Raw genomic sequence first — 115,343 nt, forward strand, 5'->3', positions numbered from 1 at the left:
GAGTGAAAGAGATCCTGAAACCGTGTGCCTACAAATAGTCAGAGCCCGTTAATGGGTGATGGCGTGCCTTTTGTAGAATGAACCGGCGAGTTACGATCCCGTGCGAGGTTAAGCTGAAGAGGCGGAGCCGCAGCGAAAGCGAGTCTGAATAGGGCGTTTAGTACGTGGTCGTAGACCCGAAACCAGGTGATCTACCCATGTCCAGGGTGAAGTTCAGGTAACACTGAATGGAGGCCCGAACCCACGCACGTTGAAAAGTGCGGGGATGAGGTGTGGGTAGCGGAGAAATTCCAATCGAACCTGGAGATAGCTGGTTCTCCCCGAAATAGCTTTAGGGCTAGCCTTAAGTGTAAGAGTCTTGGAGGTAGAGCACTGATTGAACTAGGGGTCCTCATCGGATTACCGAATTCAGTCAAACTCCGAATGCCAATGACTTATCCTTAGGAGTCAGACTGCGAGTGATAAGATCCGTAGTCAAGAGGGAAACAGCCCAGATCGCCAGCTAAGGTCCCAAAGTGTGTATTAAGTGGAAAAGGATGTGGAGTTGCTTAGACAACTAGGATGTTGGCTCAGAAGCAGCCACCATTTAAAGAGTGCGTAATAGCTCACTAGTCGAGTGACTCTGCGCCGAAAATGTACCGGGGCTAAATACACCACCGAAGCTGCGAATTGATACCAATGGTATCAGTGGTAGGGGAGCGTTCTAAGTGCAGTGAAGTCAGACCGGAAGGACTGGTGGAGCGCTTAGAAGTGAGAATGCCGGTATGAGTAGCGAAAGACGGGTGAGAATCCCGTCCACCGAATGCCTAAGGTTTCCTGAGGAAGGCTCGTCCGCTCAGGGTTAGTCAGGACCTAAGCCGAGGCCGACAGGCGTAGGCGATGGACAACAGGTTGATATTCCTGTACCACCTCTTTATCGTTTGAGCAATGGAGGGACGCAGAAGGATAGAAGAAGCGTGCGATTGGTTGTGCACGTCCAAGCAGTTAGGCTGATAAGTAGGCAAATCCGCTTATCGTGAAGGCTGAGCTGTGATGGGGAAGCTCCTTATGGAGCGAAGTCTTTGATTCCCCGCTGCCAAGAAAAGCTTCTAGCGAGATAAAAGGTGCCTGTACCGCAAACCGACACAGGTAGGCGAGGAGAGAATCCTAAGGTGTGCGAGAGAACTCTGGTTAAGGAACTCGGCAAAATGACCCCGTAACTTCGGGAGAAGGGGTGCTTTCTTAACGGAAAGCCGCAGTGAATAGGCCCAAGCGACTGTTTAGCAAAAACACAGGTCTCTGCGAAGCCGTAAGGCGAAGTATAGGGGCTGACACCTGCCCGGTGCTGGAAGGTTAAGGAGAGGGGTTAGCGTAAGCGAAGCTCTGAACTGAAGCCCCAGTAAACGGCGGCCGTAACTATAACGGTCCTAAGGTAGCGAAATTCCTTGTCGGGTAAGTTCCGACCCGCACGAAAGGTGTAACGATTTGGGCACTGTCTCAACCAGAGACTCGGTGAAATTATAGTACCTGTGAAGATGCAGGTTACCCGCGACAGGACGGAAAGACCCCGTGGAGCTTTACTGTAGCCTGATATTGAATTTTGGTACAGTTTGTACAGGATAGGCGGGAGCCATTGAAACCGGAGCGCTAGCTTCGGTGGAGGCGCTGGTGGGATACCGCCCTGACTGTATTGAAATTCTAACCTACGGGTCTTATCGACCCGGGAGACAGTGTCAGGTGGGCAGTTTGACTGGGGCGGTCGCCTCCTAAAGTGTAACGGAGGCGCCCAAAGGTTCCCTCAGAATGGTTGGAAATCATTCGTAGAGTGCAAAGGCATAAGGGAGCTTGACTGCGAGACCTACAAGTCGAGCAGGGACGAAAGTCGGGCTTAGTGATCCGGTGGTTCCGCATGGAAGGGCCATCGCTCAACGGATAAAAGCTACCCCGGGGATAACAGGCTTATCTCCCCCAAGAGTCCACATCGACGGGGAGGTTTGGCACCTCGATGTCGGCTCATCGCATCCTGGGGCTGTAGTCGGTCCCAAGGGTTGGGCTGTTCGCCCATTAAAGCGGTACGCGAGCTGGGTTCAGAACGTCGTGAGACAGTTCGGTCCCTATCCGTCGTGGGCGCAGGAAATTTGAGAGGAGCTGTCCTTAGTACGAGAGGACCGGGATGGACGCACCGCTGGTGTACCAGTTGTTCTGCCAAGGGCATAGCTGGGTAGCTATGTGCGGAAGGGATAAGTGCTGAAAGCATCTAAGCATGAAGCCCCCCTCAAGATGAGATTTCCCATAGCGTAAGCTAGTAAGATCCCTGAAAGATGATCAGGTTGATAGGTTCGAGGTGGAAGCATGGTGACATGTGGAGCTGACGAATACTAATAGATCGAGGACTTAACCATATAATATGAAGCAAATGTTATCTAGTTTTGAAGGAATATGCCTTCAATAGTTTGGTGATGATGGCAGAGAGGTCACACCCGTTCCCATACCGAACACGGAAGTTAAGCTCTCTAGCGCCGATGGTAGTTGGGACCTTGTCCCTGTGAGAGTAGGACGTCGCCAAGCAACTAAAACACGAGTCAAATGACTCGTGTTTTTTCGTGTTTCTTTTTATAATTCATAGTAATTTGAAAAATCTTTACTTAAAGAATCGTCCTTTTGATTAAAGACTGGGAAATGTGGCTAGGATAGTGAATAAGCAAAAGAGTTGCAAATTTTTTTAATACGTATATAATTAAAGTCAAAGATAGTCAAAGTCAATAAAGGTGGCGGATAAATGAGAAATATATCTGATATCATTGAGAAATATCTAAAGCAAGTTATTGACTTAAGCAATAATAATGTGATTGAAATCAAGAGGAATGAGATCGCTGATCGATTCGATTGTGTGCCGTCTCAAATCAACTATGTAATCAATACCCGTTTTACGTTAGCAAGAGGATTTGTAGTAGAAAGTAAACGAGGTGGAGGAGGTTACATTCGCATTATAAAAGTCAAATTGCATGATGATATAGACATTATTGATCAAATGCTTCATATGATTGATCATAGTGTCGCGCAAGGAAATGCAGAAAGCATGATTATACGTTTAATGGAAGAAGGTATCATAACAAATCGTGAAGCTAAACTTATGTTAAGCGTACTAGATCGTTCTGTATTATTAATGGATGTTCCCTCTCGGGATGAACTTAGGGCTCGAATATTATGCGCAATGTTAAGAACACTGAAATATAAATAAATATAACTTTTGTTAAGAATGATAACTAAGATAATGCAGTTTAATATTGTAGGAATTTTGAAAGATGACATGTGCTTTTACTAAATGGATTAAGGAAAGAGAACAATCTAGTAATGTATGAAAAGTAGCATGCGATAGATCGTTCCTGTTGTAAAGGTGGGGGATAGCGATGACTTGTCAAAACTGTAATATGAGACCAGCAACTTTACATTATACAAAAGTAATCAACGGAAAAAAGGCGGAAGTTCATCTTTGCGAGCAATGTGCAGAACAAAGTGGCTATACGTCTTTCTTTCAATCACCGCAGTCTAATTTTTCATTCCATGACCTATTAGCCGGATTATTGCATGGTGAACCAGCAATGTTTGAAGAAGGGCAAGATGCATTTTCAAATACAAATATATCAAGATGTCCAAATTGTAAGATGACATATGAACAATTTACAAAAGTGGGACGCTTTGGATGTGCTTCTTGTTACGATACATTTAAGGGGCATTTAAAACCATTGTTAAAACGTCTTCACGGTGGGCATACAGATCATTGTGGAAAAATTCCTGAACGTATAGAAGGAAATATCTACTTAAAGAAAGAATTAGATGAACTAAAACTCAATCTGAAACAATATGTACAGAAAGAGGAATTTGAGAAAGCGGCTGAAGTACGAGATAAAATTCGAGGTCTTGTAAATCAGCTTAGTGAGCATAGAGAGGGGGAATAGTTCTATGTCACTGGACAGAATCATGAATGAAGCGATTAGTCCATGGATGAAGGGGGATGGCCCTGATTCTGATATTGTTTTAAGTAGTCGAATTCGTTTGGCTCGTAATTTTAAAAAATATCAATTCTCTACTATGCAAAACGAGGAAGAAGCTCAACGGATTCATGAGTTATTTAAGAAGAAGTTTATAAATAAACCTGTAGAACCTTTTGGGGAGTTTGAACTATTAAAAATGAATGAATTAAATCCTCTTCAAAGGAGAGTTTTAGTTGAGAAGCATTTAATTAGTCCAAATCTTGCAGGAACAGAATACGGAGCATGCCTACTATCAGAAAGTGAACATATAAGTATCATGCTTAATGAAGAGGATCATGTTAGGATTCAGTGCCTATTTTCAGGTTTACAGTTATCAGAGGCGCTTCAAAGTGCCAATCAAATAGATAATTGGATCGAGGAACAGGTTGAATATGCTTTTGATGAATCGCTTGGATATATTACGAGTTGCCCCACTAACGTCGGTACAGGATTAAGGGCTTCGGTAATGATTCATTTGCCGGGACTGGTTTTAACGAAAAGAATTAACCGTATTATACAAGTAATTCAAAAATTAGGGTTAGTAGTAAGAGGAATATACGGTGAAGGTAGCGAAGCGTTAGGTAATATATTTCAAGTGTCAAATCAAATGACACTAGGGAAATCAGAAGAAGATATTATTGCAGATTTAAAGAGTGTCATTCAACAAATCATCCATCAAGAAAAAGTGGCTAGAGAATTAATTGTACAAAATTCAAGTATTGAGCTTGAAGATAAAGTATATCGTTCTTACGGAATACTAGCAAACAGTCGTTTAATTCAATCTGCAGAAGCAGCCACTTGCTTATCAGATGTACGACTTGGTATTGACTTAGGGTATATACAAGGTATATCGAGAAATATTTTAACTGAGTTAATGGTTCTTACTCAACCGGGCATTTTGCAACAATATGCAGGAGGAGCTCTAGGACCAGAAGAAAGAGATTATCGAAGAGCAACCTTAATCCGTGAGCGATTACGAATTGAACAAAATTAAGCGCAAGTAGGAGGCGATTTCTATGATGTTTGGAAGATTTACAGAACGAGCACAGAAAGTATTAGCTTTATCTCAAGAGGAAGCAATTCGCATTGGGCATAATAATATTGGAACAGAACATATTTTACTTGGGCTTGTACGCGAAGGTGAAGGAATTGCAGCAAAAGCGTTAATTGCTCTTGGATTAAGTCCAGAGAAAGTTCAAAAAGAGGTAGAAGCATTAATTGGACGTGGAACGGAAGCTTCTCAAACAGTACATTACACACCTCGTGCTAAAAAAGTTATTGAGTTGTCTATGGACGAAGCTCGTAAATTGGGCCATTCCTACGTTGGAACAGAACATATTTTACTTGGTTTAATCCGTGAAGGTGAAGGTGTAGCAGCACGTGTTTTAAATAATTTAGGTGTAAGCCTAAATAAAGCAAGACAACAAGTGTTACAACTCCTTGGAAGTAATGAAGCTAGTTCAGGTCACCAAGGTGGTTCATCAACAAATGCGAATACACCTACACTTGACAGTCTAGCACGTGATTTAACAGTTGTTGCACGTGAAAATCGTTTAGATCCTGTTATTGGACGTAGTAAAGAAATTCAACGTGTAATTGAAGTGTTAAGCCGTAGAACAAAAAACAATCCAGTATTAATTGGAGAACCTGGTGTAGGTAAGACAGCAATTGCGGAAGGATTAGCACAGCAAATTGTAAATAATGAAGTTCCTGAAACTTTAAGAGATAAGCGTGTTATGACATTAGATATGGGTACAGTTGTTGCTGGAACAAAATATCGTGGTGAATTTGAGGATCGTTTAAAGAAAGTGATGGATGAGATTCGCCAAGCTGGTAACATCATTCTATTTATTGATGAGCTTCATACGTTAATTGGTGCAGGAGGGGCGGAAGGTGCAATTGATGCATCGAATATTTTAAAACCATCTTTAGCACGTGGTGAATTACAATGTATTGGTGCAACAACTTTAGACGAATATCGTAAATATATTGAAAAGGATGCGGCATTAGAAAGACGTTTCCAACCAATTCATGTTGATGAACCAAACTTAGAAGAATCAGTTCAAATTTTAAAAGGTTTACGTGACCGTTATGAGGCGCATCACCGCGTATCTATTACAGATGATGCAATCGATGCGGCTGTAAAACTTTCAGATCGTTACATTACAGACCGTTTTTTACCTGATAAAGCAATCGATTTAATTGATGAGGCTGCATCAAAAGTGCGCTTACGTTCTTATACAACACCGCCAAACTTAAAAGAGCTTGAAGTGAATCTTGAGGAAATTAGAAAAGAAAAAGATGCAGCTGTACAAAGCCAAGAATTTGAAAAAGCTGCTTCCTTACGTGATATGGAACAACGTTTACGTGAAAAGTTAGAAGATACAAAGCGTCAGTGGAAAGAGAAACAAGGACAAGAAAACTCAGAAGTAACAGTAGAAGATATTGCAAATGTCGTTTCCACATGGACACGTATTCCAGTTTCTAAACTTGCACAAACAGAGACAGATAAATTATTAAACTTGGAATCAATTTTACATGATCGTTTAATTGGGCAGGATGAAGCAGTTGTAGCTGTGGCAAAAGCTGTTCGTCGTGCGAGAGCGGGATTAAAAGATCCGAAACGTCCAATTGGCTCATTTATTTTCCTAGGACCGACTGGTGTAGGTAAAACAGAACTAGCGAGGGCGTTAGCGGAATCTATGTTCGGTGATGAGGATGCAATGATCCGCATCGATATGTCTGAGTACATGGAAAAGCATTCTACTTCTCGTTTAGTTGGATCTCCTCCAGGATATGTTGGATATGAAGAAGGTGGACAATTAACAGAGAAAGTTCGTCGTAAGCCATATTCAGTTGTCTTATTAGATGAAGTAGAGAAAGCTCATCCTGATGTGTTTAATATTTTACTACAAGTATTAGAAGATGGCCGTTTAACAGATTCTAAAGGACGTACAGTTGATTTCCGTAATACAATTGTTATTATGACGTCTAATGTTGGTGCAGACGCATTAAAACGTAATAAACATCTTGGATTTAACGTACAAGATGAGAGCCGCGATTATTCAGATATGAAAGGTAAAGTAATGGATGAATTGAAAAAAGCATTTCGTCCAGAATTCTTAAACCGTATTGATGAAATTATCGTGTTCCATATGCTTGAGAAAAAACATATTCAAGAAATTGTAACTCTTATGGTGAATCAGTTAGTGAATCGCTTAAAAGAACAAGAGATTGAATTGCACTTAACAGAAGGAGCAATTTCAGCAATTGCTGATAAAGGATTTGATCGAGAGTACGGTGCTCGTCCGCTTCGTAGAGCAATTCAAAAACATGTAGAAGATAGACTATCAGAAGAACTGTTAAAAGGTGCCATTGAGAAAGGGCAAAAAGTTATCTTTGATATAGAAGGAGAATCATTTGTCATTCATAGTGCGGAAAAGGTAAAATAAGTATAGACAAACAAAGAGGGCTACGCGATAGCCCTCTTTCTTGTACGAGAAGGATAAACGTTTGTAGATGAAAGTGAAGTGAACTATAAAAGATATGGCTAAAAAGAAAACAAAATTCACATGTCAAGAGTGTGGTTATCAGTCGCCAAAATATATGGGGAAATGTCCTGGATGTGGTAAATGGAATACGCTTGTTGAAGAGATGGAACCAGTTGTATCATCAAGGCGCCTTAATTATGCCAATGCAATTCAATCAGAAGTAACAAAACCAAGACGCTTAACAGAGGTAGAAACAAAGTCTGAGGCGCGTATTGAAACGAAATTTCAAGAGTTTAACCGTGTACTTGGTGGCGGGATTGTAGATGGATCTTTAGTACTTATTGGTGGAGACCCTGGGATTGGGAAATCAACATTGTTATTACAAATTTCATCGCAATTAGCAGATTCTTCATATGATGTACTATACATATCAGGTGAGGAGTCAGCAAAGCAGATTAAACTTCGTGCAGATCGTTTGCATGTAAAGGGTAGTAATCTATTTGTTGTAGCAGAAACTGATCTACAGCGAATTGCAGCGCACATTGAAGAGATGAATCCAGCTTTTGTTGTTATTGACTCTATTCAAACGATACATTTACCTGAAGTGACGTCAGCCCCAGGAAGTGTAGCGCAAGTACGTGAATGTACAGCGGAATTAATGAAACTTGCAAAAACGAAAGGGATTCCTATTTTTATCGTCGGACATGTGACAAAAGAAGGGGCAATTGCAGGACCACGTATGCTAGAACATATGGTTGATGCAGTTCTTTACTTTGAAGGAGATCGTCATCATACATATCGTATTTTGCGAGCTGTGAAGAACCGTTTTGGTTCCACAAATGAAATGGGTATCTTTGAAATGAAGGAACTAGGTCTTGCAGAAGTACTAAATCCTTCTGAAATTTTCCTTGAGGAACGTCCAGTTGGAGTTGCAGGATCCACAGTGGTTGCTTCAATGGAAGGAACAAGACCGGTTTTAGTAGAAATACAAGCATTAATCTCCCCTACTAGTTTTGGAAATCCTCGAAGAATGGCGACGGGAATTGATCATAACCGCGTTTCACTTATTATGGCAGTGCTAGAAAAAAGAACAGGTTTATTGTTGCAAAATCAAGACGCGTATTTAAAAGTCGCGGGTGGCTTGAAATTAGATGAACCAGCAATCGATTTAGCTGTTGCCTTAAGTATTGCTTCAAGTTTCAGAGATAAAGCTACTGCACCAACCGATGCGGTAATAGGAGAAGTAGGCCTAACTGGAGAAATAAGAAGAGTATCAAGAATTGAACAACGTGTACAAGAAGCAGCAAAATTAGGATTTCAACGTGCTATTATTCCTAGAAAAAATTTGGGAGGATGGACAATTCCAGATGGGATTGAGGTAGTAGGTGTTTCTAATTTAGGAGAGGCGCTTCGTTTGACATTAGGAGGCTAGGCTATGGAGGAAAACAAGCAACGTGTCAAAAGTATGATTAACATTCTACAGCTCGTTGCCCCAGGAACACCACTACGCGAAGGGATAGATAACGTACTTCGTGCGCAAACTGGAGGGCTAATTGTTCTTGGGTATAATGAGCAGATTAAAAGTATTGTTGATGGAGGATTTCACATTAATTGTGCATTCTCACCGGCTAGTTTATATGAATTAGCAAAAATGGATGGGGCACTTATTTTAAATGAAACTGGGAGCAAAATTTTAATTGCAAATGCACAATTAGTTCCAGATCCATCCATTGATTCTATTGAAACAGGTATGCGTCACCGAACGGCAGAGCGTGTAGCAAAGCAGACGGCTAGCCTTGTTGTGGCTATTTCACAAAGACGTAACGTAATTACACTATATCAAGGGAGCTTACGTTATACACTAAAAGATATAGGTGTAATTTTAACAAAGGCAAACCAAGCTATTCAAACGTTAGAAAAATATAAAGCTGTATGGAATGATGGGATTACGAATTTGGGCATTCTAGAATTTGAAGAGGTCGTTACAATGTCCGAGGTAGTTCACGTTTTACATAGTGTTGAAATGGTACTGCGTATTAAAAATGAAATATTGAGCTACATTCATGAGTTAGGAACGGAAGGAAGGTTAATTCGTTTACAACTTACAGAATTACTAGCCGACTTAGAAGCAGAGGCAGCGTTATTAATTAAGGATTATTATCAAGAAAAAACGCAGGATCACCATCAAATTTTGAAAAAGTTACAAGATCTTGCAAATACACAGCTTCTAGAGGATAGTGATTTAGTTAAATTGCTTGGCTATCCAGGGCAAATGAGCTTAGAAGTAATCGTGACACCGAGGGGATACCGAATCGCAAGCAAAATTTCTCGTGTTCCACCACTTATCATTGAAAATTTAATTAATCGATTTAAAACGTTACAAGGTGTTTGTCGTGCAACTATTAATGAATTGGATGATGTGGAAGGAATTGGGGAAGTTAGGGCGAAGAAAATACGAGAGGGCCTAAAAAGAATTCAAGAGCATCTCTATATGAGTAGACACAATTAAGAATATTACATTGATTCCATAATATAACGACACTAGAACATTTTTGGTATATGATATGGTATATTGGTAAATAAAACTATTTACAAAAAAACACGTCCGCTTTTGCATTCGGCGTTTTGATTAGCAAAACAATGGTTAATAATGAGTAGGAGGTGGTTGGATGTTAAAAAGGATCGTACAGCTCTTCTTTTTAGTGATCGGGGGAGCGTTAGGGATTTTTCTAATCCCAAAAGTTATTAATGTATTGGACGTCGGTGCTGTTCCTTGGCTTGAGGGATCGTACGTTCGTGCAATTATTGGTGCAATTATTTTATTTTTAACAACATTTTGGCTTGTGGATTATATTGTTCAACTTATTAAACATATCGAAGAAGCCCTTGTAAAGGCACCGGTAGCGGATGTTTTATTTGGTACATTAGGGTTGATCTCTGGTCTTATTGTTGCATATTTAATTTTGATACCAATTCGTGAATTCACGATTCCAGTCATTAGTACAGTATTACAAGTGTTCTTTACTCTTTTACTTGGTTATTTAGGATTCCAAGTAGGATTTAAAAAGAGAAATGAATTGCTAGGATTATTTACATTACCCCAGCGCGGAGGTAAGAAGAAAAACAATAGCGAGAACGAAGAGGTAGAGGTAGAAAAATCTACAACTCATTGGAAAATTCTCGATACAAGTGTAATTATTGATGGACGTATTGCGGATATTTGCCAAACGAAGTTTTTAGAAGGAACAATTGTGATTCCACAATTCGTATTAGAAGAGCTTCAGCATATTGCCGATTCTTCTGATGCTTTAAAGCGTAATCGTGGTCGCAGAGGATTAGACATTTTAAATCGTATTCAAAAAGAGCTACCAATTCCGGTGGAAATTTATGAAGGCGATTTCGAGGATATCCAAGAAGTGGATAGCAAGCTTGTAAAGTTAGCGAAAATCACTGGTGGAACTGTTGTAACAAATGATTTCAACTTAAACAAAGTATCTGAATTACAAGGAGTAACAGTGTTAAACATTAACGATTTAGCAAATGCAATTAAACCAGTCGTACTCCCTGGCGAAGAATTAAGTGTTTATGTTGTAAAAGATGGTAAAGAGCAAAATCAAGGTGTTGCATACTTAGATGATGGTACGATGATTGTAGTAGAAGACGGTAGAGAATTTGTCGGTTCGCAACTTAATGTACTAGTTACAAGTGTGTTGCAAACATCGGCTGGTCGTATGATTTTCGCAAAACGTAAATTATTAGAAAAAGCATTATAAGTAGAGGACTATTAATATGTATACGTTAATTATTCCGGCAGCGGGTCAAGGAAAACGGATGGGTGCTGGCAAAAACAAGTTGTTCTTACTTATAAATGGAGTACCTATCATTGTGCATACATTACGTGCTTTTGAAAAAGATAAAGCATGTAAACGTATTATCATGGCAATTAACGAAGAGGAACGCCCTTATTTTGAGGAGTTAATGCAGAAGTATCCGGTTGAAAAGCAGGTGCAATTTATTCAAGGCGGGGCCGAAAGACAAGATAGTGTGTATAATGCGCTTCAGTATGTGAGTAGTGTTGAGTATGTTCTCGTACACGATGGTGCGCGCCCGTTCGTAACGAATAAGATGATGCAAGATGTATTAACTGCAGCAGAGAAATATGGTGCTTCCATTTGTGCGGTGCCAGTGAAGGACACCATTAAGAAAGTAGAACAGGGTGTTGTTGTTGAAACGGTAGAACGTTCTCAGCTTAAAGCGGTTCAAACACCACAAGGATTTTCTGTTCCTCTTTTATTAGAAGCTCATAGAAGTGCAAAGCAAAGTTGTTTTCTTGGTACAGATGATGCAAGTCTCGTAGAACGTGTCGGGAAGCAAGTAGGCGTAGTAGAGGGGAGTTACTATAATATCAAGGTGACGACTCCAGAGGATTTACTAATTGCTGAAAGCTTCCTTCATGTTCAGAAGAAATAGAAGTGATGGTATTATAGTAAAGAAAAGCTCGGCCGTTGCCGGGCTTTTCTTTATAGAGATAGCAATATAATATAGAATTCATAAAGTAGTTTAGATTGAGGAGGATGTAAAGAATGTTTCGAATTGGACAAGGTTTTGATGTGCATGAATTTGCGGAAGGTAGACCGTTAATTATCGGCGGAATTACAATTCCTCATGAAAAAGGATTAATCGGTCACTCGGATGCAGATGTATTGTTACATACGATTGCTGACGCATGTCTAGGAGCAATTGCAGCAGGAGATATTGGAAAACATTTTCCTGATACAGATCCTGCCTTTAAAGATGCGGATTCAGCCGTGTTGTTACAAAAGGTTTGGGAGTTTGTGCGTGAACAAGGTTATGAACTAGGGAACCTAGATTGTACAATTATTGCCCAAAAGCCAAAAATGGCACCGCATATTGAAAGCATGCGTAAACGCATTAGTGAACTATTAGAAACGTCTATTGATAATATTAATGTAAAGGCAACAACAACAGAAAAATTAGGATTTACAGGTAGAGAAGAAGGGATTGCTTCTCAAGCGGTTGTTTTATTACAGAAAAAATAGTGGTTTTTAATTCGTAAGATGGATAATCACGTTTTTTTGGTGTACAATTATAGAATGTGTTGACATTAAGATTGGAAGGTGTACCAATTATGGAAAAGCAAGTGAGAGTGCGCTATGCGCCAAGTCCAACAGGACACTTACATATCGGAAATGCGCGTACGGCATTATTTAATTATTTATTTGCTCGTCATCAAGATGGTAAGTTTATTATTCGTATTGAAGATACTGATGTGAAACGTAATGTTGCTGGTGGAGAAGAAAGCCAATTAAAATACTTGAAATGGCTCGGTATGGACTGGGATGAGGGTGTTGATGTTGGTGGTGAATTTGGACCATATCGTCAAACAGAGCGTTTAGATATTTATAAAAAATTATATGAAGATTTATTAGAGCGTGATTTAGCTTACAAATGTTATATGACAGAAGAAGAGCTAGAGGCAGAGCGTGAAGGTCAAATCGCTCGTGGTGAAACACCGCGTTATGCAGGAAACCACCGTGATTTAACTGAGGAGCAAATTAAAGGATTTGAGGCTGAAGGCCGTATTCCAAGTATTCGCTTCCGTGTGCCGGCTGATAGCGACTACACGTTTAAAGATATCGTAAAAGATGAAGTTGCATTCCATTCAAATGATTTTGGTGATTTCGTTATTGTGAAAAAAGATGGAATTCCAACTTATAACTTTGCGGTAGCGGTAGATGATCACTTAATGGAGATTACACACGTACTTCGTGGTGATGATCATATTTCAAACACGCCAAAACAAATGATGATTTATGAAGCTTTCGGTTGGGATATTCCGAAGTTCGGTCATATGACTTTAATTGTAAACGAAAGCCGTAAAAAGCTAAGCAAGCGTGACGAATCTATTATTCAATTTATTGAGCAATATAAAGAGCTTGGATATCTTCCAGAAGCAATCTTTAACTTTATTGCATTACTAGGTTGGTCACCAGTAGGTGAAGAAGAAATCTTCTCTCAAGATGAGTTTATCAAAATGTTTGATGCAGCTCGTTTATCAAAATCACCTGCATTATTTGATTCTCAAAAACTAAAATGGATGAACAACCAATATATGAAAAAACAAGATTTAGATACGGTTGTTGAACTAAGCTTACCGCATTTAGTGAAAGCGGGTCGCGTAGGTGAAAACTTAAGTGAACAAGAACAAGCATGGGTTCGTGATGTAATTGCTTTATATCATGACCAAATGAGCTTTGGAGCTGAAATTGTAGAGCTTTCTGAAATGTTCTTTAAAGATCATGTTGATCATGAAGAAGAGGGACAAGAAGTATTGAAGGGTGAACAAGTACCTGAAGTACTTCGTACATTTGCCGATCAATTAGAAGCTTTAGAAGCAATGGAGCCAGCAGCAGTTAAGGCGGCTATTAAAGCAGTTCAAAAGGAAACAGGACATAAAGGTAAAAACCTATTTATGCCAATCCGTGTTGCTACTACTGGACAAACACATGGTCCAGAGCTTCCTAACGCTATTGCTCTTCTTGGAAAAGAAAAAGTTTTAAATCGTATTCAAAAAGTAATTGGTTAACATTTTCTAGGTTTAGCAATATAATAAGTATACCTAAAATCTAATAAGGAAAAGCGACGAGAAGGAGAAGTAGAAAATCAGGCTTTTTACAGAGAGAACCACCCTTAGGCTGGAAGTGGTTTATAAGCGGATTTTTGAAATGCCCCTTCGAGTCTTCTGTTGAACAGCGAAGTATTTCGCGGAACGTCTTAGGGCGCAAAGTAAACAGAAGCGGTGTAAACCGTTATCATGGATGAGTTTGAGGCTTCTTTAGCCTAAACAGAGTGGAACCGCGCTTAAAAGGCGTCTCTGTCTATATGACAGAGGCGTCTTTTTTTTATACCATGTAAATGGGCGTGAGTATAAGTTTTATCCCCTTGTATAAAGATTTAGGGGGAGTTAGGGGAGTTAGTTCACTCGAAAAAAGCAGCCCATAAAGGGGAGGGAACATCGATGTTTAAGAGGCTTCGGGAAGATATTGAAGTCGTTTTTGAACAGGATCCAGCGGCACGAAGTTATTTCGAAGTCATTTTAACTTACTCTGGATTACATGCAGTTTGGGCCCATCGAATTGCACATGCTTTTTATAAAAGGAATTTTTTCTTTATGGCACGTTGGATTTCGCAAGTTAGTCGTTTTTTTACTGGCATTGAGATTCATCCAGGAGCAACTATTGGTCGTCGTTTTTTCATTGATCATGGAATGGGGGTTGTAATTGGCGAAACGTGTGAAATTGGCGAAAACGTAACAATTTATCAAGGTGTCACATTAGGTGGTACAGGTAAAGAAAAAGGAAAGAGGCACCCTACAATTCAGGATAATGTATTAATTGCAACAGGTGCTAAAGTACTAGGTTCTATTACTGTTGGAGAGAATTCTAAAATTGGAGCAGGATCTGTCGTGTTGAAGGAAGTTCCTGCACATTCTACAGTTGTAGGTATACCTGGCCGAGTCGTTATTCAAAATGGAGTAAAGATTGGTCAAGAATTAAATCATTCTGATCTTCCGGATCCGATTTTTGATAAATTAAAGGTTATGGAAGCAGAACTTGATAAATTGAGAAAGCAACTCGAAGTAAAGGTAGAAAGGAAGGATAAAAATGACTATTCACATTTATAATACGTTAACGCGTCAAAAAGAAGAGTTTATGCCATTAGAAGAAAATAAGGTGAAGATGTATGTGTGCGGACCTACAGTGTATAACTACATTCACATTGGGAATGCAAGACCACCTATGGTATTTGATACAGTACGCCGTTACTTAGAATATAAAGGATATGATGTGCAGTATGTATCTAACTTTACTGACGTGGATGATAAATTAATTAAGGCGGCAAATGAATTAGGTGAAGATGTGCCAACAATTGCAGATCGTTTTGTTGAAGCTTACTTTGAAGATGTAACGGCACTAGGTTGCAAGCACGCAACGGTTCATCCACGTGTAACGGAAAATATGGATATCATTATTGAATTTATTCAAGAACTTGTGAATAAAGGGTATGCATATGAATCAGAAGGTGATGTGTACTTTAAAACGAAAGAATTCGAAGGTTACGGTAAATTATCACATCAACCAATTGCAGACTTACGTCACGGTGCACGTATTGAAGTAGGAGAAAAGAAACAAGATCCTCTTGACTTTGCTTTATGGAAAGCTGCGAAAGAAGGAGAAATCTTCTGGGAAAGCCCTTGGGGGAAAGGACGCCCAGGGTGGCATATTGAATGCTCAGCAATGGCGCGTAAATATTTAGGGGATACAATTGATATTCATGCTGGTGGTCAAGATTTAGCATTTCCTCATCATGAAAATGAAATTGCGCAGTCTGAGGCGTTGACAGGAAAAACATTTGCACGTTATTGGATGCATAATGGATATATTAATATTAATAACGAGAAGATGTCTAAGTCGCTTGGAAACTTCATTTTAGTTCATGATATCATCAAACAATATGATCCGCAGTTAATCAGGTTCTTTATGCTATCGGTACATTACCGTCACCCAATTAACTTTAGCGAAGATTTATTGCAAAGTACGAATAATGGACTAGAAAGAATTAAAACAGCTTACGGTAACTTAAAGCATCGTATGGAAAGTAGTACGGATTTAACGGATCATAATGAAAAATGGTTAGCTGAAATGGAAAAATTCCAGGTTGCATTCGAAGAAGCGATGGATGATGATTTCAATACGGCTAATGCGATTACTGAATTATATAACGTAGCAAATCACGCAAATCAATATTTGTTAGAAGAACATACTTCTAAAGTTGTAATTGAAGCGTATGTAAAACAACTTGAAACATTATTTAGTATTTTAGGATTGGAATTAGCGCAAGAAGAGTTGCTTGATGAAGAAATTGAAGCACTAATCCAAAAGCGTATTGAAGCTCGTCAAAATCGTGACTTCGCATTATCTGATCAAATTCGCGATGATTTAAAAGGACGTAATATTATTTTAGAAGATACCGCTCAAGGTACAAGATGGAAAAGAGGATAAGAATGATTGATGCAAAGCAATTGAACAGCTTAGCGTTAGCATATATGGGTGATGCGGTATATGAACAATATATCCGCTATCACCTCCTTCAAAAAGGGAAAGTTCGCCCTAATCAATTACATCGCTTAGGGACGGGCTTTGTTTCGGCAAAAGCACAGGCGAAAGTTGTTTATCATTTATTAGAGACGGCATTTTTGACAGAAGAGGAAGAGGCGGTATTAAGAAGAGGGCGTAATGCAAATTCGGGTACTGTTCCGAAAAATACAGATGTACAAACATATCGATACAGTACAGCCTTTGAAGCGCTAATCGGTTATCATCACTTGTTGAATAATCGTGAAAGATTGGACGAGATTGTATATAAGGCGATTGACGTTTTGGAAGAAAAGGAAGGGAGCACATCATCATGAGTAGTGAATATATTATCGGACGTAACCCTGTAATTGAAGCTTTAAGAGCGGGGCGAGATATTAATAAAATTTTGGTAGCGGAAGGTGCTGCCAAAGGACAAGTGCAGATTGTACTAGCATTAGCAAAAGAGAATAAGGTTATTTTGCAACACGCACCAAAGAAGAAGTTAGATCAATTGGTTGAGGGAAATCATCAAGGTGTAATTGCTCAAGTAGCTGCATATCAATATGCTGAGTTAGAGGATTTGTTTAAATTAGCAGAAAAACGTAATGAAGATCCGTTCTTCTTAATTTTAGATGAAATTGAAGACCCGCATAACTTAGGTTCTATTATGCGTACTGCGGATGCAACAGGGGCTCATGGGGTTATTATTCCGAAAAGAAGAGCGGTGGGACTTACAGCGTCAGTTGCGAAAGCGTCGACTGGGGCAATTGAATATATTCCTGTTGCACGTGTAACGAATTTATCGCGTACAATTGATGAATTAAAAGAACGTGGACTTTGGATTGCTGGTACAGATGCCAAAGGGAAAACAGATTACCGTAATTTAGATGGTAATATGCCAATCGGACTAGTAATTGGTAGTGAAGGAAAAGGTATGAGTCGTATTATTGGTGAAAAGTGTGATTTCCTAATAACTTTACCGATGGTCGGTAAAGTTACATCCTTAAATGCTTCAGTAGCTGCAAGTTTGTTAATGTATGAGGTATATCGTAAACGTCACGAAATTGGTAAATAAAAAATGGACGATATTTTAATCGTTGACGGTTACAATATTATCGGAGCTTGGGGAGACTTGAAGAAACTGCGGGATGTAGATTTACAATCATCAAGAGACGCACTTATTGATAAGATGGCGGATTATCAAGGCTATACAGGCACAAAGGTAATGATTGTCTTTGATGCCTATACAGTCTATGGTATTGAAAAAAAGATGAAACAATCGCGGGTGGAAGTAATATTCACGAGAAAGAAACAAACTGCAGATGAAAAGATAGAACAACTTGCGATTGAGCTTAGAAATATAAATACACAAATATACGTTGCAACTTCGGATTATACGGAGCAATGGATTATATTTGCGCAAGGTGCACTTCGAAAATCTGCGCGTGAATTAGAGTTAGAAGTACAAGCGATGGAACAACAAGTAAGAAGGCGTACAAAAGACACGAAAGAAAAGCAACCCGCCATGCGAAAGATATTTAGTGAAGATATTACAGAAAAATTAGAAAAATTAAGAAGAGGAGAGCGTTGAAGCATTGACGCTCTTTATCTTTTTACTGTATAATATTGCTAAATATATAGCGGTCGGAGGGATCAAGGTGGAAGCAGGCTTCGTAAGTGTAGGCGACGTTACATTTCGTGATTTAGAGGATGAGGCAATCGTTGAGTTAGTTCGAAAAGGTAATACTGACGCTCTAGAATATTTAATTCACAAATATAAGAACTTTGTTCGCGCGAAATCAAGATCTTATTTCTTAGTGGGTGCCGATCGAGAAGATATTGTTCAAGAAGGCATGATTGGATTGTTTAAAGCCATTCGTGATTATAAAGGGGACAAGCTGTCTTCGTTCAAAGCATTTGCTGAACTGTGTATCACTCGACAAATTATTACCGCTATTAAAACAGCAACAAGGCAAAAACATATTCCGTTAAATTCGTATGTGTCTTTAGACAAGCCAATTTATGATGAGGAATCTGATCGAACATTATTAGATGTTATTTCGGAATCGAAAGTAACTGATCCAGAAGAGATGATTATCAGTCAGGAAGAATATACAGACATAGAATCGAAAATATCTGAATTATTAAGCGATTTAGAAAGAAAAGTGCTATCTTTATACTTAGATGGTCGTTCCTATCAAGAAATTTCAGAACAGTTAAACAGGCATGTGAAATCTATTGATAATGCTTTACAGCGGGTAAAGAGGAAACTGGAAAGATATATGGAAATGAGAGAGAGTACAACCTTAAATTCATAGTAAGTGTTGCAGGTGTGAAATATGTCACCTGTTTTCTTTTTGTAAAGAGTACAAAAGGCATGTCATTGACATTGTCTTTTGTTGTATGATACATTTTTAGGGACAATGTTACAAGGTTGGTGTAACTAATGAGGAAAAAAGTTGTACTCTCATGTGAAGAGTGTAAAAATCGAAACTACTCTACGATGAAAGATACGAGCTCAGTAGAGCGACTTGAGATAAAGAAATTTTGTAAAACATGCAATAAGCATACAGTTCACAAAGAAACAAAATAAATAATTGAAATAATACACTGGAGGTCCCGTAGATGCGTTTAACGAACTTTTTCGGCGATGTAGGTCGCGAAATGAAAAAAGTAAGTTGGCCTAAAAAAGATGAATTACTCCGCTCAACAACGACTGTTATTGCGACAGTTGTGTTCTTTGCGATTTTCTTCGCAGTGGTTGATATGGGCATTTCTTCTTTAATTCGGTTAATTCTTGGTTAATTCTTGAATAAGAAGCACTTATCCATGATATAATGTTATTTATAAGAACTGTGTAAAAGCCCGGTGAACGGGTTTTTTCATTTGCGCAAAAAAATGTACGTCAGGGAGGGAAGGACGCTCGTCCTAAATGAATGGAAAAAAGTTGGTATGTTGTCCATACTTATTCTGGATATGAAAATAAAGTAAAAGCAAACCTAGAGAAACGTGTAGAATCAATGGGTATGCAAGATAAAATTTTCCGTGTTGTTGTCCCGGAAGAAGTAGAAGTAGAAATGAAAAATGGTAAAGAAAAAATAACGAAAAGAAAAGTGTTCCCAGGTTACGTATTAGTAGAACTAATCATGACTGACGATTCTTGGTATGTTGTTCGTAATACGCCAGGTGTAACAGGTTTTGTCGGTTCTTCTGGTTCAGGATCTAAACCATCGCCTCTATTAGAAGAGGAAGTTGTTACCATCATGAAGCATATGGGAATGGACAATGAAGTGGTTGATTTCGAATTTGAACTTCATGAAACAGTGCGTGTAAATGAGGGGCCATTCGCGGATTATACAGGTGCGATTGAAGAAATTGATGTGGAAAAGAAAAAAGTTAGCGTGCTTGTAGACATGTTCGGTCGCGAGACTCCGGTTGAACTTGATTTCCATCAAATTGAAAAATTATAAAATGAAACTTGAAATGAATTGTAAAAAGTGATAATATCTTTTAAGTCAGTACGTCTTCGGTAACGGAGACGTTTTTTGAAAAAGATTTTATCATTATGATAAAATATGAAGTGGGAGGGCAAATCACTGCCCAATTGACCACATCACGGACTTAAGGAGGTGTGTCTCGTGGCTAAAAAGGTAATTAAAATGGTAAAACTTCAGATTCCTGCAGGTAAAGCTAATCCAGCTCCGCCGGTTGGTCCAGCATTAGGACAAGCAGGTGTTAACATCATGGGCTTCTGTAAAGAGTTTAACGCTCGTACAGCTGATCAAGCTGGTCTTATCATCCCTGTTGAAATTACGGTATTTGAGGACCGTTCATTCACTTTCATTACTAAAACTCCTCCTGCTGCTGTTCTTCTTAAGAAAGTAGCTGGTATTGAGTCTGGTTCTGGTGAACCAAACCGTAATAAAGTGGCAACTGTTAAGCGTGATAAAGTACGCGAAATCGCTGAAACTAAAATGCCTGACCTAAACGCTGCTAGCGTAGAAGCTGCAATGCGTATGGTTGAAGGTACTGCGCGCAGTATGGGCATCGTTATCGAAGACTAATTCGATTTGTTTTTTGTAAAAAAGGTTGCGGGTCTGGAATTCCAATTCGCAACCTTTATTATCGTAAATGATTATCATTTTTAAATAAATGGATGGGCGCACATCCTCGGGGGTTCCCGGAATGAAGGCGTAAACGTGGGAGGTTATTCCGCTAAAACCACATTCAAGGAGGAAACAAACATGGCTAAAAGAGGTAAAAAGTACGTTGAAGCTGCGAAGCTTGTTGATCGTGCATCTGCTTACTCTGCAACAGAAGCAGTAGAATTAGTAAAGAAAACAAACACAGCTAAATTTGATGCAACTGTAGAAGCTGCATTCCGTTTAGGTGTTGACCCTAAGAAAGCTGACCAACAAATTCGTGGTGCAGTTGTTCTTCCACACGGTACTGGTAAAGTACAACGTGTATTAGTATTCGCTAAAGGCGAAAAAGCAAAAGAAGCTGAAGCTGCTGGCGCTGAATTCGTAGGCGATGCTGATTACATCGGTAAAATCCAAAAAGGTTGGTTCGATTTCGATGTAGTAGTAGCAACTCCTGACATGATGGGTGAAGTTGGTAAACTTGGTCGTGTATTAGGACCTAAAGGTTTAATGCCAAACCCTAAAACTGGAACAGTTACTTTCGATGTAACTAAAGCTGTTAACGAAATCAAAGCTGGTAAAGTTGAATACCGCGTTGATAAAGCTGGTAACATCCACGTTCCAATCGGTAAAGTATCTTTCGAAGATGCTAAATTAGTAGAAAACTTCAAAACAATTGCTGACACGCTACAAAAAGCTAAGCCAGCTGCTGCAAAAGGTACTTACATGAAGAACGCAACTGTTGCTTCTACAATGGGACCTGGCGTACGCGTAGACGTTTCTACACTTGCGTAAAAATTGGAAGTTGACTTCATAAAGAAGTTTTAATATAATCATTTATGTTGTGAATTTTAATAGTGTACCGTAGACAGTAGGAGTCGATTCGACTTAATTCCCTACCTAGGTGTTAATATACGAAGCGGAATCTTTTTTCTGTGACTATATGCCTCCATGTCTACAAGTTGGGCATGGAGGTTTTTAGTGCACTTTCGGTACATCTTCTATATAATCTACAGGAGGTGTAATAACATGAGCAAAGTAATCGAAACTAAACAACAAGTTGTAACTGAAATCGCTGAAAAACTTCGCGCGAGTAAATCTACAATTGTTGTTGACTACCGTGGTTTAACAGTTTCTGAAGCAACAGAATTACGTAAAAACTTACGTGAAGCTGGCGTTGAGTTCAAAGTTTACAAAAACTCTTTAACTCGTCGTGCTGCAGAGTCTGCTGAAATGGCTGAGTTAAACGAATTCTTAACAGGACCAAACGCAATCGCGTTCAGTAACGAGGATGTAGTTGCTCCTGCGAAAGTATTAAACGACTTCGCTAAAAATCATGAAGCTTTAGAAATTAAAGCGGGCGTAATCGAAGGTAAACTTGTAACACTTGATGAGGTTAAAGCTATCGCTACTCTTCCATCACGTGAAGGCTTACTTTCTATGCTTCTTAGCGTTCTTCAAGCTCCAATCCGTAACCTTGCACTTGCTACTAAAGCAGTTGCAGATCAAAAGGAAGAGCAAGGCGCTTAATTTTTTAAAAGATAATTACTTGTTATCTATAAAACAATACAAACCTATTTAAGGGAGGATATTTACAATGACTAAAGAACAAATCATTGAAGCAGTTAAATCTATGACTGTATTAGAACTTAACGACTTAGTAAAAGCTATCGAGGAAGAATTCGGCGTAACTGCTGCTGCTCCTGTAGCTGTAGCTGGTGGCGCTGGTGAAGCTGCTGCTGAGCAAACTGAATTTGACGTAGTACTTGCAAGTGCTGGCGCTCAAAAAATCAAAGTTATCAAAGCTGTACGTGAAATCACTGGTCTTGGCTTAAAAGAAGCTAAAGAATTAGTTGACAACACTCCAAAAGCAATCAAAGAAGGCGTTACTAAAGAGGAAGCTGAAGAAATGAAAGCTAAACTTGAAGAAGTTGGCGCTGCTGTAGAAGTTAAGTAATTAACTTTTGGTGCTTTAAAAAAAGCTCGCTCTCATGCGAGCTTTTTTTTTAACTGTAAAGAAAAGAGGTGGCCATATGGCAGACCATTATTTTTCTAACGACCCTTCTAGTAAAAGTGATCGTAAACGATGGGAAGTTACACTTCGTGAATCTCGATTTACTTTTTTATCTGACCATGGGGTGTTCTCGAAAAACGAAGTGGACTTTGGTTCTCGTCTTTTAATTGAAGCGTTTCAAATGCCAGATGTTAAAGGTAATGTGTTAGACGTAGGATGTGGGTACGGTCCAATCGGTTTGTCGTTAGCGAAAGAGTTTCAAAATCGTGAAATTCACATGGTGGATGTGAATGAAAGGGCCTTGGGACTTGCAAAAGAAAATGCCGCTAATAACAGAATTGAAAATATACGTATTTTGCAAAGTAGTGTCTATGAAAATGTAGATGGCAAGTATGCTGCTATTCTATCTAATCCTCCAATTCGTGCTGGTAAAGATACCGTGCATGAGATTTTAGAAAAGGCTGTGGAGTATTTAGTTTCAGGTGGAGAATTGTGGATTGTTATTCAAAAGAAACAAGGTGCGCCATCTGCGCTGAAAAAACTAGAAGAAGTATTTTCTGAAGTTGAAGTTGTAGAAAAGAAAAAAGGATATTATATCATAAAATCAAAAAAGCGTTGACGGTTATTTTTGGCTATGTTAACATTATACAATGCCAATATATGATTTTCTGCGTTGAGAAAGATGTATATTTTTGTTTCTCTTGGAAAAGATAGTAAAATCAGCAGATTATGAAACAGAATGATGGTTTTCTTATAGAAGCCATTTTTCTTTTTTGAGCAGGTAGAAAGACTCAACGTATCTATCTTTAAGAGAAAAACTACGCTAATAGCAGTAGTTGTATTTATTTGTGATTTTGCACAAATTTTTTTGTGTGTTTATAATACTCATGATTTGAGGGGTGAAGCAGTTGACAGGTCAACTAGTTCAATACGGACGCCACCGCCAACGAAGAAGTTATGCCCGTATTAGTGAAGTATTAGAGTTACCAAATCTTATCGAAATTCAAACCTCTTCTTATCAGTGGTTTCTTGATGAGGGTTTGCGAGAAATGTTCCAGGACATTTCTCCGATCGAAGACTTTACGGGAAATCTATCGCTTGAATTTATCGACTACAGCTTAGGTGAACCTAAATACTCTGTAGAAGAATGCAAAGAGCGTGATGTGACGTATGCAGCACCACTTCGTGTAAAAGTGCGTCTAATCAACAAGGAAACTGGTGAAGTAAAAGAACAAGATGTGTTCATGGGAGATTTCCCACTCATGACAGAGACTGGAACATTCGTAATTAACGGTGCAGAACGTGTTATCGTTTCCCAGTTAGTTCGCTCTCCAAGCGTATACTATAGTGGCAAAGTGGATAAAAACGGAAAACGTGGTTTTACTGCTACTGTAATTCCAAACCGCGGAGCTTGGTTAGAGTATGAAACAGATGCTAAGGATGTTGTATATGTGCGTATTGACCGTACGCGTAAACTTCCTGTAACTGTTTTGTTACGCGCATTAGGGTTTGGCTCTGATCAAGAAATCACCGAGCTTTTAGGTGATAACGAATACTTAAGCAATACGTTAGAAAAAGACAACACAGATAGCACAGAGAAAGCATTGCTTGAAATTTATGAGCGTCTACGCCCTGGTGAACCACCAACAGTAGAAAATGCAAAGAGCTTACTTGTGTCTCGTTTCTTTGATCCGAAGCGCTACGATTTAGCAAATGTAGGTCGCTATAAGATCAACAAAAAGCTACACATTAAAAACAGATTGTTTAACCAACGTTTAGCTGAAACACTGGTGGATCCAGAAACTGGTGAAATTTTAGCGACAGAAGGAACAGTCTTAGATCGTCGTACACTGGATCGTATTCTACCTTACTTAGAGAAAAACATTGGATTCAAAACAGCGAAACCGATGGGTGGAGTGGTAGCAGGCGATGTTGAGCTGCAATCTATTAAGATCTATGCTCCAGAATCAGAAGGCGAACGATCTATAAACGTAATTGGGAATGCAAATATTACTCGTGATATAAAACACATCACACCAGGTGATATTCTTGCTTCTATTAGCTACTTCTTTAACTTGCTATATAAAGTAGGGGATACAGATGATATTGACCACTTAGGAAATCGTCGTCTGCGTTCTGTAGGAGAGTTACTACAAAACCAATTCCGTATCGGTCTTTCTCGTATGGAACGTGTTGTTCGTGAGAGAATGTCGATTCAAGATACAAATGCAATTACACCACAAGCGTTAATTAACATTCGCCCGGTTATTGCATCTATTAAAGAGTTCTTCGGAAGTTCTCAGTTATCTCAGTTCATGGATCAAACAAACCCATTAGCAGAGTTAACTCACAAACGAAGACTATCTGCATTAGGACCCGGTGGTTTAACGCGTGAGCGTGCAGGCTTTGAAGTACGTGACGTTCACTACTCTCACTATGGTCGTATGTGTCCAATCGAAACGCCAGAGGGACCAAACATCGGTTTGATTAACTCATTATCTTCGTTTGCGAAAGTAAATGAGTTTGGTTTCATTGAAACGCCATACCGTCGTGTTGACCCAGAAACTGGTCTTGTAACAGGGCAGGTTGATTATTTAACAGCAGATGAAGAAGATAACTATGTTGTAGCCCAAGCGAATATGAAATTATCTGAAGCAGGGGAATTCCTTGATGAAGATATCGTAGCTCGTTTCCGTGGTGAAAACATTGTCACAAATAAAGAACGCATCGACTACATGGATGTATCTCCAAAACAAGTAGTGTCGGCAGCGACAGCTTGTATTCCGTTCTTAGAAAACGATGACTCTAACCGCGCACTTATGGGAGCGAACATGCAACGTCAGGCGGTTCCGTTAATAAATCCGGAATCTCCGATTGTAGGTACAGGTATGGAGTACGTATCAGCAAAAGACTCAGGTGCTGCAGTAATCTGTAAACAGCCTGGTGTTGTTGAGCGCGTAGAAGCACGTGAAGTTTGGGTACGTCGCTATGTAGACGTTGACGGTCAAACAGTAAAAGGCGACTTAGATCGCTACAAAATGCAAAAATTCATTCGTTCTAACCAAGGAACTTGCTACAACCAACGTCCAATCGTAAGTGTTGGAGACCAAGTTGTAAAAGGTGAAATCCTTGCGGATGGTCCTTCTATGGAACTAGGTGAACTAGCGCTTGGACGTAACGTGCTTGTTGGCTTTATGACATGGGACGGTTATAACTATGAGGATGCGATCATCATGAGTGAGCGCCTTGTAAAAGATGATGTGTACACTTCTATCCATATTGAAGAATATGAATCAGAAGCTCGTGATACGAAGCTTGGACCAGAAGAAATTACACGTGATATCCCGAATGTTGGAGAAGATGCACTTCGTAATCTTGACGAGCGCGGTATTATTCGCGTCGGTGCTGAAGTGAAAGATGGAGATCTACTTGTTGGTAAAGTAACGCCAAAAGGTGTAACAGAATTGACGGCAGAAGAACGTCTATTACATGCAATCTTCGGTGAAAAAGCACGTGAAGTACGTGATACATCACTACGTGTACCACACGGTGGTGGCGGTATTATCTTAGACGTAAAAGTGTTTAACCGTGAAGATGGCGATGAATTGCCACCAGGCGTGAATCAACTTGTACGTGCATATATCGTTCAAAAGCGTAAAATTTCTGAAGGTGACAAAATGGCCGGTCGTCATGGTAATAAAGGTGTTATTTCCCGTATTTTACCGGAAGAAGATATGCCTTACTTACCAGATGGTACGCCAATCGATATCATGTTAAACCCATTAGGGGTACCATCTCGTATGAATATCGGTCAGGTATTAGAGCTTCATCTTGGTATGGCAGCAAGATACCTTGGTATTCACATTGCAACACCGGTATTCGATGGTGCTCGTGAGGAAGATGTATGGGGCACAATTGAAGAAGCTGGTATGGCAAATGACGCGAAAACAATCCTGTATGACGGACGTACTGGTGAGCCGTTCGATAACCGTGTATCTGTTGGTGTCATGTATATGATCAAACTTGCGCACATGGTTGACGATAAGCTTCATGCTCGTTCTACTGGACCATACTCACTTGTAACGCAGCAACCTCTTGGAGGTAAAGCTCAGTTCGGTGGACAGCGTTTCGGTGAGATGGAGGTTTGGGCACTTGAAGCTTATGGTGCTGCTTATACTCTTCAAGAAATCTTAACAGTGAAGTCTGATGATGTTATTGGACGTGTTAAGACGTATGAAGCAATTGTTAAAGGTGAAAATGTTCCAGAACCAGGCGTTCCTGAATCATTCAAAGTATTGATTAAAGAACTGCAAAGTTTAGGTATGGACGTTAAAATGATGTCTATCAACGATACAGAAATTGAAATGCGTGATACGGAAGATGACGATGATCATCAATCAGCAGATAAATTGAATGTTGAAGTTGAGACAACTAAGGAATAATTGGGATAACCTGTAGACTAAAAGGGAGGTAGGCCCCTTGATAGATGTAAATAACTTTGAATATATGAAGATTGGACTTGCTTCACCTGACAAGATTCGTTCTTGGTCATACGGTGAAGTTAAGAAACCAGAAACAATTAACTATCGTACGTTAAAGCCTGAAAAAGATGGCTTGTTCTGTGAGCGTATTTTCGGACCACAAAAGGACTGGGAATGTCATTGCGGAAAATATAAACGTGTACGTTATAAAGGTGTAGTTTGTGATCGATGTGGCGTTGAAGTAACGCGTGCAAAAGTTCGTCGTGAACGTATGGGTCATATCGAATTAGCTGCTCCTGTATCTCATATTTGGTATTTCAAAGGTATCCCGAGCCGCATGGGACTTGTCTTAGACATGTCCCCTCGCGCGCTTGAAGAAGTAATTTATTTCGCTTCTTATGTTGTAACAGAAAGTGGAGATACACCACTTGATAAGAAGCAATTACTTTCTGAAAAAGAATACCGTGCATATCGTGATCGATATGGCAGTACATTCCATGCTGCTATGGGTGCAGAAGCGATTAAAAAATTACTGCAAGACATCGATTTAGATAAAGAAGTAGACTTCTTAAAAGAAGAATTAAAAACAGCACAAGGACAACGCCGTACTCGTGCTATTAAACGTCTAGAAGTATTAGAAGCATTCCGTAACTCTGGAAATCACCCATCTTGGATGATCTTAGAGGTTCTTCCGGTTATCCCACCAGAACTACGCCCGATGGTACAGTTAGATGGTGGACGTTTTGCTACTTCTGACTTAAACGACTTATATCGTCGTGTAATTAACCGTAACAACCGTTTAAAACGTCTATTGGACTTAGGTGCACCAAGCATCATCGTTCAAAACGAAAAACGTATGTTACAAGAAGCTGTAGACGCATTAATCGATAATGGTCGCCGTGGCCGTCCAGTTACTGGACCAGGTAACCGTCCATTAAAATCACTATCTCACATGCTTAAAGGTAAACAAGGACGTTTCCGTCAAAACTTATTAGGTAAACGTGTTGACTACTCTGGCCGTTCTGTAATCGTTGTAGGACCGAACTTAAAGATGTACCAATGTGGATTGCCGAAAGAAATGGCACTTGAATTGTTTAAACCTTTCGTTATGAAAGAGTTAGTTGGAAAAGGATTAGCACACAACATTAAGAGTGCTAAACGTAAAATCGAGCGTGTACACCCTGAAGTTTGGGACGTTTTAGAATCTGTGATTAAAGAGCATCCAGTACTTCTAAACCGCGCACCAACACTTCACCGTCTTGGTATCCAGGCGTTTGAACCTACACTAGTAGAAGGTCGTGCAATCCGTCTTCACCCACTTGTATGTACTGCATACAACGCGGACTTTGACGGTGACCAAATGGCGGTTCACGTTCCGTTATCATCAGAGGCACAAGCAGAAGCTCGTATTCTTATGTTAGCGGCACAAAACATCTTGAATCCAAAAGACGGAAAACCAGTTGTTACTCCATCTCAGGATATGGTATTAGGTAACTATTACTTAACACTTGAGCGCGAGGGTGCAATCGGTGAAGGTATGGTCTTCAAAGATGCAAACGAAGCAATACTTGCATACCAAAATGGATATGTACATCTGCACACACGTGTTGCAGTTGCTGCGAGTTCGGTAAATAATGTAACGTTTACTGAAGAGCAAAAGAGTAAGCTTCTATTAACAACAGTTGGTAAATTAATATTTAACGAAATCTTACCAGAATCGTTCCCTTATATTAATGAACCAACAAACTCAAACCTTGAAAAAGAAACACCAGCGGAATATTTCGTTGAAAAAGGTGCGAACATTAAAGAAATTATTGCTAGTCGCGAAGAAGTGGCGCCATTTAGCAAGAAAATCCTTGGTAACATTATTGCGGAAGTATTCAAACGTTTCCAAATTACAGAAACGTCTCGCATGCTTGACCGTATGAAAAACTTAGGATTTAGATACTCTACAAAAGCTGGTATTACAGTTGGGGTATCAGATATTCTTGTATTAGGTGAAAAAGATGAAATTCTCCATGAAGCACAAGCAAAAGTAGATAATGTAATTAAACAATTCCGTCGCGGTTTAATCACGGAAGAAGAACGTTACGATCGCGTTATCTCTATTTGGAGTAATGCAAAAGATGTTATCCAAGGAAAGCTGATGAAATCCTTGAATAAACGCAACCCAATCTTCATGATGAGTGATTCCGGTGCCCGTGGTAACGCATCGAACTTTACTCAGCTTGCTGGTATGCGTGGTCTGATGGCCAATCCATCTGGTCGTATCATTGAGCTTCCGATCAAATCGAGTTTCCGTGAAGGTTTAACAGTACTTGAGTACTTCATCTCTACGCATGGTGCGCGTAAAGGTCTTGCCGATACAGCACTTAAAACTGCCGATTCTGGTTACTTAACACGTCGTCTTGTAGACGTTGCACAAGATGTAATTGTTCGTCAAGATGATTGTGGAACAGATCGCGGTTTACTAATTGGTGCGATTAAAGAGGGTAATGAAGTTATTGAGTCACTATATGATCGTCTTGTTGGACGTTTTGCAAGAAAAACTGTAAAACATCCTGAAACAGGTGAAGTATTAGTTGTTGAAAATCAATTAATTACTGAAGATATTGCTCATATCGTTGAAAAGTCGGGTGTTGAAACTGTAAACATTCGTTCAGCGTTTACGTGTAATACTCGCCATGGTGTATGTAAGAAGTGTTACGGTCGTAACTTAGCAACTGGTACAGACGTAGAAGTAGGAGAAGCGGTAGGTATTATCGCGGCTCAATCTATCGGTGAGCCAGGTACACAGTTAACGATGCGTACATTCCATACAGGTGGGGTTGCCGGAGATGATATCACACAAGGTTTACCTCGTATCCAAGAGATCTTCGAAGCTCGTAATCCGAAGGGTCAGGCAGTTATCAGTGAAATTGACGGTGTTATCGCAGCGATCAACGATGTTAAAGATCGCCAAGAAGTAGTTGTACAGGGTGAAGTTGAAGCTCGTACGTATGCTATTCCTTACGGTGCTCGTCTGAAAGTAACTCTAGGACAGCCAATTAGCCACGGTAAAGAGTTAACAGAAGGTTCTATTGATCCGAAGGAATTACTAAAAGTAACGGACATTACAGCAGTTCAAGAATACTTATTACGTGAAGTTCAAAAAGTATACCGTATGCAAGGGGTAGAAATTGGTGACAAACACGTAGAAGTAATGGTACGTCAAATGCTACGTAAAGTGCGTGTAAGTGATGCGGGTGAAACAGATGTATTACCAGGAACATTACTAGACATCCATCAGTTTACTGATGCGAATGCGAAGGTGTTACTGAAAGGTAAACAACCAGCAACAGCTAGACCGGTGCTACTTGGTATTACTAAAGCTTCACTTGAAACTGATTCGTTCTTATCTGCAGCATCGTTCCAAGAAACAACTCGTGTTCTAACAGATGCAGCAATTAAGGGTAAACGCGATGAGCTTCTAGGATTGAAAGAAAATGTTATTATCGGTAAGCTTGTTCCTGCTGGAACAGGTATGAATCGTTATCGCAAAGTGGATCTTGTAAAAACAACACAAGATAACATGAATGTAGAAAACGATGAAGTTTATGTGGAACAGTAAAATTTTCCGTCGTAAATTTTGTATAAAAACAGCTAATCCTAGTTGACATTGTATGAGACAAAATGTTACTATAATCAAGGTTGCTCCTGAATGATGCTTTGGAGGATATTTATATGTCTTATCAAAAAGTGTCAAATGCTGAAAATGTAGTCGTTGGTCATAAACGAACATTGGAAGCAATCAAAAATGGTATAGTTAAAGAAGTTGTTATTGCGGAAGATGCTGATGTGCGGTTAACCCATGTTATCATTCGTACTGCCTTGCAACATAACATACCCATAACTAAAGTTGAATCAGTTCGTAAGCTTGGAAAAGTTTCGGGGATTCAAGTGGGAGCTTCAGCAATAGGAATAATAAGTTAAAACTGTTTTTGTGAGGAGAGAGCATTTGCTCTTCCTTGCAAAAACTTTGTTTTCAACTAATAATGAACCACCTGGATATGTGGTCATACAAACATGCGAAGGGAGGATAATCAAATGCCTACTATTAACCAATTAGTGAGAAATGGTCGTACTGATAAAGTATGGAAGTCTAAATCACCTGCGTTAAACAAAGGTTTTAATTCTTTAAAGAAAAAATCAACTGATATCTCTGCACCTCAAAAACGTGGTGTGTGTACTCGTGTTGGTACAATGACTCCGAAGAAACCGAACTCAGCGTTACGTAAATACGCTCGTGTACGTTTAACAAATGGTATTGAAGTTACAGCTTACATCCCAGGTATCGGTCATAACCTACAAGAGCATAGCGTAGTATTAATTCGCGGTGGTCGAGTAAAGGATTTACCAGGGGTACGTTACCACATCGTTCGTGGTGCGCTTGATACAGCTGGTGTTGACAAACGTATGCAAGGACGTTCTAAATATGGTACTAAGCGACCAAAACCTGCTAAAAAATAATAAACTTATAATGAAAGGAGGAACTCAATATGCCTCGTAAAGGACCTGTTGCGAAACGTGACGTGTTACCAGATCCAATGTACAATTCTAAGCTTGTAACACGCCTAATCAACAAAATGATGGTTGACGGTAAAAAAGGTAAATCTCAAACAATTCTTTATAACGCTTTCGATATCGTTCGTGAACGTTCAGATAAAGAACCAATGGAAGTATTCGAGCAAGCTCTTAAGAACATCATGCCTGTTCTTGAAGTACGCGCTCGTCGTGTTGGTGGTGCTAACTACCAAGTTCCAGTTGAGGTTCGTCCAGAACGCCGTACAACTTTAGGTCTTCGCTGGTTAGTAAACTATGCTCGTCTTCGTGGTGAAAAAACTATGGAAGAGCGTCTAGCTTACGAAATCTTAGATGCAGCTAACAACGCTGGTGCATCTGTTAAGAAACGTGAAGACACTCATAAAATGGCAGAAGCTAACAAAGCATTTGCTCATTACCGTTGGTAGGATTCAACGTAAAATAAATGTAAGCATAAACCGCTTTATTTGTCGCTTATGGAAGTGTGGAGAGGGAGAATGCCTCTCCCTTTCGTTGGGCGCTCGTTTTACATAATGAGGGTACTGGACACTGGCATATGTAACAATATAAAGTGGCTTTTTTGCTACTTAAAATAAAATAATCCAATCCATATATGGAAGGAGCAAGACACCAAATGACTAGAGAGTTCTCTTTAGAAAACACTCGTAATATTGGTATCATGGCTCACATCGATGCTGGTAAAACAACAGCAACTGAGCGTATTCTGTATTATACAGGACGTATTCATAAAATCGGTGAAACTCATGAAGGTGCATCTCAGATGGACTGGATGGAGCAAGAGCAAGAGCGTGGTATCACAATTACTTCTGCTGCAACTACAGCTCAATGGAAAGGTCACCGTGTAAACATCATTGACACTCCAGGACACGTAGATTTCACAGTAGAAGTAGAACGTTCTTTACGCGTACTTGATGGCGCAGTAGCAGTACTTGATGCACAATCTGGTGTAGAACCACAAACAGAAACTGTTTGGCGTCAGGCTACTACTTATGGTGTACCTCGTATCGTATTCGTTAACAAAATGGATAAGATTGGTGCAGATTTCTTATACTCTGTAGGAACAATCCACGATCGTTTACAAGCAAACGCACATCCAATTCAGTTACCAATCGGTGCTGAAGATGAGTTCAATGGTATCATTGACCTTGTTGAAGAGTGTGCTTACATGTACGCTAACGATTTAGGAACAGACATCGAGCGTGTCGAAATTCCTGAAGAGCACAAAGAATTAGCTGAAGAATACCGTGGGAAACTTATTGAAGCGGTAGCTGAGCTTGATGAAGAAATGATGATGAAGTACCTAGAAGGTGAAGAAATCACTGTAGAAGAGCTTAAAGCTGGTATCCGTAAGGCTACAACTTCTGTAGAATTCTTCCCAGTAATCTGTGGTTCTGCATTCAAAAATAAAGGTGTTCAAATTCTGTTAGACGCAGTTATCGACTATCTACCATCTCCATTAGATGTACCTGCTATTAAAGGTACTCTTCCGGATACAGATGAAGCTATCGAACGTAAGTCTAGCGATGAAGAACCATTCGCAGCTTTAGCATTCAAAATCATGACTGATCCTTATGTTGGTAAGTTAACGTTCTTCCGTGTGTACTCTGGTGTGTTAAACTCTGGATCATACGTGAAAAACTCAACTAAAGGTAAGCGTGAGCGTGTAGGTCGTATCCTACAAATGCACGCTAACAGCCGTGAAGAGATTTCAACAGTTTACGCTGGTGATATCGCTGCTGCTGTAGGTTTAAAAGATACTACTACTGGTGATACTCTTTGTGATGAGAAGAGTCTTGTTATCCTTGAGTCTATGGAATTCCCAGAACCAGTTATCTCTGTAGCTATCGAACCAAAATCTAAAGCTGACCAAGATAAAATGGGTACAGCATTATCTAAGCTTTCTGAAGAAGATCCAACATTCCGTGCTCACACTGACCAAGAAACTGGCCAAACAATCATCGCTGGTATGGGTGAACTTCACCTTGATATCATTGTTGACCGTATGCGCCGTGAATTCAAAGTGGAAGCAAACGTTGGTGCTCCTCAGGTAGCATACCGTGAGACTTTCCGCGCTGCTGCGAAAGTTGAAGGTAAGTTCGCTCGTCAATCTGGTGGTCGTGGACAATTCGGTCACGTTTGGATTGAGTTTGAACCTAATGAAGAAGGTAAAGGTTTTGAATTCCAAAACAAAATCGTCGGCGGTGTAGTTCCACGTGAATACATCCCAGCTGTTGGAGCGGGTCTTGAAGACTCACTTAAAAATGGTGTACTAGCTGGTTATCCACTAGTTGACATCAAAGCTGCGTTAGTTGACGGATCTTACCATGATGTCGATTCATCTGAGATGGCGTTCAAAATCGCTGCATCTATGGCGCTTAAAGCTGCGGTTTCTAAATGTAGCCCAGTAATTCTTGAGCCAATGATGAAAGTTGAAGTTGTAATTCCTGAAGAGTACATGGGTGACATTATGGGCGACGTAACATCTCGTCGTGGACGTGTAGAAGGTATGGAAGCTCGCGGTAACGCACAAGTTGTTCGCGCTATGGTTCCACTTTCTGAAATGTTCGGTTATGCAACGGCATTACGTTCTAACACTCAAGGACGCGGAACATTCTCAATGACATTTGATCATTATGAAGAAGTACCGAAGTCTGTTTCTGAAGAAATTATTAAAAAAAATAAAGGTGAATAATTGATTTTTATCGATTGTTCAAGTATAACTACTTATGTAAGCTTAGAAAGTGAGACTTAAGTTTCACTTTCTAGTCTAAATATAAAATAACCTATATAAACTAAGGAGGAATTTAGAATGGCTAAAGCTAAATTCGAACGTTCTAAACCCCATGTTAACATCGGTACAATCGGCCACGTTGACCATGGTAAAACTACATTAACTGCTGCGATCACTACAGTTCTTGCAAAAGCTGGTGGTGCTGAAGCACGCGGATACGATCAAATCGACGCGGCTCCAGAAGAAAGAGAGCGCGGAATCACAATCTCAACTGCACACGTTGAGTACGAAACTGAAACTCGTCACTATGCACACGTTGACTGCCCAGGTCATGCTGACTATGTTAAAAACATGATCACTGGTGCTGCTCAAATGGACGGTGGTATCTTAGTAGTATCTGCTGCTGATGGCCCAATGCCTCAAACACGTGAGCACATCCTTCTTTCTCGTCAAGTAGGTGTTCCTTACATCGTTGTATTCTTAAACAAATGCGACATGGTAGATGACGAAGAATTATTAGAATTAGTAGAAATGGAAGTTCGCGACCTATTATCTGAATACGGATTCCCAGGCGACGATATTCCTGTAATTAAAGGTTCTGCTCTTAAAGCTCTTCAAGGAGAAGCTGAGTGGGAAGAAAAAATCATCGAATTAATGACTGAAGTTGATGCTTACATCCCAACTCCAGAACGTGAAACTGACAAACCATTCTTAATGCCTATCGAGGATGTATTCTCTATCACAGGTCGTGGTACAGTTGCAACTGGTCGTGTTGAGCGCGGTATCGTTAAAGTTGGTGACGTAGTAGAAATCATCGGTCTTGCTGAAGAAAATGCTTCTACAACTGTAACTGGTGTAGAAATGTTCCGTAAGCTTCTTGACCAAGCTCAAGCTGGAGACAACATCGGTGCTCTACTTCGTGGAGTTGCTCGTGAAGACATCCAACGTGGACAAGTTCTTGCTAAAACTGGCTCTGTAAAAGCACACGCTAAATTCAAAGCTGAAGTTTTCGTATTATCTAAAGAAGAAGGTGGACGTCATACTCCATTCTTCGCTAACTACCGTCCTCAGTTCTACTTCCGTACAACTGACGTAACTGGTATCATCCAATTACCAGAAGGTACTGAAATGGTAATGCCTGGTGACAACATCGAAATGACTATCGAACTTATCGCTCCAATCGCTATCGAAGAGGGAACTAAATTCTCTATTCGTGAAGGTGGACGTACAGTAGGTTACGGTGTAGTTGCTACAATCGTTGCTGAGTAGTCTTTAATTAGATTATTAAAAACTCAAGGGATTCTCCCTTGAGTTTTTTTATTGCTTATTACTATAGAAGAAAGAGATGCATTTTCTATTTTTGAATGAGTTTCTTCTATAGTATATAAAACGAAAGTGACACCCAAAAACTGTAAGTTAAATAAGAGTGGATGAAAACTTGATATTCTTTAAAGTGCCATGTATAATAGCAAAAGTAGAGAAAAGCAGATGCAAACAAAAAGATGCTTGCATCTAGACGAATAACATTGTATAATAGACAATGTTGGTCTTTGACTGCGATGAAGTGGAAGGTTGCTGACACACCCGGCCGCTTTGCCATGGCATGGTGTGGGGAAATTTCCATGGAGAAGGTCTATTTTAGAAATAGGCGAACGAAGGAGGGAAAATAATGGCAAAAGAAAAAATTCGTATCCGTTTAAAAGCTTATGATCACCGTATTCTTGATCAATCAGCTGAGAAAATTGTAGAAACAGCTAAGCGTTCTGGGGCAACAGTTTCTGGTCCGATCCCATTACCAACTGAGAAGACTATTTACACAATTCTTCGTGCTGTTCATAAGTACAAAGATTCTCGTGAACAATTCGAAATGCGCACGCACAAACGTTTAATCGACATCGTGAGTCCTACTCCGCAAACAGTAGATTCATTAATGCGTTTAGACTTACCATCTGGTGTAGATATCGAAATCAAATTATAATTTATATAACTTAAAAATGTAGGAGGTGTAACTCATGACCAAAGGAATCTTAGGAAGAAAGATCGGTATGACTCAAGTATTTGCTGAGAACGGTGAGTTAATCCCAGTAACGGTAATCGCTGCTAATCCAAACGTTGTTCTTCAAAAGAAAACAACTGAAACTGATGGCTACAACGCAATTCAGTTAGGATTTGAAGATAAACGTGAAAAGTTAACTAACAAACCTGAACAAGGCCACACTGCTAAAGCATCTACAACTCCTAAGCGCTTCATTCGCGAAATCCGCGATGCAGACGTGGACGGATTAGAGGTTGGTCAAGAGGTAAAAGTTGAAGTTTTCGCTGCAGGTGAAATCGTTGACGTAACAGGAATTTCTAAAGGTAAAGGTTTCCAAGGTGTTATTAAACGCCACGGACAATCTCGCGGACCTATGTCTCATGGTTCTCGCTATCACCGTCGTCCAGGTTCAATGGGGCCAGTTGCTCCGAACCGTGTATTCAAAGGCAAAAAACTTGCTGGACGTATGGGTGGAGACCAAGTTACTATCCAAAACTTAGAAATCGTTCAAGTTGACACTGAGCGCAACTTATTACTAGTAAAAGGTAACGTTCCAGGTGCTAAGAAATCTCTTGTAGTTGTTCAAGGCGCTGTGAAGGTTAGCAAATAATTCACAATAGGAAGGAGGAATTCCAATGCCAAAAGTTACTGTATATAACCAAACTGGTTCACAGGTTGGTGAAATCGAATTAGCTGAAGCTATTTTCGGTATCGAACCAAATGAAGCTGTACTATTTGAAGCTGTAATGATGCAACGTGCATCTTTACGTCAAGGTACACACAAAGTAAAAACTCGCTCTGAAGTTCGCGGTGGTGGTCGTAAACCATGGCGTCAAAAAGGAACTGGACGTGCTCGTCAAGGTTCTATCCGCTCTCCTCAATGGCGTGGTGGTGGTACGGTATTCGGACCTACACCAAGAAGCTATGCGTACAAACTTCCTAAGAAAGTTCGTCGTTTAGCAATCAAATCTGCATTAGCTACTAAAGTAGTTGAGAACAACATTGTAGTTCTTGAAGACCTAGTGCTAAATGCACCAAAAACAAAAGACATGGTAGCAGTACTTAAAGGATTAACTGTTGAGAAGAAAGCTCTTATCGTAACTGCTGATGCAAACGAATCTGTAGAGTTATCTGCTCGCAATATCCCAGGAGTAACAGTAATCACTGCTGATGGCGTAAACGTGCTAGATGTGCTTCATCATGATAAGCTAATCATGACAAAAGCGGCAGTGGAAAAAGTAGAGGAGGTGCTTGCATAATGAGAGATCCTCGTGATATCATTAAGCGCCCAGTTATCACTGAACGTTCTATGGAAATGATGGCTGAAAAAAAATACACGTTCGACGTGGACGTTAAATCTAATAAAACAGAAGTTAAAGACGCGATAGAAGCGATCTTTGGTGTTAATGTAGACAAAGTAAACATCATGAACTACAAGCCGAAAGCAAAACGCGTTGGTCGTCACGCTGGTTTTACTAGCCGTCGTCGTAAAGCAATCGTTAAGCTAACTGCTGACAGCAAAGAAATCGAAATCTTCCAAGGCGTTTAATTCTTACTAAAGAAGGAGGGAAATTGAGATGGGAATTAAAAAGTATAATCCAACTACTAACGGTCGTCGTAACATGACTACGAATGATTTCGCTGAAATCACGACTGACAGACCGGAAAAGTCTTTACTTGCTCCTTTAAGCAAAAAGGCTGGTCGTAATAACCAAGGTAAAATTACTGTACGTCATCAAGGTGGCGGACATAAGCGTCAATACCGTATCATCGACTTTAAGCGTAATAAAGATGGAATTCCAGGACGCGTTGCTACGATCGAATATGATCCAAACCGCTCTGCGAATATCGCATTAATTAACTACGTTGACGGTGAAAAACGTTACATTCTTGCTCCTAAAACTTTAGAAGTAGGTATGGAAATTATGTCTGGCCCTGAAGCTGACATTAAAATCGGTAACGCATTACCATTAATCAACATTCCAGTAGGTACTGTTGTTCATAACATCGAGCTTAAGCCTGGTCGTGGCGGACAATTAGTTCGTTCTGCTGGTACATCTGCTCAAGTACTTGGTAAAGAAGGAAAATACGTACTTGTACGTTTAACTTCTGGTGAAGTACGTTTAGTATTATCTGCTTGTCGCGCTTCAATCGGTCAAGTTGGTAACGAACAACACGAACTTATCAAAATCGGTAAAGCAGGTCGCTCTCGCTGGTTAGGTAAGCGCCCAACAGTTCGTGGTTCTGTAATGAACCCGGTTGATCACCCACACGGTGGTGGTGAAGGACGCTCTCCAATCGGACGTAAGTCTCCAATGTCTCCATGGGGTAAACCAACTCTTGGATTCAAGACTCGTAAGAAAAACAAAGCGTCTGATAAATTTATCGTTCGTCGTCGTAAAAAATAATGGGATTGTAGTACGGTTCGTTTCAAGAACCGTACGCCAATCACGAAGGGAGGCACCAAAATGGCTCGTAGCTTAAAAAAAGGACCATTTGTCGATGACCACTTAATGAGCAAAATGGAAAAATTAGTTGCATCTGAGCAAAAACAAGTTGTTAAAACTTGGTCTCGCCGTTCAACTATCTTCCCTCAGTTCATCGGACACACAATCGCTGTATATGATGGTCGTAAACACGTACCTGTGTACATCACTGAGGATATGGTTGGCCATAAGTTAGGTGAATTCGCACCAACTCGTACGTATAAAGGTCACCTTGCTGACGATAAGAAAACTAGAAGATAATGAGAGGAGGCACTTCAATGCAAGCTAAAGCAGTAGTGAGAACAGTTCGTATTGCTCCTCGTAAGGTTCGTTTAGTAGTAGACTTAATCCGAGGTAAGCAAGTGGGTGAAGCGATTGCTATCCTTAACCACACACCAAAAACTGCTTCTCCAGTTGTAGAAAAAGTTTTAAAATCTGCAATCGCAAATGCAGAGCACAATTATGAGATGGATATTAACAACCTAGTTGTTGAAAAAGTCTTCGTTGACGAAGGTCCAACGTTGAAACGTTTCCGTCCACGTGCAATGGGTCGTGCAAGCCAAATTAACAAACGCACAAGCCACATCACAGTTGTGGTATCAGAAAAGAAGGAGGGATAATCGATGGGTCAGAAGGTTAATCCAATTGGTCTTCGTGTCGGTATTATCCGCGACTGGGAATCTCGTTGGTTCGCTGAGAAAGATTATGCTACGTTATTACATGAAGACATCAAAATCCGTGAGTACATTACTGTACGCTTAAAAGATTCTGCTGTTGCTAAAGTAGAAATCGAACGTGCAGCAAATCGTGTAAATGTTACAATTCACACTGCGAAACCTGGTATGGTAATTGGTAAAGGTGGTACTGAAGTTGAAGCACTTCGTAAAGCTCTTAACCAATTAACAGGCAAGCGTGTACACATCAACATTTTAGAAGTTAAGAGAGCTGATCTTAACGCTAAATTAGTAGGCGAAAACATCGCTCGTCAATTAGAAAACCGTGTATCATTCCGTCGTGCACAAAAGCAAGTTATTCAACGTGCTATGCGTGCAGGAGCAAAAGGTATTAAAACACAGGTTTCTGGTCGTCTTGGCGGAGCTGATATCGCTCGTGCAGAATCTTACAGTGAAGGAACTGTTCCACTTCATACACTTCGCGCTGATATTGACTATGCAGCAGTTGAAGCTGATACAACATACGGTAAATTAGGCGTAAAAGTATGGATCTACCGTGGAGAAGTCCTTCCTACAAAAAAGAAAGCTTCTGAGGAAGGAGGAAAATAATATGTTAATGCCAAAACGCGTAAAATATCGTAGAGAGCATCGTGGTAAAATGCGTGGTCGTGCAAAAGGTGGAACTGAAATTGCTTTCGGTGAATTCGGTTTACAAGCACAAGCTGCTTCATGGATTACAAACCGTCAAATCGAAGCTGCTCGTCGTGCAATGACTCGTTACATGAAACGTGGCGGTAAAGTATGGATTAAAATTTTCCCTTCTAAACCTTACACTGCAAAACCTCTTGAAGTACGTATGGGTTCCGGTAAAGGGGCACCAGAAGGCTGGGTAGCAGTAGTAAAACCTGGGAAAATTATGTTTGAAATCGCGGGTGTATCTGAAGAGGTAGCACGCGAAGCATTACGTCTTGCAGCTCACAAGTTACCTGTGAAATGTAAATTCGTAAAACGTGAAGAAAATGGTGGTGAATCTAATGAAAACTAATGATATTCGTGAATTAACCACTGCCGAAATCGAAACAAAAGTTAAAGCTTTAAAGGAAGAATTATTCAATCTTCGCTTCCAACTTGCTACAGGACAATTAGAGAATCCAACTCGCATCCGTGAAGTACGCAAAGCGATTGCTCGTATGAAAACTGTAGTTTGTGAAAGAGAGATCGGAATTAATCGATAAATTGAGGGGAGGTTTGCATAGTGAGCGAACGTAACCAACGCAAAGTTTATACTGGTCGTGTTGTATCTGATAAAATGGACAAAACGATTACAGTTTTAGTTGAAACTTACAAAACTCATTCCTTGTACGGAAAACGTGTTAAGTATTCTAAAAAGTACAAAGCCCATGATGAGCAAAACCAAGCGAAACTTGGCGATATCGTTAAAATCATGGAAACTCGCCCGCTTTCTGCTACTAAGCGTTTCCGTTTAGTTGAAATCGTTGAAGAAGCGGTTATTATCTAAATAGACGAATCGGAATTTTTAGTCCGAAGGGAGGTTTCATAACATGATCCAACAAGAATCTCGTTTGAAAGTTGCTGACAACTCTGGTGCACGTGAACTTTTAACAATTAAAGTATTAGGCGGCTCTGGTCGTAAATATGCTAATATTGGTGATATTATCGTTGCTACGGTAAAACAAGCAACACCAGGTGGCGTTGTTAAAAAAGGTGACGTTGTTAAGGCAGTAGTGGTACGTACGAAGAGCGGAGCTCGTCGTCCGGACGGTTCTTACATTAAATTTGATGAAAACGCAGCGGTTATCATCAAAGACGATAAGAGCCCACGTGGTACTCGTATCTTCGGACCAGTAGCTCGTGAATTACGTGATAGCAACTTCATGAAGATCGTTTCTTTAGCTCCAGAAGTTCTATAATTTAAGGTATTGCCTTGCTAAGGAGGTGCAGAATTAAGATGCATGTAAAAAAAGGTGATAAAGTTCAGGTAATCACTGGTAAAGACAAAGGAAAACAAGGCGTTATCCTTGTGGCTTTCCCAAAGCAAAACCGTGTTATCGTTGAGGGTGTTAACATCGTTAAAAAACACTCTAAGCCATCTCAATTAAATCCACAAGGTGGAATTATTACGAAAGAAGCACCTATTCACGTTTCTAATGTTATGGTATTAGATCCGAAAACAGGCGAACCTACTCGCGTAGGCTTCAAAGTAGAAGATGGTAAAAAAGTTCGTATTGCAAAAAAATCTGGTGAATTATTAGATAAATAATTTTCTTAAGAAAGGAGGTCACTTCATTGAATCGCCTTAAAGAGAAGTTCCAAAAGGAAATTACTCCTGCTCTAATGAGCAAGTTTAACTATAAATCTGTGATGGAAGTACCGAAAATCGAAAAGATCGTAATCAACACTGGTGTTGGTGACGCGGTATCTAACTCAAAAGCTTTAGACAATGCAGTAGAAGAATTAACGCAAATCGCAGGTCAAAAACCTGTTGTAACTCGCGCTAAAAAATCAATCGCTGGTTTCCGTCTTCGTGAAGGTATGCCAATCGGTGCGAAAGTAACTTTACGCGGACAACAAATGTATGAGTTCTTCGACAAATTAGTATCAGTTTCTTTACCACGTGTACGTGATTTCCGTGGTGTTTCTAAGAAATCATTCGATGGTCGTGGGAACTACACATTAGGTGTTAAAGAGCAACTGATTTTCCCTGAGATTGATTATGATAAAGTAAGTAAAGTCCGCGGTATGGACATCGTAATCGTTACTACAGCGAAAACTGATGAAGAAGCTCGTGAACTTTTAACACAATTCGGTATGCCATTCCAAAAATAATGGAAGCCAACGCTAAGTAGAGGAGGCGAAAACGTGGCTAAAAAATCTATGATCGCGAAACAAAAGCGTACTCCTAAGTTTAAAGTACAAGAGTATACACGTTGCGAACGCTGCGGTCGTCCGCATTCTGTATACCGCAAATTTAAGCTTTGCCGTATTTGTTTCCGTGAACTTGCATATAAAGGTCAAATTCCTGGTGTTAAAAAAGCTAGTTGGTAAAACCCACAAATGGGAAGGAGGTAAAACACATGGTGATGACAGATCCAATTGCAGACATGCTTACTCGCATCCGTAATGCGAATATGGTACGTCATGAGAAATTAGAGGTTCCTGCTTCTAAAATCAAAAAAGAGATCGCTGAACTTTTAAAACGTGAAGGTTTCATTCGTGATGTAGAATACATCGGGGATAACAAACAAGGTATCCTTCGTATTTTCCTGAAATATGGTGCAAACAATGAACGTGTAATCACTGGATTAAAACGTATCAGTAAACCTGGCTTACGCGTTTACGCAAAAGCTGATGAAGTACCACGTGTACTTAACGGATTAGGTATCGCTCTTGTTTCTACATCTAAGGGAGTAATGACAGACAAAGACGCTCGTCAATTACAAACTGGTGGAGAAGTAGTAGCATACGTTTGGTAATATATATTTAAAACGAACGGAGGTGTGACCACATGTCTCGTATTGGTAAAAAGATTCTTGAAATCCCTGCAGGTGTTACTATTACAGTTGCAGAAGACAATACTGTAACAGTAAAAGGCCCTAAAGGTGAATTAACTCGTACTTTCAAAACTGATATGTCTATCAAAATTGAAGAAAATACACTAACAGTTGAGCGTCCATCTGAACAGAAGGAACACCGTGCATTACACGGTACAACTCGTGCTTTAATCGGAAACATGGTTGAAGGTGTAACTACAGGTTTTGCACGCGGACTTGAATTAGTCGGTGTTGGTTACCGTGCTCAAAAACAAGGTGATAAACTTGTTTTAAGCGTAGGTTATTCTCATCCAGTAGAAATGACTCCAGAAGCAGGACTTGAAGTTGAAGTACCTGTACCAACTAAAATCGTAATTAAAGGTATCGACAAGCAACGTGTTGGCGAATTTGCTGCTAACATCCGTGCTGTACGTGCTCCTGAACCATATAAAGGTAAAGGTATTCGTTACGAAGGCGAAGTTGTTCGTCGTAAAGAAGGTAAAACTGCTAAGTAAACCCGTTAGGTGAAAGAAAGGAGTGACAAGAATGATCACTAAAGCTGCTAAAAATGCGACTCGTAAGAAAAGACATGCACGTGTACGTGCTAAACTTACTGGTACTGCAGAACGTCCACGTTTAAACGTGTACCGTTCTAACCAACATATTTACGCTCAAGTTATTGATGATGTAAATGGTGTAACATTAGTAAGTGCATCTACTCTTGATAAAGACCTTGCTCTTAACGGTACTAGCAATACTGAAGCTGCTACGAAAGTTGGAGAATCAGTTGCTAAGCGTGCTGTAGAGAAAGGCGTTAAAGAAGTAGTATTTGATCGCGGTGGTTACTTATACCATGGCCGTGTTAAAGCTCTAGCTGAAGCTGCTCGTGAGGCTGGATTACAATTTTAATGGTCAAAGGAGGGAAAATTGATGCAACGCATTGACCCAAGTAAATTAGAACTTGAAGAACGTGTAGTTACGATAAATCGTGTCGCGAAAGTTGTTAAGGGTGGTCGTCGTTTCCGCTTTGCTGCACTAGTTGTAGTTGGCGATAAAAACGGTCATGTTGGATTCGGTACTGGTAAAGCACAAGAGGTACCAGACGCAATCCGTAAAGCTATCGAAGACGCTAAGAAAAACTTAATCGCAGTACCATTAGTTGGTACAACAATTCCACACACAATCAACGGTCATTTTGGAGCTGGTGAAGTATTCTTAAAACCTGCTGCTGAGGGTACTGGTGTTATTGCTGGTGGACCTGTTCGTGCGGTACTAGAATTAGCTGGTGTACAAGATATTCTTTCGAAATCTCTTGGTTCTAACACACCAATCAACATGATTCGCGCTACTGTGAACGGATTAAGCGAACTTAAGCGCGCTGAAGATGTTGCAAAATTACGCGGTAAATCTGTAGAAGAGCTACTAGGTTAAGGAGGGAAAACAAATGGCGAAAAAGTTAGAAATTACCCTCACTCGTAGTGTAATTGGTCGTCCACAAGATCAACGTGCGACGGTAGAAGCTTTAGGTCTTAAAAAGTTGAATTCAACTGTAGTTAAGGAAGAAACTCCTGCTATTCTTGGTATGATCAACAAAGTTTCTCACCTTATAACTGTAAAAGAAGCTTAAGGATAACTCATTAATATAAGGAGGTGCCTGGGAATGAAACTTCATGAATTAAAACCTGCAGAAGGTTCTCGTAAAGTACGTAACCGTGTCGGTCGTGGTATCGGTTCTGGTAACGGTAAAACTGCTGGTAGAGGTCATAAAGGACAAAACGCACGTTCTGGCGGCGGTGTTCGTCTTGGCTTCGAAGGTGGTCAAACTCCACTATTCCGTCGTTTACCAAAACGCGGCTTCACAAACATTAACCGTAAAGAGTTTACTATTGTAAACTTATCAACGTTAAATCGTTTTGAAGATGGTACAGAAGTAACACCTGAATTATTGCTGGAAACTGGCGTTATCAGCAAATTAAACGACGGTGTTAAAATTCTTGCAAGCGGAGCAGTAGAGAAAAAATTAACTGTTAAAGCGCACAAGTTCTCTTCAAGTGCTAAAGAAGCAATTGAAGCAGCTGGCGGATCAGTTGAGGTGATCTAATGTTTCGTACAATCTCCAACTTTATGCGCGTTGCTGAGATAAGACGTAAAATATTATTCACTTTAGCGATGTTAGTCGTATTCAGGATTGGCACGTTTATCCCAGTGCCATTTACAAATGGAGACGTACTGAAAGCACAAGATCAATTAAATGCCTTAGGTATCCTAAATACATTTGGCGGTGGCGCCTTGAAGAACTTCTCCATCTTCGCGATGGGAATCATGCCGTATATTACAGCATCCATCATCGTGCAATTATTGCAGATGGATGTTGTTCCTAAATTTTCGGAATGGTCGAAGCAAGGCGAAATGGGCCGTCGTAAACTAACGCAATTCACGCGTTACTTTACAATTGTTCTTGCGTTTATTCAGGGGTTTGGTATGTCAATCGGTTTTAACGGTATGGTAGGTGGGCAATTAATTTTGAATCCAGGTTGGAGCACTTATTTATACATTGCTACGGTACTGACTGCTGGTACTGCATTTTTAATGTGGTTAGGTGAGCAGATTACATCTAAAGGTGTAGGTAATGGTATTTCCATTCTTATCTTTGGTGGTATTGCCGCAGCGATCCCAAGTGTTATATCTCAAGTGTATCAACAACAGTTTCAAAATATCGGAGATCAATTGTTCATGAGTATCGTTAAAGTTGCATTGATTTTACTAGCTGTGCTAGCAGTTATTGTTGGTGTTATTTTCATTCAACAGGCTGTTAGAAAGATCCCAATTCAATACGCGAAGCGTGTAACAGGAGGGAATGGGAATCATGCTGGAGCACAAAACACTCATTTACCACTTAAGGTAAATAGTGCGGGTGTTATTCCAGTCATTTTTGCTGTTTCATTCTTAATTACGCCTCCAACTATTGCACAGTTCTTCCCGAAACATGATGTATCGCAGTGGATTATTGCAAACTTTAACTATTCTCACCCAGTGGGAATGATCATATATGTTGTGCTCATTGTGGCCTTCACATACTTCTATGCATTTGTTCAGGTTAATCCAGAGCAAATGTCAGAGAATCTAAACAAGCAAGGTGGATATGTTCCAGGTATTCGTCCGGGTAAGAATACAGAACAATATCTAACAAAAATCTTGTATCGTTTGACCTTTGTGGGATCAATTTTCCTAGCAGCGATTGCAATCTTACCAGTTATCTTTACGAAATTGGGAAATCTTCCTCCATCTGCACAGATTGGTGGAACGAGTATGTTAATCGTTGTCGGCGTTGCTTTAGAAACAATGAAGCAGCTAGAAAGCCAATTAGTAAAACGCCATTACAAAGGGTTTATCAAGCAGTGAGTAAGTGGGAAGAATTATCTTCCCTACATGCTCATGTACTGAGGGGGAACAAGGATGAACTTAATTTTAATGGGGCTTCCTGGTGCTGGTAAAGGTACACAAGCCGAACAGATTGTTGCCAAGTATAACATCCCTCACATCTCAACGGGAGATATGTTCCGTGCAGCTATGAAGGCTGAAACTGAACTTGGTTTACAAGCAAAATCTTTTATTGATAAAGGTGCGCTTGTTCCAGATGAAGTTACAATCGGAATTGTTCGTGAACGTTTAAGTCAAGAAGACTGTATTAAAGGATTCTTATTAGATGGTTTCCCACGAACTGTTGCACAAGCATCAGCTCTTGAAGAGATTATGAAAGATCTTGGCAAAAAAATCGACTATGTTTTAAACATTAATGTGGATTCAGGGTTGTTATTAAAACGCCTTACAGGTCGTCGCATTTGTAAAGAGTGTGGTGCGACTTACCACTTAGAATTCAATCCGCCAGCAAAAGCTGATGTGTGCGATAAATGTGGTGGCGAATTATATCAACGCTCTGATGACAACGAAGAAACTGTAGCAAATCGTTTAGATGTAAATATTAAGCAAACAAAACCTTTGCTTGATTTCTACGGGGAGCTTGGTTACTTAGAAAGCATTAATGGTGAGCAAGATATCAATAAAGTATTTGCTGATATCGATGTTCTCATCGGGGGCTTAGCGTAATGATCATCTGCAAAACTCCTCGCGAGATAGAAATCATGCGAGAAGCTGGCAGGATCGTTGCTTTAACTCATCAAGAGTTGAAACAACATATTACTCCAGGAATTACAACGAAAGAGCTCAATCAAATAGCGGAAAAGACGATTCGAAAATATGGTGCTACGCCATCTTTTAAAGGATATAACGGATTTCCGGGGAGCATATGTGCTTCTGTAAATGAAGAGCTTGTACACGGGATTCCAGGGAAGCGTAAACTCGAAGAGGGCGATATCATCAGTATCGATATTGGTGCGAAATACAATGGGTACCATGGAGATTCTGCATGGACGTATCCAGTTGGAAACATTTCTGAATCTGTTCAAAAGTTACTTGATGTCACAGAAAAATCGTTGTATCTTGGTCTAGAACAAGTAAAACCAGGCGAAAGATTATCAAATATCTCACATGCGGTTCAAACCCATGCTGAAGAGAATGGATTCTCGATCGTTAGGGAGTATGTTGGTCACGGAATCGGGCAAGACTTACATGAGGACCCTCAAATCCCGCACTATGGTCCACCAAATAGAGGCCCTAGATTAAAGCCGGGAATGGTCATCTGTGTTGAGCCGATGGTGAATCAAGGAAGACGATATGTAAAAACACTATCTGATGACTGGACAGTGGTAACGGTAGATGGTAAATGGTGTGCCCACTTTGAGCACACGATTGCTCTTACAGAAGCAGGATACGAAATCCTTACCACTTTATAAGTAGCTGGCTCTCCGGGATTTCAGAGCAGTGTAAAATGTTACTGATTTGAAGAAGGGAGAACTATTGAATGGCTAAAGATGATGTAATTGAAGTCGAAGGTACCGTTCTTGAAACGTTGCCAAATGCTATGTTCAAAGTAGAATTAGAGAATGGGCATGTCGTATTGGCTCACGTTTCTGGTAAAATCCGTATGAACTTCATTCGTATTTTACCAGGAGACAAAGTTACGGTAGAATTATCTCCGTACGATTTAAATCGTGGTCGTATTACGTACCGTTTTAAATAATATAGCACTCCGTAATCTTTAAGGAGGTTCGAGACATGAAAGTAAGACCGTCAGTTAAACCAATCTGCGAAAAATGTAAAGTTATTCGTAGACGTGGAAAAGTAATGGTTATTTGTGAAAACCCTAAACATAAACAAAAACAAGGTTAATCAGAAGGAGGTGCATTCAGAATGGCACGTATCGCAGGTGTAGATATTCCTCGTGACAAGCGCGTTGTTATTTCTTTAACTTACGTATTCGGCATTGGTCGCACAACTGCTGAAAAAATTCTTACAGAAGCTGGTATTTCTTCGGAAACACGAGTTCGTGATTTATCGGAAGATGAATTAGGACGTATCCGTGATATCATCGATCGTATTAAAGTTGAGGGAGACCTTCGTCGTGAAGTATCTCTTAACATTAAACGTCTAATGGAGATCGGTTCTTACCGTGGTCTTCGTCACCGTCGTGGTTTACCAGTTCGTGGTCAAAACTCTAAAAACAATGCTCGTACGCGTAAAGGTCCACGTCGTACAGTAGCAAATAAAAAGAAATAATAAGTAAAGGAGGTTGAACTAACAATGGCACGTAAAACAAACACTCGTAAAAAACGTGTGAAAAAGAATATTGAAGCTGGTATAGCTCATATTCGTTCTACTTTCAACAACACAATCGTAACACTTACAGATACTCACGGTAACGCACTTTCTTGGTCTAGTGCTGGTGCACTTGGTTTCCGTGGATCTCGTAAATCTACTCCATTCGCTGCGCAAATGGCTGCTGAAGCTGCTTCTAAAGTTGCAATGGAGCATGGTTTAAAAACTTTAGAGGTTACTGTTAAAGGTCCTGGTGCTGGTCGTGAAGCTGCAATTCGTGCTCTTCAAGCGGCAGGTCTAGAAGTAACAGCAATTAGAGATGTTACTCCAGTTCCTCATAATGGATGTCGTCCACCAAAACGTCGTCGTGTGTAATTTTTCTGTATAGAATTTTCCCTTTTGTCTATAATGGATATGATGCATTATCGAGAAATTTCGTACAGAAACATCGCTTGTTGTGCACAATCGGGAACTGCCTAAGGGGGACTTTCGGTTAAACAGAGGTTTTTCCTTTGTTTAACCGGGGTTTCGACGTTTTGAAGGAGGGTTTAGTTAATGATTGAAATCGAAAAACCGAAAATCGAAACGGTTGAACTTAACGAAGATGCTAAGTATGGCAAATTCGTGATTGAACCGCTTGAGCGTGGATATGGTACTACTTTGGGTAACTCCTTACGTCGTATTCTTTTATCCTCACTCCCTGGTGCCGCTGTAACTGCTATCCAAATCGATGGCGTTTTACACGAATTTTCAACAGTAGAGGGCGTAGTAGAAGATGTTACTACGATGATCTTAAACTTGAAAAAGTTAGCTCTTAAAATCTACTCTGAAGAAGAGAAGACGTTGGAAATCGATGTACAGGGCGAAGGTATTGTCACAGCTGCTGATATTACTCACGATAGTGATGTTGAAATCTTAAATCCAGATTTACACATTGCGACGTTAGCAAAAAATGCGCATTTCCGCATGCGTTTAACTGCAAAGCGTGGCCGTGGGTATACGCCAGCTGATGCAAATAAAAGCGAAGATCAACCAATAGGAGTAATTCCTATTGATTCTATTTATACTCCAGTATCACGTGTGACTTACCAAGTGGAAAAGACACGTGTCGGACAAGTGGCTAATTATGATAAGCTTACGCTTGATGTATGGACGGATGGAAGCATCGGGCCAAAAGAAGCTATCTCTTTAGGTGCCAAAATCTTAACTGAGCATTTAAATATCTTTGTTGGTTTAACTGACGAAGCACAAAATGCTGAGATTATGGTCGAGAAGGAAGAAGATCAAAAAGAAAAAGTTCTTGAGATGACTATCGAAGAACTAGATCTTTCTGTTCGTTCTTATAATTGCCTAAAACGTGCAGGAATTAATACTGTACAAGAGCTTGCGAACAAAACAGAAGAAGATATGATGAAAGTTCGTAACTTAGGACGTAAATCCTTAGAAGAAGTTAAACATAAACTTGAGGAATTAGGTTTAGGTTTACGTAAAGACGACTGAGGATTTAAACCCATCAACAAAGGAGGGAACTACGAATGGCATACAGAAAATTAGGCCGTACAAGTGCGCAACGTAAAGCTATGTTACGTGATTTAGCTACTGATTTAATTATCAACGAGCGCATCCAAACGACAGAAACTCGTGCAAAAGAACTTCGTTCTGTAGTGGAAAAAATGATCACTTTAGGTAAACGCGGAGATCTTCATGCTCGTCGTCAAGCAGCAGCTTTCATCCGTAATGAGGTTGCTAACGCTGAGACTGGTCAAGATGCACTTCAAAAATTATTCGCTGATGTAGCTCCACGCTATGCTGAGCGCCAAGGCGGATACACTCGTATTGCAAAAATTGGTCCACGTCGCGGAGACGCAGCACCAATGGTAATTATCGAGCTAGTATAATGATAATTAAAAGGGCAAGACAGTTCTTTTCAAGTAACTGGTCATGGCCCTTTTTTTTTAAATATAGAAAAACGGGCTAACTTGGCGAAAGAAAGGGTGCCTTGTATTGAAAAAAGAGAAACTTCGGACAGAAAATATATCATTTCAATATCCTGGGGCAGCCTCTTATGCATTAAAAGATGTTTCATTTTCCTTATATGAAGGAGAATGGGTATCTGTCATTGGACAAAACGGTTCAGGGAAGTCTACACTTGCAAAGTTATTGAATGGTTTGTTTTTGCCGGAATCAGGGACAATTACTGTAAATGATACAATGGTTTTATCTGAGGAAACAGTATGGGATGTTCGAAAGCAAATTGGGATGGTATTTCAAAATCCGGATAATCAATTTGTTGGAACAACGGTACAAGATGACGTTGTATTTGGCTTAGAGAATATCGGAATGCCAAGAGAGCTGATGATAGAAAGACTAGAGCAGGCTCTGCAACTTGTTCGTATGGAAGATTTCCTAAATGAAGAACCTCATTCGTTATCTGGCGGACAAAAGCAGAGGGTGGCAATAGCAGGTGTTTTAGCACTTCAGCCATCTATTTTAATACTAGATGAAGCAACTTCAATGTTAGACCCTCAAGGTAGACGTGAAGTAATAGAAACAGTTAGAAAACTTGTTAATCAAAAGGGTATCACTGTGTTATCAATTACACATGATTTAGAAGAAGCTGCACAGTCAGACCGTATTATTATTTTAAATAAGGGAGAAATATTAGAGGAAGGGACACCAACGCAAATTTTTAAATCCTCTCATATGCTCCAAGAAATTGGATTAGATGTACCTTTTTCGGTGAAAATAGCAGAATTATTAAAAAGAAATGAAATTCTCTTACAAAATACGCATCTTACAATGGAAAGCTTGGTGAACGAACTTTGGAGATTACATTCCAAAAAGTAGAACATCGTTATCAATATAAAACTCCATTTGAAAGACGCGCACTTTATGATGTAGACGTGTCGTTTCCAAGTGGGGGCTATTATGCCATTATCGGTCATACTGGTTCAGGCAAGTCAACGATGATTCAACATTTAAATGGTTTATTGCAGCCGACAAATGGTACGGTTCAAATTGGTGAACATTTAATTTCAGCAGGAAAGAAAGAGAAGAAACTTAAGCCGCTACGAAAAAAAGTAGGGGTTGTCTTTCAGTTTCCAGAACATCAACTATTTGAAGAAACAGTTGAAAAGGACATTTGTTTTGGGCCCACTAATTTTGGTGTATCTGAAGAAGAGGCAAAACAAAAGGCGAAAGATGCAATCCAGCTTGTTGGATTGGACATAGAGTTATTAGCGCGTTCTCCGTTTGAATTAAGTGGTGGGCAAATGAGGCGTGTTGCAATAGCGGGCGTACTTGCGATGGAACCCGAAGTGCTTGTATTAGATGAACCTACAGCAGGGCTTGATCCGAAAGGACAGCACGAGCTTATGGAGATGTTTTACAATTTGCATAAGGAACAGGGGCTTACAGTCATTCTTGTTACCCATAATATGGAGGATGCCGCTAAGTATGCAGATCAAATAGTGGTCATGCATAAAGGAACGGTCTTTTTGCAAGGAAGAGCAGAGGAAGTATTTTCACATGCTGATGAATTAGAACAAATCGGTGTGGATCTTCCAATGTCTTTAAAGTATAAACGTGCAATTGAAGAGAAGTTTGGTATTTCAATTTCGAAAGCTACCTTATCTTTAGAGGATCTTACTCATGAAGTTGTACAGGTGTTACGAAAAGGTGGTCATGAATCATGCAGCAGTTGATTATTGGGAGATACATTCCAGGTCAGTCACTCATTCATCAACTTGATCCTCGTACGAAGCTGTTGATTGTCTTTTTATATGTATTTGTTGTTTTCTTAGCAAATAATGCGATTTCATATGGATTTTTATTTTTATATGCACTCATTGCTTTATTTTTTGCAAAAGTGCCGATTCGTTATGTACTTTCGGGCTTAAAACCAATTTTATGGATTTTTCTTTTTACATTTTTCCTGCATATTTTTACAAATAAAGAAGGGGAAGTACTATTCCAGCTTGGTTGGTTTTCGATACATGAAAAAGGATTAGAGCAAGGAATCTACATTTCTATACGATTTTTCGTTATTATTTTAATGACGACATTATTAACGTTAACAACGACACCGATTGAGATTACAGACGGTTTAGAGACGTTATTAAAGCCGTTGAAGCGTATGAAAGTTCCTGTTCATGAAATCGCATTAATGATGTCAATTTCTCTTCGATTTATCCCCACATTAATGGATGAAACGAGTAAAATCATGAAAGCGCAGGCGTCACGTGGTATCGATTTTGCTGGGGGACCGATAAAAGATAGGATGAAAGCTATTATCTCACTACTCGTTCCACTATTTATCAGTGCTTTTAAGCGTGCAGAGGACTTAGCGATTGCGATGGAAGCTCGTGGATATCAAAGTGGCGAAGGACGTACTAAATTTAGGCAACTACGCTGGAAAATAAGTGATACAGTAACAATTGTAAGCTTACTTTGTTTAGCTTGTATTTTGGCATGGGTGCGGTCGTAATGGAGAATAGAGAAATGGAAAGAATAAAATGTACAGTTGCATATGATGGCATTCATTTTTGTGGTTACCAAATTCAACCACAGCATCGTACTGTTCAACAAGAAATAGAGAAAGCATTGCAGAAGTTACATAAAGGAGAACTTGTTCGTGTGCAGGCATCAGGCAGAACGGATTCTACCGTTCACGCCAAAGGGCAAGTGATACACTTTGATACACCTTTGTCTCTTGAAGAGTGGCAATGGAGTAATGCTTTAAATACAATGTTGCCAGATGATATTATTATCAGGCAGGTAGAGAAGAAAACAGAAGAATTTCATGCACGTTACGGTGTCGAGAAAAAAGAATATCGCTATCGTGTATTATTATCAAAGACTGCGGATGTATTCCGTAGAAATTATGTATATCAATATCCATATCCGCTCGAAATAGATTCTATAAGAAAAGCGATTCCTTATTTTATTGGAACGCATGACTTTACTTCTTTTTGTTCGGCAAAAACTGACAAAAAAGATAAAGTGCGAACAATTTATGAAATCGAATTAATTGAGCAAGACGATGAATTAATTTTTCGTTTTGTAGGTAATGGATTTTTATATAATATGGTCAGAATTATTGTTGGTACGTTACTTAACATAGGGCAAGGAAAGCTTGATCCTGATAGCATTCCAGAGATTTTAGCGAAACAAAATCGCCAGTTTGCTGGAAAGATGGCTCCAGGTCATGGACTTTACTTATGGCAGGTAAACTATAACAACTAATCCTGGTGTAACATTTGCTTGACATTAGAAACTCAAAAGTATATCATAACATATGGTATTGTTTCTAAAACCACGATTAGCCCCGGAAGGAAATCGTGTTTAAGATAAACAATAGATTTTTTCTATGGAAAAGATAACGAGGAGGGAAACACATGCGTACGACTTTTATGGCAAAAGCTAACGAAGTTGAGCGTAAATGGTATGTGGTTGATGCTGAAGGTCAAACTTTAGGTCGCCTATCTACTGAAGTAGCATCCATTTTACGTGGTAAAAACAAACCTACATTTACACCACACGTTGACACGGGTGATCATGTAATTATTATTAACGCTGAGAAAATTCATTTAACAGGTAATAAATTAAACGATAAAATTTACTACCGTCACACTAACCACCCAGGTGGACTTAAGCAAAGAACAGCTCTAGAAATGCGTACAAACTACCCTGTACAAATGTTAGAGCTTGCAATTAAAGGGATGCTTCCAAAAGGACGTTTAGGACGTCAAGTATCTAAGAAATTAAACGTGTATGCTGGAGCAGAGCATCCACACCAAGCACAAAAACCAGAAGTTTACGAACTTCGCGGATAATTAATTAAAGGAGGGCTTACTTTGGCACAGGTTCAATACTATGGCACTGGACGTCGTAAGAGTTCAGTAGCGCGCGTACGCCTAGTTCCAGGCGAAGGACGCGTTATCATTAACGGTCGTGATTTTGAAAACTATATCCCATTTGCTGCATTACGTGAAGTAGTGAAACAACCTCTAGTTGCAACAGAAACTTTAGGTAACTACGATGTACTTGTAAACGTAAATGGTGGTGGATACACTGGTCAAGCTGGTGCTATTCGTCACGGTATTTCTCGCGCTTTATTAAAAGCTGATCCAGAATACCGTCTAACACTAAAACGTGCAGGTCTATTAACTCGTGACGCACGTATGAAAGAGCGTAAAAAATACGGTCTTAAAGGCGCACGTCGTGCACCTCAGTTCTCAAAACGTTAATTTTTGCGAACTTCAAACCCCAACCATTTTGGTTGGGGTTTTTTTATGTTTAATTCTTCTTTTGTAATTTTTGTAGCTTGGAATATTTTAGTGCTACCGTCCTGCGTATGCTTCTTCTTTAGAAGCTTAGACTAATACGTATTAGGGAGGTTTATAAGTATTATGAATGTCATTGTCAGCTTACAAGAAAAACAAAAAGAAAAGCAGTTAAAATACGAGCGGAAGATGCTGCGAGAGTTATCATTAAAAACATTGCGTTCAAATATTCGTGATGCCTTTCAGATGCAAGAACTTCATCGTCAGTATGAAGATTATTGTATTGAATTAGGGATAGAATCTTATTTATTAGGAGCGAGATACAGTAAATTTGGTTATCATGGTGAATCATTCTTTGATGTGAAATATAGGGCTTTAGAAGAAGAGCAACAATTAACTGAAACATTATTTCAATTTTTAACGAGTATGACTATACGTGAAATTAAGTTGCAAGACGAGGAATTGCTTTTTGAATCTTGCCAGCAGTTTATCGGCTTGTGGTGGCAGGAAGGGTATGAAAAAGGCGAAAGAAGATATCGATTAAAGCTACACTAAGACAAGCATAAACTTTCCTCTTGTCCCATATAAGTAATTAGAGGGACTAGCTGGAGGAGGAAAGGTATGAAGAGAATTCGAATTATCTCTTTTGCGCTCGCTGCGGTTGTTTTGTTTTTTTTAGTTAAACAAGAATTTCAAATTACAAAATCGTGGCGAGCTTGGAATTTACCCTTATCAGGGAAAGTGATTGTACTAGATGCTGGGCATGGTGGGCCAGACGGAGGGGCTGTTGGTGGAAAGGATATTGTAGAAAAAGATATTACGCTTGAGATTACAAAAAAGGTACAAGATTATTTACAAGAACAAGGTGCTTTAGTTATTTTAACTCGTGAAGGAGATTATGATTTAGCTAATAAAGATACAAAGTCATATAGTAGACGTAAAGCAGAGGATTTAAAAAAGCGTGTTGAGATCATTAATAAGCCTGATGTAGACTTTTTTGCGAGTATTCATTTAAATGCCCTAACTAGTAGTGGATCTAAGGGCGCACAAACGTTCTACTACCGTTCTTCGATTGAAAACGAACGGGCTGCGAAATTTATACAAGCTGAATTGAGAACAAGCTTAGAAAATACGAATCGTTCTGCTAAAACAATTCCTCACGTGTATTTATTGAAGTATGCCAAAAAACCAGGTGCTTTAATTGAGGCTGGCTTTTTATCGAATGTGAATGAAAGATATATGTTAAATTCGGAGAAATACCAGCAAAAAGTAGCGGCTGCAATATATCGTGGTATATTACGTTATTTTACGGAAAAAGGAAATCCTCCAGAATAAGGAGGATTTTTCGAGTTTCTCTCGTTAACGAAGTTTTCCGAAAATATGTTATACTGGAAATGTAAACGCATTTATTTCAAAAATAAAGAGAGATAAATTTAATTAACATTACGTTATTTTTCATACAGGGGGCTGGGCTAATTATGGTAACAAAAGAGCAGGTAGTGGAAGCATTGGAAGGGATTGTAGATCCGTTTATACATAAAACGTTAAAAGAAACAAATGCAATTAAAGAGGTAACAGTCAAGCCTGAGAAGGAACATGTAAGTGTTAAAATTGCAATTGTAAAGACAGGTACAGCGGAACAAATGCAGTTGCAGTCTGGAATTGTAAAGTTAGTAAAAGAACTTGGAGCAACAACAGTTGGACTTCGTTTTGCAGAATTTACAGAAGAGGAACTAGCCCAGTTTGCACCACCGCAAGAGGAAGAGAAAAGTGAATCCTTATTATCACCGAACTCAAATACAACATTTTTAGCGGTAGCAAGTGGAAAAGGTGGAGTAGGGAAATCGACTGTTTCAGTTAACCTTGCAATTGCTTTAGCTCGTTTAGGAAAAAAGGTTGGTATCATTGATGCGGATATTTATGGTTTTAGTGTACCGGATATGATGGGTATAGAAAAACGCCCAATCGTAAGAGGTGATAAGATAATACCAGTGGAGCGTCTAGGAGTGAAAGTAATCTCAATGGGATTCTTTGTAGAAGATAACGCACCTGTTATTTGGAGAGGACCGATGCTTGGGAAAATGTTAAATCACTTTTTCACAGAAGTAGAATGGGGTGATTTAGATTACTTAGTATTGGATCTACCACCAGGTACGGGTGATGTTGCTCTAGATGTGCATTCGATGTTGCCGGCTTGTAAAGAGATTATTGTAACAACGCCGCATCCAACAGCGGCATTTGTAGCAGCGCGCGCTGGAGCCATGGCTTTACGTACAGAACACAGCATTCTTGGTGTTGTTGAAAATATGGCGTATTTTGAAAGTAAAGCAACTGGTGAAAAAGAGTATGTGTTTGGAAGAGGTGGAGGAGATAAATTAGCTACGGAACTCCAAACGGATGTACTTGGTCGAATTCCACTTCAACAACCTGATTGGAATAAAGAGGACTTTGCGCCGTCAGTATATGAAGATACACATACAACGGGTCTTATTTATCGTAAGATAGCTGAGACAGTTATTGATAAAACAGCTGTTATACAAAAATAAAGTAGTAAGTAATGAGTGGACAATATATACGTTGTCCACTCATTACTATAATTTTTATTGTTGTTCTTTGTTCCCATCTTGAGAACCACCTTCACCGCCTGCGCCTTTCTTATCAGACCCACCTTTTTCGGCTTTTTGTACACCTTTACTAATGATGTCAATCATCTTAGCTTGGAAGAGTGGACTTTCGGCAGTTTCGGTTAGTACTTGCTGTAAATATTGACGATATTCTTTACTCTTCATTGTTTGTAACATAATTTTCTCTACTTCAGGATTTTTCATAATCTCTATAACACCTGATTGGTATTCAGGGTCTTTTAGTAAAGTTTTCATTAAGTTTGTTTGTTCTTTTCCCATGCTTTTAGCAAATTTCGATGAGAACTCAGGGTCTTTAAAGAGCTTTTCCCAGAATTGTTGCCCTTTTTCAGATACCATCGCATCTTCAATCGTTTTCTTTACTACTGTTTCATCTAATATGAGGGCTTGTTTCATTTTTTCATCAGTTAATACATCTTGGATTGCCTTTTTTCCTTGGTCGGTTTTTAAAATATCAACAATCATTTTTTTTGTTTGATCATAATCAAGTTCGGATTTTGCTTCTTTTTCTTGTGCACATGCCACTAGTGCCATAAATAGAAAAGAAGAAATCAAAACGAGCAGCATCCGTTTCATAAGTTGGAGCTCCTTTCAGCACAGTTCTCTTTTTTTAATATAAATCTCTTTAAGGAATTTATACATTAACATGGCTAGCTTTTTGAAATTGTCATTGATACAATTTAATTAGAAATATAAGAATAATGGGGGATGTGTTGTGAATAGCCGCAAGTGGGTACGACTATTTTTTACGACGTTGTTTCTTGGTGGGATTAGCACGGTCTTTATTGGTTTTGTTTTAGAGTGGGACAAGTACGCTAAATTTTTTCAAAATTTCGACGGAAAGGAGATTCTAGCAGTTTCTTTCTGGTTGATGGGCGTAGGATTTATTTTTAGTGTTATAAGTCAAATGGGGTTCTTTGCATATTTAACGATTCATCGTTTTGGATTAGGGATGTTTCGGTCATCTTCTTTATGGAATGCAGTGCAACTGTTCTTTATTGCGTTCGTATTGTTTGATTTCGTTTATTTAAGGTCAGTACTTATTGCAAATGGGGAAGTTTCGTTAGGGAATAACATACTTGTTGCTGGGATGTTATTTGTGTTTGGGGCAATTGTCGCTTACATAAAGAGTAAAGAAACGAATAAAAAAGCATTTGTTCCCGCTTTGTTCTTTATGGTTGTTGTAACAATTCTTGAATGGGTACCAGCGCTCCGGATTAATGATACAGATTGGTTATATTTAATGGTGATACCACTTCTATTATGTAATGCATATCAGTTACTTGTATTGCATCGTTTAATTGGACAAAAGAGTAAGTCAGCTTAATGAGAAGAGAATGGGTTTTTAATTAACCAGATTCTTATCGTCTGTAAACACTAGGATAAAAAAAGCTCCGCTATCTTAACGAAAGATAGTGGAGCTTTTTATGTGTGAAGAACCGTGTGGAAAGGAACTACTTAATATCTTCGCTTTTTGTACTTGTGTTGGAAATAAGTTGCGATACAGATGTTTGTTCATATCCGTCGCTCTTTAATTTTTGTAAGAGTAATGGTAAAGCTTTATTTGTTTGAAGGGCAGAATCAGAAGCATGTAATAAGACAATATCTCCACCCTTTAAATTGCTAGAGACTGTGGAAACGATTTTATTTACGCCGGGATTTTTCCAGTCATTTGAATTGTTACTCCAATGAACGATGGTGTATCCGAGTGATTCCGCTATTTTAAGAGTCGTTTTGTTAAAGTCGCCACTAGGTGGACGTAATAGCTTGACTTGTTTTACGCCAAGTTTTGTAAAAACATCTTGTGCCCGTAAAAGATCTCGTCGTATTTCATTTGCTTCTAGTGAAGTGTAGGACGTGTAATTATAACCCATACTACCAATCTCATGTCCATCTTTCATGATGCGTTCGACAATATCAGGGTGTCTTTCAGCCCATGCAGCAGAGAGAAAGAAGGTTGCATTCTTAATTTCTCTTTCTTTGAGTGTATTAAGGATTGGAATAGCTTTTTGGTCTCCCCAACTAACGTCAAACGTGAATGCAACTTGTTTTTTTGCAGTGTCCCCTTTGTAAATCACTTTAGGGCCAGTAGCAGTTGAAAAAGCAGATTCATGTGAATATGTTTTTAAAAAGAGTAGCCATGCTGTAAATAAGGAAAGTACGACTATTAAGCTAATGTGTTTAAATGTCCTTTTACTCGTAATAAAAAAGAAAAACATAATATTACGCCCCTTTGTCCAATCCTTTTCAGTTACATATATGCTTTAAATTAAAAAAAGAGAACAAGGGATTAATATCGTAAGTGGTGGATATAATGAGTGATAGAATTTTGTTTTTTGATGATACAGTATTGATAATTGAAAATGAGTGCGGTGTTTATCGGTACACGTAAGGAGTTATTGGGGTGATAATTTGCTTGGGATTATGTTGACGAAGGAAGAGAAAAAAGAAATGGAATACATACTGAAGAGAGAATTAGAGGAACTTTTATTTGATTTTGAAGATGAGCGTATACATAGCGTTGTAAAAAAGGTATAAAATCATTTTTTGTTTATTTCGGAGAGTTGCTAATAGGGAAGAATGTATTCGTTATGTAAGAAAAAGAATTTTTTATTAAAAAGTATTGACGTTAATAGTAAGTATATGATAAATTAATAAACGTCGCTGATGCAGAAACGCAGAAAACGACAAAAAAGAAATTAAAAAACTTAGTTGACATCGAAAAATGAAGATGTTAACATAAGGAAGTCGCAAATGAGCGACAGACAAGTTCTTTGAAAACTGAACGAAACAAACAACGTGAACGTCAATTTTTATTTTTAGATGCTAGACAAACTAACTTTATTGGAGAGTTTGATCCTGGCTCAGGATGAACGCTGGCGGCGTGCCTAATACATGCAAGTCGAGCGAATGGATTGAGAGCTTGCTCTCAAGAAGTTAGCGGCGGACGGGTGAGTAACACGTGGGTAACCTGCCCATAAGACTGGGATAACTCCGGGAAACCGGGGCTAATACCGGATAATATTTTGAACTGCATAGTTCGAAATTGAAAGGCGGCTTCGGCTGTCACTTATGGATGGACCCGCGTCGCATTAGCTAGTTGGTGAGGTAACGGCTCACCAAGGCAACGATGCGTAGCCGACCTGAGAGGGTGATCGGCCACACTGGGACTGAGACACGGCCCAGACTCCTACGGGAGGCAGCAGTAGGGAATCTTCCGCAATGGACGAAAGTCTGACGGAGCAACGCCGCGTGAGTGATGAAGGCTTTCGGGTCGTAAAACTCTGTTGTTAGGGAAGAACAAGTGCTAGTTGAATAAGCTGGCACCTTGACGGTACCTAACCAGAAAGCCACGGCTAACTACGTGCCAGCAGCCGCGGTAATACGTAGGTGGCAAGCGTTATCCGGAATTATTGGGCGTAAAGCGCGCGCAGGTGGTTTCTTAAGTCTGATGTGAAAGCCCACGGCTCAACCGTGGAGGGTCATTGGAAACTGGGAGACTTGAGTGCAGAAGAGGAAAGTGGAATTCCATGTGTAGCGGTGAAATGCGTAGAGATATGGAGGAACACCAGTGGCGAAGGCGACTTTCTGGTCTGTAACTGACACTGAGGCGCGAAAGCGTGGGGAGCAAACAGGATTAGATACCCTGGTAGTCCACGCCGTAAACGATGAGTGCTAAGTGTTAGAGGGTTTCCGCCCTTTAGTGCTGAAGTTAACGCATTAAGCACTCCGCCTGGGGAGTACGGCCGCAAGGCTGAAACTCAAAGGAATTGACGGGGGCCCGCACAAGCGGTGGAGCATGTGGTTTAATTCGAAGCAACGCGAAGAACCTTACCAGGTCTTGACATCCTCTGAAAACTCTAGAGATAGAGCTTCTCCTTCGGGAGCAGAGTGACAGGTGGTGCATGGTTGTCGTCAGCTCGTGTCGTGAGATGTTGGGTTAAGTCCCGCAACGAGCGCAACCCTTGATCTTAGTTGCCATCATTAAGTTGGGCACTCTAAGGTGACTGCCGGTGACAAACCGGAGGAAGGTGGGGATGACGTCAAATCATCATGCCCCTTATGACCTGGGCTACACACGTGCTACAATGGACGGTACAAAGAGCTGCAAGACCGCGAGGTGGAGCTAATCTCATAAAACCGTTCTCAGTTCGGATTGTAGGCTGCAACTCGCCTACATGAAGCTGGAATCGCTAGTAATCGCGGATCAGCATGCCGCGGTGAATACGTTCCCGGGCCTTGTACACACCGCCCGTCACACCACGAGAGTTTGTAACACCCGAAGTCGGTGGGGTAACCTTTATGGAGCCAGCCGCCTAAGGTGGGACAGATGATTGGGGTGAAGTCGTAACAAGGTAGCCGTATCGGAAGGTGCGGCTGGATCACCTCCTTTCTATGGAGAATTGATGAACGCAGTTCATCAATAAACGTTGACTTGTTTTGTTTCGTTCAGTTTTGAGAGAACTATCTCTCAAGTTTAAATGTATGTTCTTTGAAAACTAGATAACAGTGTAGCTCATATTTTTTTAATTTTAGTTTGGTTAAGTTAGAAAGGGCGCACGGTGGATGCCTTGACACTAGGAGTCGATGAAGGACGGGACTAACGCCGATATGCTTCGGGGAGCTGTAAGTAAGCTTTGATCCGAAGATTTCCGAATGGGGAAACCCACTATACGTAATGGTATGGTATCCTTACCTGAATACATAGGGTATGGAAGACAGACCCAGGGAACTGAAACATCTAAGTACCTGGAGGAAGAGAAAGCAAATGCGATTTCCTGAGTAGCGGCGAGCGAAACGGAATCTAGCCCAAACCAAGAGGCTTGCCTCTTGGGGTTGTAGGACATTCTATACGGAGTTACAAAGGAACGAGGTAGACGAAGCGACCTGGAAAGGTCCGTCACAGAGGGTAACAACCCCGTAGTCGAAACTTCGTTCTCTCTTGAATGTATCCTGAGTACGGCGGAACACGTGAAATTCCGTCGGAATCTGGGAGGACCATCTCCCAAGGCTAAATACTCCCTAGTGATCGATAGTGAACCAGTACCGTGAGGGAAAGGTGAAAAGCACCCCGGAAGGGGAGTGAAAGAGATCCTGAAACCGTGTGCCTACAAATAGTCAGAGCCCGTTAATGGGTGATGGCGTGCCTTTTGTAGAATGAACCGGCGAGTTACGATCCCGTGCGAGGTTAAGCTGAAGAGGCGGAGCCGCAGCGAAAGCGAGTCTGAATAGGGCGTTTAGTACGTGGTCGTAGACCCGAAACCAGGTGATCTACCCATGTCCAGGGTGAAGTTCAGGTAACACTGAATGGAGGCCCGAACCCACGCACGTTGAAAAGTGCGGGGATGAGGTGTGGGTAGCGGAGAAATTCCAATCGAACCTGGAGATAGCTGGTTCTCCCCGAAATAGCTTTAGGGCTAGCCTTAAGTGTAAGAGTCTTGGAGGTAGAGCACTGATTGAACTAGGGGTCCTCATCGGATTACCGAATTCAGTCAAACTCCGAATGCCAATGACTTATCCTTAGGAGTCAGACTGCGAGTGATAAGATCCGTAGTCAAGAGGGAAACAGCCCAGATCGCCAGCTAAGGTCCCAAAGTGTGTATTAAGTGGAAAAGGATGTGGAGTTGCTTAGACAACTAGGATGTTGGCTCAGAAGCAGCCACCATTTAAAGAGTGCGTAATAGCTCACTAGTCGAGTGACTCTGCGCCGAAAATGTACCGGGGCTAAATACACCACCGAAGCTGCGAATTGATACCAATGGTATCAGTGGTAGGGGAGCGTTCTAAGTGCAGTGAAGTCAGACCGGAAGGACTGGTGGAGCGCTTAGAAGTGAGAATGCCGGTATGAGTAGCGAAAGACGGGTGAGAATCCCGTCCACCGAATGCCTAAGGTTTCCTGAGGAAGGCTCGTCCGCTCAGGGTTAGTCAGGACCTAAGCCGAGGCCGACAGGCGTAGGCGATGGACAACAGGTTGATATTCCTGTACCACCTCTTTATCGTTTGAGCAATGGAGGGACGCAGAAGGATAGAAGAAGCGTGCGATTGGTTGTGCACGTCCAAGCAGTTAGGCTGATAAGTAGGCAAATCCGCTTATCGTGAAGGCTGAGCTGTGATGGGGAAGCTCCTTATGGAGCGAAGTCTTTGATTCCCCGCTGCCAAGAAAAGCTTCTAGCGAGATAAAAGGTGCCTGTACCGCAAACCGACACAGGTAGGCGAGGAGAGAATCCTAAGGTGTGCGAGAGAACTCTGGTTAAGGAACTCGGCAAAATGACCCCGTAACTTCGGGAGAAGGGGTGCTTTCTTAACGGAAAGCCGCAGTGAATAGGCCCAAGCGACTGTTTAGCAAAAACACAGGTCTCTGCGAAGCCGTAAGGCGAAGTATAGGGGCTGACACCTGCCCGGTGCTGGAAGGTTAAGGAGAGGGGTTAGCGTAAGCGAAGCTCTGAACTGAAGCCCCAGTAAACGGCGGCCGTAACTATAACGGTCCTAAGGTAGCGAAATTCCTTGTCGGGTAAGTTCCGACCCGCACGAAAGGTGTAACGATTTGGGCACTGTCTCAACCAGAGACTCGGTGAAATTATAGTACCTGTGAAGATGCAGGTTACCCGCGACAGGACGGAAAGACCCCGTGGAGCTTTACTGTAGCCTGATATTGAATTTTGGTACAGTTTGTACAGGATAGGCGGGAGCCATTGAAACCGGAGCGCTAGCTTCGGTGGAGGCGCTGGTGGGATACCGCCCTGACTGTATTGAAATTCTAACCTACGGGTCTTATCGACCCGGGAGACAGTGTCAGGTGGGCAGTTTGACTGGGGCGGTCGCCTCCTAAAGTGTAACGGAGGCGCCCAAAGGTTCCCTCAGAATGGTTGGAAATCATTCGTAGAGTGCAAAGGCATAAGGGAGCTTGACTGCGAGACCTACAAGTCGAGCAGGGACGAAAGTCGGGCTTAGTGATCCGGTGGTTCCGCATGGAAGGGCCATCGCTCAACGGATAAAAGCTACCCCGGGGATAACAGGCTTATCTCCCCCAAGAGTCCACATCGACGGGGAGGTTTGGCACCTCGATGTCGGCTCATCGCATCCTGGGGCTGTAGTCGGTCCCAAGGGTTGGGCTGTTCGCCCATTAAAGCGGTACGCGAGCTGGGTTCAGAACGTCGTGAGACAGTTCGGTCCCTATCCGTCGTGGGCGCAGGAAATTTGAGAGGAGCTGTCCTTAGTACGAGAGGACCGGGATGGACGCACCGCTGGTGTACCAGTTGTTCTGCCAAGGGCATAGCTGGGTAGCTATGTGCGGAAGGGATAAGTGCTGAAAGCATCTAAGCATGAAGCCCCCCTCAAGATGAGATTTCCCATAGCGTAAGCTAGTAAGATCCCTGAAAGATGATCAGGTTGATAGGTTCGAGGTGGAAGCATGGTGACATGTGGAGCTGACGAATACTAATAGATCGAGGACTTAACCATATAATATGAAGCAAATGTTATCTAGTTTTGAAGGAATATATATTTAAAATTCCTTTTGACATTCTCAAAAGAATGTCCATAATGATAAAAGTCTGGTAATGATGGCAGAGAGGTCACACCCGTTCCCATACCGAACACGGAAGTTAAGCTCTCTAGCGCCGATGGTAGTTGGGACCTTGTCCCTGTGAGAGTAGGACGTTGCCAGGCTTAGATTATTCCGCAGTAGCTCAGCGGTAGAGCTATCGGCTGTTAACCGATCGGTCGTAGGTTCGATTCCTACCTGCGGAGCCATTATGCTTCCATAGCTCAGCTGGTAGAGTACTTCCATGGTAAGGAAGAGGTCACCGGTTCAAGCCCGGTTGGAAGCTTGGGAAAAGTTTTTATTTTTTTGGCCCGTTGGTCAAGTGGTTAAGACACCGCCCTTTCACGGCGGTAACACGGGTTCGAATCCCGTACGGGTCACCACTTTTGGAGGATTAGCTCAGCTGGGAGAGCACCTGCCTTACAAGCAGGGGGTCGGCGGTTCGATCCCGTCATCCTCCACCATATATTTTTAAATGTCGGAGGGGTAGCGAAGTGGCTAAACGCGGCGGACTGTAAATCCGCTCCTTCGGGTTCGGCAGTTCGAATCTGCCCCCCTCCACCATTTTCTTTAAAATAACCTGAAAGGGTTTATTTTTTTGAAAAGATAACCATACTAGTAAATATTAATGGGCTATAGCCAAGCGGTAAGGCAACGGACTTTGACTCCGTCATGCGCTGGTTCGAATCCAGCTAGCCCAGCCATTTACGAGCCATTAGCTCAGTTGGTAGAGCATCTGACTTTTAATCAGAGGGTCGAAGGTTCGAATCCTTCATGGCTCACCATTTTCGCGGAAGTAGTTCAGTGGTAGAATACAACCTTGCCAAGGTTGGGGTCGCGGGTTCGAATCCCGTCTTCCGCTTAATTACTAAGGGGCCTTAGCTCAGCTGGGAGAGCGCCTGCCTTGCACGCAGGAGGTCAGCGGTTCGATCCCGCTAGGCTCCATATAAATAGGGAAAGCTTACATCAAATGATGTAAGCTTTTTTTGTGTTTAAATTCCATTCCAAAAGGCAACTTTTCCATATATCGTTTAAAATGAAAAAAGGGGATTGAATAAGGGGGAGGTAATTATGAAAGTTGTCATTGCATCGGATTCATATAAAGAAAGCTTGAAAGCTATAGAGGTATGTGAAGCTATTGAAAGAGGCTTTGCAGCAATTTTTCCTAAAGCAGAGTATGTTAAAGTACCAATTGGAGATGGAGGCGAAGGAACGGTTGAAGCTCTTGTTGGTGCTACAATGGGGAGAATTATATCACTTAATGTGACAGGGCCGCTTGGAGAGAGCGTGCAAGCCTTTTATGGTATGTCTAAGGATAAGAAGACAGCATTTATTGAAATGGCGGCAGCATCAGGATTACAACACGTTCCAATTGAAAAGAGAAACCCACTTATTACAACGACAAAAGGGACAGGCGAACTGATATTACATGCATTAGATCAAGGAGCTAAACACATTATTTTAGGGCTTGGAGGAAGTGCTACAAATGATGGTGGGGCTGGTATGCTATCTGCCTTAGGCGCAAGATTTATAAATAGGAAAGGTGAGGTAATAGAACCCTCTGGAGGGACATTGCATTTGATAACCACTGTTGACCTTTCTAAGATTGATTCACGCCTGGAGGATATAAAATTAGAAGCGGCATGTGATGTAGATAACCCTTTAGTTGGACTGAGCGGGGCATCTTTTGTATTTGCGAGACAAAAAGGTGCGAATGTAGAGATGATGAAAGAGCTAGATGAGAATTTAAAACATTATGCTAATATACTTAAACAACATGTGTCTTTTGATGTATCTGAAATACCGGGTGCGGGGGCAGCTGGAGGAATGGGAGCTGCTGTCGTTGCAGTGCTAAAGGGACAGCTAAGAAAAGGGATTGAAATTGTATTAGATTATACAAATTTTGATAAGTGTATAGAGGGTGCCGATCTTATTGTAACTGGTGAGGGAAGAATAGACGAACAAACAGCTTATGGAAAAGCTCCTATTGGTGTCGCGAAGCGGGCGAAATGTCGTCATATCCCTGTAATTGCTATTGGCGGATCTGTATCTCCGAACTATGCAATTGTTTATGAAAAGGGAATTGATGCAGTGTTTAGTATTACAGCTAGTCCAATGACATTAGAAGAAGCATATAAAGCGGCAGAAGAGAATATCGAAATGACAGCAAAAAATATTGCAGCAGTGTGGAAATTAGCATCAGAAAAACGCTTCTAAATGTAGAAGTGTTTTTTTGTTTAGTTATTTGAGGATATTTTGTGTAATTTTAGGTGGTGATGGAGAAAAGCACTGATAAAAATATTAGCTGATAGAAAAGTTAGTTGGTTCATTAAGTTAACTTTATACATCGAATAGTTTAAAAATTAGGATTCTAACGTAAATATAAGTGAATAAAATGTATATCCATGCAGAAAAATGTCGAGTTGAGTCAGACTATATAAAAGATTTAAAATATTTAGTGAAGGCATAAAAGGGGGATACTATCTATGAAAAAAGAAATCTCAGTTATTGGAGTTCCAATGGATTTAGGACAGATGCGTCGCGGGGTTGATATGGGACCAAGCGCGATCCGTTATGCAGGGGTAATTGAAAGAATCGAAGAAATTGGATATAACGTAAAAGATATGGGAGATATATGTATAGAGAGAGAGAAAGAAATAGCTGAAAATACAAAGTTAAGAAACCTTACACAAGTTGCAACTGTATGTAATGAATTAGCAAGTAAGGTTGATCATATTATAGAAGAAGGTCGTTTTCCACTTGTATTGGGCGGCGATCATAGTATTGCTATCGGTACGTTAGCTGGTGTAGCGAAACATTATAAAAATTTAGGTGTTATTTGGTATGATGCACACGGTGATTTAAATACAGAAGAGACTTCACCATCTGGAAATATTCATGGTATGTCACTTGCTGCAAGTTTAGGATATGGGCATTCTTCACTTGTAGACTTATATGGGGCATATCCAAAGGTGAAGAAAGAGAACGTTGTAATTATCGGTGCACGTGCATTAGATGAAGGAGAAAAAGACTTTATTCGTGAAGAAGGCATTAAAGTATTCTCAATGCATGAAATTGATCGTATGGGTATGACGGCTGTTATGGAAGAAACAATTGCGTATTTATCTCATACTGATGGTGTTCATTTATCATTAGACTTAGATGGGCTTGATCCTCATGACGCACCAGGAGTTGGAACACCTGTAATTGGTGGTCTATCTTATCGCGAAAGCCACTTAGCGATGGAGATGTTAGCAGAAGCCGATATTGTTACATCTGCTGAATTTGTTGAAGTAAATACAATTTTAGATGAGAGAAACAGAACAGCAACAACAGCGGTTGCTTTAATGGGTTCTTTATTCGGTGAAAAACTGAAATAAATGTAAGAAAAGCAACTGTGAAGTTGCTTTTTTTATTGGAAAATAGGCGTATAATAACTTATATTACACTGTAGGATAAGAAAGTTTGACATCTTACCAATTTAAGCTAAGGGGGCGTTTGTAATTGTCGTTTGTTTCATGTATGGTATAATTAACTAGTTGTTGGAAATACATACAGATAGAGCATAAAATAATATTTCAATATATGGATAGAATTGCTCGTAAGTAGGAGGAAGGGTTAGTATGCCTTTTGAAGATACGACCATTTTGAAATATCTTAGTACGGCATTAGATATTGCTGTTGTATGGTTTATTATATATAAGCTAATTCTTATAATCCGGGGCACGAAGGCTGTTCAACTTTTAAAAGGTATTACAGTTATTATTGTCGTCCGGATGATCAGTATTTTACTTGAATTGCATACGCTATATTGGCTAACGGAACAAGTATTAACGTGGGGATTCTTAGCTGTTATTATTATCTTTCAGCCAGAATTACGAAGAGCACTTGAGCAGCTAGGACGAGGCAGCTTGTTTTCACGTGTAGGAACTCACGAGGACGATGAACCTGAAATTGTTGCAACAGCGATAGCGAAAGCAACGGAATATATGGGAAAACGTAGAATTGGTGCATTAATTACGTTGTCAAAAGAGACTGGGATGGGTGACTATGTGGAAACGGGTATTCCGCTGAACGCAAATGTTTCATCAGAATTACTCATTAATATTTTTATCCCTAATACGCCTCTTCATGATGGAGCAGTAATTATGCAGGGAAGTACAATTAAAGCAGCAGCATGTTATCTTCCGCTATCAGAAAGTCCGTTTATTTCTAAGGAGTTAGGAACAAGGCATCGTGCTGCAATGGGAGTTAGTGAAGTTACTGATAGTATTACAGTAGTTGTGTCGGAAGAAACGGGTCAAATTTCTTTAACGAAAAACGGTAAGTTACATCGTGATTTGAAGACAGAACAGCTGAAGGATATGTTGTTAACAGAATTTAGTGGGAATGAAAAAACGACTTCTTCGTCTTTATGGAATTGGAGGAGAAAGCGTCATGGATAAGTTAATGGAGAATAATTGGTTTTTAAAAGGAATCTCATTACTATTGGCGTGTATGCTTTTTATGTCAGCAACTTTAACTGAAAAAAATACAACATCAAGTATATTACCTTTCGTAAATGAATCGAAAGAAACATTAACTGATTATCCCATTACCCTTAAATATGATGAAGAAAAGTATATTGTAAGTGGTATTCCACAAGGTGGAGTCAAGGTGAAGTTAGAAGGGCCAAAAGCAGCGGTTGCTACAGCAAAAGCAAAAAGCCAATTTAATATACCTGTTGATTTGCGGGATCGTCCAGAAGGAACTTATGAAGTTTCTTTAAAAGCAAATGGTCTCCCAGATGATGTAAAAGGGATAGTTCAACCAGCAACAATTAAAGTCACTCTTCACGAAAAAGCTAAAAAATATGTTCATGTAGATTTAAAATTATCAAATGAAGATCAGATGCCAGCAGGTGCTACTATTGAGAAATCAAGTATTAAGCCCGACACTGTTGAAGTCGTTGGAACAAAAGAAGAAATAGAAAGTATCTCATCGGCTAAGGCATACATCGACTTAAAAGGCGTTAATAAAACTGTTACAAAAACAGCAGACGTTACATTATACAATAAAGAAGGAAAACGTTTAAATGTAAAAACAAATCCATCTAAAATAAGTGTAACGGTGAATGTAGCGACACAAGCTACAGCAAATAACGTCGAAAAAACAGTTCCTTTAACATATTCGAAAAAAGGGAATTTACCAGAAGGTTTAGCAGTTACAAATATTAGTGTTGAACCAAAAGAAGTAACGATAGCAGGTCCAAAAGACATTTTGGATAATATACAATCTATAGAGGGGGTCGAGGTAGATCTTAGTCAATTGACGGATTCTACAACATTCGATGCCTCTGTTTTATTGCCAAAAGGTGTAACAAGTGCAAAACCAAATCAAGTGAAGGTTTCCGTAGGGGTACAAAAGGTAAAACAAACGAAAAGTAAAACTATTGATGGTATCCCGATTCAAAAAAATGGAATTCCGAATGATGTTACTGCTCAGCTACTTTCGCCACAAGATGGAAAGATAAGCGTTGATATTTCAGGAGAAGCAAGTATAGTAGATAAAATAACAGCTGCTCAAATAACAGCGGCGATTAATCTGCAAAATGTATCTCCGGGGACGAAGGATGTTTCTATTCAAGTGAGCGGTCCTGGTAATATTTCGATAGAAGCAAAACAAAAAAGTGCTAAAGTCACAATTGTGAAGAAAGAAAAGCCGGATAAAGAAGTACAAGGTAATATTGAACCACCAGATTCAAAAAACAATCAAGAAAATCAAACTGAAAAACCAAAAAATCCTGAACCGGATCCAGAAAAGGATCAGGAAAAAGATAAAAATAAAGAAAAAGACAAAGAAAAAGACAAAGAAAATGGCCAAGAAACGAGCCAAGAACCAACAGTAGATAATCAAAAAGAGCACGAAAAAGGAGCGAATAATAATGGGTAAATATTTTGGTACAGACGGAGTACGCGGGGTTGCAAATAAGGAATTAACACCTGAATTAGCATTCAAAATTGGACGTTTTGGCGGATATGTATTAACAAAAGATACAGATCGTCCAAAAGTAATTATTGGTCGTGATACACGTGTATCTGGACATATGTTAGAAGGAGCTTTAGTAGCAGGTCTATTATCAACTGGAGCAGAAGTAATGCGTCTTGGTGTTATTTCTACACCAGGTGTGGCTTATTTAACAAAAGCTTTAGATGCACAAGCGGGTGTTATGATTTCTGCATCTCATAATCCAGTACAAGATAACGGAATTAAGTTCTTCGGTTCAGATGGTTTCAAATTAACAGATGAGCAAGAAGCAGAAATTGAAGCATTATTAGACAAAGAAGTTGACGAGTTACCACGTCCAACAGGTACTAACCTTGGCCAAGTGAGTGATTATTTTGAAGGTGGACAAAAATATTTACAATACATTAAACAAACTGTAGAGGAAGATTTCTCTGGTTTACATATCGCTTTAGATTGCGCACACGGTGCGACTTCTTCTTTAGCTCCATACTTATTTGCAGACTTAGAAGCTGATATTTCAACGATGGGAACTTCTCCAAACGGTATGAATATTAACGAAGGCGTAGGATCTACACATCCAGAAGTCTTAGCTGAATTAGTAAAAGAAAAAGGTGCTGATATCGGACTTGCTTTTGATGGTGATGGCGACCGTTTAATCGCTGTAGATGAAAAAGGGAACATCGTTGATGGCGATCAAATTATGTTTATTTGCGCGAAGTATATGAAAGAAACTGGTCAATTAAAACATAATACAGTTGTTTCAACAGTTATGAGTAACTTAGGTTTCTACAAAGCGCTTGAAGCAAACAGTATTACAAGTGATAAAACAGCAGTTGGTGACCGCTACGTAATGGAAGAAATGAAACGTGGTGGATATAACTTGGGCGGAGAACAATCAGGTCACATTATCTTACTTGATTACATTACAACTGGTGATGGAATGTTAAGTGCACTTCAACTTGTAAACATCATGAAAATGACGAAAAAGCCATTATCTGAGCTTGCAGGTGAGATGACAAAATTCCCACAATTACTAGTAAACGTTCGTGTAACAGATAAAAAACTAGCATTAGAAAATGAAAAAATTAAAGAAATTATTCGTGTTGTAGAGGAAGAAATGAACGGAGACGGTCGTATTCTTGTTCGTCCATCTGGAACAGAACCACTTATTCGTGTAATGGCAGAAGCACCGACACAAGAAATTTGTGATGGGTATGTACATCGTATTGTAGAAGTTGTGAAAGCTGAAGTTGGCGTTGAATAATTAGCCGATTTTATTTAAAAGGAGCACAAAAAGTGCTCCTTTTTCATATGTTTTATAGACAATGAAAAAAATTTCATTGACGATTTATATTGTTTGTTATACGATGGTCTTGTTCTTTTTCTCAAAGGAAATATTGTAAATTATAAAAGCGCCAGAACTACAAGTAGTGTAGTTGACGAGGTGGAGTTTATCGAGATTTCGGCGGATGACTCCCGGTTGTTCATCACAACCGTAAACTTTTACTTAAAACATTAAGGTGACTTAGTGGACAAAGGTAAAAGTGTGATGAGAGAAGAGGAACGGATGAATACTAGCTGTATAAGTATATACGGACTTTAACCCAATCGAGAGGAAGGTGAAAGCCGTTACAAGCTTACAGGGCTAGCAATATGTAATCCGTTTTTTAGTATAAATAAAAATGGTATCGGACTATGTCGTTACATGTTCGCAGAGCAGTGTAAGCATTTGTAACGGCGACTAAACATGTGTGGAATCGTAGGATTTATTGGAGAGCAAGATGCAAAGGAAATTTTATTAAAAGGTTTAGAAAAGCTAGAATATCGCGGATATGATTCAGCAGGTATTGCAGTACAAGCAGAGAACGGTGTTATTGTATACAAAGAAAAAGGCCGTATCGCAAAACTTCGCGAAGTCGTAGAAGAGAATGTAGCAGCAAGCGTGGGAATCGGTCACACACGCTGGGCTACACATGGTGTTCCAAGCAAACTAAATGCGCATCCGCATCAAAGTACATCAAAACGCTTTACACTAGTTCATAACGGTGTAATTGAAAACTATGAGTTAGTGAAAAAGGAATATTTACAAGATGTAACGTTCGTAAGTGAAACAGATACAGAAATTATCGTGCAGCTTATGGAACAACAAGTAAGTACAGGACTAAGTGTAGAAGACGCGTTCCGTCAAACGTTATCTCTTTTACATGGTTCTTACGCAATTGGACTACTTGATGCTGAAAATCCAAACATGATTTATGTTGCTAAAAACAAAAGCCCGCTATTAGTAGGTGTTGGTGACAACTTTAATGTTGTGGCGAGCGACGCTATGGCGATGTTACAAGTTACAGATCAATTTATCGAGTTAATGGATAAAGAAATCGTAATTGTAACAAAAGAAAGCATTACGATTAAAAACTTACAAGGTGAAACGATTGAACGTGCACCGTTTACAGCGGAATTAGATGCAAGTGATATTGAAAAAGGAACGTATCCTCATTTCATGCTAAAAGAAATCGATGAGCAACCACTTGTAATCCGTAATATTATTCAAAAGTATCAAGGTGAAAATGGCGAGATTGAACTGGATGCAGATATCCGTAACGCAATTTTAGATAGCGATCGCATTTACATCATTGCATGCGGAACAAGTTATCATGCAGGTCTTGTTGGAAAGCAATTCATTGAGAAATTTGCGAAAGTACCAGTTGAAGTACACGTAGCAAGTGAATTCTCTTATAACATGCCATTATTAACAGAAAGACCATTCTTTATTTACATTTCACAAAGTGGTGAAACAGCTGATAGCCGTGCAGTACTTGTGCAAACAAATGAAATGGGTCATAAAGCATTAACGATTACAAATGTACCTGGTTCTACGCTTTCTCGTGAAGCTGATTATACACTTCCTTTATATGCGGGACCGGAAATCGCAGTTGCATCGACGAAAGCATACACAGCACAGCTTGCAGTACTTTCAATCTTAGCAGCTGACATTGCAAAAGCGAAAGGTGAAGTTCTTGATTTCGATTTAACACACGAATTAGGGCTTGTAGCAAATGCAATGGTAGTACTTTGTGATCAAAAAGAAGAAATGGACGCATTAGCAAAACAATTTTTAGCAACAACGCGTAACTGCTTCTTCATCGGACGTAGCGTAGACTTCTTCGTAGGTTTAGAAGGTGCGTTAAAACTAAAAGAAATCTCTTACATCCAAGCAGAAGGATTTGCTGGTGGAGAATTAAAACACGGTACAATCGCCTTAATCGAAAACGGTACACCGGTTATCGCACTTGCTACACAAGAGCACGTAAACCTTGGAATTCGTGGTAACGTGAAAGAAGTAGTAGCACGCGGAGCTAACCCATGTATCATCTCAATGAAAGGCTTAGAAATGGAAGGCGACAGCTTCGTATTACCAGCTGTACACGAAGCACTAGCACCGCTAGTAGCAGTAATTCCATTACAACTTATTTCATACTACGCAGCACTTCACCGCGAATGTGATGTTGATAAGCCACGTAACTTAGCTAAGTCTGTTACGGTTGAGTAGGAAATTGGTAGAGTAACTAGTGTATTGTTGATTGGAAAGAAAGTCACCCCTTTGGATATGATTATCTAAAGGGGTGTTTTTGTGTCGAAAAGAAAAAGAACAACTAAAATCGATAGTGAGGAAATGGCAGCGGGGGAAATTATTAGCCTTGGCTTAAAATGCAAGGTGTTTCCTAATTAGGGTGTTCAACAAGATTAAAAGGTATAAAGACCGCCAGACAACATGAATTTTTATCAAATTTGGAACGGAATCGCTTTTATTTAACTGAATTTTCCGTTATCGTTTAGGTATTCATGAAAAAATTCCTTTATTATCACAAGAAGAGAGGAGTATTATTGCTCAAGAGCTTGGGATTAAACACACAGCTGATCCAATTGTTATGGCAACAAACTTTTGACTAACAGTTGGTAAAGGACGGGGTATTACAGTGGCGAAAGCTAAACACAGTTCTAAAGGATGCAGCATATGACAGAGGTTTATCCCGCTATTTGCGGGCAGTAAGACTCCCCGAAATTCGGCGAATGCGAGGAAGTTAGGTGGGGGTCGGGCTGCCCGTAAAAACCCGATTGGTAAGGGCTAATAATCAGTGGGTGATGGAAACCACCCCCACTGATTAAAGTTTCACTTTATTGAACAAATTAGATTACTAGACATTACGAGGGGGATTATTAATGAAAATGAAGAGAAAAACATATTTAGGTATAGAAGAAATTATTTCATTACCAACCTTATCAGGTACAAACATAAGTGATGATGGCCAAAAAGTAGCATTTGTTAAGAAGACAGCTAACTGGAACGACAATACATATAGGAATCATGTATGGATATATGAAAAAGATAAGGGGCAGAGTTATCCGTTAACAACTGGGGATATAGATAGTACATACCCATTATGGTCTCCAAATTCTAAGGATATCGCATACCTTAGCCCGGTTGGTAACGCGGATAATAAGAAAAATCAGATCTTTGTTAAATCAATAGATGGTTATGAGGGGGTGCAAATTACTGATGAGGAAGAAGGAATCAGTACATTCAAATGGGAGCCTACTGGTAAAGGTTTTTACTATGTTGCACAGTCAAAAGAATGTGAGGAGATAAAGAAACGTAAGGAACTATATGGAGATTTTCAACATATAGGTAAGGAACACCAGAATAATTGTTTATACTACATTGAAATAGAAAAAGTGATACAAAATGATAAAGGGGAACGAGAAATTAGCGGTGTTTATCAATTAACGGAGGATAAGGATTTTTATATACATAACTTTGATATTTCAAATGATGGGACAAAGGTTGTATTTATGGCTACACCAAGCCTAAACGATCATATGAATGGTGATCTATACATATTAGATGTTGAAGCTGAGGAACTACAAAAGATGAATGTAGATAAGTTGTTGGGCGGGAGCGTTTGCTTTTCTCCTGAGGGCAGCAAAATATGTTACTCAGCAAGTATAAGAGAGAAGAATTACTATAGAAACCATATACAAGAAAGTACATTAGAGATATATGATATGAATACTGGAGAGGTAATTCAGCCTCTAACAAACTTTGATAGTACGGTTATGCCATTACAGTGGACAGCTAAGGGGATTTTAATTAGATGGCAGGATAAAACTAACTATCGTATTGGATTGCTATGTGAGGATGGCACTGTGGAAATGTTAAGTGACAAAGTAGATGGCTTTATAATGGATGCTTCTATAACAAAGGATGGAAATCATATATCCTATAATAAAGCTATAACAAATGAAACCTTTGAAGTCTATTTAGACGATAAAAAAATAACGGATGAAACTAGCTTTTTCAAAGGGAAACTTAAAAGTAACAGGGAAATCATCTCATGGCAAAGTAGCGATGGTCTTGAAATAGAGGGTGTTTTATCAACTCCAGTAGAGTTTGATGCAAGTAAAAAACATCCCTTATTAGTAGTAATCCATGGTGGTCCGGCTTGGGCATCCTTCCCAATATTTTCAGACTGTTTTAATGAAAAATATCCGATTGAGCAGTTTATCGAAAAAGGCTTTATAGTTTTAGAGCCAAACTATAGAGGAAGTTCTGGTTATGGTAATGAGTTCTTAAAAGCAAACTATAGAAAACAGGGAATTGCTGACTACGATGATGTTATATCTGGAGTGGATAAACTAGTTGAAGAAGGGATTGCAGATAAAGATAGAGTAGGGGTTATGGGATGGAGCAACGGGGGATATATATCAGCTTTCTGTTCTACATTTAGTAATAGATTTAAAGCTATTTCAGTTGGAGGTGGAATTACTAACTGGAGTACCCATTATGTGAATACAGATATCCCTTACTTCATTAGGATGCATTTAGGAAATACTCCATGGAATGATCCAGAGATATATACGAAAATATCACCAATGACGTATATTAAATCAGCCTGTACGCCTACCTTAATCCAGCATGGCGAAAAGGATGCAAGAATTCCAATTCTAAATGCATATGAGCTATATGAAGGATTAAGGGATATGGAAGTTGATACAGAATTAATTATATTTAAAGGAATGGCATATAGTTCTGACCAGCCAGGAATTCATGTGGCTATTATGAAGCAGAATTTGATGTGGTTTTCACACTATATTCTTGGAGAAAGTATGGAAGGTTTTAGGGTTTTATAATGTCTTGTTTTAGTCTTTAAGCTTTTTAGGTGCTTGAAATAAAGTCGTACACATTTATCCGGTTATATATGATTGAGTTTAATATTTCGGATAAGGCAAACTGTGAAATATTTTGGTGTAAATGAGAAAAGAGCCTGAATGTAGGCTCTTTCCTTATTTATATTTAAAAGATGAACTATTCTTATGCAGTTTTACTTAATTTATATGCTTCACGGTTATTTTTTTTGAAAAGTTTTGGGAAAACATAACCATCTAATCCAATACGTCCAGCATTCTGTCCTGCAACTAAAATGAACATAGTTAAAATAAGCAGGTTTGGGTTTACACTAACAGTTCCGCTTAATAAAAATGAAAGGTTCATTATGATTCCGAAAAATGCAGCTGTTTTTGTTAATCCACCTAAAATCAAACCGAGACCTACTAAAATTTCTCCCCATTGAACTAAAAAGCTAAATAGGTCTGCGTTTGGAAGAACAAAATGTTGAAGGAAATCTGCCCACCAGCCTTGTACTGCAGGGTGACTACCTGATGCTTGAGCGATAGCTCCTTTTAGAAAACCACTTGCGTCAAAAGATTGTCCAAAAACTTTTCCTATTCCAGCAGCAAGCCATGCATATCCTATGTAAAGTCGTAAAAATAATAATATGAAAGTAGCGCGTTTATCAGTTCTTAAAAAATTGATAACCATTGAAATCCCTCCAATGTATATTGTATTTACATGTTTATTATATATCCATTGTGAATAAGTTCACAATGGAGGAAGTGTGAACAAAGATAGGTTATGAATAATTGTTTTATTTTTTGTAACATTTCATCTTTTTTGGTAGACTAACAATAGAGATATATTGAAAGGGGATAAAGAGTAGATATGTGGATGAACTTGTAATGATTCGAAATGAGATAGATGAATTTTTCTCTCATGAGTGAGGGCTTATTTAGCTATCTGTAAATCATGCAAGGACTGCATATTTGGCTTGTACATCCCTTTTGTAAGGATAGATACCTGTGGGGAAAGTTTATATCTCTTATATAAAATATGCGTCCTTTAAACTTGGAGGAGTATATGATGAATCAACTAAAAAATAAAGTAGCTGTTGTTACAGGTGTTAGTCGTTTAGATGGTATTGGTGCAGCGATTTGTAAAGAATTAGCTGAAGCAGGATACGATATATTTTTTACGTACTGGACGAATTACGATAAAGAGATGCCTTGGGGCGTCGATCCAAACGAACAAATACAATTAAAAGAAGAGCTGATAAAGAACGGTGTTGAAGTATCAAGTATGGAGTTAGATTTAACTCGGAATGATGCGCCGGAACAACTTATAAATAAAGTTACTGAACAAATGGGGTACCCTGATATATTAATTAATAATGCAGCGTACTCTACGAATAATGATTTCTCCAATTTAACTGCCGAAGAGTTAGATAAACATTATATGGTAAATGTTCGCGGCACTACATTATTAAGTAGTAAGTTTGCTCAAGGATTTGATAAAAAATCCGGCGGTAGAATTGTTAATATTACTTCGGGACAATTTAAAGGGCCTATGGCCGGGGAACTAGCTTATGCAACAACGAAGGGAGCTATTGATGCCCTTACTAGTACGTTGTCAGCAGAAGTGGCCCATCTAGGAATAACAGTGAATGCAATTAATCCAGGTCCAACTGATACGGGATGGATGACAGAAGAGATAAAAAGAGGATTAAAACCGATGTTTCCTTTTGGTAGAATAGGCGAACCGAAAGATGCAGCAAGACTTATTAAGTTTTTAGTGAGCGAAGAAGCCGGATGGATTACAGGGCAAGTTATTCATTCAGAAGGTGGATTTAAGAGATAAATTTATAAATAAAAAGAAGGTATCTCATTTCAGTGAGATACCTTCTTTTTAATCTTTCTTCAATCTTCGTGCAACACCATTCCCTAAAGACTGCAACCCTTGAACGAGAATGATTAAAATAAAGACCGTTGCATACATTACTTCAGGTTCGTAGCGTAAATGTCCGAAGCGATATGCTAGGTCACCAAGGCCTCCAGCACCTACAAGTCCAGCCATTGCTGTTGCACCGATTAAGCCAATCGTTGCAATTGTTAATCCGAGTACGAGAGATGGACGAGCTTCTTTAACCATAACGTGCCAAATGATTTTTAAAGTAGAAACCCCCATTGCTTGATATGCTTCAATAACACCACGGTCCACTTCCAGTAAAGCCGTTTCCATTAAACGAGCAATATAGGGAGCTGTGAATACGACAAGTGGTACGATAACACCTTGCACACCAATAGATGTTCCCATTAAAAATTTTGTAAAAGGTAAAATAAAGAATAATAGAATGATAAATGGCAGAGAGCGAATGACATTAATAATTGTATTAAGAATCGGATATACGATTTTATTCTCTAGTTGGCCACCAGGTCTTGTTAAAACGAGTGTTACACCGAGTGGTAACGCAATTAGAATAGAGATAAGTAGTGAAATAGATGTCATTTGAAATGTTTGAATTGTTGCTTCCCATATTACGTTACCCCACTCATCCAAAAAGGACTTGTTTCCCATAATCTGTTCTACCTCCTTCTACGATAATTCCTTGTTCCTGTAAAAATGATAAGGCACGGTGTACTTCACTTTTTTCACCTTGCATATGAACAACCAGTTTTCCATATGCCTCATGTTTTAACTGCGTAATATTGCCTGATAAAATATTAGGATATACGTGGAAACGTTTTGTAGCGATAGCTAACGCGGGTTCTCCTGAAGCGGTTCCTATAAATGAAAGTGTTACGATTTCTCCAGTACTTTGTAGCTCTTTCTGTACCTCTTCTGGAATTTTCGCTGCAAATGCGCTATTTACAAATTTCTTCGTCGTTATATGTTGTGGGTTTGTGAAAATATCTTTCACAGTCCCGCTTTCGACTACAGATCCATGTTCCATTACAGCAACTTGGTCACAAATACGCTGGATGACATTCATTTCGTGTGTAATTAGCAAAATCGTAATTCCGATTTCTTCGTTGATCTTTAATAATAAATCAAGAATAGAATCGGTCGTTTCCGGATCTAATGCGCTTGTTGCTTCATCACTTAATAAAACTTCAGGCTCATGAGATAGTGCGCGAGCGATCGCTACACGCTGTTTTTGACCACCAGAAAGTTCACTTGGATAGGCATCTTTTCTATTGAAAAGATCAACAATACGTAAATACTTTTCTACCCTTTTTTCAATTTCATTTTTGGGAAGACCAGATAGACGTAAGGGTAGTGCGATATTTTCATAAACGGTAACGGTTTTAAGTAAATTGAATCCTTGAAAAATCATGCCGATCTTTTGTCTCGCTTTTGCGAGTTCTTTTGTCGATAAGGTTGTTAAATCTTGTTCGTTTACAATGATATTTCCTGTCGTTGGTTTTTCTAATAAATTTACACAGCGAATTAATGTACTTTTACCAGCACCGCTATATCCGATGATTCCAAATACTTCGCCCTTTTTTACTTTAAGGGAAGTTGGTTTAAGGGCCTCAACATTCCCTTTTTTTGTTGTAAATACTTTGGAGACGTTTTTTAATTCAATCATTATAGTCAGCTCCTACCAAGACGGTAAAACAGAACCATCGAATTTTTTCTCAATGAAATCTTTTACTTCTTTAGATTGATAAGCTTTCTTCAATTTATTTACAACTGCATCATCTTTATTTTCAGTACGAACAACGACCCAGTTCACATATGGTGAATCTTTTCCTTCGCGGAAAATAGAATCTTTCGCTGGACTTAATTTTGCGCCTAATGCAAAGTTTGTATTAATCGCAGCTGCCTTCACTTCACTTAGCTGCGTTGGTAATTGAGATGCCTCTAATTCAACAATCTTTAAATTTTTCGGATTTTCAATTACATCTTTTGCAGTCGCTTTTTCCGTAGCCTTTGGATCAACTTTTAAAACGCCTGCTTTTTCAAATAGCTTTAAAGCACGCAGCTCATTTGTTGGGTCATTTGGGACAGCAATTGCGTCGCCTTCTTTTAATTCTTTTATATCTTTTAAGTTTTTAGAGTATATACCCATAGGGAATGTTACTGTGGAAAATACTTCAGTCAATTTCATATTACGTTCAGTTTTAAATACGTCTAAATAAGATTTAGTTTGGTAGCTATTTACATCGAGGCTTTTTTCATCTAAAGATACGTTTGGTGCTACATAATCATTAAATACCTTTACATCGATTTGGAGGCCATCTTTTGCTGCAACTTCTTTCACCTTTTCAAAAATTTGTTCATGCGGTCCACCTGTTACACCAACGGTAATCTTTTTCTCATCTAATGCTTTTACCTCTTTATCAGAATTAGCACCGCATGCGCCTAACAATAATACAGCTCCACTTACAAGACTTAATAATACCTTTTTCATTTATAATTCCTCCTTAATATGCGTTCCAAAATAAAAAGCACCTCTCAAAAATAAGAGAGGTGCCGAATAGACGAAATAGGTTCCTCTCTTATCTTCCAAAACGAAAATCGTTCTGCAGGAATTAGCACCTTAGCTTATACGTTATAAGCTCGGTTGCCGGGCATCATCGGGCCAGTCCCTCCGCCACTCTTGATAAGAGTATGTGTATTTAGTTTTTAAATATGGTACTAATAGTAAATCTTACAAAAAGAATTGTCAACTTTATTTTCTGAATATACTTTATTTTTAGTATTCCTTTAAACATGTTGTTAGGAGAGGAAGAAAGTTAAATAGAAATATTAAAAATTATATAGATTTAAAAGGAAAATAGATGATATCCTTTTGGGAAGGAGGGGGAATTATGAAAAAACTTATTTTAACTTCTAGTTTAGTCCTTGCAGTTATTTTAGGTGCAGGGTGTAGTAATGAGAAAACAACAAAGACGGATGAACCGAAAAAAGAATCGGTACAAAAAGAAAAGGAATTAGCAGCGAAGGATGTTTTCAAGAAAGCGAATGAAGCTTTTAAAAATGAAGAACATGTAACGATGGCATATGATGTAGGGATAAAAGCTGAAGGAACAGAGATGGATGTACTAAAGGCTAAAATGCAATTAGAGCCAAAGAAAAAGAATTCGCGTTCTGAAATGAATGTTTCTGGTACAGATGTTGTAGTGTATGCTGTGGATGGTAAAGTTGCTGGTCAGGTGAAAAATCCTAATACAGGAGAAGTTATATCTGTGCCGGAGGAGCAATTAAATGCTGGCGGGATGGAAAGCCACTCAAGATATTATAGATAATTTAGAAGTGCCAGCAGTAGTTTTAGATAAAATGAAGATGGAGAAAAGCGGAGATAAATATAAGCTGAAGTTTATATTAAAAGGGCAAGAAACAGAGAGTATGCTAGCTAGCATGGATGAAACGCAGAAGAAAATGCTACAAGCACAAAACGCAAAGATAGAAGAAGTGGATGCAGAATATATCATTACAAAAGATTTTAAATATGAATCAGCGAAGATAGATATGATTATGAGTAGTAATGGTGAGGATAAGGCACACATTATTACGAATGCAAAATATACATCGTACGAAAAGTTTGAGCCAATACAGCTGCCAGCAGCAAAGTAACAGTCTTGATGAGGGAGGGACCTAAAATAAAGGGTCTCTCTCTTTTTTGTTAATACCTTCTTCGTAGGAAAATAGGTACAATATGAAGAGGAAGAACGTTAGAAGAGGAGAGTGCCATTTGAAAAAAAGAAAGATAGCAGTTGTTATTGTAGCGTATACAGTGTTGCTCGCGACTTCTATATATACATACAAAGAGCAACTAGAACATCCTATTATGAGCGATGTAGGAAAGTTGCTTCCAACGAAAATTAAACGTGTTGAAAATGCTGAGGATGAAAGTTCATTAAAAAAGTTAGTGCAAGATGCAAATGTTTCTGGAGAGAAGATTTCTATTGCAGGTATGCAACATAGCCAAGGCGGGCAGACGTATTATCCGAACGGTACGATGCTTGATATGAAAGGGTATAATGAAATATTAGAATTCGATCCGGAGAAGAAGAGGATTAGGGTGCAAAGCGGTGTCACATGGAATGACATTCAAAAGAAAATCAATCCATATGGTCTTGCAGTTCAAGTGATGCAATCTCAAAATATTTTTACTGTTGGTGGTTCATTAAGTGTAAATGTACATGGGCGTGATATTCGTCATGAAGCATTGATTGATACAGTAGAGTCGTTCAGATTGTTAATGGCAGATGGTACAGTGCGTAATGTAAGTAGAGAAGAAAATGCTGATTTGTTTCCGTATGTAATTGGGGGATATGGATTGTTTGGTGTGATTTTAGATGTGACGCTACAGTTAACAAACGATGAATTGTATGAAACGCATACGAAGGTACTAGATTATAAAGAATACTCTTCATACTTTAAGAATAAAGTGCGAAGGGACGAGAATATACGTATGCATTTAGCACGTATTTCTGTTGCCCCAAATTCATTTTTAAAAGAAATGTATGTGACAGATTATGTACTAGCAGAAGATCAACAGAAGTTGAAAGAGTACAGCAAATTAAAAGAAGAAAATATTATAGCTGCGCCGAAATTCTTACTTGGATTATCACGTTATAGTGACTGGGGAAAGGGCGCATTTTGGGATATACAAAGAAGTTATTTTGAACGTACAGATGGTAAGTACGAAACTCGAAATAACGTAATGAGATCTGATAGTGCTTTTATGGAATACGATAATCCAAACTTGACCGAAGTTTTACAAGAGTACTTTGTACCGATAGATGGTTTTGCAGAGTATATAGATGATTTGCGAATTGTTTTAAATGAAGAGGAATTAAACCTTCTTAACATTACAATCCGCTATGTAGAAAAGAATGAGAAGGCGGTGCTATCTTATGCGAAAGATGATATGTTTGCGCTTGTGCTTCTAATTAATCAAGGGCGTTCTGAGGATGAAATAAAGAAAACAAAAGTGGTCATTCAGAAGATGATTGATGTTACTTTAAAGCATAATGGAAGTTATTATTTACCGTATTATTCTTATCCGGAAAAGGAGCAACTAAAGAAAGCGTATCCTCGCATAGAAGAATTCCTTCAGAAAAAGAAGGAATTAGACCCAGAGGAAAGGTTTGTGAATTTATTTTATAAGGAGTATAGCAAATGACATATAGAAGATTTGTGGCCTCACAAAGCATTATTATGATGGCGGGTAGCATGGTATTTCCTTTTTATATACTATTGCTTCGAAATGTTGGAAATAGTTTCTCGCAATTTGGCTGGGCGTACGGTTTATTTGCCTTAACTTCAGCTCTAGTATATCCGTTAGTTGGAAGAACCTCTGATAGGATAGGTGATAGAAAGTTATTAATTATATACGCATGGTCCATGGCTATATTAATGCTTTGTTTCCCTATTGCAACAGAAGTTTGGCATGTATACATTCTCCAAATTTTAATGGGTATTTTAGGTGCTGTGCAGCGTAATACGGAGAAGACATCGTTAGCACGAAAGGTAGCGCATAAGGAAGCTGGTTACGAAATTGGAAAATACCATGTATGGACATCAATTGGTGGCGGAGTAGCTATAATTGCAACTGGTTACCTAGTGGATTTCTTTACGATAGGGACTATTTTTTACATTGCTTCAGTTTTATATGTAGTGAGTGGAATTGTATTAAGTAGCAAAAAAATATAATCATACCCATTTTTACCTGATTACCCTTTATTTGTTATACTTATGGAGAAGACAAAAGAAAAGGGGACATTGCCTTTGATGAAATTTATAGTTTTAGCTATTCTCACTTTATTTTTGATTCCATGGACTAGAAGCGGTAATAAAATTCGCGCGGTGGATAAAGGAGGAAATGAGAAAGTTGTAAAGGGTAAGAAATCATCTATTTTAGTTATTCCTGTTTTATTTTGGATAGGTATTGCAATCTATGAATATTTTTGGCTAATTGATGATCGAGCAGATTCTATTCTTACTCATTATTCTGTTGCAGTAGCGATTTTAATTGGGCTTGTTTTATTCTCACAAGAGCAGGTAGGGAAATTAGAAGGTACGTTAAAAGGACTTCTAATGTTTGTTTTACTCGCAAGTTACGGCTATTTTGGTTATTTGCACGATATAGTAATCTCGCAAAAGAAATATGATTCGGTCGTGAAGGTAGAGAAAGATATTTCGGAGCCATTTACTGAAAATGACCAACCGTTTACAGTTCCGCCTAAAACAGCGGAAAATAAAATGAAAAAGGTATTTGGTGATATTCCAAAAGTAGCTTATTTTGAGCTAGGGGAATTAACGCCACAAATGGTAAATGGTGAAGCCTTGTATGTAGCACCGATAGAAGTTTCGGGATTTTTTAAAGCACGTAAAGCGGAAACAATTCCAGGTTACGTAACAATGTCAGGTACAAATCCTGATGCGGAAGCGAAATTACATCTTGGATATAAAATGAAGTATGTACCAAGCATGTTTTTCGGTAATAAATTAGAACGTGTCGTTCGAAAAGCAGAGCCAGATTTAGTTTTTAAAGGGAAACCAAAATTTGAAGTTGATGATAAAGGAAAACCGTATTATACAATGACATACGGTGAGTTTATTTCAGGAAGATCAGGGTTTGAAGTAGAAGGCGTTGTCGTTGTTGATGCACAAACAGGTGATGTGAAACGATATGATAAAGGGAATGCACCTAAATTCGTTGATGGTGTATTAAATCATGAAACAGCATCTACGTTAAATACGTACTTCGGAAAATATATTCACGGATTTTGGAATACGAAATTCTCACAAACTGACATGAAGATTCCGACTGAGTGGGGGACGAAGGAAGGCGTTACGCCAATCTTCGGAAAGGATGGTAAACTGTATTACTTTACAGATTTCACCTCTCCGAAAGAAGGAGTAGATTCTGCCCTCGGTTACTCATTAGTTGATGCACGTACAGGAAAGTTGTATTACTATAACGGAAAAGAAGTGAAGGGAATTATGGACGGTTCGGCTGCTACAGAAGTAGTGGATAATTCCTTTAAGAGAGAGAAATGGCATGGAACAATGCCGGTTATTTATAACGTATATGGTAAACCTTCTTGGATTGTACCGGTTATTGATGACGGGGGATTAGTACGTGCTCATACTGTTATATATGCTTCTAATGCAAAAGTGTTTGCAACAGGTTCAACGCAAAAAGAAGCACTTGAGAATTATAAAAATGCGCTGAGTGGAAGTGGTGATTCATTTAGACCGACTTCAAATGGGAAAGAAGCGCAAAAAGAAGGTACTGTACAACGTGTGTATAAAGAAAAATCAGGTGAAAATACGATTGTGTACGTACTATTAGAAAACGAGCAAAAAGTATTCATGGTACCGGCGAAGAAATTCCCATATGCAATGTTTACAGAAGTAGGAGATCCAATTCAAATCACATATTTAGACACAGGAGAAATGATGGCATCTGTATCTAAATTTACAAATAGTAATTTGAAACAGTAAAGCGATAGAGATTCTATCGCTTTTTTTACATTATTAAACAGGAAAATACGGTATACTTGACGTATATTTATGTTGTAACTATAATTGTTACGGTTAAGTAGTTATATGAAAGGGTGAATGGAAAAAGTGAATGAAGTTAATCACGAAGTATATAAACCTGTAAAGACAAACAGGTTATGGATGATTCTTGTATTAGGGACACTTACGGCAATTGGGCCATTATCTATTGATATGTATTTGCCTTCTTTACCAAAGTTAACGGATGATTTACAAACGGGTGCATCCCTTGCACAGCTTACATTAACTGCTTGTCTGCTTGGGCTTTCAGTGGGACAGTTATTTGTTGGTTCAATTAGTGATATTTACGGAAGACGCAAACCTCTTATTATCGCTCTTATTATTTATGTTGCTTCTTCTTTACTTTGTGCTGTTGCACCATCTATTTGGAGTTTAGTACTTTTACGTTTCTTACAAGGTGCTTCAGGATCTGCTGGTATCGTTATATCACGTGCAATGGTACGTGATATGTATTCGGGTTCTGAAATGACGAAGTTTTTCTCACTGCTTATGCTAGTAAACGGAGCAGCACCTATTTTGGCACCGATTATTGGAGGACAATTATTACAGTTCACATCATGGCGCGGCGTTTTTATCGTTCTTGGAGCAATTAGTGTATTCATGCTAATATCATCTACTTTCGTATTACGTGAAACATTACCTCCTGAAGAAAGAGAGACAGGTGGTTTGTCGGGAACGCTGGCGACATACGGAAAGCTTCTGAAAGATCGTTTATTTATGGGTTATGCATTGTCGCAAGGATTAGTAACAGCTGCAATGTTTGCTTATATTTCTGGTTCACCGTTCGTGTTGCAAAATATATACGGGGCATCACCACAACAGTTTAGTTTGTTCTTTGCAATTAACGGTATCGGTATTATTATTGCTAGCCAAGTTACTGGCCGCTTAGCAGGGAAAGTGAATGAGAAGACATTATTTGTTTCCGGTATTGTTATTGCGGCTGTTGGCGGTCTATCGTTACTACTTACAATCGCACTTGGAATAGGTCTAATCGGTGTTTTATGCTCGCTATTTCTCGTTGTATCAAGTGTTGGGGTTGTATCAACAACTGGCTTCTCGTTAGCGATGAGAAATCAAAAACAAGCAGCAGGAACAGCATCAGCTTTACTAGGTTTATTACAGTTCATTTCAGGAGCGCTTGTTGCACCGCTAGTAGGTATTGGCGGAAGTAATACAGCACTTCCTATGGGTGTTGTTATAGCTCTTTGTGAAATTGGTGCTGTGTTATGCTATTTATTCATGGCAAAAAGAAGTGAACAGCAGTTTGAACTGCAACAAAAACAAAATTTAGAGGCTTAACAAAAAAGAGCTGATTCAAACATTTCTCTGAATCAGCTCTTTTTTTCATTTCTTTGAAATAACTCATACATATTATTCATGATCGCATCATATAAGAAAGCAAGTTTATCCCATACCCAGCGGTTACTGTCGACCTCTTTCTCCCCGCAGTCAATAATATCAGTATGATCTGTAATTCTATATGCCCTCTCAACGATAATAGGAGCAATCTTCGGTATGCGTGGAATTTCTTTTAAGACATCTGCAAAATTTCCAATGTAGACATGACCGATAATCTCGATTGTTAATGATTTATCCGATATATTTAGCACAGTATGAAATTGATTTGTATGTTGTTGTTTTAAATATTGGGCTAACTTAAATGGAGCATGTTGCTTTTTTAATACGCGGCGAAGGTTTTCTGTGTTTTCAATATGAAGTGATCTTTCACGAATAAGGACACGAATATCTTCTCCCATAAAAGGTATTGTATTGTACATAGGTGATTCTCCTTAAAAACTTAACTACGCTTGCGTTATGCATATGTAAGTCTAGCGTGGTTTGTTCTCTATGAGTGCTTACAGTTTTGTAAGGTAGAGTAGTGAAGTGATGGAGAAGTTACTTGCATAAAGTGACGATAATGTGACAAAAATGTGGGTATATTTATTAAGAGATCATCTTAAGTGCAAAATTTAGGACGTTCTCGGTATAATAAAACAAGTGGAGATAAGAGAAACTGTAATTCGTAGTAGATGTAGATAAAAGGAGAATAAGAGATGAAGAAGGTTTTCGGTATTGCAATGCTTGGGGGTATGCTCCTTCTAGCGGGATGTAATGGAAATAAAGACACGAAAGATACGAAAGAACCGAAAGAAAAGGTAGAGCAATCTACTGAACAGACAGAAGATACGAAAGTGTATCGTGAGGTACATGAAAAGTATGATGCGAAGATGAACAAGGAAATTAATAAAGCGTTACAGTTATTTGAAGTGGCAAAAGAAAAGGGCGGTAAGGAAATAACTAATGCTAAATTTAAGGAAGACGTGCAAAATGTAACAACGGGCATGTTAGAAGATATAGATCATATGCGTAAAGAAATTCATGTACCGAAGTCGAAAGAACAAGAACATGAAATGTATGTTGGTTTCTTAAATGAATCAGAACAAGCGATGAAAAAATTACAGAAGTTAGCTAAAGAAGAAGATTCATCGTTGATTCGTGATATAGAAATTAATTTTTCAACAGCATCGACATACTATAAACGTTTTCAAACAGAAACGAAAAAATAACCTTGCGCATGCGCGAGGTTATTTTTTCTTCTTGCCATCTCCGTCTTCATCCTCGGATACTAATACCTTCTGTTCTTCGTGAAATTCTGAAATTGTTTGTCCAGTAATATTATCGAATGGAGTATAAAAAGAAGTGACACGTTTCTTCTTAATGAAGAGTTTGTAGAAGCCGATGATTACGAGTATGACAATTGTTAATGGCAATCCTATGGTGGCTAGAAGTAAGGGATCCATCTTATAACTCCTTTAAAGTAATTAATTTTATTATAAGTTAAAGTAGTGATTTTAAGAAATAATGCCATTAAAAACTGATTTTCCTAAATATATCCAATTAGATTGACTTTTCATTTTTTCAGAATTATAATTCAAAATATACAATTTGAACCAAATAATAATATAGCAATTTACTTATCCAGAGAGGTAGAGGGACTGGCCCTATGACACCTCAGCAGCGGGTTCTGAAAGATGAACACCGTGCTAATTCCAGCAAGCGAGTCTTGCAAGATAAGTGATGGGCATAGTTTTATTAAGCCTTGATCTTATTTTTTAAGATCAAGGCTTTTTGTGTTGTAAGAAGTGGAAAAGGAGTAATGGGAACAAATATGTCAATAAAACAAAGTAAATTCATTTGTTTAGGGGGTTATTGAAGTGTATGTTATTAAAAAACTATCGGTTATGGTGTTTACGCTATGGGTCATTACGACAGTAACATTTTTAATTATGCATATTATTCCAGGGGATCCATTTTCGTCAGATGCGAAAATCTTCCCTGAAGAAGTGATACAAAACATGAGAGCTAAGTATCACCTTGATGAACCGTTATGGAATCAGTATGTTGCTTATTTGGATGGGGTAGTTCATTTTGATTTTGGTGAATCTGTTCAATCAACAGGTCAAGGTGTATCGGAAATTATAACAACTGGTTTTGGACCGTCGGCAATTATTGGTTTACAAGCACTTGTTATTTCATTGTTAGTCGGAATTGCCGCAGGTACATTTGCCGCGCTATATCATGGGAAAGTGATTGATTATAGTGTGAGCTTGCTTGCGATTCTAGGTATTTCTATTCCTAGTTTTATTTTAGCGCCACTATTTATACAAGTGTTCGCCATCCAATTTGAATTACTACCAGTGGCGTCGTGGGGAACGTTTGAGCATACTGTATTACCTTCTTTCGCATTAGCGCTCGGGCCAATCGCAGTTATTACAAGATTTGTTCGCTCTAATATGATTGAAGTGTTGCAGAGTGATTATATTAAGCTAGCGAGAGCGAAAGGTATACCAATTAAGAAAATCATTATAAGACATGCTCTTCGAAATGCAATTGTTCCGGTACTTACATTTGTTGGCCCATTAATGGCTGGACTTTTAACAGGAACTTTCGTTATTGAAAAAATCTTTTCAATTCCTGGTTTAGGAAAATATTTTGTAGATAGTATTTTTAACCGAGATTATCCGGTAATTATGGGAACAACCATTTTCTATAGTTCGCTATTAATTGTATGTATTTTTATTACAGATATCATTCATCGTATTGTTGATCCGCGTATTCGTTCTATTACGTAAGGAGGGGAATGTTTAAATGGGGGCTTATGAAATTAATGACCAGTTATTAACGAATGAAGAGAAAAAAGAATTAACGATAAATAAAGATCAGCAAACGATTAGCCGAAAAAAGGAAGTGTTTCGCAAGTTTATATCAAACCCTATAGCAGTTTTAGGGGCAGTGACGTTATTACTAATTATTGTTTTCTCGCTTATTGGCGAAAGTTTAACGTCATTTACTGCGAGTGAACAAGTAAAAGAAGCAACTAATTTACCGCCTAGTAGTGAGCATTGGTTCGGAACAGACGATTTAGGGAGAGATATTTGGGCGCGTACTTGGGCTGGTGGGAAAATTTCATTAACAGTTGGATTGGTAGCGGCAGCTCTTGATATAGGGCTTGGTGTACTTATCGGAGGTTTTAGTGGATATGTGAGAGGGCGTAATCGTCTTGGAACGTTAATTGATGAGTGGATTATAAGAGGGATTGAAGTGTTATACGGTATCCCATATTTATTAATTGTTATTTTACTATTAATCGTTATGAAACCAGGACTTTTTACAATTATAATCGCCCTTGCGTTAACGGGATGGATTGGCATGGCACGTCTCATTAGAGCACAAGTCTTGTCTTTAAAGCAAAGAGAATTTGTTATCGCAGCAGAGCGATTAGGTACACCTCATATGAAAATTATATATGGGCATTTAATTCCAAACTTAACAGGGATTATTATCGTAAATTTATCATTTACAATTCCAGCAGCTATTTTCTCAGAATCATTTTTAAGTTTTATCGGACTTGGAGTACAATCACCAGCAGCGAGTTGGGGCACGATGACGAACGATGCACTCGGGACATTACTAAGCGGAGAATGGTGGCAACTTTTCTTCCCGGCAATCATGATTGCACTAATCATGTTCGCATTTAATGCGATTGGTGATGGTTTGCAAGATGCGATTGATCCGAAAATCGTAAAACGTAATCGAAAGGAGAAAAAACATGGCACAAATCTTATCTTTAGAAAACGTAACGTTGGCCGTTGAAAAAGAGAATAGTAAGCAAGCAATTGTGAAGCATGTTTCCTTTTCTATTAACGAAGGTGAAATAGTTGCACTTGTTGGAGAAAGTGGTTCAGGAAAAAGTGTTACAGCACAATCAATTATCGGCTTAAATCAAGAATCGATTCATATTGATGATGGAAATATATCTTTCCAATCAAAGGAATTAACGGATTTACAAGAATCAGAATGGAATCAAATTCGCGGGAAAGATATTTCCTTTATCTTTCAAGACCCGCTTTCATCTTTAAATCCGACGATGAAGGTGGGAAGACAAATTACAGAAGTAATTGTGCAGCATGAAAAGAAATCGAAAAAAGAGGCAAAAGAAATTGCAATTAACTTACTAAATGATTTAGGGATACATGAAGCAGAGAAACGCTTTGAACAATATCCGTATCAGTTGAGCGGAGGTATGAGGCAGCGTATTTGTTTAGCAATTGCGTTTGCATGTCATCCGAAGCTCGTTATTGCAGATGAACCTACAACGGCGTTAGATGTAACAATTCAAAAACAAATTATGGGGTTATTAAAAGAGCGAAAAGAAAAACAAAATACGAGTATTTTATTAATTACTCACGATTTGGCACTTGTGCGTGAAATAGCTGACCGAGTAGTTGTTATGTACGGGGGGCGCATTGTTGAAAAAGGAACGATAGGGGAAGTAATTGGCTCTCCTAAGCATCCTTACACGAAAAGCTTATTGCAAGCAATTCCAAATATGGATGATTCAGAAAAGGTACTTAGAGCAATTGAGGGAACAACACCTTCAATTGAAACGTTAAATAGTTTTGGGTGCCCGTTTGTGAATCGTTGTCCAGTAGCGATAAAAGAATGTATTCATCGTTTCCCAGAGAGAACAACATATTCTGAGGAGCATAGTTCACATTGCTGGCAGCATATTCTGGAGCATAATAAAGCGAAATCAAAAGAGAAGGTGAATGCTTCATGACGACAGATTTAATAGCTGTAAAACAAGTCACAAAAACATATGGAAGTAAAAATAAAGAAATTGCGGCGCTAAAAGGTATATCACTTTCTATTCCGAAAGGAACAACTCTTGGCATTATCGGAGAAAGTGGTTCAGGAAAAACAACACTTGGTAAGCTCATAGCTGGGATTGAAAAACCAACGTCTGGTGAAATTGATTATAACGGTCAAGTTGTTCACACGCTGAAGTCAGCTAATAAGCGGAATTTCTTACAGAAAGTACAGTTTATTTTTCAAGATTCCACAGCTGCATTAAATCCGCGCTGGAAAGTACGCGATAGCGTAACGGAAGGATATATTTCATTCGGTTTAGGCGATAAAGGATTGAAAGATAAAGTCGCAGGTGATGCACTAGAGCGTGTTGGATTAGATAGACGATATATTGATCGTTATCCCCACGAATTTAGCGGTGGACAACGTCAACGTATTGCCATTGCAAGAGCGCTATTATGTGAGCCAGAAGTATTAATCCTTGATGAACCAATTTCAGCATTAGATGTTTCACTGCAAATCCAAATTGTACATTTGCTGCAAAAGATTCAAAAGGAACAAGGCTATACATATTTATTTATCGCACATGATTTACCGATGGTTCACTATTTATGTGAAAAAGTGGCTGTCTTATACAAAGGAGAACTTGTTGAATTTGGAAATACGGACGAAGTATTCCGTAATCCACAACATTCTTATACAAAAACATTATTAGCATCAACACCAAAAATTTCAGGTTAAAGGAGAATGTAGGATGAAGAAGTTTTTACTGTTTGTCATTATGACTGTTTTAGCAATAACTTCTGTCGCTTGCGGTAAGAAAGAGACGCAAAAGGCAAGTGCTGGTAAGGGGGAAGGAGATCGATTAGTAACGAATATTAGTAGTGATCCATATACACTTGATTCCGCTATTGCGACAGATAGCACGTCAGGTTATGTAATTGGGCAGTTGTTTTCAAGTTTATATACGCAAGATAGTGATGGGAAATATCAAAATGAATTAGCAGAGAAAGAAGAAGTAAATGCTGATGGAACTGAATATACAATACATTTAAAGAAAGATATTAAATGGTCAGATGGTTCTCCTATTACAGCAAATGATTTTGAGTTCGCATGGAAGCGATTATTAAATCCGAAAACGGGTTCTATGAATGCGACAGAAATGTATTTTATTAAAGGAGCAGAGGCATATAATACTGGAAAAGGTGAAGAAGGCCAAGTTGGTATTCAAGTCGTTGATCCTCAAACATTAAAGGTAACGCTTGAGCACCCAGTTGCTTCTATTAAACAAAAGTTAGCAAGTTCATTATTTATTCCATTATCTAAAAAATCAATTGATGATAACAATAAATTAAAAACAGATCCAAAAGAGTTAATTACGAACGGACCATTCACATTAAAAGAATGGAAGCATAACCAAGCAATTACAGTACAAAAAAATAAAGAATACTACGATAAAAAGGTAACATTAAAAGAAATTGAGTTTCGTATTATTCCAGATTCTAAAACAGCGTATCAATTGTACAAATCAAAAGAATTAGATTTATTAAGTGGCTTACCACAAGAGATGATTGAGAAAGAAAAAGGGAATAAAGAATATAAACGTGTTGCGGGATTCTCATCTTATATTTACTCGTTTAACGTAGAAAAAGAGCCGTTTACAAATGCGAAAGTACGTAAAGCATTTTCATTAGCGGTTGATCGTAAGTTTATCGTTGAAAAATTGTATAAAAATAATGCACAAGAAGCATATGCATTCGTTCCAGAAGGGGCAAAAACACAAGGTGGTCGTGATTTCCGTAAAGAAAAAGGTGATTACATAAAATTTGATTCAGCGGAAGCGAAAAAATTATTAGAAGAAGGTATGAAAGAACAAGGATGGTCTACATTACCTGAAGTAACATTAAAATTCACTACAGATACACAACATAAAAAAGTAGCAGAAGCAATGCAAGAAATGTTTAAGAAAAATCTTGGAGTAGATATTAAATTAGAAAATAAAGAATGGAAGAGTTACATCGACACATATAAGCAAAGTGATTTCCAATTAGCTTATATGGGATGGGGCGGCTCTCTATTAGATCCAATTACTAAACTAGATTTATATGCAGGTGATGGTCCGAATAACTATGCAAAATGGCATAATAAAGAATTCGACGCTTTAGTAAAAGAAGCAGAAGTTGAACAAAACGAGGATAAGCGTTTTGACTTATTGCATAAAGCGGAAGATATTATGTTTGATGATACACCGTTAATCCCAGTTATTTTCCCAAGTGCTTCATATTTACAAAAATCATCAGTATCTGGCGTCCAATTCATTATCGGTTCTAGTCCAGAACTAAGATACGTAAAAATTAAAAAATAAAGAAGTAGGCAACCGCCTACTTCTTTATTTTATTTCGCGTTTATATTCTTTTTTCGTTCCGTCAGAAAAGACAACTTCTAAATCGAATTTTTGGTAGTCTTTATCAAGTTTGAATACATTTACTACTTGATCAATAACTTCTTGATCAGGAGTATCTTTATTAAATTTCAGCTCTTGTAGAAGAGGGCTTAATTTCGTAATAGCCTCGTCACCTGTGAACTTTACATCTGTTTTATGGTCTTCAATTTTTGCTTCCATTTTCTTATCCGCTGCTACATTTTTATAATCAGCTTCGTAGTCTTTCTTCGTATCTTGATAGTCTGCTTTTAAATCAAATTCATTAAAGTTTAGTTTTAAATCTGCAGGAGCCTCATTTTTTGCTTCTTCAGTTGTCTTTTTATTAGAAGTTGTATCTTCTTTTGCAGGAGCTTTACATCCTGTTAATGCAGGTACTAGCATAAGAGCTAATAAAGCTGATAGTAAAATTCTCATTATAAATTCCTCCTTATGTAACTTCTTTCTATACAAGTTTTTCCTAATTTCATGTAATTATGTATGTGTTGAAAATAAATTATTTTCTCATAGCTTTAAGGGTTAATCCGCAATTTAAATCAAAAATGATTTGTATGTATATGGTAAATTGAAGTTGTAAGGAGGTACTGAAATGCATGAAGAATATAAAGAGATGATAAAAAAAGTGATTGAATATATAGAGAATCATTTACATGAAGAGCTTACAACAGAAAGAGTGGCATTTCACGGTGCAGTATCGATGTACCATTTTCATCGTATTTTTCAAAGTTATATCGGGATGAGTGTAACGGATTATGTTCGTAAGAGAAGATTAACTCATGCTGCACAGGCTTTGGTATCGACTGAAAGAGCAGTCATTGATATTGCAGTGCAATATGGCTTTTCCTCACAAGAGGCATTTACTAGAGCTTTTAAAAGAATGTTTCAATTACCACCAAAAAAATATCGAAAGTATTTCCAGTCATTTTATATAGAAAGAGAGGGAGTTTCAATGGAAAAAGGTATACCGAAAGGATGGGTATTAAGTGGAAGTCATCCTGCTGAATATGAGATGGGTTTAGATTACGAAGTTGTTCATCAAGGAAAAGTATCTGCATATATAAAAGGAAAAGAGAACGTTACACACGGAGGGTTTTCAACATTAATGCAAATGTTCCGAGCGGATAAACATGTAGGTAAGAGATTACGTTTAACAGCATTTATTAAGAGTGAGAGTGTAAGAGACTGGGCGGGATTATGGATGCGAGTAGATGGAAAAGATACAGAGCCACTTGCTATGGATAACATGCAAAATCGCCCAATCAAAAATACGAATAACTGGCAATCGTACTCGGTTGTATTAGATATAAAAGAAGAAGCACTTGGTATTGCATTTGGTGTTTTATTATCAGGAGAAGGTTGTGTGTGGCTAGATAGTATTCGATTTGATGAAGTAGATGAAAAAATTCCTTCAACAGATTTGGCAGAAAACTTTTATGAAACACTCCTAGAAGAGCCGGTGAATCTGCAATTTGAAGAAATAGAAAATTAAAAAGTAAGGAGAAAAGATATGCTCGAATATGTAAAACTAATAAGTATTAGTTTAGTAGTATCGTCTTGTATTATGGGAATTAACTATTTAATTAGCTATCTTTGGTCAGGGCATATACCTTCTTTGACGTGGAGAACATATTTGATGTTTATGGTTATATTTATGATGAGTTTTGGTTCAATACAAAAAGAGAACTATGAAGAGAGTTGATAATCGTCCTTTTAGTCTTCTTAGTATTAATACATATGTATTTATCACTGCATTGGAAAAACAGGTTTGCCGTTCGGGATTATTTCCCGCAACATACGCAGCAAATGGTTATTATACAATAATATTTGGTGGAGTTATTTTAGAGAAGAATATTATTTCATTATTAGTTATTATATTAGTTACACAATTGGTAGCAGTGATTACTTTATCTATAAAAGGAATGGTAAAGGGGAGAAGCCCTGTAGTTAAAGAAGTATAAAGTAAAAAAGGTATCCTTCATGTGGATACCTTTTTTACTAGCGTTTGTTATTTTGCAACTTCTGTCCACTTGTAGTTAAATTCGCCACCGAAGTCAGTTGTTACAAGTCCTTTAATAAATCCGCGTTGTAAGTAAGAACGACCTTGTTGGTATAAAGGAGCGACAGCGCCATCTTGTAATAAGATTTTTTCAGCTTGCTTCATTGCTTCAAAGCGTGCTTTTTCATCACCAGCTAAATCAGTTTTCACTTTACGAATAAGCTCGTCGTACTCTTTGTTAGAGTATTTATCGAAGTTATAAGCGCTATCTGTTGTGAATAGATCTAAGAATGTAATAGGATCCGCGAAGTCAGGGCCCCAGCCATCGATTCCGATTTCGTAATCACCACTTAATAGTAGTTTTAACTGTTGTTTACGTGGTTGAGGCTTTAAGTTCACTGTTAATCCATCTAGATTCTTTTCTAGTTCACCTTTTAAATATTCGCCAGTCTTTTTAGCTAAAGCATTATCACTTGTTAATAGTTCAATTGTTACTTTGTCAGTACCAAGTTCTTGTTTCGCTTTTTTCCAGTTTTCTTTTGCTGTTTTCACATCATCTTTAACTAGGTTTCCGTTTTCTTTACGGAAGTCGTTGCCATCTGGACTCTTTGCGAACTTCGCAGGAACCATTCCTTCGGCTGGAATTGCACCGTTATTTAAAATTGTTTCTACGTAAGCCTTTTTATTCATTGCTCCGTTAATAGCAAGACGTGCATGTTGATTCTTTAATACTGCATTTTTTTGATTTAGTCGTAAGAATTGAATACCGACTTCAGCGCGTTCCTTGAAGTTTGAATCGTTCTTATACTTATCAACAAACTCCGCAGTTAAAGCAACACGATCAATTTGTCCTGAATCATATAAGTTAACTTCTGTAGACTTATCTTTAACGACATTGAAGTTGATTTCTTCTAGTTTTACAGTTTTAGCATCCCAATAGTTAGGGTTCTTCTTCAATTGGAAGCTTTGTTCATGTTTCCAGTTATCTAATGTGAAAGCCCCATTGTAAATTAGATGCTTCGTTTCTAAACCGTATTTATCACCTTGAGATTTTAAATAATCTTCATTAATTGGTAAGAATGTTGAAAATGTCGTTAAGCTTAAGAAGTAGGGAACAGGTCGGTCCAGTTGTACTTCTAAAGTTTTATCATCAAGAGCTTTAACACCTAATTGATCGATTGCTACTTCTTTTTGGTTTATTTGTTTTGCATTTTTTATATCAAAGAATAAGAATGCATATTCAGCAGCTGTTTCAGGGTTAACGGCACGTTGCCAAGCGAAAATAAAATCTTTTGCTGTAACAGGAGTCCCATTTGACCATTTCGAATCACGAAGATGGAATGTATATTTTGTTTTGTCTGGACTAATGTCAACTGACTCAGCGACACCAGGAATTGGTTTATTATCTTCTCCCATTGCATATAAACCTTCAAAAACATTTCGCATTACATTCATGGATTCCCCGTCCGTTGCTTTTGCAACATCCATTGTTGGAATTTCTGAAGCAAATGATAAGTTAATCGCTTGTTTATCATTTGCTTTATCGTTCGCTTTTGCTCCGCCTGCATTATCTTTATTTCCCCCGCAAGCAGTTAGTAGTAGACTTGCCCCTAAAACAGATGCAACAACAGGTACAACTTTTTTCTTCATTGTTCTTTCCTCCCTAAATGTGTTGTTCGTAACGTCATAATGTCCATGTCTTGAAGTGTAGCTATAGAAGAAGAGAAAACCTATTATAAATATGTGTATATAGGTAATCGGGTGTTCTATATGTATATACAAGTTGAACTATAATCTATCGTTATATGTTTCAACTTAGTAGACATTACATTTTGATGGTAAAATATTTCGTTTCTTTGATTATTTAGAATATTAACACTGGAGAGAACTATATGTCAATAATAAAAAGTAGAGTGTTAATTTCTTGGAATAATATATTAAAAAAGCAGATTTCCTCGTATTAGGGAATCTGCTTTTAATATATTTTGCTAAAAAAACAATGGGTGTGGGCGGGAAAACGATGATCCAAGTTGCATTTTATCCCGCTATTTGCGGGCAGTAAGATCCCCACCTCAAAATTCAGTGAAAGCAAAGAAGTTAGGTGGGGGATGAAGAACCCCCCACTGATTAAAGTTTCACTTTATTTTTCAATTTTTGCCCATTTGAAGTTTAATTGACCAGCAAAGTCTACTTGCACAATGCCTTTTACAAAGGATCGCTCTAAATAAGATTCTCCCTTTTGGTAAAGAGGAGCAATAACAGAGTCTTTAAATAATATTTTTTCTGATGCTAGTAACGCTTCCCAGCGAGCTTTTTCGTCACCAGCCAAGGTAGTTTTAACTTTTTCAATTGTGTCATCAAACTCTTTATTAGAGTAATGATCTAGGTTGTAAGGGTTATTCGTTGTAAACAATTCAAGGAATGTAATTGGATCAGCAAAGTCAGGACTCCAACCGTCAATTCCAATCTCGTAGTCACCTTTTAATAGGAGTGAAACTTGTTGTTTACGTGGTTGCGGTTTTATATTTACTGTTAAGCCATCTAAATTCTTTTCTAGTTGTCCTTTTAGGAACTCACCAGTTTTCTTCTCAAGGTCACCATCACTTGTTAATAATTCTAATGTTATCTTTTCAGAACCAAGTTCTTTTTTGGCTTTCTTCCATAATTCTTGTGCAGATGTTGTATCAACTTTTGTTAAATCGCCGTTTGCAGTACGGAAGTCTTTTCCATCAGGCCCTTTTGCAAAGTTTTTTGGAACGAGACTAAAGGTTGGTGTAGAGCCATCATTTAATAACGTATTTACAAAGGATTTTCGATCAATAGTTTGATCAATCGCTTGGCGCGCAGAAACGTTTTGAAGTATTTTATTTTGTTGATTCATACGTAAAAATTGTACCCCTACGTTCGGACGTTCTTTAAAGTTAGCATCCTTTTTATATTTATCAACGAAGTCAGATGTTAGTTTTATACGGTCTAATTGTTTGGATTCGAATAAATTTACTTCTGTCGATTTCTCTTTCACAACGTTGAAATTGATTTCTTCGAGTTTGACATTATCTTTATCCCAATAGGTAGAGTTTTTCTTAAATTTAAAGCTTTGTTCATGCTTCCAATCGCTTAGTGTAAAAGCTCCGTTGTATAAGATTTTATTATCTTCTAAAGCGTACTTATCACCTTGTGCTTTAAAGAATTCCTCGTTGATTGGTAGAAATGTTGGGAATGCCGTTAAGCTAATAAAATACGGAACAGGGCGCTCTAATTCTACTTCAAACGTATGGTCATCAACTGCTTTTACACCAAGTTGATCGGCTGGAAGCTCTTTACTATTAATTTTTTTAGCGTTTTTAATATCAAAGAATAAAAAAGCATATTCAGAGGTTGTTGCTGGATCAACAGCTCTTTGCCAAGCGAAGACAAAATCTTTCGCTGTAACAGGAGTACCGTTTGACCATTTTGAATCTCGTAAATGGAATGTGTATTTCGTTTTATCGCCACTTACTTCATGAGATTTTGCAACACCTGGGACAGGTTTGTTACCTTCACCAAGATTATACAAACCTTCAAATACGTTTCTCATTACCTGACCAGAATCAGTATCTGTAGCACGAGCCGTATCCATTGTTCGAATCTCAGTAGGTGAAGATAAGTTTAAAACTTGTTTACTAGGTGCCTCATCTTTTGCATTTGCTCCGCTCGCTTCGTTTTTATAACTACCGCAACCAGATAATAAAATACTTACTCCTACAACTGATGCAATACCGGGTACAAACTTCTTTTTCATTTGATTTTCCTCCTAAATAGTTAATAAGATTGGATGATGATGAGGGAAATGAAAAACAAAAAATCCCTCTTTTCGTATTGAGAAAGAGGGATTTCTACGTACAAGTTATGCACCCGTATATAAACGAAGTCCCTCATTCTATCTTTCAAGCACAAAGCTTGCAGGAAGTGGCACAGTATTCAAAATGAACCTGCTGCCGAGGTTTCAAAGGGCCAGTCCCTCCACCTCTCTTGATACAATGAGTAAACAAATAAATTTTATTAATTTTTGTGTTTCTTTGATAATTCAAAATATTACACCTTGGATAATGAAGTGTCAATCGAATGGAATATAGTTTAAATTTTCAGTTTTATTTAAAATAAAAAAACCACTGCATATGGCAGTGGTTTCCTTACTAAAAGTTAAAGTTATCTGGATCTGGACCAACGCGATGATTTTCATTTAAAGCTTGAATTGCTTTCATATCATCCGAGCTTAATTCAAAATCGAAGATGTTTGCATTTTCAATAATGCGGTGTTCTTTAATAGACTTAGGGATTGTTACAACTTCATTTTGTAGATCCCAACGTAAAATAACTTGTGCAGTCGATTTATTATATTTTGTAGCGATTTCTTGTAATGTTGGGTGATCAAGTAGCTGCCCCTGCATTAATGGTGACCAAGCTTCAAGTTGAATGCTATGTTCTTTACAGAAAGCATGTAGTTCTTCTTGTGCCAAACGTGGGTGGTATTCCACTTGGTTAACCATTGGTTTAATTTCTGCAATTTCAAATACGTCTTGCAGATGATGAATATGGAAATTACTCACACCGATAGCACGAACACGACCATCTTTATAAAGCTGCTCTAAAGCTTTCCATGATTCAGTGTATTTTCCTTTTACAGGCCAATGTACTAAATATAGATCTAAATATTCTAGACCTAATTTTTCTAATGTAGTTTCAAATGCTTGTAATGTTGACTCGTAACCTTGATCACTATTCCACACTTTTGAAGTGATGAATAAATTTTCACGAGGAATACCAGATTCTTGAATTGCCTGTCCAACGCCTTCTTCGTTTTTATATATGGCAGCAGTATCGATACTACGGTATCCATTTTTAATAGCTGCTTTTACAGAATCGATTACTTCTGATCCGTCTTCTACTTTAAAAACACCTAAGCCGAACCAAGGCATTTTCACGCCGTTATGTAATGTTGTGTAGTCGTTTAAACTTGTTAAAGTCATATTAATTCCCCCTAGCTTTTTTATTGGTCGCTTCAACTGCTTGTTGAATGACTTCTGAAAAATTATTTTCATATAGAACTTTTAAGCCTTCAGCCGTTGAACCTCCTGGTGTTGTTACTTGTTCGCGGAGCATAGCTGGATCCTGATTTTGCTGGAGCATAGCGGCAGAGCCAGCAATCATTTGAATGACAAGGTGTTTTGCTGTTTCCTCATCAATACCATAGCTTTTCGTTGCTTCAATTAAACCTTCAGCAAAGTGATAGAGAAAAGCAGGTGCACTACCAGTAACTGCGGTAAGTTGGTGAACTTCCTCTTCGGTACAAAACTGTGAGGTACCAATACCTTTTAAAAGAAGTTGTAACGTTTCATGATGTCTTTCATCTACGGAATTTCCCGTCGTGTATAAGGAGATAGACTTTCCAATGCCAGCAGCTGTATTAGGCATAATCCAGGCAACAGGTGTGTTTTCTGGGAGTCTAGCTTCTAAATAAGATGGGCCAATGCCAGCAGCTACTGTTACAACAAGTTGATTTGATATTAACGGAGATAACTCTGCTAATAGCTCTTCATGTGCAGAAGGCGGCATTGCTAAAACAATTGTATCTACAGATTTAATATGCTGCTTCCAATCAGTTGTAATCGAGAGATCATATTGAGTTTGTAATTGCGTTAGTTTTTCTCTGTTGCTTCGGTTGGAAACAATAATTTCTTCGATGTATTCTTTACTTGTTGTAAGTAGTCCAGCAAATATAGCTTCTGCCATACGACCGGCACCAATAAATAAAATTCGATGTTTATTAGGCATATCCTTTATTCCTTTCTGATGAGAATATGTTATAAAAAACGATACCATTTTTAAGAGAATTTTGTAAAAAGAAACGGCTTATAGTAGAGGGAATACAATTGGAGAGAGGGCAGGTTATATAAAAAGGGCTATGAAGATTATTATATTTGAAAAATAGTTATAATCAAAAATCCCTGAAGCATTTATGCTTCAGGGATTGATAAATTATAAGCTTATGCTTTTGTCATACCAAGCAATACAGCGCCGCCGATAATTAAAACACTACCTAGTGCAATAAAGATCAATTGACGTTTTGTTTTCTTTTCACCTAAGAAGACAATCGCACCGAATGTTGAGATAACGATTCCAGTTTGAGATAATGGGAAGCTTGTTGCTACTCCAACACGTGGTAATGAAAGAAGTAAGAATAAGTTTCCTGTTCCCCATAGTAAACCAGATAAAGCATTACGCATTGCATATTTGTTAAATGGTTTATGTTTAGATGTCAGTACAACCGCACCGACAAACATACCAACTGCCTGTGGTAAAATAGCAGACCAACCATCAATGTTATACCAACGAATAATAATTACATATACAAGATAACCGAAAGTAGAAACAATTAAAGTAAGAAGTCCCTTTTTCAATTGTCCTGGTGGCTGTGCATTTTCTTTATCATCTAGTGATGTGAATACAACACCAACTACGATTAATAGGATTGCAATCGTTCCCAGAACAATCGTTGTAGTAGTAGTCCACTCACGAAAAGCGATAACTCCAAAGATAGAAGTTGCAACAAGTTGCATACCAGTAGAAATAGTTACAGTAGTTGAAACACCTAGTTTTTCAACTGTTTTTAATTGGTTTACTTGTCCTAAAGCCCAGAATAAACCTGAAATAAAGCCAACAATCAAGACTGTCATTGTTAAAGTTGGTTGAGTAAATACATACATAATTGTTGCGAAGAATAGAGCACCGATTGTCATACCTACCGTTTGGCTATATGCACCACCGCCCATTTTTACGCTTACTAATAAGATGTTTCCCCATGCGATTGCAGGAAGAAGCGCTAATAAAATGTCCATTACAAGACTCCCTTCGGTTTTCTATACCAATATAATTACATATCGTTCTAACGATCGGTAATGCCCCACTAATAGAGTAGAAGATTACCGATCGCTAAAACAGGATGAAGAATTCACGATATAAATGCGTTTTCATTTCTTCATTTTTTGAAACACTTTCATATAATAACAGGAAATTACCTATTTTAGAAAGTGAATTCAAATAAAATGTATATTTAAATAAGAGGTAAAATTCAGTCATTAATCAAATCATTTTATTTTTCGGGAAATAAAAAGCAACTTTTGTCGAAAGTTGCTTTAAGAAGTAGTAATTCTGCTATTAATGAGTTGAATACATAGTAAGAATAGAAGGGACATACTAATCGTTATGATTACAAGTGTCCAAGCTAGTTGCATATTACTTGCATCAATAGCCATATAAATCGCCGTTGGAATCGTCTGAGTTTTGCCCGGTATATTTCCTGCAAACATTAAAGTTGCACCAAATTCACCAAGTGCGCGAACAAAGCTTAAAATCATACCACTTAGTAACGCAGGAAATGCAAGCGGGAGTGTGACATGTAGAAAAACTTGGTATTCACTTGCACCAAGATCGCGCGCGCCATCTTCAATTTGTACATTTGCGATAGAAAATCCTGTTTTTGCTGATTGGTACATGAGCGGAAATGCAACAACTGTAGAAGCAATGATAGCAGCAGTAGATGTAAACATAATGGACTGCTGAAATAATGATTCAATCCACTTTCCAATGGGACTGTTATTTCCGAAAATGATAATTAGAAAAAAGCCGATAACAGTTGGTGGAAGCACCATTGGTAGTAAGAAAATAGTTTCTAGTAGTACTTTATATCGCCACGAGGAGCGCGCTAATGCTCGTCCAATAATCGTTCCCAAAATCGTAACGATAATGGTGGCGCACGCAGCTACTCGTAAAGATAGAAAGACAGGTGACAAAATTGTATCAAAGCTCATAGCAATTATGGCAGGAGTGTAAATCCATATTTCTTAAAGATAGATTGTGCATCTTTTGACTGTAAATATTCATAGAATGAAGTCGCCTCTTTCTTATGCTTAGATTCCTTTATAACACCTAAAGGATAGTGGATTGGCTCATGAGAATTAGCCGCTGTCGCCTCTACAATTTTCACCTTGTCTGAAACGAGAGCGTCTGTTTTATATACAATACCAGCATCAACATTACCTGTTTCTACATATGTTAACACTTGGCGAACATCTTTTGTAAATACGATTTTATTTTGAACGTCATTCCAAAGATTTTCATGTGTGAGAGAAGCTTTTGCATATTTTCCTGCAGGTACGGATTCGGGTGTACCAAGTGCGATTTTCTTGATTTTCTCATCTTTTAAATCTTGAAATTTTGTAAGAGAACTATCTTTTGGAACGACTAGAACTAGTTCATTTCCAAGAAGGTTTTTCCCTTCTTTTTCATTAATGAATCCTTTTTTAACAAGGGTTTGGAATTTATCTTCTGCTGCAGAGAAGAATAAATCAGCAGGTGCACCTTGCTCAATTTGTTGTTGAAGTGCACCAGAAGCACCAAAATTAAAAGAAAGTTTAATATTAGGCTCTGTCTTTTTATATTGTTTTTCAATTTCTTGTAATGCATCTTGCAAGCTAGCAGCGGCTGATATAGTCAGTTCGACTGTTGTTCCCTCTTTAGCAGCTGACTTTTCTTTCTTTTCCCCGTTTGTACAAGCGACACTAAATATAAGAAGGAAAGAAAGTATAAGTGCCCCAATAGATCGTAATGTGAATTTATTCATAAAAAAATCCCCTTTCGTTTTGACATATTCAATTATAACTAAATATAACTAAATATAACTAGTTATAATTGAATATAATTTGAACGATTGAGTTGTTTTTAAAAAATAGGAGAAATATTCTTTTCTTTGTTACAATGAAGGAAGAAAGTGAGGAATCGTCTATGGATCATCATTCCTACACAACGGAAGAAGTAGCAAAGCGATTAAAAGTATCAAAATTAACTGTATACGACCTAATTAAAAAAGGAGAACTTCCTTCTTATAGGGTTGGTAGACAAATGCGTATTGATGCAGCGGATTTAGAACAATATATCAAGCAAATGAAAACAGGTAAGGTGCAATTTACTTCTGTAAAGAAGGACGAAATTAGTAGTTCGAATACACGCATCATTAGTGGTCAAGAACTAACGTTAGATATGTTGGCAAAACATATAGAAAATCGTCTACCAAATTCGAATATATTAAGAGCATATCAAGGTAGTTTAACGAGTTTAGTGAAGATGTACCAAGGAGAAGGAAGCGTCGTTAGTTTGCATTTATTTGATGGCGAAACAGGTACATATAATGTTCCTTACGTAAAACGTATTTTAGTTGGACAACCATATATTATGATTAATTTATTAGCGAGAAATGTTGGATTTTATGTGCAAAAAGGGAATCCACAAAATATAAAAACATGGGCTGATTTAGCTCAGTCATCTATACGATTTGTAAATCGAGAAAAAGGTTCTGGTATTAGGGTGTTAGTGGATGAGCAATTGCGAATTCAAAAATTAAGTAAAGATATTAACGGGTATGAATGGGAAGAATCGAATCATCTTGGTGTTGCCTCGCAAGTCGCGAATGGAAAAGCTGATGTTGGGGTAGGTTCAGAAAAGTTTTCCCAAATTATGAACGTAGACTTTATTCCGATAATGAAAGAGCAGTATGATTTAGTACTTCTGAAGAATAAAGAAAATGAGGAACTTATTGAGGTTATAAAAGGGATTTTGCAATCTGAAGAGTTTCACAATGAATTAAAAGCAATTGGTGGATATGATATAAGCAAAACAGGCCAAATTATATATGAAACAAACTAAAAGGCTGCTTGTCTATAAGACGAGCAGCTTTTTCTATATATAAAGGGGTTTGGGGAAACGAATTGTTAAATAAGACTTTGAGCAAGTGTGTAAATGAAAGCCGTAAGAAGAGCTGTTCCACTTGCAAGTCCGATAAAGTGAAACTTTAATCAGTGGGGATTTTCTTCATCCCCCACTGATTATTAGTTGAACCAATCGGGCTTTTACGGGCAGTTGATCCCCTGCCTAACTTCCTTGCTTTCGCTGAATTTTGAGGTAGGGGTCTTACTGCCCGTTAATGCGGGATAAAGTCTGATTTGTTAAATGGTAGTTGCAGCTATTGAATTAACTTACAGAAGGATCATACTTTTGTATGATTAAAAAAGATCAGTAGATGATTTAGAAAAAATTGTTAGTAACATTACTATATAAGTTGATTCTTGTTTATAATAGATTGGTAAGAATAATTTGGAAAAATAAGTGTTAAAAGGGGATATGTAATGGAAAGTGAGTTACCACAATGGTTGTCAAAACTAAATGATGAATTAGATCAAATAGAAAATGAATTAGTAGATGACAAGACATTTCAGAAAAACCTTCGACAAATTAGAGAATTAAAAAGCGACATAAATAGTAATCCTATCATTATGATTGCTGGGGAGTTTAATGCGGGAAAATCCACCTTTATTAATGCTTTATTAGGTGAGGAGATTTTAACTTCGGAGATAACACCAGCAACAGCAGTTGTAACAGTTTTAAAATACGGAGAAGTTAGAGGAATAACTGCGTATTTTAAAAATGGAGATTGTAAAACATATAGTATTGAGAAATTAGCTACTATTTCATCTGAAGGGGAACAAAATGGTGCATTTATCCGTAAGAGTCTAAACTTTTTGGAGATAACACTGCCAAGTGAGATTCTAAAACAGGTTACGTTAGTTGATACTCCTGGATTAAACTCGTCAAATTTATTACATACAGAAGCTACAGAGATGTTTATGCGACGGGCTGATTTGGCAATTTGGTTATTCTCATATTTAAATGTTGGATCTTCTACAGAGATTAATCAAATAAATAAATTAAAAGACTACGGACTACAAACGACAGGGATTATTAATCAAATTGATCATCATGATGATGAAGAGGAACCATTAGAAGACTTTATTATGGATACAAAGAGACGGTTACCGATGCTTCAAAATTTAATAGGAGTTTCAGCTCGTAACGCATTAAAAGGGAAAGTGGAAAATGATGCTGAGCAGATGAATTGGAGCAATTGGAGAGAATTAGAGAATTGGTTGGACAATGTACAATTTGATCCTTATTTGAAAGAGAAGAAGGCTTATGTAGGGTTAACCGATACTTTAAAAGAAATACAGCATTGTATAGAAAATGAAAAGCAAAAACTAAACTTTTTAGAATCGCAAGGGAAGATAAATCAATTGATTTTTGAAATGATTCCTAACCTAGATAGGAAATATGATAATGGGATACAGTCCCTGAATAAAGTAAAAGATTTTGCTCATACTATTAATATACTTAATAATAAAAAATATTCTGTTGGGGAGATAGTGGAGAGTTCACAAAAAATTAGTGCTCTATTAAATCAACAATCGGAACTTATTTCAGAACTGAATCTCGTTGAAGAGGTAAATAAGTTTAATAGGTTTAATGAAGAAAAAATAAATGTAGGTAAAGAATTATTTTACCTGATTAATAATATAGGTGAAGAAGAATTAAAACAGTTGAAAGTGGGATTAAGCAACGAAAGAAATCAGTTGTTAGATGATTATAAGGAATATGGGAAATCAAATATATTTGGTAAGACTCCTTTTTGGGGACGTTTGGAAAATCTCAAAGGATTTTTAAAGAGGCAGGATGAGTTAAATAGAAATATAGTTAATTTTAATAATGAAGCCCAAACGTTTAAGGAATACAAAAATTTATTTCAACAAGTAGGGGAACATATACTTCATAATATTAAATCTTTCCTTAATAAGTTAGAAACAGCGGTGAACAATTACGCAAAGAAAGAATGGGAATCGTATAAAAAAGAATATAATGCTGTAAAGTCGCACTTTGAAAAAATAGATTATAGTAGTGTTTCAAAATTAAATACCTTACAGCTGAAAAAGGAAAGTATAGTCAGGATTTTATCAGATACAGATTTATTAAAGCGGGAATACATTTTTCATAAAGACTTATATGAAGAAGCGAAGCAATTGAGTGCAGCATTTATATTATTGGAGCGTGAAGGAGGGAATTTTGAATACGAGAGATATATAGAGGCACAGAGAACCCTAAATAATATGTTACCAATGTATTCTTTATATCAGAAAGAATATAGGCATCAGGTTACCACTGCAAAAGGAAGTAAAAGTTTAGGGATTCTGCAGGAAATAGATTTATCTATTAATTTGAAAGAGGAAAGACAATTTCTCAATGCATGCCGGACGTTAATAATGGTCGCAGTTTTTGTCTTTGGATTGACTGCAATATTAGCAGCGGCTAAGCAATCTGGGGATGCTATGAATCAAAACGTAGAAGAGGAGGAACCAAGTTATATAAGTGATTCAGAGAAACAAAAAGAAGTAGAAGAAGAAAGTGTAGAAGTAAATCGAGAATCTCAAAATACAGAAATTATAACAGTTTCAAATCAGGTTCGGGACTATAATCGCGCGTACCAGAGAGCAATAAAAGAGAAGAACTTTTCAATTGTATCCCCGTATATAGATATGAGCGGTAAAGCTTACGAGGATGTAAAAAGGGATGTAAATAATGCTAGAACAGAACGTTTTTCTCTTGATTCAAAATCGTTTTATATAGAGGATGCAACATTGGAAGCGGATAACATGTATCAAGTTATTGCAGCGAATGAAATTATCACTACATATGAAAACGGCAAAAAAGAGTATTTGAAAGTGAAAACTACGTATGTTATGAAGCGAAATTATAGTGGTGATGAATGGAAGGTATATGATATATCCACTATTCAATTAGATAAAAAAACCCTTGAACAAGGTAAGTCGCAAACGGTTGGTGTAGTGAAAGAAGAGCAAAATATTCAGCAATTTATGAATCAATTCTACCGTGAGTTTGAAATAGCATTTAATCAATATAATTTTAGTCGAATTGCATCTTTCTATGATCCAAGTGGTAGTGAATATCAAGATGTACAGAAGTATTTCAAAACGATGGAAGAGAAGCGTATACAGCAAAGAACATATCCTCCGGTCATTAAAAACATTCAAAAAGTAGGGGGACAGCAATATAGGATAGAAGTACAAGAAGAGTATACATTCCATTATCCAGATGGAAGAGATGATCATAAAAAAATGACATTCTTTTATACTCTGAAGGAGAATGGGTACAAACATTACCAAATCGTAAAAATTGATAAATAGGATGAAACTGTGGTCAATGGTATTTGTATTTCATTGACCACATGATATTCAATTGCGAAAAAAACGATAAATTTTAATATTAGGTGAAGGAGAAATATATGACATTTTCATTATCACAATTTAAAGAAAAGAAATTAGATACATTGGAACAACTTCAAAATTTGCGAAATTTATTTGTAGAGCGTAAGCAAGTAGATTACGTGAGAACTATGGAGAAATTAATTCAAGATGTAATGAATGAAGAGTTTGTTATTGTAGTAGTAGGTGAATTTTCACGAGGAAAGTCGACATTTATTAATAGTTTTCTTGGAAAGCGCATACTTCCGTCCTCGGTAAAGCCAACTACAACTATTTTAAATAAAATTACGTACAAAGAACATCCGAATATTACATTGCATTATCGTGATGAAAAGGAAAAATCCCGTGCGATTTCGGAAGAAGAATTTAAAAAAATTGTTGCACCTAGGGAACCAATTGTAGGAGATGAGCAATCAGAAAAAGAATATGAAGAAGCGTTAAAGAAGATCTCAGAAGTTGCTTATGCTGAAGTTGGCTATCCACTTTCATTTTGCTCGGATGGAGTAGAAATTATTGACACGCCGGGAACAAACGACTTAGATGAAGCACGTGAGGAAATTACAAATACATTTATTCCAACATCTGATGCAGCTATATTACTATTATCTGGTGTGAAAATCTTATCTGAATCTGAGATGAGCTTTTTACGTGATCGTATTTTATCACAAGATATTCAGAAAGTTTTCTTTGTCATTAATTTTAAGGATGCTCTAGATGAAGAGGGAATTAAAAAAGTATACTCTTATGCGCAAGAGAAATTAAGTAAGGTAGTAGAAAATCCTAGAATCTTTTTTGTTTCAGCAAAGCATGCTTTGGCATATCGACGAAAACAAAACGGAGAAACTATACGTATGCGTGGTCCAATTATGGATATTGAAGAGACTGGAATACCTCAATTGGAGCAGGAATTGGCACATTTCTTACAATATGAACGTGGGATGATTAAACTACAAAAACCAATTCAAACAGCAAAACGATTGGCAAATAAAACACTACAAGAGCAAATTACATTCGATAAAAAAAGTTTAAATAATGATATTAAAGATTTAGATAAGAAATTAGAAAAGTTACGTGAACAAATTAGCGAGCTAAAGCGAATCGGAAAAGAAGCAGCTAATTATATTGAAATAACTTTGAAGAAGAAAGAGAAAGTAATCCAAGGAGAGTATGGCAAAGGGTTGAATGAGATTGCAACACAAGCAAGGGAGACAGCGGATTCTTTATATAAGAGGATGTCTACAGAAGAAGTGGTAACAAATGTAGAAACCAAAGTTGCTCCATTAGAGAGGGCTTTACATGAAAAAATGAAAAAAATACAAGAGAAGACGTTGAAGGAAATATTAACAACTGCCAGTCAAAAGGTAGAAAAGCATATCCAATCAATCCAAGGGCAGTTAGAACATTTAGTGCAGGGTGAGATAGAGCATAATATTATACCTGTTAAATCAGATGAAAAGTATAGCAATTATGCCCCTATTGATATAGTAGATGACATTGTAGGTAGTATATGGGAACAAATCCCTCGAGGCCGCTGGTATTCTGGAGTTTTAAAGGGACTAACTTTGTTTACTGGAGTAATTGGAAAGGGAATACAATCTATATTTCACTTTTTCAGTGGGAGAGATCAAGAATACGAACAGTTAATGAAAGGGATAGATGAGAGATTTGATAAGAACATCCCAACGAAATTGAATAGATTTAAAGAAGGATGGCGCGGGAAAATTAAGGTTGTTATGGATCTGTATAATCAAAAAGTACAGGAGCAAGTAAATATATTAAATATGAAAATGGAAACATTGCTACAAAATCGTCAAATGGAACAGTATGTGGCAGAAGAAAGATTGCAAGTATTAAATCGCCAAGAGCAACAAGTAGAGCGTGTAATTCAAGAAATGGATAAAATTATTTCGGATAAAGTGGGTGTGAAATAATGAATTACGAAGAAAGAAAAACAGATTTATTTAATAAAATTCAAGTACTGCGAAATCAAGTTTGTGACATATTACCTCAAAGCCCTCAAATTCGTAAATTTGATGAAGTGCTCTTGGATTTAAAAGAAGATTTATACACAGTTGTTGTCGTTGGTGAGTTCAAGAATGGAAAATCTACTTTTGTAAATGCATTGTTAGGAGAACCATTGTTGCCTGTAGATGTAACACCTACGACGGCGGCTATCCATGCTTTAGTATGGGGAAGTGAAAGAAGTTTTGAGGTGCATAAAAGTGATGGAACGGTAGAAAGAAGTGGCTTGCAAGCTGAAACATTGCAGAAATATGTAGCGACAGCAGATTTTAACCCAGATGAAGTAAACTATTTAAAATTATGTATGCCAGCGCCACTTTTGAAGAATAAAGTAGTTCTTGTTGATACACCAGGTGTTAATGATTTAAATAAACATCGTTCAAATATTACATATGAATTTATTCCGCGTGCAGACGTAGTATTGTTCATGCTAGATATGACAGCGCCATTAAAGAGAACAGAGGAACAATTTATTAATAATAGTTTACTAGGAAAAGGGTTAGATCGCCTTATATTTGTGGCAAACTTTGCTGATCGTGTCGATGAGGAAGAAGTAGAAGAACTTAGTGAATTTATTTCAAATCGTATTCAACGTGTGACTGAAATTGAGTGTCCGAGGGTATTTCCAATTTCAGCTCGAGAAGGACTGGAGGCAAAGCAAACGAAAGACGAGGAACTTTGGGAGTATTCTGGTCTAGGGGACGTAGAGAAGAATATATGGGATATGATTCAAAATGGTTCTTGCAGCGAAGAAAAATTAATGCGCTATTATAATCGAGTTACACATATTTTGTATGATGCATTAGAAGAAATTCAAGTTCTATCATCTGTTAATACGCAGTCTCTTGAAGAGTTAGAGAAATCCTATGATTCATTGAATCAATGGGATACGGAGAGATTATCGAGGGAACAGAAAATTAATGAGTATGTGCAAGCACGTGAAAATGAAATACAGCTTATCATCTATAAATCAGTTGAATTTTTAAGTGAAAGCATAAGGGATGAAGTAAAAGACCGTATCCAATTATATAACGGACACGACATGGGAAATTTCGTCGAAACTCAAATACCACTAATTATAAAAAATAGATTAAAACGGTGGATTGATCAGTATTCAGGGTATATACAAGAATTATTAAGAAAACTTGAAATAGAGCTTTCAAAAGGGTTAGGTCAAATATTTGATATGAAAATTCTAATGCGAAAACAGGTTGCAGATCGTTTGACATACGATGTTGATGTAGAAATGCATGCCCCTAATAAAATGAATCCGTTGATTGCCTCAGGAGCAATTATAGGGGGGGCTAGTACGATAGCGATGGTACTTGGAGGGCCAATATTTATTCCGATTATTGGCTTAGCAGGATTACCGTATATACAAAAGAAAATGATTCAGAAACAATTAGATGAGATTAAGCCGAAGTTATTAGTGGAAGTCGATCATGTTATTTCACAAGTTATGGATGATTTTATGAAGCATATTGCACAATATGTCTCTGAAGGAATTTTAGAAATTAAAAGCCATACAATGCGTGTATTTCAAGATAAAGTCGATGCGGGACGTTATTTATTAGAGGAAGAAATAAAGCAGAAAAAATCAGTTTATCAAAATAAGTTCAATGAGCAAGAGAAAGTTGAAAAGATACAGAAAGCGATAGCGGCACAATATAATTATTTTATAAAAGAGGTGGAAAGAAATGAACGACTTTTCTCACAATCATGATTTGAATATATCGGATGCATTTGATAAACAGTTTTCACATTCTAATGACGTAATTGATGGGACACACAGCGTGTCATCACACCAAATAGATACAGGGTCCTTTAGTGTACATGATAATCCTGCATCAGATTCAATCGATATTTTTCAATATGCGGATCCGTTACAGCATGTAAATCAATTTCAAATGCAACCGCTACATTTTGTTAAACCTCATCATGTTGATGGTTATATGAGGCAGGATGGGACATATGTAGAAGGATATTGGCGAGATGGTGACGGGAATGCGCAAGTAGATAGGACTGTTGAAATGGGTGGGGGATACGTTCGTTCTAATCCCGATAGTGTAATTAGTAATAATTTAAATCAAAAATTTTAACTGTTAAATAAAAAGGCTGCTTGTCTATAAGACGAGCAGCTTTTTCTATATCTAAAGGGGTTTGGGGAAACGAATTGTTAAATAAGACTTTGAGCAAGTGTGTAAATGAAAGCTGTAAGAAGAGCTGCGCCACTTGCAAGTCCGATAAAGTCTG

The 115,343-nt window shown here is 38.4% G+C and carries 114 protein-coding genes, 9 tRNA genes, 5 rRNA genes, 4 pseudogenes, 3 riboswitches and 2 other annotated features (2 of these 137 only partly in view); of the genes and pseudogenes, 114 read left to right on the forward strand and 18 right to left on the reverse strand.

Going from position 1 to position 115,343, the window contains the following annotated elements; all coding sequences use genetic code 11:
* The 72 genes from EXW56_RS00500 to EXW56_RS00855 form a co-directional block, all read left to right on the forward strand.
* Positions 1-2,381 (forward strand): 23S ribosomal RNA (locus tag EXW56_RS00500) (it extends 541 nt beyond the left edge of the window).
* A 50-nt stretch (positions 2,382-2,431) separates the two neighbouring features.
* A 5S ribosomal RNA gene (gene rrf / locus EXW56_RS00505) occupies positions 2,432-2,547 on the forward strand.
* Between the two features lie 211 nt (positions 2,548-2,758).
* Positions 2,759-3,220 (forward strand): transcriptional regulator CtsR, encoded by a 462-nt coding sequence (ctsR, locus tag EXW56_RS00510; protein ID WP_002202060.1) that lies wholly within the window; start codon positions 2,759-2,761, stop codon positions 3,218-3,220.
* Positions 3,221-3,389: 169 nt separating this feature from the next.
* Positions 3,390-3,938 (forward strand): protein-arginine kinase activator protein McsA, encoded by a 549-nt coding sequence (locus tag EXW56_RS00515; RefSeq protein WP_002113290.1) that lies wholly within the window; start codon positions 3,390-3,392, stop codon positions 3,936-3,938.
* Between the two features lie 4 nt (positions 3,939-3,942).
* Positions 3,943-5,007: a protein-arginine kinase McsB gene (locus tag EXW56_RS00520; RefSeq protein WP_002202059.1), complete on the forward strand. Its 1,065-nt coding sequence runs from the start codon at positions 3,943-3,945 to the stop codon at positions 5,005-5,007.
* A gap of 22 nt (positions 5,008-5,029) precedes the next feature.
* On the forward strand, positions 5,030-7,465 hold the full coding sequence (clpC, locus tag EXW56_RS00525; protein WP_215557795.1) for an ATP-dependent Clp protease ATP-binding subunit: 2,436 nt from the start codon (positions 5,030-5,032) through the stop codon (positions 7,463-7,465).
* 94 nt (positions 7,466-7,559) lie between these two features.
* Entirely contained in the window at positions 7,560-8,936 is a 1,377-nt protein-coding gene (gene radA / locus EXW56_RS00530) for a DNA repair protein RadA (protein ID WP_002113294.1), read from the forward strand.
* Positions 8,937-8,939: 3 nt separating this feature from the next.
* A complete protein-coding gene (disA, locus tag EXW56_RS00535) occupies positions 8,940-10,013 on the forward strand; it encodes a DNA integrity scanning diadenylate cyclase DisA (RefSeq protein WP_215597121.1) in 1,074 nt (357 codons plus the stop codon).
* Positions 10,014-10,173: 160 nt separating this feature from the next.
* Complete coding sequence (locus EXW56_RS00540; RefSeq protein WP_002113296.1) at positions 10,174-11,277, forward strand: PIN/TRAM domain-containing protein; 1,104 nt, start codon at positions 10,174-10,176, stop codon at positions 11,275-11,277.
* Positions 11,278-11,293: 16 nt separating this feature from the next.
* Positions 11,294-11,974 (forward strand): 2-C-methyl-D-erythritol 4-phosphate cytidylyltransferase, encoded by a 681-nt coding sequence (ispD, locus tag EXW56_RS00545; protein WP_002202057.1) that lies wholly within the window; start codon positions 11,294-11,296, stop codon positions 11,972-11,974.
* 113 nt (positions 11,975-12,087) lie between these two features.
* A complete protein-coding gene (gene ispF, locus EXW56_RS00550) occupies positions 12,088-12,564 on the forward strand; it encodes a 2-C-methyl-D-erythritol 2,4-cyclodiphosphate synthase (protein WP_000488386.1) in 477 nt (158 codons plus the stop codon).
* An 89-nt stretch (positions 12,565-12,653) separates the two neighbouring features.
* The gene (gltX, locus tag EXW56_RS00555) at positions 12,654-14,111 is read left to right on the forward strand and encodes a glutamate--tRNA ligase (RefSeq protein ID WP_002113298.1); all 1,458 of its coding nucleotides are present in this window, start codon (positions 12,654-12,656) and stop codon (positions 14,109-14,111) included.
* Between the two features lie 47 nt (positions 14,112-14,158).
* Positions 14,159-14,404 (forward strand) — a binding site (T-box leader).
* A 139-nt stretch (positions 14,405-14,543) separates the two neighbouring features.
* A complete protein-coding gene (cysE, locus tag EXW56_RS00560; RefSeq protein WP_002113299.1) occupies positions 14,544-15,209 on the forward strand; it encodes a serine O-acetyltransferase in 666 nt (221 codons plus the stop codon).
* Entirely contained in the window at positions 15,190-16,587 is a 1,398-nt protein-coding gene (gene cysS / locus EXW56_RS00565; protein ID WP_002091500.1) for a cysteine--tRNA ligase, read from the forward strand. The genes cysE and cysS overlap by 20 nt, the downstream gene beginning before the upstream one ends.
* A gap of 2 nt (positions 16,588-16,589) precedes the next feature.
* Positions 16,590-16,997: a Mini-ribonuclease 3 gene (locus EXW56_RS00570; protein ID WP_002113302.1), complete on the forward strand. Its 408-nt coding sequence runs from the start codon at positions 16,590-16,592 to the stop codon at positions 16,995-16,997.
* A complete protein-coding gene (gene rlmB, locus EXW56_RS00575; protein WP_002091503.1) occupies positions 16,994-17,737 on the forward strand; it encodes a 23S rRNA (guanosine(2251)-2'-O)-methyltransferase RlmB in 744 nt (247 codons plus the stop codon). The genes EXW56_RS00570 and rlmB overlap by 4 nt, the downstream gene beginning before the upstream one ends.
* A 3-nt stretch (positions 17,738-17,740) precedes the next feature.
* Entirely contained in the window at positions 17,741-18,253 is a 513-nt protein-coding gene (locus EXW56_RS00580; protein WP_002113304.1) for an NYN domain-containing protein, read from the forward strand.
* Between the two features lie 67 nt (positions 18,254-18,320).
* The gene (locus EXW56_RS00585) at positions 18,321-18,980 is read left to right on the forward strand and encodes an RNA polymerase factor sigma-70 (RefSeq protein WP_002009799.1); all 660 of its coding nucleotides are present in this window, start codon (positions 18,321-18,323) and stop codon (positions 18,978-18,980) included.
* Positions 18,981-19,108: 128 nt separating this feature from the next.
* Positions 19,109-19,255 (forward strand): 50S ribosomal protein L33, encoded by a 147-nt coding sequence (gene rpmG / locus EXW56_RS00590; protein ID WP_012260172.1) that lies wholly within the window; start codon positions 19,109-19,111, stop codon positions 19,253-19,255.
* Between the two features lie 32 nt (positions 19,256-19,287).
* Complete coding sequence (gene secE, locus EXW56_RS00595) at positions 19,288-19,467, forward strand: preprotein translocase subunit SecE (protein ID WP_002009797.1); 180 nt, start codon at positions 19,288-19,290, stop codon at positions 19,465-19,467.
* 131 nt (positions 19,468-19,598) lie between these two features.
* Positions 19,599-20,132, forward strand: a complete 534-nt coding sequence (gene nusG / locus EXW56_RS00600) for a transcription termination/antitermination protein NusG (RefSeq protein WP_002009795.1) — start codon at positions 19,599-19,601, stop codon at positions 20,130-20,132.
* 168 nt (positions 20,133-20,300) lie between these two features.
* Positions 20,301-20,726 (forward strand): 50S ribosomal protein L11, encoded by a 426-nt coding sequence (gene rplK / locus EXW56_RS00605; protein WP_001085872.1) that lies wholly within the window; start codon positions 20,301-20,303, stop codon positions 20,724-20,726.
* Positions 20,727-20,906: 180 nt separating this feature from the next.
* The gene (rplA, locus tag EXW56_RS00610; protein WP_002009792.1) at positions 20,907-21,599 is read left to right on the forward strand and encodes a 50S ribosomal protein L1; all 693 of its coding nucleotides are present in this window, start codon (positions 20,907-20,909) and stop codon (positions 21,597-21,599) included.
* Positions 21,600-21,648: 49 nt separating this feature from the next.
* Positions 21,649-21,794: a sequence feature (ribosomal protein L10 leader region), on the forward strand.
* A gap of 39 nt (positions 21,795-21,833) precedes the next feature.
* Complete coding sequence (gene rplJ, locus EXW56_RS00615; protein ID WP_002009790.1) at positions 21,834-22,334, forward strand: 50S ribosomal protein L10; 501 nt, start codon at positions 21,834-21,836, stop codon at positions 22,332-22,334.
* A gap of 67 nt (positions 22,335-22,401) precedes the next feature.
* Positions 22,402-22,761, forward strand: a complete 360-nt coding sequence (gene rplL, locus EXW56_RS00620) for a 50S ribosomal protein L7/L12 (RefSeq protein WP_002009788.1) — start codon at positions 22,402-22,404, stop codon at positions 22,759-22,761.
* A gap of 76 nt (positions 22,762-22,837) precedes the next feature.
* Entirely contained in the window at positions 22,838-23,437 is a 600-nt protein-coding gene (locus EXW56_RS00625; protein ID WP_002113314.1) for a class I SAM-dependent methyltransferase, read from the forward strand.
* A 289-nt stretch (positions 23,438-23,726) separates the two neighbouring features.
* The gene (gene rpoB / locus EXW56_RS00630; protein WP_002202054.1) at positions 23,727-27,260 is read left to right on the forward strand and encodes a DNA-directed RNA polymerase subunit beta; all 3,534 of its coding nucleotides are present in this window, start codon (positions 23,727-23,729) and stop codon (positions 27,258-27,260) included.
* 37 nt (positions 27,261-27,297) lie between these two features.
* Positions 27,298-30,909: a DNA-directed RNA polymerase subunit beta' gene (rpoC, locus tag EXW56_RS00635; RefSeq protein ID WP_002113317.1), complete on the forward strand. Its 3,612-nt coding sequence runs from the start codon at positions 27,298-27,300 to the stop codon at positions 30,907-30,909.
* Positions 30,910-31,022: 113 nt separating this feature from the next.
* Positions 31,023-31,271: a 50S ribosomal protein L7ae-like protein gene (locus EXW56_RS00640; protein ID WP_000121833.1), complete on the forward strand. Its 249-nt coding sequence runs from the start codon at positions 31,023-31,025 to the stop codon at positions 31,269-31,271.
* Between the two features lie 114 nt (positions 31,272-31,385).
* Positions 31,386-31,808, forward strand: a complete 423-nt coding sequence (gene rpsL / locus EXW56_RS00645) for a 30S ribosomal protein S12 (RefSeq protein ID WP_001142341.1) — start codon at positions 31,386-31,388, stop codon at positions 31,806-31,808.
* 29 nt (positions 31,809-31,837) lie between these two features.
* Positions 31,838-32,308, forward strand: coding sequence for a 30S ribosomal protein S7 (gene rpsG, locus EXW56_RS00650; RefSeq protein ID WP_001137492.1), 471 nt, complete (start codon positions 31,838-31,840; stop codon positions 32,306-32,308).
* A gap of 206 nt (positions 32,309-32,514) precedes the next feature.
* Entirely contained in the window at positions 32,515-34,593 is a 2,079-nt protein-coding gene (gene fusA / locus EXW56_RS00655) for an elongation factor G (RefSeq protein WP_002113318.1), read from the forward strand.
* 117 nt (positions 34,594-34,710) lie between these two features.
* Entirely contained in the window at positions 34,711-35,901 is a 1,191-nt protein-coding gene (gene tuf, locus EXW56_RS00660) for an elongation factor Tu (RefSeq protein ID WP_002113319.1), read from the forward strand.
* A 400-nt stretch (positions 35,902-36,301) separates the two neighbouring features.
* On the forward strand, positions 36,302-36,610 hold the full coding sequence (gene rpsJ / locus EXW56_RS00665) for a 30S ribosomal protein S10 (protein WP_001040595.1): 309 nt from the start codon (positions 36,302-36,304) through the stop codon (positions 36,608-36,610).
* A gap of 34 nt (positions 36,611-36,644) precedes the next feature.
* Positions 36,645-37,277, forward strand: a complete 633-nt coding sequence (gene rplC / locus EXW56_RS00670; protein WP_000160209.1) for a 50S ribosomal protein L3 — start codon at positions 36,645-36,647, stop codon at positions 37,275-37,277.
* A 25-nt stretch (positions 37,278-37,302) separates the two neighbouring features.
* Positions 37,303-37,926 (forward strand): 50S ribosomal protein L4, encoded by a 624-nt coding sequence (gene rplD, locus EXW56_RS00675; RefSeq protein ID WP_001127261.1) that lies wholly within the window; start codon positions 37,303-37,305, stop codon positions 37,924-37,926.
* On the forward strand, positions 37,926-38,216 hold the full coding sequence (gene rplW, locus EXW56_RS00680) for a 50S ribosomal protein L23 (RefSeq protein WP_001205557.1): 291 nt from the start codon (positions 37,926-37,928) through the stop codon (positions 38,214-38,216). Before rplD ends, rplW begins: the two co-directional genes overlap by 1 nt.
* 28 nt (positions 38,217-38,244) lie before the next feature.
* Positions 38,245-39,075, forward strand: a complete 831-nt coding sequence (gene rplB / locus EXW56_RS00685; RefSeq protein ID WP_002113320.1) for a 50S ribosomal protein L2 — start codon at positions 38,245-38,247, stop codon at positions 39,073-39,075.
* 60 nt (positions 39,076-39,135) lie between these two features.
* On the forward strand, positions 39,136-39,414 hold the full coding sequence (gene rpsS / locus EXW56_RS00690; protein WP_000124454.1) for a 30S ribosomal protein S19: 279 nt from the start codon (positions 39,136-39,138) through the stop codon (positions 39,412-39,414).
* 17 nt (positions 39,415-39,431) lie between these two features.
* A complete protein-coding gene (rplV, locus tag EXW56_RS00695) occupies positions 39,432-39,773 on the forward strand; it encodes a 50S ribosomal protein L22 (protein ID WP_002009773.1) in 342 nt (113 codons plus the stop codon).
* A 3-nt stretch (positions 39,774-39,776) separates the two neighbouring features.
* A complete protein-coding gene (gene rpsC / locus EXW56_RS00700) occupies positions 39,777-40,436 on the forward strand; it encodes a 30S ribosomal protein S3 (protein WP_002009771.1) in 660 nt (219 codons plus the stop codon).
* 1 nt (position 40,437) lies between these two features.
* A complete protein-coding gene (rplP, locus tag EXW56_RS00705; protein WP_000928969.1) occupies positions 40,438-40,872 on the forward strand; it encodes a 50S ribosomal protein L16 in 435 nt (144 codons plus the stop codon).
* A complete protein-coding gene (gene rpmC, locus EXW56_RS00710; RefSeq protein WP_002091523.1) occupies positions 40,862-41,062 on the forward strand; it encodes a 50S ribosomal protein L29 in 201 nt (66 codons plus the stop codon). The genes rplP and rpmC overlap by 11 nt, the downstream gene beginning before the upstream one ends.
* 20 nt (positions 41,063-41,082) lie before the next feature.
* Positions 41,083-41,346, forward strand: coding sequence for a 30S ribosomal protein S17 (rpsQ, locus tag EXW56_RS00715; RefSeq protein ID WP_000004106.1), 264 nt, complete (start codon positions 41,083-41,085; stop codon positions 41,344-41,346).
* A gap of 43 nt (positions 41,347-41,389) precedes the next feature.
* Positions 41,390-41,758, forward strand: a complete 369-nt coding sequence (gene rplN / locus EXW56_RS00720; protein WP_000615912.1) for a 50S ribosomal protein L14 — start codon at positions 41,390-41,392, stop codon at positions 41,756-41,758.
* A gap of 38 nt (positions 41,759-41,796) precedes the next feature.
* On the forward strand, positions 41,797-42,108 hold the full coding sequence (gene rplX / locus EXW56_RS00725) for a 50S ribosomal protein L24 (RefSeq protein ID WP_000558201.1): 312 nt from the start codon (positions 41,797-41,799) through the stop codon (positions 42,106-42,108).
* A gap of 26 nt (positions 42,109-42,134) precedes the next feature.
* Positions 42,135-42,674, forward strand: coding sequence for a 50S ribosomal protein L5 (rplE, locus tag EXW56_RS00730; protein ID WP_002091528.1), 540 nt, complete (start codon positions 42,135-42,137; stop codon positions 42,672-42,674).
* Between the two features lie 33 nt (positions 42,675-42,707).
* The gene (rpsN, locus tag EXW56_RS00735; protein WP_001085700.1) at positions 42,708-42,893 is read left to right on the forward strand and encodes a 30S ribosomal protein S14; all 186 of its coding nucleotides are present in this window, start codon (positions 42,708-42,710) and stop codon (positions 42,891-42,893) included.
* A gap of 29 nt (positions 42,894-42,922) precedes the next feature.
* Positions 42,923-43,321 carry a 30S ribosomal protein S8 gene (gene rpsH, locus EXW56_RS00740; protein ID WP_002009764.1) on the forward strand — a complete coding sequence of 133 codons (399 nt, stop codon included), beginning with the start codon at positions 42,923-42,925 and terminating at the stop codon, positions 43,319-43,321.
* Positions 43,322-43,353: 32 nt separating this feature from the next.
* On the forward strand, positions 43,354-43,893 hold the full coding sequence (rplF, locus tag EXW56_RS00745; RefSeq protein ID WP_002063425.1) for a 50S ribosomal protein L6: 540 nt from the start codon (positions 43,354-43,356) through the stop codon (positions 43,891-43,893).
* 31 nt (positions 43,894-43,924) lie between these two features.
* A complete protein-coding gene (rplR, locus tag EXW56_RS00750) occupies positions 43,925-44,287 on the forward strand; it encodes a 50S ribosomal protein L18 (protein WP_002009761.1) in 363 nt (120 codons plus the stop codon).
* Positions 44,288-44,308: 21 nt separating this feature from the next.
* Positions 44,309-44,809, forward strand: a complete 501-nt coding sequence (gene rpsE / locus EXW56_RS00755; RefSeq protein ID WP_002009759.1) for a 30S ribosomal protein S5 — start codon at positions 44,309-44,311, stop codon at positions 44,807-44,809.
* Positions 44,810-44,822: 13 nt separating this feature from the next.
* Positions 44,823-45,005 (forward strand): 50S ribosomal protein L30, encoded by a 183-nt coding sequence (gene rpmD, locus EXW56_RS00760; protein ID WP_001085231.1) that lies wholly within the window; start codon positions 44,823-44,825, stop codon positions 45,003-45,005.
* 33 nt (positions 45,006-45,038) lie between these two features.
* Complete coding sequence (gene rplO, locus EXW56_RS00765; RefSeq protein WP_002009754.1) at positions 45,039-45,479, forward strand: 50S ribosomal protein L15; 441 nt, start codon at positions 45,039-45,041, stop codon at positions 45,477-45,479.
* Positions 45,479-46,780: a preprotein translocase subunit SecY gene (secY, locus tag EXW56_RS00770; protein WP_215597122.1), complete on the forward strand. Its 1,302-nt coding sequence runs from the start codon at positions 45,479-45,481 to the stop codon at positions 46,778-46,780. Before rplO ends, secY begins: the two co-directional genes overlap by 1 nt.
* Before the next feature lie 54 nt (positions 46,781-46,834).
* Complete coding sequence (locus EXW56_RS00775) at positions 46,835-47,485, forward strand: adenylate kinase (RefSeq protein WP_002113324.1); 651 nt, start codon at positions 46,835-46,837, stop codon at positions 47,483-47,485.
* On the forward strand, positions 47,485-48,231 hold the full coding sequence (gene map / locus EXW56_RS00780) for a type I methionyl aminopeptidase (protein WP_002091537.1): 747 nt from the start codon (positions 47,485-47,487) through the stop codon (positions 48,229-48,231). Before EXW56_RS00775 ends, map begins: the two co-directional genes overlap by 1 nt.
* 68 nt (positions 48,232-48,299) lie before the next feature.
* Positions 48,300-48,518, forward strand: a complete 219-nt coding sequence (infA, locus tag EXW56_RS00785) for a translation initiation factor IF-1 (RefSeq protein ID WP_001029884.1) — start codon at positions 48,300-48,302, stop codon at positions 48,516-48,518.
* 35 nt (positions 48,519-48,553) lie between these two features.
* On the forward strand, positions 48,554-48,667 hold the full coding sequence (gene rpmJ, locus EXW56_RS00790; protein WP_000868344.1) for a 50S ribosomal protein L36: 114 nt from the start codon (positions 48,554-48,556) through the stop codon (positions 48,665-48,667).
* A 21-nt stretch (positions 48,668-48,688) separates the two neighbouring features.
* On the forward strand, positions 48,689-49,054 hold the full coding sequence (gene rpsM / locus EXW56_RS00795) for a 30S ribosomal protein S13 (RefSeq protein ID WP_002009746.1): 366 nt from the start codon (positions 48,689-48,691) through the stop codon (positions 49,052-49,054).
* A 24-nt stretch (positions 49,055-49,078) separates the two neighbouring features.
* Complete coding sequence (gene rpsK, locus EXW56_RS00800; RefSeq protein ID WP_002009745.1) at positions 49,079-49,468, forward strand: 30S ribosomal protein S11; 390 nt, start codon at positions 49,079-49,081, stop codon at positions 49,466-49,468.
* A gap of 180 nt (positions 49,469-49,648) precedes the next feature.
* The gene (locus tag EXW56_RS00805) at positions 49,649-50,593 is read left to right on the forward strand and encodes a DNA-directed RNA polymerase subunit alpha (protein WP_002009743.1); all 945 of its coding nucleotides are present in this window, start codon (positions 49,649-49,651) and stop codon (positions 50,591-50,593) included.
* A gap of 35 nt (positions 50,594-50,628) precedes the next feature.
* Complete coding sequence (gene rplQ / locus EXW56_RS00810; RefSeq protein ID WP_000331490.1) at positions 50,629-50,991, forward strand: 50S ribosomal protein L17; 363 nt, start codon at positions 50,629-50,631, stop codon at positions 50,989-50,991.
* A gap of 106 nt (positions 50,992-51,097) precedes the next feature.
* The gene (locus EXW56_RS00815; protein WP_002113326.1) at positions 51,098-51,940 is read left to right on the forward strand and encodes an energy-coupling factor ABC transporter ATP-binding protein; all 843 of its coding nucleotides are present in this window, start codon (positions 51,098-51,100) and stop codon (positions 51,938-51,940) included.
* Complete coding sequence (locus EXW56_RS00820) at positions 51,916-52,797, forward strand: energy-coupling factor ABC transporter ATP-binding protein (protein ID WP_002113327.1); 882 nt, start codon at positions 51,916-51,918, stop codon at positions 52,795-52,797. The genes EXW56_RS00815 and EXW56_RS00820 overlap by 25 nt, the downstream gene beginning before the upstream one ends.
* Positions 52,785-53,579 carry an energy-coupling factor transporter transmembrane component T family protein gene (locus EXW56_RS00825; protein ID WP_002113328.1) on the forward strand — a complete coding sequence of 265 codons (795 nt, stop codon included), beginning with the start codon at positions 52,785-52,787 and terminating at the stop codon, positions 53,577-53,579. The genes EXW56_RS00820 and EXW56_RS00825 overlap by 13 nt, the downstream gene beginning before the upstream one ends.
* A gap of 14 nt (positions 53,580-53,593) precedes the next feature.
* Entirely contained in the window at positions 53,594-54,337 is a 744-nt protein-coding gene (gene truA, locus EXW56_RS00830) for a tRNA pseudouridine(38-40) synthase TruA (RefSeq protein WP_002202053.1), read from the forward strand.
* Positions 54,338-54,489: 152 nt separating this feature from the next.
* Complete coding sequence (gene rplM, locus EXW56_RS00835) at positions 54,490-54,927, forward strand: 50S ribosomal protein L13 (protein WP_001260795.1); 438 nt, start codon at positions 54,490-54,492, stop codon at positions 54,925-54,927.
* A 21-nt stretch (positions 54,928-54,948) separates the two neighbouring features.
* On the forward strand, positions 54,949-55,341 hold the full coding sequence (gene rpsI, locus EXW56_RS00840) for a 30S ribosomal protein S9 (protein ID WP_000079986.1): 393 nt from the start codon (positions 54,949-54,951) through the stop codon (positions 55,339-55,341).
* 162 nt (positions 55,342-55,503) lie between these two features.
* Complete coding sequence (locus tag EXW56_RS00845) at positions 55,504-55,932, forward strand: DUF2521 family protein (protein ID WP_002113330.1); 429 nt, start codon at positions 55,504-55,506, stop codon at positions 55,930-55,932.
* 66 nt (positions 55,933-55,998) lie between these two features.
* Complete coding sequence (cwlD, locus tag EXW56_RS00850; protein ID WP_002113331.1) at positions 55,999-56,712, forward strand: N-acetylmuramoyl-L-alanine amidase CwlD; 714 nt, start codon at positions 55,999-56,001, stop codon at positions 56,710-56,712.
* A gap of 143 nt (positions 56,713-56,855) precedes the next feature.
* On the forward strand, positions 56,856-57,923 hold the full coding sequence (locus tag EXW56_RS00855; protein ID WP_002113332.1) for an Mrp/NBP35 family ATP-binding protein: 1,068 nt from the start codon (positions 56,856-56,858) through the stop codon (positions 57,921-57,923).
* Positions 57,924-57,977: 54 nt separating this feature from the next.
* On the opposite strand, the gene gerD is transcribed toward EXW56_RS00855, so the two are convergent.
* Entirely contained in the window at positions 57,978-58,595 is a 618-nt protein-coding gene (gerD, locus tag EXW56_RS00860) for a spore germination protein GerD (RefSeq protein ID WP_002115342.1), read from the reverse strand.
* Positions 58,596-58,734: 139 nt separating this feature from the next.
* Here gerD and kbaA point away from each other — a divergent pair, with 139 nt between their 5' ends.
* Complete coding sequence (gene kbaA / locus EXW56_RS00865) at positions 58,735-59,346, forward strand: KinB signaling pathway activation protein KbaA (protein ID WP_016095192.1); 612 nt, start codon at positions 58,735-58,737, stop codon at positions 59,344-59,346.
* Between the two features lie 127 nt (positions 59,347-59,473).
* Here kbaA and pdaB read toward each other — a convergent pair whose 3' ends face one another.
* The gene (gene pdaB, locus EXW56_RS00870) at positions 59,474-60,238 is read right to left on the reverse strand and encodes a polysaccharide deacetylase family sporulation protein PdaB (protein ID WP_002202051.1); all 765 of its coding nucleotides are present in this window, start codon (positions 60,236-60,238) and stop codon (positions 59,474-59,476) included.
* A 193-nt stretch (positions 60,239-60,431) separates the two neighbouring features.
* Here pdaB and EXW56_RS00875 point away from each other — a divergent pair.
* The 21 genes and pseudogenes from EXW56_RS00875 to EXW56_RS00975 all read left to right on the forward strand — a co-directional run bounded on the left by EXW56_RS00875 (position 60,432) and on the right by EXW56_RS00975 (position 77,757).
* Positions 60,432-60,636 (forward strand): annotated as a pseudogene (locus EXW56_RS00875) (hypothetical protein).
* A gap of 224 nt (positions 60,637-60,860) precedes the next feature.
* A 16S ribosomal RNA gene (locus EXW56_RS00880) occupies positions 60,861-62,412 on the forward strand.
* A gap of 146 nt (positions 62,413-62,558) precedes the next feature.
* Positions 62,559-65,480 (forward strand): 23S ribosomal RNA (locus EXW56_RS00885).
* A gap of 91 nt (positions 65,481-65,571) precedes the next feature.
* A 5S ribosomal RNA gene (gene rrf, locus EXW56_RS00890) occupies positions 65,572-65,687 on the forward strand.
* Together the 16S, 23S and 5S rRNA genes with 9 tRNA genes alongside form the textbook arrangement of a ribosomal RNA operon.
* A 9-nt stretch (positions 65,688-65,696) precedes the next feature.
* Positions 65,697-65,771: transfer RNA gene (locus tag EXW56_RS00895), tRNA-Asn, on the forward strand.
* A 4-nt stretch (positions 65,772-65,775) separates the two neighbouring features.
* Positions 65,776-65,848: transfer RNA gene (locus EXW56_RS00900), tRNA-Thr, on the forward strand.
* Positions 65,849-65,870: 22 nt separating this feature from the next.
* Positions 65,871-65,945: transfer RNA gene (locus tag EXW56_RS00905), tRNA-Glu, on the forward strand.
* A gap of 5 nt (positions 65,946-65,950) precedes the next feature.
* Positions 65,951-66,026 (forward strand) — tRNA-Val (locus EXW56_RS00910).
* Positions 66,027-66,042: 16 nt separating this feature from the next.
* Positions 66,043-66,126: transfer RNA gene (locus EXW56_RS00915), tRNA-Tyr, on the forward strand.
* 65 nt (positions 66,127-66,191) lie between these two features.
* A tRNA-Gln gene (locus EXW56_RS00920) sits at positions 66,192-66,266 on the forward strand.
* A 5-nt stretch (positions 66,267-66,271) separates the two neighbouring features.
* A tRNA-Lys gene (locus tag EXW56_RS00925) sits at positions 66,272-66,347 on the forward strand.
* Between the two features lie 5 nt (positions 66,348-66,352).
* Positions 66,353-66,424 (forward strand) — tRNA-Gly (locus EXW56_RS00930).
* Positions 66,425-66,434: 10 nt separating this feature from the next.
* Positions 66,435-66,507, forward strand: a tRNA-Ala gene (locus tag EXW56_RS00935).
* A gap of 126 nt (positions 66,508-66,633) precedes the next feature.
* The gene (locus EXW56_RS00940) at positions 66,634-67,779 is read left to right on the forward strand and encodes a glycerate kinase (protein ID WP_002202050.1); all 1,146 of its coding nucleotides are present in this window, start codon (positions 66,634-66,636) and stop codon (positions 67,777-67,779) included.
* 269 nt (positions 67,780-68,048) lie between these two features.
* Positions 68,049-68,942 carry an arginase gene (gene rocF, locus EXW56_RS00945; protein ID WP_002113337.1) on the forward strand — a complete coding sequence of 298 codons (894 nt, stop codon included), beginning with the start codon at positions 68,049-68,051 and terminating at the stop codon, positions 68,940-68,942.
* A gap of 243 nt (positions 68,943-69,185) precedes the next feature.
* Positions 69,186-70,007 (forward strand): diadenylate cyclase CdaA, encoded by an 822-nt coding sequence (gene cdaA, locus EXW56_RS00950; RefSeq protein WP_002202049.1) that lies wholly within the window; start codon positions 69,186-69,188, stop codon positions 70,005-70,007.
* Positions 70,000-71,493: a CdaR family protein gene (locus EXW56_RS00955; protein WP_002202048.1), complete on the forward strand. Its 1,494-nt coding sequence runs from the start codon at positions 70,000-70,002 to the stop codon at positions 71,491-71,493. Before cdaA ends, EXW56_RS00955 begins: the two co-directional genes overlap by 8 nt.
* Positions 71,486-72,832 carry a phosphoglucosamine mutase gene (gene glmM, locus EXW56_RS00960; protein WP_002113341.1) on the forward strand — a complete coding sequence of 449 codons (1,347 nt, stop codon included), beginning with the start codon at positions 71,486-71,488 and terminating at the stop codon, positions 72,830-72,832. The genes EXW56_RS00955 and glmM overlap by 8 nt, the downstream gene beginning before the upstream one ends.
* Positions 72,833-73,117: 285 nt before the next feature.
* Positions 73,118-73,303, forward strand: a pseudogene (locus tag EXW56_RS00965) (hypothetical protein).
* 12 nt (positions 73,304-73,315) lie between these two features.
* Complete coding sequence (gene glmS / locus EXW56_RS00970; RefSeq protein ID WP_002202047.1) at positions 73,316-75,118, forward strand: glutamine--fructose-6-phosphate transaminase (isomerizing); 1,803 nt, start codon at positions 73,316-73,318, stop codon at positions 75,116-75,118.
* A gap of 671 nt (positions 75,119-75,789) precedes the next feature.
* The gene (locus EXW56_RS00975; RefSeq protein WP_215597123.1) at positions 75,790-77,757 is read left to right on the forward strand and encodes a S9 family peptidase; all 1,968 of its coding nucleotides are present in this window, start codon (positions 75,790-75,792) and stop codon (positions 77,755-77,757) included.
* Positions 77,758-77,938: 181 nt separating this feature from the next.
* Here the strand turns inward: EXW56_RS00975 and EXW56_RS00980 are convergent, their stop codons facing one another.
* Positions 77,939-78,445 carry a DoxX family membrane protein gene (locus EXW56_RS00980; protein WP_002202045.1) on the reverse strand — a complete coding sequence of 169 codons (507 nt, stop codon included), beginning with the start codon at positions 78,443-78,445 and terminating at the stop codon, positions 77,939-77,941.
* 375 nt (positions 78,446-78,820) lie between these two features.
* On the opposite strand from EXW56_RS00980, the gene EXW56_RS00985 reads away from it, so the two are divergent.
* Positions 78,821-79,597 (forward strand): SDR family oxidoreductase, encoded by a 777-nt coding sequence (locus EXW56_RS00985; RefSeq protein WP_002159586.1) that lies wholly within the window; start codon positions 78,821-78,823, stop codon positions 79,595-79,597.
* A 48-nt stretch (positions 79,598-79,645) separates the two neighbouring features.
* Here EXW56_RS00985 and EXW56_RS00990 read toward each other — a convergent pair whose 3' ends face one another.
* The 3 genes from EXW56_RS00990 to EXW56_RS01000 are packed head-to-tail and all read right to left on the reverse strand — an operon-like array spanning position 79,646 to position 82,154.
* Positions 79,646-80,314, reverse strand: coding sequence for a methionine ABC transporter permease (locus EXW56_RS00990; RefSeq protein ID WP_002202044.1), 669 nt, complete (start codon positions 80,312-80,314; stop codon positions 79,646-79,648).
* Entirely contained in the window at positions 80,289-81,329 is a 1,041-nt protein-coding gene (locus EXW56_RS00995; RefSeq protein ID WP_002202043.1) for a methionine ABC transporter ATP-binding protein, read from the reverse strand. The genes EXW56_RS00990 and EXW56_RS00995 overlap by 26 nt, the downstream gene beginning before the upstream one ends.
* A 12-nt stretch (positions 81,330-81,341) precedes the next feature.
* Positions 81,342-82,154: a MetQ/NlpA family ABC transporter substrate-binding protein gene (locus EXW56_RS01000; RefSeq protein WP_215557805.1), complete on the reverse strand. Its 813-nt coding sequence runs from the start codon at positions 82,152-82,154 to the stop codon at positions 81,342-81,344.
* Positions 82,155-82,239: 85 nt separating this feature from the next.
* A riboswitch (SAM riboswitch) is annotated at positions 82,240-82,353 on the reverse strand.
* 201 nt (positions 82,354-82,554) lie between these two features.
* On the opposite strand from EXW56_RS01000, the pseudogene EXW56_RS01005 reads away from it, so the two are divergent.
* The 5 genes and pseudogenes from EXW56_RS01005 (at position 82,555) to EXW56_RS01025 (ending at position 88,579) form a co-directional block, all read left to right on the forward strand.
* Positions 82,555-83,320 (forward strand): annotated as a pseudogene (locus EXW56_RS01005) (hypothetical protein).
* A gap of 118 nt (positions 83,321-83,438) precedes the next feature.
* Complete coding sequence (locus tag EXW56_RS01010; protein WP_215597124.1) at positions 83,439-84,875, forward strand: FAD-binding oxidoreductase; 1,437 nt, start codon at positions 83,439-83,441, stop codon at positions 84,873-84,875.
* Complete coding sequence (locus EXW56_RS01015) at positions 84,872-85,405, forward strand: MFS transporter (protein ID WP_002113356.1); 534 nt, start codon at positions 84,872-84,874, stop codon at positions 85,403-85,405. Before EXW56_RS01010 ends, EXW56_RS01015 begins: the two co-directional genes overlap by 4 nt.
* Before the next feature lie 78 nt (positions 85,406-85,483).
* On the forward strand, positions 85,484-87,202 hold the full coding sequence (locus EXW56_RS01020; protein WP_002113357.1) for a DUF3981 domain-containing protein: 1,719 nt from the start codon (positions 85,484-85,486) through the stop codon (positions 87,200-87,202).
* 117 nt (positions 87,203-87,319) lie between these two features.
* Complete coding sequence (locus EXW56_RS01025; protein WP_070127834.1) at positions 87,320-88,579, forward strand: multidrug effflux MFS transporter; 1,260 nt, start codon at positions 87,320-87,322, stop codon at positions 88,577-88,579.
* Positions 88,580-88,611: 32 nt separating this feature from the next.
* Here the strand turns inward: EXW56_RS01025 and EXW56_RS01030 are convergent, their stop codons facing one another.
* Complete coding sequence (locus EXW56_RS01030) at positions 88,612-89,058, reverse strand: hypothetical protein (RefSeq protein ID WP_002113359.1); 447 nt, start codon at positions 89,056-89,058, stop codon at positions 88,612-88,614.
* Between the two features lie 276 nt (positions 89,059-89,334).
* On the opposite strand from EXW56_RS01030, the gene EXW56_RS01035 reads away from it, so the two are divergent.
* The gene (locus EXW56_RS01035; protein WP_002113360.1) at positions 89,335-89,847 is read left to right on the forward strand and encodes a hypothetical protein; all 513 of its coding nucleotides are present in this window, start codon (positions 89,335-89,337) and stop codon (positions 89,845-89,847) included.
* An 18-nt stretch (positions 89,848-89,865) separates the two neighbouring features.
* Here EXW56_RS01035 and EXW56_RS01040 read toward each other — a convergent pair whose 3' ends face one another.
* On the reverse strand, positions 89,866-90,081 hold the full coding sequence (locus EXW56_RS01040) for a DUF3951 domain-containing protein (protein ID WP_002202038.1): 216 nt from the start codon (positions 90,079-90,081) through the stop codon (positions 89,866-89,868).
* A gap of 171 nt (positions 90,082-90,252) precedes the next feature.
* A riboswitch (SAM riboswitch) is annotated at positions 90,253-90,358 on the forward strand.
* 137 nt (positions 90,359-90,495) lie between these two features.
* Between EXW56_RS01040 and EXW56_RS01045 the strand changes: the two genes are divergently transcribed.
* The 5 genes from EXW56_RS01045 to EXW56_RS01065 are packed head-to-tail and all read left to right on the forward strand — an operon-like array spanning position 90,496 to position 95,795.
* The gene (locus EXW56_RS01045) at positions 90,496-91,413 is read left to right on the forward strand and encodes an ABC transporter permease (protein ID WP_000289323.1); all 918 of its coding nucleotides are present in this window, start codon (positions 90,496-90,498) and stop codon (positions 91,411-91,413) included.
* Between the two features lie 16 nt (positions 91,414-91,429).
* Entirely contained in the window at positions 91,430-92,434 is a 1,005-nt protein-coding gene (locus EXW56_RS01050) for an ABC transporter permease (RefSeq protein ID WP_002202037.1), read from the forward strand.
* Complete coding sequence (locus tag EXW56_RS01055; protein WP_002113364.1) at positions 92,391-93,401, forward strand: ABC transporter ATP-binding protein; 1,011 nt, start codon at positions 92,391-92,393, stop codon at positions 93,399-93,401. The genes EXW56_RS01050 and EXW56_RS01055 overlap by 44 nt, the downstream gene beginning before the upstream one ends.
* Positions 93,398-94,171, forward strand: coding sequence for an ABC transporter ATP-binding protein (locus EXW56_RS01060; protein ID WP_002202036.1), 774 nt, complete (start codon positions 93,398-93,400; stop codon positions 94,169-94,171). Before EXW56_RS01055 ends, EXW56_RS01060 begins: the two co-directional genes overlap by 4 nt.
* Positions 94,172-94,184: 13 nt before the next feature.
* Positions 94,185-95,795 carry a peptide ABC transporter substrate-binding protein gene (locus EXW56_RS01065; protein ID WP_002113368.1) on the forward strand — a complete coding sequence of 537 codons (1,611 nt, stop codon included), beginning with the start codon at positions 94,185-94,187 and terminating at the stop codon, positions 95,793-95,795.
* Positions 95,796-95,819: 24 nt separating this feature from the next.
* On the opposite strand, the gene EXW56_RS01070 is transcribed toward EXW56_RS01065, so the two are convergent.
* Entirely contained in the window at positions 95,820-96,287 is a 468-nt protein-coding gene (locus EXW56_RS01070) for a YusW family protein (RefSeq protein WP_002113370.1), read from the reverse strand.
* A gap of 172 nt (positions 96,288-96,459) precedes the next feature.
* On the opposite strand from EXW56_RS01070, the gene EXW56_RS01075 reads away from it, so the two are divergent.
* From EXW56_RS01075 to EXW56_RS01085, 3 genes are read left to right on the forward strand one after another with little or no spacing between them, the layout of a single operon-like run.
* Positions 96,460-97,359 (forward strand): helix-turn-helix transcriptional regulator, encoded by a 900-nt coding sequence (locus EXW56_RS01075; protein ID WP_002202035.1) that lies wholly within the window; start codon positions 96,460-96,462, stop codon positions 97,357-97,359.
* Between the two features lie 18 nt (positions 97,360-97,377).
* On the forward strand, positions 97,378-97,569 hold the full coding sequence (locus EXW56_RS01080; RefSeq protein ID WP_002202034.1) for a hypothetical protein: 192 nt from the start codon (positions 97,378-97,380) through the stop codon (positions 97,567-97,569).
* Complete coding sequence (locus tag EXW56_RS01085; protein ID WP_002202033.1) at positions 97,556-97,828, forward strand: hypothetical protein; 273 nt, start codon at positions 97,556-97,558, stop codon at positions 97,826-97,828. The genes EXW56_RS01080 and EXW56_RS01085 overlap by 14 nt, the downstream gene beginning before the upstream one ends.
* Positions 97,829-97,875: 47 nt before the next feature.
* Here the strand turns inward: EXW56_RS01085 and EXW56_RS01090 are convergent, their stop codons facing one another.
* From EXW56_RS01090 to modA, 7 genes are all read right to left on the reverse strand, one after another.
* Complete coding sequence (locus EXW56_RS01090) at positions 97,876-99,516, reverse strand: peptide ABC transporter substrate-binding protein (RefSeq protein WP_002202032.1); 1,641 nt, start codon at positions 99,514-99,516, stop codon at positions 97,876-97,878.
* 490 nt (positions 99,517-100,006) lie between these two features.
* Entirely contained in the window at positions 100,007-101,647 is a 1,641-nt protein-coding gene (locus EXW56_RS01095) for a peptide ABC transporter substrate-binding protein (protein ID WP_002202031.1), read from the reverse strand.
* A 135-nt stretch (positions 101,648-101,782) separates the two neighbouring features.
* Positions 101,783-101,887, reverse strand: a riboswitch (SAM riboswitch).
* 154 nt (positions 101,888-102,041) lie between these two features.
* Positions 102,042-102,875 (reverse strand): aldo/keto reductase, encoded by an 834-nt coding sequence (locus EXW56_RS01100; RefSeq protein ID WP_002113375.1) that lies wholly within the window; start codon positions 102,873-102,875, stop codon positions 102,042-102,044.
* A gap of 1 nt (position 102,876) precedes the next feature.
* Positions 102,877-103,680 carry a pyrroline-5-carboxylate reductase gene (proC, locus tag EXW56_RS01105; protein WP_002113376.1) on the reverse strand — a complete coding sequence of 268 codons (804 nt, stop codon included), beginning with the start codon at positions 103,678-103,680 and terminating at the stop codon, positions 102,877-102,879.
* A gap of 212 nt (positions 103,681-103,892) precedes the next feature.
* Positions 103,893-104,744 carry a GRP family sugar transporter gene (locus EXW56_RS01110; protein WP_002113377.1) on the reverse strand — a complete coding sequence of 284 codons (852 nt, stop codon included), beginning with the start codon at positions 104,742-104,744 and terminating at the stop codon, positions 103,893-103,895.
* A gap of 297 nt (positions 104,745-105,041) precedes the next feature.
* Complete coding sequence (gene modB, locus EXW56_RS01115) at positions 105,042-105,716, reverse strand: molybdate ABC transporter permease subunit (RefSeq protein ID WP_002151307.1); 675 nt, start codon at positions 105,714-105,716, stop codon at positions 105,042-105,044.
* A 5-nt stretch (positions 105,717-105,721) separates the two neighbouring features.
* Positions 105,722-106,528, reverse strand: coding sequence for a molybdate ABC transporter substrate-binding protein (gene modA, locus EXW56_RS01120; RefSeq protein ID WP_098988528.1), 807 nt, complete (start codon positions 106,526-106,528; stop codon positions 105,722-105,724).
* Between the two features lie 134 nt (positions 106,529-106,662).
* On the opposite strand from modA, the gene EXW56_RS01125 reads away from it, so the two are divergent.
* Complete coding sequence (locus EXW56_RS01125; protein ID WP_080013760.1) at positions 106,663-107,607, forward strand: helix-turn-helix transcriptional regulator; 945 nt, start codon at positions 106,663-106,665, stop codon at positions 107,605-107,607.
* Positions 107,608-107,672: 65 nt separating this feature from the next.
* On the opposite strand, the pseudogene EXW56_RS01130 reads toward EXW56_RS01125, so the two are convergent.
* Positions 107,673-107,753, reverse strand: a pseudogene (locus tag EXW56_RS01130) (DUF3948 family protein); the annotation flags it as partial.
* A 333-nt stretch (positions 107,754-108,086) separates the two neighbouring features.
* On the opposite strand from EXW56_RS01130, the gene EXW56_RS01135 reads away from it, so the two are divergent.
* The 4 genes from EXW56_RS01135 to EXW56_RS01150 all read left to right on the forward strand — a co-directional run bounded on the left by EXW56_RS01135 (position 108,087) and on the right by EXW56_RS01150 (position 115,189).
* Complete coding sequence (locus EXW56_RS01135; protein ID WP_215597125.1) at positions 108,087-110,990, forward strand: dynamin family protein; 2,904 nt, start codon at positions 108,087-108,089, stop codon at positions 110,988-110,990.
* A 98-nt stretch (positions 110,991-111,088) separates the two neighbouring features.
* Positions 111,089-112,999 carry a dynamin family protein gene (locus tag EXW56_RS01140; protein WP_002202027.1) on the forward strand — a complete coding sequence of 637 codons (1,911 nt, stop codon included), beginning with the start codon at positions 111,089-111,091 and terminating at the stop codon, positions 112,997-112,999.
* A complete protein-coding gene (locus EXW56_RS01145) occupies positions 112,999-114,813 on the forward strand; it encodes a dynamin family protein (protein WP_002202026.1) in 1,815 nt (604 codons plus the stop codon). The genes EXW56_RS01140 and EXW56_RS01145 overlap by 1 nt, the downstream gene beginning before the upstream one ends.
* Positions 114,788-115,189, forward strand: coding sequence for a hypothetical protein (locus EXW56_RS01150; protein WP_098988530.1), 402 nt, complete (start codon positions 114,788-114,790; stop codon positions 115,187-115,189). The genes EXW56_RS01145 and EXW56_RS01150 overlap by 26 nt, the downstream gene beginning before the upstream one ends.
* Before the next feature lie 77 nt (positions 115,190-115,266).
* Here EXW56_RS01150 and EXW56_RS01155 read toward each other — a convergent pair whose 3' ends face one another.
* Positions 115,267-115,343, reverse strand: the 3' portion of a protein-coding gene (locus EXW56_RS01155; protein WP_002202024.1) for a DUF3948 family protein. Its footprint extends 25 nt past the window's final position; the window shows 77 of its 102 coding nt (coding positions 26-102); the start codon falls outside the window, past its right edge; it ends in the stop codon at positions 115,267-115,269.

It is taken from the genome of Bacillus mycoides, assembly GCF_018742245.1.
Lineage (GTDB): Bacteria > Bacillota > Bacilli > Bacillales > Bacillaceae_G > Bacillus_A > Bacillus_A cereus_U.

Coding starts and splice junctions, on each gene's coding strand:
- ctsR (WP_002202060.1), top strand. CDS start 2,759: ATGAGAAATATATCTGATATCATTGAGAAATATCTAAAGCAAGTTATT.
- EXW56_RS00515 (WP_002113290.1), top strand. CDS start 3,390: ATGACTTGTCAAAACTGTAATATGAGACCAGCAACTTTACATTATACA.
- EXW56_RS00520 (WP_002202059.1), top strand. CDS start 3,943: ATGTCACTGGACAGAATCATGAATGAAGCGATTAGTCCATGGATGAAG.
- clpC (WP_215557795.1), top strand. CDS start 5,030: ATGATGTTTGGAAGATTTACAGAACGAGCACAGAAAGTATTAGCTTTA.
- radA (WP_002113294.1), top strand. CDS start 7,560: ATGGCTAAAAAGAAAACAAAATTCACATGTCAAGAGTGTGGTTATCAG.
- disA (WP_215597121.1), top strand. CDS start 8,940: ATGGAGGAAAACAAGCAACGTGTCAAAAGTATGATTAACATTCTACAG.
- EXW56_RS00540 (WP_002113296.1), top strand. CDS start 10,174: ATGTTAAAAAGGATCGTACAGCTCTTCTTTTTAGTGATCGGGGGAGCG.
- ispD (WP_002202057.1), top strand. CDS start 11,294: ATGTATACGTTAATTATTCCGGCAGCGGGTCAAGGAAAACGGATGGGT.
- ispF (WP_000488386.1), top strand. CDS start 12,088: ATGTTTCGAATTGGACAAGGTTTTGATGTGCATGAATTTGCGGAAGGT.
- gltX (WP_002113298.1), top strand. CDS start 12,654: ATGGAAAAGCAAGTGAGAGTGCGCTATGCGCCAAGTCCAACAGGACAC.
- cysE (WP_002113299.1), top strand. CDS start 14,544: ATGTTTAAGAGGCTTCGGGAAGATATTGAAGTCGTTTTTGAACAGGAT.
- cysS (WP_002091500.1), top strand. CDS start 15,190: ATGACTATTCACATTTATAATACGTTAACGCGTCAAAAAGAAGAGTTT.
- EXW56_RS00570 (WP_002113302.1), top strand. CDS start 16,590: ATGATTGATGCAAAGCAATTGAACAGCTTAGCGTTAGCATATATGGGT.
- rlmB (WP_002091503.1), top strand. CDS start 16,994: ATGAGTAGTGAATATATTATCGGACGTAACCCTGTAATTGAAGCTTTA.
- EXW56_RS00580 (WP_002113304.1), top strand. CDS start 17,741: ATGGACGATATTTTAATCGTTGACGGTTACAATATTATCGGAGCTTGG.
- rpmG (WP_012260172.1), top strand. CDS start 19,109: ATGAGGAAAAAAGTTGTACTCTCATGTGAAGAGTGTAAAAATCGAAAC.
- secE (WP_002009797.1), top strand. CDS start 19,288: ATGCGTTTAACGAACTTTTTCGGCGATGTAGGTCGCGAAATGAAAAAA.
- nusG (WP_002009795.1), top strand. CDS start 19,599: ATGGAAAAAAGTTGGTATGTTGTCCATACTTATTCTGGATATGAAAAT.
- rplA (WP_002009792.1), top strand. CDS start 20,907: ATGGCTAAAAGAGGTAAAAAGTACGTTGAAGCTGCGAAGCTTGTTGAT.
- rplJ (WP_002009790.1), top strand. CDS start 21,834: ATGAGCAAAGTAATCGAAACTAAACAACAAGTTGTAACTGAAATCGCT.
- rplL (WP_002009788.1), top strand. CDS start 22,402: ATGACTAAAGAACAAATCATTGAAGCAGTTAAATCTATGACTGTATTA.
- EXW56_RS00625 (WP_002113314.1), top strand. CDS start 22,838: ATGGCAGACCATTATTTTTCTAACGACCCTTCTAGTAAAAGTGATCGT.
- EXW56_RS00640 (WP_000121833.1), top strand. CDS start 31,023: ATGTCTTATCAAAAAGTGTCAAATGCTGAAAATGTAGTCGTTGGTCAT.
- rpsL (WP_001142341.1), top strand. CDS start 31,386: ATGCCTACTATTAACCAATTAGTGAGAAATGGTCGTACTGATAAAGTA.
- rpsG (WP_001137492.1), top strand. CDS start 31,838: ATGCCTCGTAAAGGACCTGTTGCGAAACGTGACGTGTTACCAGATCCA.
- fusA (WP_002113318.1), top strand. CDS start 32,515: ATGACTAGAGAGTTCTCTTTAGAAAACACTCGTAATATTGGTATCATG.
- tuf (WP_002113319.1), top strand. CDS start 34,711: ATGGCTAAAGCTAAATTCGAACGTTCTAAACCCCATGTTAACATCGGT.
- rpsJ (WP_001040595.1), top strand. CDS start 36,302: ATGGCAAAAGAAAAAATTCGTATCCGTTTAAAAGCTTATGATCACCGT.
- rplC (WP_000160209.1), top strand. CDS start 36,645: ATGACCAAAGGAATCTTAGGAAGAAAGATCGGTATGACTCAAGTATTT.
- rplD (WP_001127261.1), top strand. CDS start 37,303: ATGCCAAAAGTTACTGTATATAACCAAACTGGTTCACAGGTTGGTGAA.
- rplW (WP_001205557.1), top strand. CDS start 37,926: ATGAGAGATCCTCGTGATATCATTAAGCGCCCAGTTATCACTGAACGT.
- rplB (WP_002113320.1), top strand. CDS start 38,245: ATGGGAATTAAAAAGTATAATCCAACTACTAACGGTCGTCGTAACATG.
- rpsS (WP_000124454.1), top strand. CDS start 39,136: ATGGCTCGTAGCTTAAAAAAAGGACCATTTGTCGATGACCACTTAATG.
- rplV (WP_002009773.1), top strand. CDS start 39,432: ATGCAAGCTAAAGCAGTAGTGAGAACAGTTCGTATTGCTCCTCGTAAG.
- rpsC (WP_002009771.1), top strand. CDS start 39,777: ATGGGTCAGAAGGTTAATCCAATTGGTCTTCGTGTCGGTATTATCCGC.
- rplP (WP_000928969.1), top strand. CDS start 40,438: ATGTTAATGCCAAAACGCGTAAAATATCGTAGAGAGCATCGTGGTAAA.
- rpmC (WP_002091523.1), top strand. CDS start 40,862: ATGAAAACTAATGATATTCGTGAATTAACCACTGCCGAAATCGAAACA.
- rplN (WP_000615912.1), top strand. CDS start 41,390: ATGATCCAACAAGAATCTCGTTTGAAAGTTGCTGACAACTCTGGTGCA.
- rplX (WP_000558201.1), top strand. CDS start 41,797: ATGCATGTAAAAAAAGGTGATAAAGTTCAGGTAATCACTGGTAAAGAC.
- rpsH (WP_002009764.1), top strand. CDS start 42,923: ATGGTGATGACAGATCCAATTGCAGACATGCTTACTCGCATCCGTAAT.
- rplF (WP_002063425.1), top strand. CDS start 43,354: ATGTCTCGTATTGGTAAAAAGATTCTTGAAATCCCTGCAGGTGTTACT.
- rplR (WP_002009761.1), top strand. CDS start 43,925: ATGATCACTAAAGCTGCTAAAAATGCGACTCGTAAGAAAAGACATGCA.
- rpsE (WP_002009759.1), top strand. CDS start 44,309: ATGCAACGCATTGACCCAAGTAAATTAGAACTTGAAGAACGTGTAGTT.
- rpmD (WP_001085231.1), top strand. CDS start 44,823: ATGGCGAAAAAGTTAGAAATTACCCTCACTCGTAGTGTAATTGGTCGT.
- rplO (WP_002009754.1), top strand. CDS start 45,039: ATGAAACTTCATGAATTAAAACCTGCAGAAGGTTCTCGTAAAGTACGT.
- secY (WP_215597122.1), top strand. CDS start 45,479: ATGTTTCGTACAATCTCCAACTTTATGCGCGTTGCTGAGATAAGACGT.
- EXW56_RS00775 (WP_002113324.1), top strand. CDS start 46,835: ATGAACTTAATTTTAATGGGGCTTCCTGGTGCTGGTAAAGGTACACAA.
- map (WP_002091537.1), top strand. CDS start 47,485: ATGATCATCTGCAAAACTCCTCGCGAGATAGAAATCATGCGAGAAGCT.
- infA (WP_001029884.1), top strand. CDS start 48,300: ATGGCTAAAGATGATGTAATTGAAGTCGAAGGTACCGTTCTTGAAACG.
- rpmJ (WP_000868344.1), top strand. CDS start 48,554: ATGAAAGTAAGACCGTCAGTTAAACCAATCTGCGAAAAATGTAAAGTT.
- rpsM (WP_002009746.1), top strand. CDS start 48,689: ATGGCACGTATCGCAGGTGTAGATATTCCTCGTGACAAGCGCGTTGTT.
- rpsK (WP_002009745.1), top strand. CDS start 49,079: ATGGCACGTAAAACAAACACTCGTAAAAAACGTGTGAAAAAGAATATT.
- EXW56_RS00805 (WP_002009743.1), top strand. CDS start 49,649: ATGATTGAAATCGAAAAACCGAAAATCGAAACGGTTGAACTTAACGAA.
- rplQ (WP_000331490.1), top strand. CDS start 50,629: ATGGCATACAGAAAATTAGGCCGTACAAGTGCGCAACGTAAAGCTATG.
- EXW56_RS00825 (WP_002113328.1), top strand. CDS start 52,785: ATGCAGCAGTTGATTATTGGGAGATACATTCCAGGTCAGTCACTCATT.
- truA (WP_002202053.1), top strand. CDS start 53,594: ATGGAAAGAATAAAATGTACAGTTGCATATGATGGCATTCATTTTTGT.
- rplM (WP_001260795.1), top strand. CDS start 54,490: ATGCGTACGACTTTTATGGCAAAAGCTAACGAAGTTGAGCGTAAATGG.
- EXW56_RS00845 (WP_002113330.1), top strand. CDS start 55,504: ATGAATGTCATTGTCAGCTTACAAGAAAAACAAAAAGAAAAGCAGTTA.
- cwlD (WP_002113331.1), top strand. CDS start 55,999: ATGAAGAGAATTCGAATTATCTCTTTTGCGCTCGCTGCGGTTGTTTTG.
- EXW56_RS00855 (WP_002113332.1), top strand. CDS start 56,856: ATGGTAACAAAAGAGCAGGTAGTGGAAGCATTGGAAGGGATTGTAGAT.
- gerD (WP_002115342.1), bottom strand. CDS start 58,595: ATGAAACGGATGCTGCTCGTTTTGATTTCTTCTTTTCTATTTATGGCA.
- pdaB (WP_002202051.1), bottom strand. CDS start 60,238: ATGTTTTTCTTTTTTATTACGAGTAAAAGGACATTTAAACACATTAGC.
- EXW56_RS00940 (WP_002202050.1), top strand. CDS start 66,634: ATGAAAGTTGTCATTGCATCGGATTCATATAAAGAAAGCTTGAAAGCT.
- rocF (WP_002113337.1), top strand. CDS start 68,049: ATGAAAAAAGAAATCTCAGTTATTGGAGTTCCAATGGATTTAGGACAG.
- cdaA (WP_002202049.1), top strand. CDS start 69,186: ATGCCTTTTGAAGATACGACCATTTTGAAATATCTTAGTACGGCATTA.
- EXW56_RS00955 (WP_002202048.1), top strand. CDS start 70,000: ATGGATAAGTTAATGGAGAATAATTGGTTTTTAAAAGGAATCTCATTA.
- glmM (WP_002113341.1), top strand. CDS start 71,486: ATGGGTAAATATTTTGGTACAGACGGAGTACGCGGGGTTGCAAATAAG.
- glmS (WP_002202047.1), top strand. CDS start 73,316: ATGTGTGGAATCGTAGGATTTATTGGAGAGCAAGATGCAAAGGAAATT.
- EXW56_RS00975 (WP_215597123.1), top strand. CDS start 75,790: ATGAAAATGAAGAGAAAAACATATTTAGGTATAGAAGAAATTATTTCA.
- EXW56_RS00980 (WP_002202045.1), bottom strand. CDS start 78,445: ATGGTTATCAATTTTTTAAGAACTGATAAACGCGCTACTTTCATATTA.
- EXW56_RS00985 (WP_002159586.1), top strand. CDS start 78,821: ATGATGAATCAACTAAAAAATAAAGTAGCTGTTGTTACAGGTGTTAGT.
- EXW56_RS00990 (WP_002202044.1), bottom strand. CDS start 80,314: ATGGGAAACAAGTCCTTTTTGGATGAGTGGGGTAACGTAATATGGGAA.
- EXW56_RS00995 (WP_002202043.1), bottom strand. CDS start 81,329: ATGATTGAATTAAAAAACGTCTCCAAAGTATTTACAACAAAAAAAGGG.
- EXW56_RS01000 (WP_215557805.1), bottom strand. CDS start 82,154: ATGAAAAAGGTATTATTAAGTCTTGTAAGTGGAGCTGTATTATTGTTA.
- EXW56_RS01015 (WP_002113356.1), top strand. CDS start 84,872: ATGACATATAGAAGATTTGTGGCCTCACAAAGCATTATTATGATGGCG.
- EXW56_RS01020 (WP_002113357.1), top strand. CDS start 85,484: ATGAAATTTATAGTTTTAGCTATTCTCACTTTATTTTTGATTCCATGG.
- EXW56_RS01025 (WP_070127834.1), top strand. CDS start 87,320: ATGGAAAAAGTGAATGAAGTTAATCACGAAGTATATAAACCTGTAAAG.
- EXW56_RS01030 (WP_002113359.1), bottom strand. CDS start 89,058: ATGTACAATACAATACCTTTTATGGGAGAAGATATTCGTGTCCTTATT.
- EXW56_RS01035 (WP_002113360.1), top strand. CDS start 89,335: ATGAAGAAGGTTTTCGGTATTGCAATGCTTGGGGGTATGCTCCTTCTA.
- EXW56_RS01040 (WP_002202038.1), bottom strand. CDS start 90,081: ATGGATCCCTTACTTCTAGCCACCATAGGATTGCCATTAACAATTGTC.
- EXW56_RS01050 (WP_002202037.1), top strand. CDS start 91,430: ATGGGGGCTTATGAAATTAATGACCAGTTATTAACGAATGAAGAGAAA.
- EXW56_RS01055 (WP_002113364.1), top strand. CDS start 92,391: ATGGCACAAATCTTATCTTTAGAAAACGTAACGTTGGCCGTTGAAAAA.
- EXW56_RS01060 (WP_002202036.1), top strand. CDS start 93,398: ATGACGACAGATTTAATAGCTGTAAAACAAGTCACAAAAACATATGGA.
- EXW56_RS01065 (WP_002113368.1), top strand. CDS start 94,185: ATGAAGAAGTTTTTACTGTTTGTCATTATGACTGTTTTAGCAATAACT.
- EXW56_RS01070 (WP_002113370.1), bottom strand. CDS start 96,287: ATGAGAATTTTACTATCAGCTTTATTAGCTCTTATGCTAGTACCTGCA.
- EXW56_RS01075 (WP_002202035.1), top strand. CDS start 96,460: ATGCATGAAGAATATAAAGAGATGATAAAAAAAGTGATTGAATATATA.
- EXW56_RS01080 (WP_002202034.1), top strand. CDS start 97,378: ATGCTCGAATATGTAAAACTAATAAGTATTAGTTTAGTAGTATCGTCT.
- EXW56_RS01085 (WP_002202033.1), top strand. CDS start 97,556: ATGAAGAGAGTTGATAATCGTCCTTTTAGTCTTCTTAGTATTAATACA.
- EXW56_RS01090 (WP_002202032.1), bottom strand. CDS start 99,516: ATGAAGAAAAAAGTTGTACCTGTTGTTGCATCTGTTTTAGGGGCAAGT.
- EXW56_RS01095 (WP_002202031.1), bottom strand. CDS start 101,647: ATGAAAAAGAAGTTTGTACCCGGTATTGCATCAGTTGTAGGAGTAAGT.
- EXW56_RS01100 (WP_002113375.1), bottom strand. CDS start 102,875: ATGACTTTAACAAGTTTAAACGACTACACAACATTACATAACGGCGTG.
- proC (WP_002113376.1), bottom strand. CDS start 103,680: ATGCCTAATAAACATCGAATTTTATTTATTGGTGCCGGTCGTATGGCA.
- EXW56_RS01110 (WP_002113377.1), bottom strand. CDS start 104,744: ATGGACATTTTATTAGCGCTTCTTCCTGCAATCGCATGGGGAAACATC.
- modB (WP_002151307.1), bottom strand. CDS start 105,716: ATGAGCTTTGATACAATTTTGTCACCTGTCTTTCTATCTTTACGAGTA.
- modA (WP_098988528.1), bottom strand. CDS start 106,528: ATGAATAAATTCACATTACGATCTATTGGGGCACTTATACTTTCTTTC.
- EXW56_RS01125 (WP_080013760.1), top strand. CDS start 106,663: ATGAAGGAAGAAAGTGAGGAATCGTCTATGGATCATCATTCCTACACA.
- EXW56_RS01135 (WP_215597125.1), top strand. CDS start 108,087: ATGGAAAGTGAGTTACCACAATGGTTGTCAAAACTAAATGATGAATTA.
- EXW56_RS01140 (WP_002202027.1), top strand. CDS start 111,089: ATGACATTTTCATTATCACAATTTAAAGAAAAGAAATTAGATACATTG.
- EXW56_RS01145 (WP_002202026.1), top strand. CDS start 112,999: ATGAATTACGAAGAAAGAAAAACAGATTTATTTAATAAAATTCAAGTA.
- EXW56_RS01150 (WP_098988530.1), top strand. CDS start 114,788: ATGAACGACTTTTCTCACAATCATGATTTGAATATATCGGATGCATTT.